Origin of the sequence: Actinoplanes campanulatus, from assembly GCF_014647795.1 — a bacterium.
Taxonomy (GTDB): domain Bacteria; phylum Actinomycetota; class Actinomycetes; order Mycobacteriales; family Micromonosporaceae; genus Actinoplanes; species Actinoplanes campanulatus.
The window spans coordinates 113,649-226,786 of the sequence record NZ_BMPW01000014.1 but is presented as its reverse complement, the minus strand read 5'-3'; the positions used below and the strand labels follow the sequence as shown (position 1 = coordinate 226,786).

Sequence of the window (113,138 nt, the reverse complement as noted above, 5' to 3'; positions counted from 1 at the left end):
TGCCGTCGCCGCGCTGCTCGGAACGCAGCACCTGGATCACACCCTCGGCGTCGAGCTGCTCGATGCCGCGGCGGAACCGCTTGTATGCAGAGGTGTCGTCGGTGCGGACCGCCGCGAAGTGCTCCGGCGGGAACGACGGCAGTGCCGGGTAACGCACCGGGCGGCCCGCGTAGAGCGTGTCGCCGATGCCCAGCGCCGTCGCGTTGACCAGGCCGACCACGTCGCCGGGGAACGCCTCGTCGATGGTGTCGCGGCCCTGCCCGAAGATCTGCTGCGCGTACTTCGTGGTGAACGGCTTGCCGGTGCCGCCGTGGGTGACGACCATGCCACGCTCGAATTTGCCGGAGCACACCCGCATGAACGCCACCTGATCGCGGTGGGCCCGGTTCATGTTCGCCTGGATCTTGAAGACGAACCCGGAGAACGGCGCGTCGACCGGCTGGTCGGTGCCGGCCGCGGTCGGCCGCGCGGTCGCCGGCGGCGCCAGCTCCACGAGCACGTTCAACAGCTGGCGTACGCCGAGGTTCGCGACCGCCGCGCCGAACAGCACCGGCGTGGTGGTCGCCCCCAGGAACGCCTCCTGGTCGTGGTCGGCGCCGGTCATCTCGAGGAGCTCCAGCTCCTCGGTGGCGGTGGTCCAGTCCGCCCCGAACCGCTCGGCCGCCTCCGCGGCGGTCATGTCCTCCTCGATCGCCAGGTCGGCGCCGCCGGGGGACCGCTGCATGCGGGTGAACACCCCGGTCCGGCGGTCGATCACGCCGTGGAAGTGCCCGGCGATGCCGACCGGCCAGGTCAGCGGGGTGGGCCGCAGCCCGATCCGCTGCTCGATCTCGTCCATCAGGGCGAGCGCGTCGTTGCCCGGACGGTCCCACTTGTTGATGAACGTGATGACCGGGATGCCGCGCTGCCGGCACACCTCGAACAGCTTCAGCGTCTGCGGCTCGAGGCCCTTCGCGGCGTCCAGCAGCATGACGGCGCTGTCCACCGCGGTGATCACCCGGTAGGTGTCCTCGGAGAAGTCGGCGTGACCGGGGGTGTCCAGCAGGTTGATGACCGTGTCCCGGTAGGAGAACTGCAACGCGGCCGAGGTGACCGAGATGCCGCGCTCCTGCTCCATGGCCATCCAGTCGGAGACCACGCCCCGGCGGTCGCCCTTGCCGTGCACCGCCCCGGCCTGCCCGATCACCCGGGCGTGCAGGGCGAGCGCCTCGGTCATCGTCGACTTGCCGGCGTCCGGGTGCGAGATCACCGCGAAGGTACGCCGTTTGGCCGCCTGGACTCCGACACCCGCCGTCGTGGCTGCTGACGACACGCTCTGACTCACGAAACCCCAACTTCCCCTGTGACCCGCCCGGCGCCTCCGCGCCGCCGCCCCTGCAACTTTAAGGTCGGCCCGGATCAGACCCACGGAAAGCCCCGGTGGGAAGCGTCATACTCCCGCTTGACATCGAGATTCGTCGATACTTAGGCTCGTGCGTGAAACGATTCATCCCCCCATGGAGGTCCCATGCGCTCGTTTCGCCTACTGATCGCCACCGCCCTCGCCGTACCCCTGCTGCTGGCCGCCCCCGTCTCGGCCGAGCTGCCCGGATGCGGCATCCGTCCCGCCGCCGCGGCGGCCGCCGCGGCCCCCACCACGGTCTGGCTCGCCGGGGACTCCACCATGGCGAACCCGCCCGCCACCTGCCCGGTCGGCTGGGGCGCCCAGTTCGACCCGCTGTTCACCAGCGACGTCGTCGTCAACAACCTGGCCCTCGGCGGCCGCAGCATCCAGACGTGGCTCTACGAGGGCAACGTCACCTCCACCATCGGCGCCGACGGTGAGTGCGTGCTGAACTCGACGACGTCGTCGGCGCGCTGGCAGCGGGTGCTCGACGGCATGAAGGCCGGCGACTACCTGTTCATCCAGTTCGGCATCAACGACGGCTCCACCACCTGCCCCCGTCATGTCGGGGCGGCCCGCTACCAGCAGTTGATGACGATGATGGCCCGCACGGCACTGGCCCGGGGCGCCCACCCGGTGCTGCTCACCGCCGTGGCGGCCATCACCTGCTCGGGGAGCACCGCGGTCAAGAACCGCGGCTTCGTCACCCAGACCCAGGCGGCCGCCACCGCGACCGGCGCCCCGCTCATCGACCTGCAGACGCTCAGCGTGAACCACTACAACGCGGTCCGGCTCTGCCCCAACAACGGCGACTACACCGCCGGCCTCGTCGGCCGGTACTTCTGCAACGACCACACCCACTTCGAGACGTACGGCGCCCAGCGCATCGCCGGCCTCGTCGCCGGCGCGCTGCGCACCCAGAACATCCCGCTGTCCACCTACCTCCTGTAGAGGGCGCCGCCGCACACGAGAGGCCCCACGTGTGCGGCGGCCCCGGTGATGAGCCCGGTGGGTGCATACGGTGCCGTGATCGTGTGCGGGTGACCACCGAGCTCAGCCCGGCGGGCGCGGCAGGGGCGGGAGTGGGCGGTGAGCTCGCGTGGCAGGGCGGAACCGTCCTGATAGGCGGGACGGGCTCACCCGTACCGGAGAATGGTTTGAGTGATCTGGGGCCGGACCGGCGGAGGCGCCGCGGCCCACGTCGTGGCGCGTCGACCTCTGCGCACAGCGGCCATCCGCACGGGAGGAGGCGCCGGCCGGGCGCACCGGGTGATGCTGCGGCGATGAGGCGGAGAGCCGGGGCGGCGGTGCTCGTGTGCCTGCTGGCGGCCGCCGCCCTGGCGCCCCCGGCCCCGGCCGCCGGCTTCGGGACGATCGAGGGCGGTGGGCAGCATCGCGAGCACGAGCACATCACGCGTGCCGCGCTGGCCTGCCCCGGCCATGACTGTCTCGAACCCGCCACGCTCGGCCGGCTCGCCGGGGACGGCCGGGGGTTCGGCGCGGTCGGGTCACCGGATCTCACCGAGGTGAGCGTCCCGGCCGCCCACTGCGACGACGCCGACTTCCTGGCGGGTGGATACCCGCGCACCCGTGGCCAGGCCACCGCGGCCGTCACCGCCTGCGTGGAACATCTGCGCGGCCGCTTCCGGGCGGCGGTCCGTGACGCCGCGGGACTGCTCGACGAGCACGGCCGGATCCTGCCGGACGAGGTGTTCCTCGACGGCGGATGCGCGCCGGCCGAGCAGGGGGAGCCGCGCGCCAAGTGCACGGCGCTGGAGGAGTTCGGGCGGGCGCTGCACGGCGTACAGGACTTCTACGCGCACAGCTCCTGGGCCGACGAGGCCGACCCGGCCCGGCCGATCGGCCCGGACAACCCGCCGGGCCTGAACCTGCCCGCGCCCAGTTCGGTGCTCGATCTGCGCGGCACCGGGGCGCCGAGCGTGCCGCCGGACCTGGCGACCGGCTGCTTCGTGCTGCACGACGCGGTCCCCGGGGTGGGTGTGTGCGAGCGGCGGATCACCCATGCCGCCCTCAACAAGGACAACGGCCTGATCGACGCGGCCACCGGTGAGGCGACCGAGCCGGGCACGCCGCGCGGCCGCGTGGGGACGAACTTCGCGAAGGCGGTGACCGGCGCCGTCGTGGAGAGCCGTCACCAGTGGCGGGAACTGCGGGACGCGCTGCGTGACGAGTACGGCGAGCGTCGCGCGTCGGTGATGGTGTGCGCGCTGACCCACGACGATCCACCGTCCGATTGCGGCGGTGCTTCCGACCGTACGATGATTGCGTCCTTTGTCATGTTTGCCCTGTTCCTTGCGGTGATCGGGCTCTCGTCATGGCGCGGGCGGCAGGCCGGGTGACGCAGGTCTCCTCACCGAATCGGGGTTCCGGAGCGATCGAAGGCCGATGCGGTGTATCGGGCGGGCTCAAGATCTGTCAGGATGTCCTCTCCAGAAACACACCTGCATAGTTCGATCGACTCGACAGGCAACGTTCCGAGCCTCAGCCACGTCATCTAGATGTACGGGCATCAGGATGTACGGCCACGGATGGCGCCGACGGGACCCCCTCGATTGTGAGAGCCATGATTCAGCGACGTAAGGTCATCATCGGCACACTGGGCGTGGCCGCGGCCGCCACGGCAGCCGGGTGCACCTCGCGTGACAACAAAGGCGGCACCGACTGGGTCGAGCCGGTGGCGAACATCGAGCCCCCGGTCCCGCCGGTCAAGCTGAACGTGACGCCGGTGAGCGGCACCAAGGACGTGTCGCCGGTGACGCCGATCACCGTGGCCGCCGAGGAGGGCACGCTCCAGTCGGTCACCGTCACGGTCGGTAAGGCCAAGGTCGAGGGCGCGCTCCAGGCCGACGGCACGTGGAAGTCGACCGAGGACCTGGACTACGGCAAGACCTACAAGGTGGTCGCGACGGCCGCCGACAGCAAGGGTGTGACCAGCGAGCACACCTCCAGCTTCGCCACGGTGAACCCGAAGAACGTCGCGAAGATCACCTTCCAGGCCAACGCCATGGCGTCGCTCAAGACCGGGCAGACGTACGGCGCGGGCCAGCCGGTGATCGTCGCGTTCAGCCGCGCCGTCAACAAGGCCGCGGCCGAGAAGGCCATCGAGATCACCACCTCGCCGTCCGTCGACGGAAAGTTCTACTGGAAAGACGACAAGACCGTGCACTGGCGGCCCGCGAAGTACTGGGCCGCCGGCACGCGGATCAAGGTCAAGGTCAACGCCTTCGGCGTCAAGCTCGGCAAGACGGTGTACGGCGCGAAGAACGCCTCCACGAACTTCGAGATCGGTCGTCAGCTGATCGCGATCAGTGACAACCGGACGCACATGACGAAGGTCTACATCAACGGCAAGCTCGTCCGCAGCATGAAGAGCAGCCTCGGCAAGGGCGGCGGCACCACCGGGGCCAACGGCGAGCGCATCAACTACTGGACGACCGGCGGCCCGCACGTCGTGCTCGGCCGGCTGCGGACGCACACGATGACCTCGGCGAGCTACGGCGTCAGCGACCCGAAGGACCCGAACTATTACGTCTCCGAGGACATCGAGTACTGCACCCGGATCACCTACTCCGGCGAGTACCTGCACGCCGCCCCGTGGAACGGCTCGCTGGGCCGGGCGAACCTGTCCCACGGCTGCATCAACCTGAGCACCGCCGACGCCAAGTGGGTGTACGAGAACTTTCTGATCGGCGACATCGTCGACGTCAAGAACAGCCCTCGTGAGCTGGCGATCTGGAACGGCCTCGGCGACTGGACCGTCCCCTTCGACAGGTACGGTCGCTGACGACGAACGCCGAGAGCCCCGCCGATCACGTCGGCGGGGCTCTCGCCGTTTTCAGGCGGTGACCGGCTCGGCGGTGGCGTCGACCTTCTTCCGCCGGGACAGCAGCGCCTCCACCGACCAGGGACCCGCGCCGATGGCGGCCACGGCCAGGAACGACCATGCGTAGAGCGCCGAGGTGACGCCGCCGTTCTCGATGGGCATCAGGCCGGTCTTCTGGTGGACGACGAAGTAGGCGTACGCCATCGAACCGGACGCCAGGATCGCCGCCGGGCGGGTGAACAGGCCGATCAGGACCAGTCCGCCGCAGATCAGCTGGATGACGGCCGCATACCAGCCGGGCCAGGTGCCGAGCGGGACGGCCTCGCCGGTGCCCTTGCTGCCGCCCAGCAGGCCGAACAGGCTGGCGAGGCCGTGGCAGGCGAAGAGCAGACCGACGACCATGCGGAAAAGCGACCAAACCGGGCCGGTGAAGCGGTCGAACGTCACGGGGATCTCCTAGATCATCTGGGGGAAGGTAAGGCTACCCTAAATATGTGATCATCGATTGTCCATACGAGAAGGGGCCTGTGGCGTCAGCCACAGGCCCCTCGGAAGAGAGTTGAGTCAGCGTTTACGGGCGACCAGCGCGTTGCACATGACGTCGGCGGCGGACGCCCGGGCCGGTTCGTCGTTGTGCCAGTGGGCCACCGAGACGACACCCGGCTCGACGATCTCCACCCGGTCGCCGAACAGCTCACGCAGCCGCTCGCCGTCGCGCGGGACGAACCGGCCGTCCCGGTTGGCCTTCGCCAGGCCGGCGACCACCTCGGCGGGCATGAACTCGTACGTCGCGTGACTGGCCGCCACCCAGCTGCCGGCCGGGAGCCGGTCGAGCAGCTTGGTGACGACCCCCTCGACGTCCTCGTCGTCCCGGACGAAATGCAGCACCGCGATCAGCAGCAACCCGACCGGCCGGGAGAAGTCGATCAGTGGGCGCAGGTCGTCGTGATCCAGGATGGCGGCCGGATCCCGCAGGTCGGCGTCCAGGTACGCGATCGTGCCGGGCGTCCCGGACAGCAGCGCGCGGGCGTGGGCCAGAACCAGCGGATCGTTGTCGACGTAGACCACCCGGGCCGCCGGGTCGATGGCCTGGACGACCTCGTGGGTGTTGCCCGGCGCCGGGATGCCGGTGCCGATGTCGAGGAACTGCCGCACCCCCTGCTCGGCGATGTGCCGGGCCGCCCGGCCGAGGAAGGCGCGGTTCTCCAGCGCGGCCGTGCGGATCGACGGCGTCACCGCGGCGATCTGGTCACCGGACTCCCGGTCGGCGGCGAAATTGTCCTTTCCGCCCAGCCAGTAGTTGTACCGGCGGGCCGGATGCGGCCTGCTCGAATCGATCGGTTCCGTCACCGCTGCACCTTTCACCCCGTATAGACGTCTCGGGATGTTACCGGAGGCCGGTATCCGATGTGGACCTCCGCTCAACCCGTGGTGAGACGGGGCAGCAGCACCAGCAGCACCACCGAGAGGGCCGCCAGCACGACGGCCGCCTTGAGCAGCCGCTCCCTGCGCAGCCGGGCCCGGATCAGCCGGGCCGCGTCCGGCCGCTCACCCGCCCACCGGGCCACCAGCTGCTCGAACGGATCCGTGGTGGCGCCGGCGGGGCCGGCCGTCTCCAGGCGGTTGCAGACATCGGCGACCCCCGGGAAGGCGCCGGCGACCTCGCCCGCGACGGCCCTCGCCCGAACCGAGCCGACCACGCCGGTCAGGGTGACGACCCGGTTCTGCGCCACCACGCCGATCGGCTCACCCGCGAGCCGGGCATCGGCCGCGATCCGCTCGGTCACCCGCCAGGCGAGCCGGAGATCCTGGCTGATCACCGGCGGGTCCTCGAAGGGCCCAGACCACATGCTCTACTCCGTCCACTGCGCGGCGCGCTCGGCCCCCCGTGGGACGACGCGGTTACACGGCACAGTCTGGAAAACGGGCGCAAGCCGCCAGGATCGCGGCGAAACGGCGACGGCCCAGGTCGAGTTGCCCGCGGATGTGGTCCTTCACGTCGGCGGCCAGCGGGGTGTCCGGGCGGTCGAGGTGTGTCCGCAGGATCGGCACGGCCGGGTCGTACTTGCGGGCGGACCGCGCCACGATCGGCCCCGACGAGTGGATGATGCCGACACCGTTGTCGGTGAAGTCGGACAACTTGATCACCCGCGCCCACGGGTCCCCGGCCAGCGACTCGGTGAGATGGTCCAGGTAGTGCCGGATGCGGTCGGCCCCGGCCGGTCGCGGCGGCGTCGTCACGGCCGCGACCAGGGCGGCCACCCGCGGATCGTGCCGCCGCGCGATGACCGCGAGCGCCTCCTCGACCGGTGGCGGCCCGGCCCGCTCAGTGCCGGTGACGGTCCACGGCTGGTCCTCCACGACGTCGTGGAGCAGGCCCGCCACCAGCACGTCCGGATCGGTGACCCGGTAGTGGACGAGCATCCGCAGGGTGACCCGCAGCGGATGGTTCACGTACGGCTCCCGGGTGCGGCGCTGCCCCGCGTGCAGACGGCTCGCCCAGTCGGCGGCGCTCCCGACGGCGGTCCGGCCCTCGGGTGGCAGCCGGCGCAGTTCCAGGTCGAGCCGGCGCCTGAGCCCGGCCTCGCCGTACACCTCGGTCACGGCGTGGAGCGGCATCACGGTCAACTGTGCGTCCGATGTGGTCATACGTTCATGATCGTGGATGCCGATCATCAGCAGAACTATGTTCTGCCCGAGTGCTCATAGAATCGTTCTGTGGCCAATCCACGGGTCTCGTCCGACGCGCTGGCCGCCTTCGCGGTCTTCGCCGACCACCTCAACATGACCCGTGCGGCCAGGGAGCTGCACATCAGCCAACCGTCGCTGCACTCCAAACTGGCGACGCTGGCCCGCGAACTGGGACGGCCGCTCTACCTGCGGGCCGGCAACCGGTTACAGCTCACCGCCGACGGCGAGCGGGTCGCCCGGTTCGCCCGCGACCATCAGGAACGCCTCGAACTGTTCCTCGCCGACCTGCGCGGCGTGCCGGTCACCCGGCCACTGGTCATCGCGTCCGGCCACACGGCATACCTCTACCTGCTCGGCGACGTGATCCGCGGCATGCTGTCGGACCGCCCCGGCAGCCTGCGGCCCCTGCACACCAACCGGCAGGAGATGCAGGCGGCCGTCCGGACCGGGCAGGCCCACCTCGGCGTGTTCAGCCTGCACGTGCTACCCGCCGACCTGGTCACCGTGCCGATCGCCGGCTACCCGCAGATGCTGCTCATGCCCGCCGAACACCCGCTGGCGTCCCGCCGCTCCCTACGCCTGCGCGACCTGGCCGGCGCCGAGCTCATCGTCCCACCGCCGGTCCGGCCACACCGGATCAACCTGGAACGCGCCCTCACCGACGCCGGCGTCGGCTGGACGATCGCGGTCGAGGCCGAGGGCCTGCCGATGACCCTCGACTTCGCGTCCCTCGGCGTCGGCCTCGCCGTCGTCGCCGGCTGCGTCGAACCGCCACCCGGCCTGGTCGCCCGCCCGATCACCGACCTGCCGCGCGTCACCTTCCACGCGATCCACCGGCCCGGCGCCCTCGACGACCCGCGCGTCGCCGAACTCTTCACCCGGGTCCGCGAGGCCGTCCCGGCGCCCGCCCGCCGCCGCGCCGCCCGCTAGCCGCGTTCCCCTGGTCCAGGTCCGCGTTCCACTTCCGCCCCTTCTCCGGTACGGGTGACCCCGTTCCGTTCCTTTCACGACAGTTCCGCCCCACCCCGCGAACCGGCTGCCACTCCAGCCTTTGCCGCGCCCGCCGGGCGGAGCTCGGTGGCCCGGCAGGCCGCCCCGTCCACCGCCATCCCGCATCTGCCGCCGCTCCCGGCCGGGTCGTCGGCACTCGTCCTCGGCGGATCGGGTCGCTTTCGGGTGGGTGGTTGTGGTGTTGTTTGCCAGGCGTCCGGGTTGCCGCTCCCGGCCGTTGCGCCGGTCGCGGTGAACGCCATCCGCGATCCCGCCGGGCCCGATAGCCGCGCACGATCCTCTTCCTGGCCGGGCGGGGTGCGTTCACCATGGGCGGGTGCGCACGATCCGGCTGCCGAAGCCGTGGTGATCGCGCACGGAAGTCGCCACGTGTGCAGCCACCACCGCTGTAGGCCGGGTAGGCGACCACGACATCGCTGACGTGTGCGCCCACCCCGCCTGTCGCCGCGGCGGCCGCCGACTCGGTGACTGTGTGCTTCCACCGCCGAAAGCCCGGCTGGCCGGAACTCCGCGTGAGCGAGGAACCCGGTTCGCCGGCTCTTGTGGAGGATAGGGGTGGCCAGAACAGCACCGATGTACCACGCTCCCTCAGGTACCCAAGATCGCGGTCACGGTGAGTGACTTTCGGCGGTTTCCCGTGGCGCGACCGGCATCAAGCTGAACCACCCGCGTGACGCGAGCGGCGTGACGGCCGGGAGCAGCGTCCAGGTTGCCTGGCGATCGCGACCGTGACCACCCGCCTGGAGGGAGTGGCGTGACGGTCGGGAGTGGCAGTCGGATGCTTGGCGGGCCATGACCGCAACCAGCCACCCGGAGCGAGTGGCAGCGCATGCGGGGGTATCCGACCGACCCAACTCGAAAGTAGACCTACCTCCTCCCGATTAGGGCCGCTTCGCGCAGCGGAGCGGCAGGGACTCAGCCCGGCGGGCGTGCGACGCAAGCCTGCGCCGCACGGACGGGACGGCCCGAGTTGGTCAGAATGAGGGAGGCCACGCATGCCGGAGGCGACAGACGGGCCGATGGATCTCTAGCAGCCCAGGCGGGTGGAGGAGAGGGCTATGTCGTCGATCCAGAGGTTGAACTCGGTGGGGGTGGTGTTCGGCTGGTAGAGCTGCCAGCCGATCTTCACGGTGTCGACGGTGGGCAGGACGAACGGGACGTCGTTGCCGCCGTGGTCGGTGGTGGAGGCGGTCAGTTCGGGGTTGGCCACGCCGTCGATCCAGACGGAGATCCGGTTGTCGGCGCGGTCCAGGGACCATTCGAAGCACTGCCAGGAGTCCTCGGTCACCGGGGCGGATTCGCGCCATTCGGTCCAGTCGCCGGTGGGGCCGCCGTCGGCGCCGATGCCCCAGAACGTTCCGGGGACGGTGGGGGCGTACTGGCCGCCGATCGGGCGGACCACCTCGGGGCTGCCGGTTCCGGTGGCCTCCACCAGGGTGAAGTGGGCCCAGTCGGGGGCGGTGGGGAAGGCGTCCACCCGCAGCCGCATCCGGCCGAAGAAGCGGGTGCCGGGCGCGGTGAAGTCGTCGACGCGGAGGAAGGCGCGGCCGTTGTCGACCGTGTGGATGTGCAGGTGCTTGCCGTGGCGGGCGCGTTCGACGGTGAGGATGCCGTTGCGGGTGTCGACGCCCCAGTTCAGGGTGTTCGGGCCGCCGGACGGCAGGCGGTCGAAGTCCTCGCAGAAGAGCAGGTCACGGGTGCAGGAGCCGCGGTGGGCGGCGCCTGCCGGGCTGGACGGGACGCTACCGGCCGCGACGCCGGCCACCAGGGCCGCGGCGCACGCGGCGATGAGCTTGCGCATCGTTCTCCTTCGGAAGGTCGTGAGTGGCGCCCGGCGTCCGGTCACGGGGAGTGCCCGTTCTCAGGCGGTTGTGCGCCGCAGTCGATCTTTTCCAGCTGGTCGTGAGTGCTGTCTCAGCGCGGTCGTGACAGCACTGACGGCCAGCCGGAACACCCTTGGCTGGCTGCGAGTGCTGTTTCGGCGGTGTTGTGACGGCCAGTTTGAACAAGTCGGCTGGCCGTGGGTGCTGTTTCGGGGGTGTTGTGACGGTCGGCTGGAGCAGTTCGGCTGGTTGTGGATGCTGTTTCGGGGGTGTTGTGACAGCGCTGAGGGGCAGCTGGACAAGATCAGGGGGGTGTCGGGGCGGTTGTGATCGTGGGTGGGTTGGGTGGTGGGAGGGGGTGTTGCGGTGGGGATGGTGGGACGTCGTGGGTGGGCTGCGATTGGGGGGTGGGGAAGGGCGGGGTGAGGGTGAGGGTGCGCTCACGCCCGGCGGGCGCGGCACGGCTGGGAGGGGGCGCCTGGCTCGCGGGAGATGGCGGGGCGGGTGGGGTGCGGTCGGGGGCGGCGATGGGCGTACCGGAAAGGGGGTTGGAGAGGCCGCCGGACATTGACGGCCTCTCCGGAGGGTGATCAGGCTCGGGTGCAGGCGGTTCCGTTCAGGGTGAACGTGGTGGGTGAGGTGAACGTGCCGCCGTAGGTGCCCTGGAAGCCGAAGGATGTGCTGCCGCCGGCCGGGATGCCGCCGTTGTGGCCGGCGTTGCGGGCCGTGATCGCGCCGGATGTGCCGCTGAGAGTGGCGTTCCACGAGCCGGTGACGGACTGGCCGGACGGCAGGGTGAAGCCGAGCGCCCAGCCGTTGACGGCACTGGCTCCGGTGTTGGCGAGGGTGACGTTCGCGGTGAAGCCGGTGTTCCAGACGTTGGTGGCGTAGGTGACCCGGCAGGCCGCCGTGCCGGTGGTGGGCGGGCTCGACGGTGTGGACGACGTGGACGGTGACGGCACGGTGCCGCCGCCGTTGACCGCCGCGGCGAAGCTGTTGACCGCGAGGCCGGCGCCGCCGATCCAGGGTTCGAAGCCGGCCTGGATGCTGGTCAGATACCACGAGCCGGTGATGGCGCCGCGGTTCTTCACGTCGGTGATGAAGTCCAGGACGCTGAAATTCCAGCTGGTGACGGGGGAGGGCGCCACGTAGGAGACGACGGCGTTGGCGCCGTTGTTGCCCTGCCACACCTCCCAGGAGCGGCCGCCGACGGTGGCGGTGCCGATGCGGGAGCCGATCGGCTGGATGCTGCCCTGCCGGTTGAACCAGATCATGATCTCCTGCGCGTTGACCCCGTCGGTCTTCGGCGCCGGGTCGAGCCAGATGTCGTAGGAGGCGTTGTAGGTGGCGCCGGAGACGAAGTTGTAGCTGATGCTGCTGGTGGCGCTGCTGATCGCGTCGACGCGGATCGGCAGGTTCGTGCCGGGGGAGCACTTCGTGTAGTGGCAGCCGAAGTAGACGGCCGGGTAGGACACCGGGGCGCCGCTGGTGTTGCCGGTGCCCTGCTGGCTGGTGATGGTGAAGCCGGAGGCGGTGACGTTGATGCACTGCTCGGCGCTGGTGCCCCAGCGGTTGTTCATCGCGATGTAGCGGCCACCGATCGTGGTGGAACCGTACTGATCGCAGATGAGGGTGTCGGCCTGCGCGGGGGTGGCCAGGGTGAGGGCGGTGAGCCCGGTCGCGGCCAGCAGGCCGGCGGCGAACAGGGCACGGAGGGAACGGGCCATGGAAGCTCCTTCAGGGGATTGTGGGAGCGCTCCCAGCTCACGTTAGCTTCCTCCCGGGTTCGTGCCAACCGGCATCTTCCTCACAGGAACTTCATAGCCGTCCTATTCGGATGATCCGGCCGCGGTCGTCTCTCGGCCGCCCGACCGGAAGGACAGCATGACCGATCCGACGAACCGTCGTCGCCGTTCCCGCCTGCTGACCATCGGCGCCGTCACCGGCGCCCTCGCGCTCACCGCCGCCGGAGTGGGGGTGGCACAGGCCGCGGCCACGCCGCCACCGCTCACCTTCGTGGCCGCCAGCAACGCGGTGACCGCCGAACGGTACGACTACGACGGCGAGATCTATCTCTCGCTCGACCTCGGCCTGCACGTGATCGCCGGCAAGGACCCGTTCGAGATCTGGGCCAAGCGTGCCGGGTACGACAAGCCGATCACCGCCGAGCGGCTGGTGGTGCAGAACGGCAAGAAGAAGAAGGTGGCTCTGCCGGCCGGGACCGTCACCGACTTCTACGGTCTCAAGGACTTCACCACGATCAGTTTCGCCGACGAGTCCGGGGCGAAGGTCGCCGAGTACAAGACGGCGTTCTGCGGCAACGGCTGGGGCTCGGCGCGTACCCGGCCGGACGCGCCGGCGACCAACCCGTACCCGACGGGCTGCAACGGCTACAACCCGTTCACCCTGGGCGCCGTCTGGGGCGTGCAGGCCGGGTGGAACGCGCAGGTGCCGGACCAGCCGGACTACGCGCCGGGCAAGCCCTCGTTCGACCTGGCGCCCGGGAAGTACACGGCCACCGCCACGGTGAACCCGGTCTACCGCGAGATGTTCGGCATCCCGGAGGGGACGGCGACCGCCACGGTCGGCGTCACCGTGGTCGACGTGTCCGAGGGCGGCAGGGAGGCCGTGCTGGCCGAGGCCAGGAAAGCGGAACCGGCCGCCGCGCCGCCGGCCGAGGGCGAGCACGCCCTGCACGCCGGTGAGGGTGACGCGAGCCGGCAGGTGTCGTCGTACCTGCCGGAGTTCCGTGCCCCGGCCAAGCGCCCGGCCACGCTGAAGGCGGCGCCGGCCGGTGGGCCCAAGCCGGACCTCAAGTCGCTCCCGGCCTGGGGGATCACGCTCAGCGACGAGGACGGCAAATGGTACGTCAACTTCGGCGCCACGGTGTGGAACGCCGGCACGTCCCCGCTGCTGGTGGACGGCTTCCGGCGGACCGGAACGGATCTGATGGACGCCTACCAGTACTTCTTCGACGCACACGGCAACCAGGTCGGGTCGAAGGAGGCCGGGACCATGGAGTGGGACCCGCGGGAGGGGCACAAGCACTGGCACTTCACCGACTTCGCCCAGTACAACCTGCTCTCGTCCGACCAGAGACTGGCGGTGCGCAGCGGCAAGGAGGCGTTCTGCCTGGCCAACACGGACGCGGTCGACTACACGATCGCGGGCGCCAAGTGGCGGCCGGAGAACACCTCGCTGGAGACCTCGTGCGGCGCGGACACCGTGGTGGCGGTGCGTGAGGTGCTGGACATCGGCAACGGTGACACGTACAGCCAGGACCGGCCCGGCCAGTCGTTCGAGATCACCGATCTGCCGAACGGCACCTACTACATCCAGGTGCTGGCCAACCCGGAGAAGAAGCTCGCCGAGCTGAGCACCACCAACAACACGGCGCTGCGCCAGATCATCCTCGGCGGCACGCCGGAGGCGCGGACGCTGACCGTTCCACCGGTGCACGGTCTCGACGGCTGACCGATAGCGCCCACCGCCGGCGCCCGTTGTGGGGCGTCGGCGGTGAATATATCGATTGAGTCTTATAAGTGCTGTTCAGGGCCGCTGATATGACTCGGAAGATATAGATGTTCTTCGCTTCATGTTCTCCATACTGAGCCGACACGTTGTCAGACGTGCATATCTGGTTCGGGGAGGAACTCCAGTGAAGAGACCCCTTGCGCTGGCCGGCGTCACCCTGCTGGCCGGCAGCGTCCTCGTGGCCACCGCCACGAGCACCTCAGCGGCGCCCACGCCCCCCGTCACGCCGCCCTCGGAAGCACAGGCGGTCCGGACGGCCGAGGACCACATCGACGCCCGCCCGGCCGCCATCGAGGCGGCACCCGGCGAGACCTACTCCGTCTACCGCACCACGGTGGACGACAACGGCGCGGCGCACGTCCGGTACAACCGCGAATACCAGGGGCTGCGGGTCTACGGCGGCGACTTCGTCGTGCACTCCAAGCCGGGCGGCGCCTTCGACGGCGCTTCGGTCGGCCTGGACAGCCCGCTCAGCCTGAGCACCACCGCGAAGGTCAGCGCGGCCACGGCGCAGAAGGCGGCCAAGGCCCGCTTCGAGGGCCGGATCACCGGTACGGGGACCCCGGAGCTGTTCGTCGACGCGAGCACCGGCAGCGGTGTGCTGGCCTGGGAGACCGTGGTCAGCGGCTGGGCGCCGGACGGGCAGACCCCGTCGAAGCTGCACGTCATCAGCGACGCGGTCACCGGCACGTACATCGGCGAGTTCGACGACATCGAGACGGTCGCCGGCACCGGCGCGAGCCTCTACTCGGGCAGCGTCAGCGTCGACACCACGCTCTCCGGCTCCACCTACAGCATGATCGACCCGTCGCACGGCAACGGCCGGACCTGCGACATGAACAACGGCACCAGCACCTGTACGACCTTCACCGACGCCGACAACGCGTGGGGCACCGGGGCCACCTCGAACCGGCAGTCCGCCGCGGTCGACGCCCACTTCGGCGCCGCCAAGACGTTCGACTACTTCAAGAACGTGCACGGCCGCAACGGCATCTTCGGCAACGGCACCGGCGTCCCGTCGCGTGTCCACTACGGCAACGCGTACGTCAACGCCTTCTGGGACGGCTCCCAGATGACCTACGGTGACGGCTCCGGCAACTCCCGCCCGCTGGTCGCCCTGGACGTGGCCGGCCACGAGATGTCGCACGGTGTGACCGAGAACGTGGTCTCCGGCGGTCTCACCTACTCCGGCGAGTCCGGCGGCCTCAACGAGTCCACCAGCGACATCTTCGGCAACATGGTGGAGTTCTACGCCAACACCAGCGCCGACCCGGGTGACTACCAGGTCGGTGAGAAGATCAACATCAACGGCAACGGTACGCCGCTGCGGTACATGTACAACCCGACGCTGGACGGGGCATCGCACGGCTGCTGGTCCACCAGCACGAACAGCGTCAACGTGCACTACTCGTCGGGCCCGGGCAACCACTTCTTCTTCAACCTGGCCGAGGGCACCGGGGCGACCTCCTACGGCACCTCGCCGGTGTGCGGCTCGGCGCCCGCGGTGACCGGCATCGGCCGCGACAAGGCCGCCGCCATCTGGTTCCGGGCGCTGGACGCCTACTTCACCTCCAACACCCGCTACGTCAACTCGTCCACCCCGGCCAACACGTCGCGCGCCTACACCCTGCGGGCCGCCACCGACCTGTACGGCTCCTGCTCCACCGAATACCGCGCCGTGCAGGCCGCCTGGACCGCCGTGAACGTGGCCGGCAGCGACGCCACCTGCTCCACCGGCAACGACTTCTCGGTGACCGTGTCGCCCACCTCCGCCTCGGTCAACCCCGGCTCGTCCGCCACCGCCACCGTCAGCACCGCCGTCACCAGCGGCTCCGCGCAGACCGTGACGTTCAGCGCGAGCGGCCTGCCGACCGGCGCGACCGCCTCGTTCAGCCCGGCCTCGGTCACCGCGGGCGGCACCTCGACGGTCACCATCGCCACCACGACGGCCACCCCGGCCGGCACCTACACGGTCACCCTCAGCGGCGCCGGCGCCTCGGCGACCCGGACCGCGTCCTTCACCCTCACCGTCAACGGCGCGGGCGGCAGCTGCTCCGGCACCAACGCCACCGACGTGACGATCCCGGACAACACCACCGTCACCTCCACGATCGCGATCAGCGGCTGCGCCCGTAACGCGTCGTCGACCAGCACCGTCGAGATCCACATCGTCCACACGTACGTCGGTGACCTGGTCGTGGCCCTGGTCGCGCCGGACGGCAGCGCCTACACCCTGCGCAACCGCAGCGGTGGCAGCGCCGACAACATCGACACCACCTACACGACGAACGTGTCCTCCGAGGCGGCCAACGGCACCTGGACACTGCGGGTCCAGGACGCCGCCACCATCGACACCGGGTACATCAACAGCTGGACCCTGACTCTCTGAGAGCCGGGGGCGGTCGTCAGGATGAGGGCATGACGACTCCTCAGGGCGACAGCCGTATCGTCAGCGCCGGCCGCGTGATCGCGGCCGGCGCCGACCGGATCTTCGAGCTCATCGCCGACCCGGCGCTGCAACCGCGCTGGGACGGCAACGACAACCTTGCCGAGGCGGCCGCCGGCCAGCGGGTCCGGGCCGCCGGCCAGGTCTTCGTCATGGCCACCACGAACAACAACGTCCGGGAGAACCACGTCGTCGAGTTCACCGAGGGCCGGCTCATCGCGTGGCGGCCCGCCGAGCCCGGACAGGCGGCCCCCGGCCACCTGTGGCGGTGGGAACTGGAACCGGTCGACGCCACCCACACCCGGGTCACGCACACCTACGACTGGACCGAGCTCACCGACGAGCGGCGCTTCCCCCGGGCGCGGGCCACCACCGGCGAACGGCTCCAGGCGTCGGTGGACCGCCTGGCCACCGTCGCCGAGGACCCGATCCGGTGAGCGTCATCGTCCGCACCTCGACCGCCCGGGTCGTGCCCGGCAGGATGGCCGCGTTCACCGACTACATCGTGGCCGCGGTGACCGCCTTCCCCGGTGAGAACCCGGGCCTGCTGAGCCACCGGGTGCTCGTCGACGACGAGGCGGGCGAACTCGTCTACGTGTCCCGCTGGCGCGACGAGGAAGCGCTCGCCGCCTTCGCCGGGCCGGCCTGGCGCGACGCCCCGGTCATGCTTCCCGGCGAGGAGGAATACCTGCTGGCTCCACTGCGGGTCCGGCACTACCGCGAGGTCGGCGACGTGGGCGGAGGCCGCATCGCGCCGCCCGTTTCGGGGTAGCCCGAAACCACCTGACCGCGGCCGCACACATGTCCCGCCGGAGGGGGACAATGGTCGCTGGTGGGCCGGGTCTAGCACGGGAAGGTGACGCCATGGGAACCGGTGACAGGCAACGCGAGTTCGAGCAGATCGTGGCGGGCCTGACCGCCGACTATCCCTCCCTGGCGGGCCGGCGCCGCTGGTCACGCACCACCCGCGCCGCCGTCGCGGTGGTCGGCGGCGTGGTGTGGGCGCTGCTGTCGGTGGCGATGGTCGCCTGGGGGACCGCCGGGGTGCTGCTCACCCTCGCGGTGGTCGCGCTCGCCGTCACGGCGGCGGCCGTCGACGCCCGCCGCCGCCGTCGCTGGTGAGTCAGGCGGCCACCGGAGCCTGCCGACGAGTCCACATCGGTGTACGAGCCGGGCTGCCCGTCGGTGCCGAAGCTCGCCTTCAGCGACGCCGCTCCTCCTCGTTCGGGGCCCGGCTGCCCCGGTGACGGCGGGTTCTCACCTTCTGGTCAGCTCGGCGAGCAGATCGCGGGCCAGCGGGGCGGCCAGCAGATCCTCGACCGGAGCGGGCAGGGCGATCCGCCAGTTCGGGTACTCGTCGATGGTGCCCGGCATGTTGGGCCGCTCGGCGACCCCGGCGGCGTCGTCCAGGGTGGCCAGCGCGATCCGGGACGGGCAGGCCGCCAGCCGCCGGTGCTGGGCCAGCACCGCCGTACGGATCTGCTCCGGCCCGACCGGCGCCGCCTGCTCGATGCCGGCGTCGCGCCGCAGCTCGTCGCGGGCCCGCTCGATGTCGGCGGCGTCGAACTGCTTGCCGATGCCGGCCATGTCCCGCTCGTCGGAGCGGGTCAGGATGCCGGCGATGGTGGCCTGGTCGTGGGTGCCGGTCGCGCCGACCGTGTTCTCCGGGTTCCACGCGCAGCGGTCACCGGTCTCGGTGCGGTAGCCGAGCATGCCGATCGCCGCCATCGTCTCGCGGACCTCCCCGGCGACCGTGCCGATGTCCTCGCCGACGATCCACGCGCCGGCCCGGCACGCCTCGATGCGCACCACGGCGAGCAGCGCGTCCACCGGGTACCGCACGTAGGCGCCGTCGGCGACCCGGCCGCCGGCCGGCACCCAGAACAGCCGCCACAGCTGCATGACATGGTCGATGCGCAGCGCCCCGGCGTGCCGCAGCGCCGACCGGACCAGGTTCCGCAGCGGCGCGAACCCGGCCGCGGTGAGGGCGTGCGGGTCGAACGGCGGCAGGCCCCAGCGCTGGCCCTCCCGGTTCCACGGGTCGGCCGGGCAGCCCACCTCGAAGTCCAGGGCCAGCAGATCCTGATAGAGCCAGGCGTCCGCCGAACCGAAGTCGAAACCGACCGCGGCGTCCAGGCAGATCGTCACCCCGCTGTGGCAGGCCACCGCGAGCTGCCGGTCCGCGACCCACTGGCACCACATGTGGAAACGCACCCGGTCGGCGTGCTGGTCGGCGAACGCGGTCACCGCCGGGGCCAGCGGGTGCGCGTACCCCGCGGGCCACGCGCGCCAGTCGCCGCCGTGGGTCTCGGCCAGCACCGTCCACGTCGCGAACGCGCGCAGGTCGTCGCCGTGGCCGGCCGCCCAGTCCCGGAACTCGGCCGGCTCGTCGTCGCGGACCACCGCCCAGATCCGGGCCAGCGCCTCCTGCTTGATCCGGGACACCGCGTCCCGGTCGATGCGCCGGACGGCGTTCAGCGCCCGGCCCGTCGCGGCCAGGTCGGCCAGGTCGGCCCGCTCGGCGCCGGGAGCGTCACCGGGGGCGATGTGCAGCACGTTCAGCCACTGCCGGCTGGCCGGGCTGTACGGCGAGTTCGGCGCCGGACGGACCGGGGCCATCGCGTGCACCGGGCTGACCAGCAGCACGCCCGCGCCGCGCGCCGCCACCGACCGGGCGAGGTACGCCAGGTCCCGGAAGTCGCCGATGCCCCACGAGTCGCGGGTCCGGGCGGCGTACAGCTGCACGGCCAGGCCGGCGGTCCGCGGCGGCTGCGGCAGGTGCTCCTCGGCGGCGAGCACCTGGCGTACCGTGCCGTCGTCGGCGGTCAGCGTGTGGTAGCCGGCCCGGTCCACGGTGCCGGTGACCCGGGTCGTCGTGCCGTCCTCGTGGCGCAGCGTGCCGTACAGGGCCGGATGGTGGCGGCCCGGGGTGGCCACGAGCGGCTCCGCCGCCAGCAGGCTGCTGCGCCGGAACCGCTCGGCCAGGGCCAGGCGGGTCGGCTCGGCCGGCATCCGCTCGACACCGAACGCGTCGGTGAAGCTCGGCACGACACCGAGAGCGGTGAGGTCAACGGCAGGCGACGGAGCGGTCATGGGGTTCACGGTCACGCTCGCCGGGTGTCGCCGGCCGTTCCGCCCGGGAGCGATCCGGGTGCGTCAACGGCCGAGATGTACGAAGGCCGCCCACCCGTGATCGTCGTCGTCCTCGTCCAGGTCGCCCAGCACGGCGAGCTGGGCCAGCCGCAGCGCGTCCACCGGGGCGTGGCCGTCCACCGACAGGTGGCGGTGCATGGCGTACATCAGCCGTGCCGTGCCTTCGTCCGGAACCGGCCACAGGGAGCCGAAGACGGTGTGCGCGCCACCGGCCAGGAACGCCGTCGCCAGGCTGACCGCCTCGTCGTGCAGCGAGCCGACCGCCCCGGTGGAGCAGGCGGACAGCACCACCCGGTCCAGGTCGAGCCCGGCCGAGCGGGCCCGGGCCAGCAGTTCCAGCACCGGCAGGTCACCGTCGGCCAGGGCCAGGCTCGCCTCCGCCGGACGGTCCTGGTCGACGTGGCCGTGGCAGGCCAGGTGCAGCAGCGACGGGCCGCGGCCCGGCTTGGCGATCCAGTCGAGCACGTCGTCCCGGGTGGCCCTGCCCAGCAGCGTGCCGCCGGGATGGAAGTCGCGGTGCACGTCGCGCGCCTCCTCGGCGGCGTACCGCAGATCGCCGCGGGGGTCGCCGACGATCAGCGCCGACTCCGGGGACCGCAGCGGCATCCCGGCGGTGTCCCGGAACATCCGGGCCGAGACGCTGTACGACACGACCAGCCGTTCGATCGCGTGGTGGCGGCCGGTGCCGTCGTCGTACCGGGCGGCGTGCCACGGGACCAGGGTCAGCGCGCCGGTCGGGATCAGCACCAGCCGGGCCGGCCGGTCCAGCCGCCACCGGTCGGTGAACGCGGTGAGCGGCCCCATGCACGCGGTCCACGCCCACCGGCAGACGTCGTCGAACGAGTCCTGACCGTCGTCGTCCTCCGGCACCAGGTCCCGGCCGGACTCGATCCATCCGCCGACGGCCCGGCCGGCGGCCAGATCCGGCAGGGGCAGCACGTGGACCGGGCCGGTCGCCGGCACGATCACCGCCAGGCCGGTCCGGTCGTCGTCGGCCGCGACCAGGTAGACCAGCGCGTCCGCGCCGACCGCGGTCAGCGACTGCCGGATCCCGGCCGGATCCGGGGTGGCGAGCACATCCGAGTCCGCGGTGAGGGCGTGCATCGCGCGTACCCGCAGATTGTCGTCGGGTGAGTCACCGGCACCGCTCGTCTCCCGCCAGGCGGTGGCGAGATCGGGGTGTCCGGCGGCGATGAGCCGCTCGGGCATCGAGCGGGACGCCGTGGCGGCGTGCAGGGCGAGCCCTCGACCGGCGTCGAGGACCGCCACCAGGTCGTCGGCGGCGGCGTCCTCGGCGCACCATGCGGCGACGGTCCGCACGTGGCGGTCCGCGGTGGCCGCCCATTCGAGGGCATGCCCGGTGTCCGCCTGGATCAGCGCCTGCCAGGTGAGCGCGACCAGGGCGGACCGGCCCAGTGCCCGGCTGCCGGCCCGGTCGGGGTGGCCGCCGAGACGCAGGCTCCGGCCGTGCGCCACGGTCAGCTGTGGCCAGAGTGGATGATGCGGTCCGCCGGCGAGCGTGCGGGCGGCGGCGTAGTGGGCGGCCGCCCGCGCGGCCGCACCGCGTGCCGGGTCGCGTCGGGCCACCTCCTCCTCGGCGGCGCCCGCGGCCTGGTAAGCCGGGATCTTGAGCATCGGGTAGTCGTCCGGGATGTGGCCGAGCAGCTCGCCGGCCTCAGCGGCTAGCCGGCCCAGGGCGGCCGTGTCATCGCTGCGGGCGGCGGCGCGCACCGCCGTGGTGAGCGTGACGGAACGGGCGGCCGCCGTGAACGGGGCGCCGGTGCCGTCCCCGGTGACGGCGCCGCCGAGAAGATCGCGCAGCAGGTCGAACGCGGGATCGCCGGTGGGCAGCGCCTCGCGGGCGGCGTACATCACGGCGGCCGCCTCCAACTCGTCACCCTCCTCGATCAGCCGCAGCGCCTCGCGGCGCGCGGAAAGAACCGCGGCGAAGCCGTTCAGGGTCGGATCGGACGCGTTCTCGAATGCGGTCAGGGCGCTCTCGAACGCGGCCAGATCGCCCTCCTGAACGGCCCGGTTGCCGCGCAGGATGGCGAGCGCGTCGGCTATCACGGCGCGATTCCGCTCGGGGAAGCGGTCGCTCCGGGCGAGGCGGGTGAGAGGGCCGACGCCGCGGTCGAGGTCGCCGGTGGTGCCGGCGATGTTGTCCAGGATCGCCTGGGCCGCGGCGAGTTCGGCGCGCAGGTGCGGGTCGGGCAGGTCCACGTCGCGGTACCGGGCGAGCAGGGCCCGGACCCGGCTGAAGTCGTGGGCGCGGCCCTCCGGCACGGCGATGCCGATCTCCACCATGGCCAGGGTCCCGGCCAGCAGCGCCTGGTCGCCCAGGGTGGCGTCGCCGGGGGCGTCGAGCACGGCGTATCCGAGGTCGACGTAGCCGTGGAACTCGTCGCGGTCGAGTTCGTCGCGGCCGTACCGGGCGAACGCGGCCCGTAGCTGTTCGCGGGCGATCTCGCAGCGCAGTTGATCTCCGGGGTCGCGCCGCAGGGCCTCGGCGAACCGGTCGAGCGCCACGGCGAGACCGTCCTGCTGCCCGCCGGAGAAGGCCCGCACCAGGTGGGCCCGCCCGGACAGATGCCAGGCGGCGTCGTTGTCGAGGGTCCGGGTGGCGATGTCCGCGAGGTGCACGGCCCGCGCGATGTCGGCCCGGTCGCGGGTGCGCTCGGCCAGGAAGGTGACGAGAGTGCCGCAGAAGAAGGCGGCGACCGGGTCCTCCGGCGTGCGGTCGAGGACGTGCTGCCAGAGGCCGATGGCCCGGCCGGCGTCGTCGAAGCTGGTACGGGCGCGGTTCCACCGCTCGTGGAGGGCGATCGCGAGCAGCCGGTGCGCCTCACCGCCGGTGTCCACGGCCAGGGCGGGCCGCCCCCGGCTGATCACCGCGTCGAGTTCGGGGCCGGAGACGGTCTCGCCGTCCGTGACCCGTTGCCACCAGTCGCGCAGGGCGGCCAGGGCGGTGTTCGCGTCGTTCTCCGGCATCCGTGTCCCTCTCGCGCCGTGTCGTCGGACGCCGGGTACTGACGGACCGGAAACGCGTCAGGGGTGTGGATCGGGTGAATGCGGGCGGCCGGACAGCCCGTGCCGGGTCTCGGCCGGGTGAACCGGTCCGGCGCTCCCGGGCGGCACCGGCGACAGCGTGAAGGTGAACCGGGAGCCGCCACCGGGGTCGTCGGCCGCGCTGATCACGCCGCCGTGCCGATGGACGATGCGCTGGCAGATGCTCAGCCCGAGCCCGGTGCCGGCGAACGAGGAGCCGGTGTGCGCCCGGTGGAAGTTGCCGAAGATCGCCTCGTGCTGGCCGGCCGGGATGCCGACGCCGTTGTCGGCCACCGTCACCGCGATGCGGTCGTCCTGCACGGCCGACGTGACGGTGACGGCCGGTACGACGTCCCCGGCCGTGTACTTGATCGCGTTGCCGATCAGGTTGTCCAGCAACTGCCGGATCAGGGGCGGGTCCCCGTACACCTGATGTGGGGTGTTGATCGTGAAGCGCGGCACCAGGCCGCCGGCGGCGCTCGCGGCATCGACCCGCGCCGAGGCGATGTCGGTGACCAGGCGTTCCAGGTCGAGCGCGACCGGCCGGACGGTGGCGTCCCGGGCCGTGGTGTAGGCGAGCAGATCGTCGATCAGGGCCCGCATCCGGGCGCCGGCCCGCTGCGCGCGCAGCAGGCTGCTCTCCGCCTCGCTGACCATCGGGTGCGGCGGCACGTCCTGGAGCGCGTCGGCGGCCGCCTCGGTCCAGGCGCGCATGGCCATCAGCGGGTTCTGGAGATCGTGGGCGACCACCCCGGCGAACGCGGTGAGCTCGTCCCGGTGCCGCCGTTCGGCGGTCGCGTCGTGCAGCACCACGACGGCGAGCGGAGCGCCCTGCGCGTCGAACAGGCGGGTGCCGGTGGCGGTGACGATCCGGCCCTCCGGCACCTCCGGGTTGCGCAGCAGCATCTCGATCCAGGCCCGGTCCTCGCCGGCCAGCACGCGCGCGTTCACCGTCTCGTGGTCGGCCATCGGCCGGCCGTCGAGGTGGTACAGCCCGTAGAAGGAGGTGCTGGCGACCCGGTCGTTCGGGCTGATCCGGCCACCCAGCAGCCGGGCCAGGGCCGCGTTGCGCAGCACCACCCGGCCGTCGGCCTCGACCACGGTGACCCCGTCGGTCATCGAGTCGATGATCGCGCTCAGCAACTGGCCGTGCCGCTGGGCCTGGTCCTTCTGCTGGGCCAGGTCCGCCTTGTCCTCGGTGAGCTGCCGCAGCAGCGCCTGCCGTTCGTCCCGGCCCAGCGCGAGGACCAGGCCGATCACCGCGATCATGCTGACGAACAGCTGTGCCACCAGCGCCCGTGGGGCGTGTCCGGTGATGCCGGCGAACGGCCCGGGGCCGGCGAGGGTGAACACCACGGCCACGGCGCCCGCCACCAGGCCGTGCAGGGCCACGAAGGTGGTCGGCATCCGCAGCCCGGCCCAGATCGTGAGCGCGATCAGGGTGAAGGCCACCGGCAGGCCGTTCAGGACGACGAACGTGAACCAGTACGCCAGCACCGAGCCGGCGATCAGGGCCGCGCACTCCGCCGAACGCCACCAGGGGACCGCCCGCCACCACGGCGTCCAGCCCGGGAGGCGGCGCAACCGCAGCCCGGCCGGGACGATCAGCAGCACACCGGCGGCGTTGCGGATCAGCCACACCGCGCCACTGGCCACCGAGACGTTCCCGTTGATCAGCCACATCCCCGCGGCGCCCACGACGGCGCCCAGACCGGTGCCGGCGATCGTGGCGGCCAGCAGGATCCACAGGTCACGGGGCCGGGCGAGGCCCAGTTGACCGTCCGCCTGCCACTGCGCCGGCTGCCATCGGCGCAGCAGCACCAGCGTGAGCGCGACCTGGCAGAGATTGGCGAGCACGACGACCACCACGAAGCGGCCGCTCGCGCCCGTGGCCAGGTTGACCGTGACCGTGACCGCGACCAGCGCGGCGACGTCCACGGCGAAGGTACGCGAGTGCCGTTGCGCGCAGAACCACAGCACCAGCACCCCGGCCGCGGGCCACACCATGCTCAGGTTGGTGTCGTCCATGACGGTCTGCCGGCCGGCGACCGTGGCCACGGCGTACGCCAGCGCGAACAGTCCGGTCCGGAGCAGAGACATGCGCACCCCCGAGGAATCACTTCGGCACGGTCGCCGGGAGCGCTGAACCCCGGTGCCCGGATTGGCCCCGAGAGGCAACGAGCGTTGTGACTTCGGCCGCTGTCACAGGCTCCTGTAAGGCGGGCTCGGTAGTTTCGCGGCCATGACCGTCACCGATGCGCCGCCCGGGAAACGCCCGAGCCGGGGCCGCACCGCCCTGTCCGTGGCGATCTGGCTGCTCCTGACGCCCGGTGCCCTCTGGCTGGTGGGCCGGGCCTTCGGGCTCGAACGCGGTCCGCTGATCACGCTGTTCGCCGCCACGCCGTACGTCGCCGCCGCGACCCTGATCCCGCTGCTCGCCGCGCTGGCCGCCAAACGGTGGCGGGCCGCCGCGGTGGCCGGGCTGGTCGCCGCCGGGATGGGCGCCTGCGTGCTGCCCCGGGCCGTGCCGGACTTCGACAAGGGCCCGGCCGAGGGGGTCGCGCTGCGGGTGCTCACCCTCAACACCCTGTACGGCGAGGCCGACCCGGCGCAGATCGTCCAGCTCGTCCGGGACAACGACGTGGCCGTGCTCGCCGTACAGGAGTTCACCCCGGACGGCGAGGCGGCCCTGAAAGCGGCCGGCATCGGCGAGCTGCTGCCCCACCAGCAGCTTTCCCCGGCGTACGACGCGGGCGGCTCCGGCCTCTACTCCCGCCACCCGATGCTCACCCGGGCGACCCGCCGCAACGACGGTGGCTTTCAGCAGGCGTACGCGACGATCCAGCCACCCGGCGCCGTCGCCGTGCACGTCGAATCGGTGCATCCGCTGGCGCCGGTCGGCCCGGAGATGTACCCCCGCTGGAGCGCCGACCTGCGGGAACAGCCGCACGCCGGGACGGACGGCCCGCCGCCCATCCTGCTCGGCGACTTCAACGCCACCCTCGACCACGCGGAGCTGCGCGACCTGATCGGCACCGGCTACCGCGACGCGGCCGACGCCGTGGGGGAGGGCCTCACCACCACCTGGCCGTCCTTCGACGGATCCCGCGGGCTGGTGACCATCGACCACGTGCTGGCCGACGAACGGATCGGGGTGCGCGACGTCGAGGTGCACACCGTGCGCGGCTCCGACCACCGCGCGGTCCTCGCCTCCCTCACCCTCCCGGCCGGTTAGATTCTTCCGGTACGCGCAACGCCCGTTCCGTCCTTTTCTGGGCCGTTCCGCCCTGCCGCGCGATCTCGCTGCCTACTCCAGCCTGTGCCGCCCCCGCCGGGCTCAGATCGGTGGTCCGGCGGGCCGGACGCCGCCCCGGTTCCGCTCCTGCCGCCGGTCCCGGCCCGGTAGGCGCGCCCAGATTGTCATGCTATAGCCCGTTGTGCGGTCGCGGTGGGCGTCGCCCTCGGCCCTCTTGGTGCGGGTAGGCGCACACGTCACGGCATGCGTGCGCGCTGGCCCGGCCAATGCCCGTGGTCAGCGCACACACAACGCTTTTCGTGTGCGCCCAGCGGCTACAAGCGGCGCTTTTCGTGTGCGCCCAGCCGCCACACGCGGCGCCCGGCCCGCCGGATCACCGATCTCAGCCGGCGGGGGCGGCTCAGGTTGGAGTGCGGGTCGACGATCGCGTTCGACAGGTTGACCATCGTGACGCCGGTCGCCTTCGTGCCGGCCCAGTCGCCCAGCGCCGGCTTCGGGCTCGCCGGTTCCCCGCTGTGCCCGTACCGGGGAGGGGTTTGAAAAAAGTGATATCACATTGCTATGGTTAGGACATCGAACACGGGAGGAGCCCCACATGACCGAACACCTCGACCTGCCCGCCCCGCAGGTCCGCGAGCGCGCCGCCCGGGACGTCTCGGGCTGGCCGGTCCTCACCATCGCCCTGGTGGTGCTGATCCTCAGCATCGTGCTCTTCTTCGTCGGCGTCATGCAGGAGACGGACGCGGTGGCCGGGAGTCTCGTCGGTCTCAGCGCCCTGCTCGGGATCGGCGCCCTGATCGTCCTGGTCGGTCTCACCCCGGTCGCGCCCGGCGAGGCCCGCGTCCTGCAACTGCTCGGGCGGTACACCGGAACCCTGCGCAACGACGGGCTCCGCTGGGTCAACCCGCTCACCGCCCGGCACAAGATCTCCACCCGGATCCGCAACCACGAGACCGACGTCCTCAAGGTCAACGACGCCGACGGCAACCCGATCGAGATCGCGGCCGTCGTCGTCTGGCAGGTGGAGGACACCGCCCGCGCCGTCTTCGAGGTCGACGACTTCATCGAGTTCGTCGCCATCCAGACCGAGACCGCGGTGCGGCACATCGCCAACAGCTACTCCTACGACTCCCACGACACCGACCGGATGTCGCTGCGCGACAACGCCGACGAGATCACCGCGCGGCTGTCCGAGGAGATCGGGGTACGGGTGGCGGCCGCCGGAGTGACGATCATCGAGTCCCGGTTGACCCGCCTCGCCTACTCGCCCGAGATCGCCCACGCCATGCTCCGCCGGCAGCAGGCGAACGCCATCGTCGCGGCCCGGGCCCGGATCGTCGAGGGCGCCGTGGGCATGGTGGAGATGGCCCTGCTCCGCCTCGCCGAGCACGACGTCGTCGACCTCGACGAGGAGCGCAAGGCCGCGATGGTCAGCAACCTGCTGGTGGTCCTGTGCGGCGACCGGGACGCGCAACCCGTGGTCAACGCGGGAACGCTCTACTCCTAGTCGAATGGCCACCGAGCGCAAGAAGCTGCTGCTGCGGCTCGATCCCGCGGTGCACGACGCACTCGCCCGCTGGGCCGGGGACGAGCTGCGCAGCACCAACGCGCAGATCGAGTACCTGCTGCGCAAGGCCCTCGCCGACGCCGGCCGCCTTCCCGGTGGCGTCGGCCGGATGCGGGGGCCGGGCCGGCCGTCCGCCACACCCGAGCCGTCCGAGTCGTCCGAGCGGGAAGAGGAGTGACATGGCAGTGCCCGGAAGTCTTCCCCAGCGTGTCTACCTGCTGGCCTACGATCCCGGCAAGGGCCGGGTCCGGTTCACCACCCAGCTCGGCGCCATGCTGCGCGCCGCGGCTCTCGCCGACCTGTACGGCAGCGGCCACCTGACCGACGAGAACGGCCGCGCCGTCGTCGCCGCCGGGCATCGCCCCAGTGGTGACCCCTTCCTGGAGGCGGTCCGCGCCGAGATCGCCGCCGCCAAGCCGCGCAAATGGCAGCACTGGGTCGGCCGCCACCAGGGCGCCGCCACCAGGACGGTCCGGCAGCAGCTCGGCGACGGCGGCTGGGCGCGCCTCCAGCCGTACCGGATCCTCGGGATGTTCCCGGCGACCAGGGTGACCCCGCGTGATCCCCGGGTCCGCAAGGAGATTCTCGGCCGGGTCGGCAACGCGCTGAAGAAGCCGATCGGCCGGGTCGACGCGGCCGACGCCGCACTGGTGGCCGTCATCGCGGCGGGTGACCTCGGCCTGGTCCTCGACCGCCGGACGCGGCGCGCCCACAAGCGGCGGATCCACGAGCTGACCGAGCTCAGCGGGCCGGTCGCGCCCGCCTTGAAGAAGTCGGTCGAGGCCGCCAACAGCGCCGGCGGGTGACGGTTTCGTTCATGGACCGCTGGCGATTTCACGGATGTGTGACGAACTTATTGCACAAAGGATGCAGAGACCCCCCTGAACTTCCCTGGAGGTCTCATGCGCCGTCTTCTCGTCCTCGTCACCGCCGTGGTGGCCGCGCTCGCACTGAGCCCGGCCCTGCCCGCGGCCGCCGCCCCGGGCACGCCGGTGGTCTTCGTGCACGGCTACACCGGCAGCGCGTCCAACTGGACCACCGCGATGTCGCTGTTCCGTGCCGGCGGCTACTCGAGCAGCGAACTGTTCGCGTACGAGTACAACTCCTACGGCAACAACATCACCAACGCCCAGGGCCTGGCCACCTACGTCAGCCAGGTCCGGGCCCGCACCGGCGCGTCGAAGGTCGACATCGTGAACCACTCGATGGGCGGCCTGGTCAGCCAGTGGTACGTCAAGCAGTTGGGTGGCGCCCAGTACGTCCGGAAGCTCGCGTCGATCGCCGGCGCCAACCACGGAACCACCTTCGCCGGCGCCTGCCTGATCTACGTCACCTGTCAGCAGATGTATCCCGGCTCGTCGTTCATCAACACGCTCAGCTCCGGCGACGAGACCCCGGGCGGCACCACCTACGGGACCTGGTACTCCCCGTGCGACGGCGTCATCATCCCCTACACCAGCACCATCCTGAGCGGCGCCACCAACAACTACGTGGCCTGCCAGACCCACATCGGCTTCCTGACCGACACCACCACCCTCACCCAGATCAGGTCCTTCCTGAACTGATTGCCGATGCACGGCCCCGGCTATGCTGGGGTCGTGCATCTTTCTTCGTGCCTGAGCTGGTGGCGCTCCTCCTAGGAGCGGCACCCCTCGATCATGAAAAGGGCCGTTCGGACGAACGGCCCTTTTTCGTGTCCCGGAGACGGGGCCGGTCGTCCTCGGCAACTGCGACGACCCCCACCGAGGAGACACCCATGGACACCATCACCGACCCCACCCGCCACCGGATCCTGACCGGCGACCGGCCCACCGGGCGCCTGCACCTGGGCCACTACTTCGGCACCCTCCAGAACCGGGTCCGGCTCCAGGACATCGGCGTGGAACTGTACGTCGTCATCGCCGACTACCAGGTTCTGACCGACCGGGACGTGGCCGACGACCTCACCGGGCACGTCGAGGAACTCGTGCTCGACTACCTGGCCGCCGGGGTGGACCCGACCCGCGCCACGATCTTCACGCACAGCGCCGTCCCCGCCCTCAACCAGCTGCTGCTGCCCTTCCTGAGCCTCGTCTCGGTCGCCGAGCTCGGCCGCAACCCCACGGTCAAGGACGAGATCGCCCACTCGCGGCAGTCCGTGGTCAGCGGGCTGATGTTCACCTACCCCGTGCACCAGGCCGCCGACATCCTCTTCTGCAAGGCCGACCTGGTGCCGGTCGGCCAGGACCAGCTGCCGCACCTGGAGCTCACCCGGACCATCGCCCGCCGCTTCAACGACCGGTACGGCGCCGGCGTCTTCCCCGAGCCCCAGGCCCTGTTGTCGAAGGCGCCGCTGCTGCTCGGCACGGACGGCACCAAGATGAGCAAGAGCCGCGGCAACGCCATCACGCTGGCCGCCGGCGCCGACGAGACCGCCCGGCTGATCAAACGGGCCAAGACCGACACCGAGCGGCACATCACGTACGACCCGGCCGGCCGGCCCGAGGTGTCGTCGCTGCTCCTGCTGGCCGCCCTCTGCCTGGACCGCACCCCCGCGCAGGTCGCCGACAGCATCGGCGCGGCGGGCTCCGCGGCGCTGAAGAAGGTGGTCACCGAGGCGGTCAACGATTACCTGGCACCGATCCGGGCCCGCCGCGCCGAGTACGCCCGCGACCGCTCTTACCTCCGTACGGTCCTGCGGGAGGGCAACGAGCGGGCACGGGCGGTAGCCGACACCACCCTCGCCGAGGTGCGTGCCGCCATGAACAGCCACTACTGACCGGCGCTCGCCGCGCCTGACCGGCGCTCGCCGCGCCTGACCGGCGCTCGCCGCGCCTGACCGGCGCTCGCCGCGCCTGGCCGGGTGGCCGCGCCTGGCCGGGTGGCCGCGCACGGTAGGCCTGCGTGTGCGGGGGCCCAGGCTGTATGGCGGGCAGGCGCACACGAAGCCGGCATCGTGTGCGCCTGGCCGCCCCCGCCGAGCGGGCTTTCAGAGCGACAGCCGAGCGGGGTCCGGCCGGCTTCGGTCGCGCCGGGAGGTGAGCGCGACCGCCGCGGCCGTCACCGCCAGCAGCGCCGCGCCGGTCAGGAAGCCGGGGCCCGGGCCGCGGGACTCGGCGATGACGCCGGCGAGTGCGGCGCCGGCCGAACTGCCCGCGTTGGTGGCGACGTTCACCCAGGTGCCCGCCTCGGCGGCCGCGCCGTCGCCGGCCAGGTCGTCGGCGGCCAGATAGGCGACCACGTAGACCGGGGCCAGCGCCGTCCCGGTCGCGCACAGCACCAGACCGAGCGTGACCAGGCTGGGCGCCGCCGAGGCGGCGGTCAGACCGGCCGCCAGGACCCCGGCCAGCGCCGCGAGCTGCCGCAGATGGTGGCGGCCGGGTTCCCGGCGGGCCCACAGCAGGCCACCGGCGACGCTGCCCACGGCGAGGGCCGCCTCCAGCAGGCCGGCGGCGCCGGGACGGCCGTGGTTCTGGGCGGTGGCGGCGATACAGGTGTACGCCACACTCGTCCCGGCGCCGACCCCCAGGACCGCGGCGAGCAGGCCGCGCACCCCGGGTGATCGCAGCGGCCCCGGGTCGAACAGCCGTCCCGGGGCGGCGGGTTCCCGATGCCTCGCCGGTGGTGCGGTGGCCATGCCGAGAGTGCCGGTGAGCAGCAGGAACGCGGTGAGCAGCAGCGCCCGGTGGGCCGGGCCCGCCGCCACGAGCAGGCCGGCGACAAGCGGCCCGACCAGGTACAACGTCTCCTCGACGACGGCGTCCAGCCCGTACGCCCGCGGTTTGAGAGAGGTGCCCGCGGTGAGCCGGCGCCAGCTCGCCCGCATCGACGGGCCGAGAGGCGGCGCGGCGAAGCCGGCCAGAGTGATCACCACGATGAGCACGGCCGGATCGCGCATCACGGAGGCGACGGCCAGGGCGACGGCGCACACCAGCGCGAGTGGCGGCAGGACGGCGTGCTGGCCGTGCCGCTCGGCGAGGCGGGTCTTGACGGGCAGGGTGATCGCGGTGATGCCGAAACCGGCGGCCGCGAGACCGGCGACGGCATACGAGCCGGTGGCCTGCTGGACGGTGAACAGGATGGCGAGCGGGAGGATGCCGTAGGCCAGCCGCCCGCCGATCGCGGGCACGAAGGTGCGCAACGCGAACGGCAGGCCGAGGACGGCACGGTAACCTCCCACGCCGGCGGCGCGGGGCATGAGGGAGACTCCTCGAACGAAGCGACAGGAACCGGGGAGTGGCCCGTTCCTACGGCGGCGTCGAGGTCATGCCGCGATGGTAGCCCCCTATTCGCTGCGCAGGTTTCCCGGGCGGGTGAGCCGCCACAGGATCGGCAGGCCGGCGGCCGTCGTGCCCAGGACCACCACGGCGGCGATGCCGGACGTGGCGCCGATGCCGAACCAGTCGACGGTCAACGGCGCGCCGACGGCCGTCATCAGGACGCCGGCCAGCACGCTGCCGACGGCCACGGCCAACACCATGCCCAGTACGACGGGGACGGCCACCTGATAGAGCACCGAGCCGCCGAGGGTGCGCCGGCGGGTGCCGAAGGCGACCAGGACCGCCAGCACCCGGCGGCGTTCGCGCAACTGCTCGACCACGTTGACGACCATGCTGGCGCCGATCAGGACGAGCAGGACGATCGCACCGGCGAGCAGGGCGTCCCGCATCCCGGCCAGCGCCGCACGAACCGTGTCGTTGCCGTACGAGTACAGGTACGCCTGAAGGTCCAGCCGGGCCACGCTGTTGCGCAGATGCTCCATGGCGTGCGGCACACCGGGGTCGAGGGCCACGTAGAAGTTGGTGTCGTCCGGCTGGACGGCGACCCCGGCCATTGCGCCCGGGGTGATCAGCAGCGTCTCGCCGGAGGTGGGCTCCGCCTCGGCACGCGACACCGCCCGGGTGGTGGCCGGCGATGTCCAGGACGTGTCACCCAGCCGGTACGTCGTCCCGGCGACGGCCCCGTCCAGCCCGAACACGTCGCCGTCGCGGCACTCGCCCACCTCGGCCAACTGGCTCAGCAGGGCACAGTCGCCGATCCGCAGAGTGGCCCCGTCAAGGCGGACGATCCGCAGTGGCCGGTAGTCGTGGACACCCGGGGTGGCGTCGAGCGCCGCCGTCCAGCTGCGGTCGGGCAGGCTGCTGCCGGGCAGGACGGCGACGCCGTACCGGACCGGCGCGCTTGCCGAACTCCGGGTGTAGAGGGACTCGATGCCGGTCACGATGCCCTGCATGGCGATCACCCCGGCCACCGAGACGGCGATGCCGGAGACGGCGCGGATCGCGGTGCCGCTGTCGAACTGGAGGCGTCGCACGGCCAGTTGCCACGCCGGGGACCCGCCGGCGCCGAGCCGCCCCACGACCGCCTCGACCTGCCACGGCAGCAGCAGCGCGATGCCGGTCAGCAGCGCGGCCATCCCGGCGACGACCTGGATCTCGTAGCCGGCCGAGTGCTCGTCGATGCCCCGGTAGAGCGGCCACAGCAGGACCACGCCGGCGGTCGGCAGGAGCAGCCGCCACCACAGGCGGCGGCGGACCGGCGTGCTCATCCGGGTCACGCCGAGCGGCTCGACGACGACCCGGCGCATCGCCGACAGTGTCACCGCGACGGCGACGACCGGCACCGCGATCACGATCAGGACCACCAGCGACGGCACCGGGCGCAGGTCGGCCAGGTAGAAGGAGAGGGCGCCGGTGCCCCACCGGTGGGCCAGCAGGATCTCGCCCACCCACAGGCCGGCCCCGATCAGCAGGCCCAGCACGGCGCCGGCCAGGGTCTCCCCGGCGGCGATCCGGCGGGTCGTCGCGGCGTCGGCGCCGACCAGCCGCACCGCGGCCAGCCGGCGGTCGCGGGCCTCGTCGCCGAAACGGACGGCGGCGGCCATGAACACCATCACCGGGATCAACAGCACCACCATGCCGACCAGGGTCAACAGCACGAACATCGGGACCGGGTCGCGCACGATCGCGCCCGGGGTGCCGAACTCGCGGATCCGGCCGTCGTGCTCCGTGGACAGCGTGTCGGTGCCCAGGTAGAAGAAGAGCTCGGCCGGACCGGACAGGCCCTCCGCACCGATCACCCCGGCCACCTCGGCGTCCCAGCGGTCACGCAGCAGACCGTTCGCCGGATCGTCCAGCAGCCGGGCGAGCGCGGGGGAGACCACCATCCGGCCAGGACCGGGGATCGACGACACCCCGGGCGGCACGGGCGGGTGCGAACCCTCCGGCTGCAACAGCTCGCCGCTGATCGACCAACCTTCGAACCGGGTCGTGAAATGGCTGGTCAGCATGGTGTCGTCGGCGCGCGGCAGATCCTGGTAGCCGTCGATGGCGCGAGCGTCGGTGCGCGCGTTGCTCGCGGCCATGGCGGCCGGCACGGTGGCCGCGCCGAGCAGCACCGCCACCCCCAGACCGACCCCGACCGCGATCAGGCCGAGACGGAACCAACCGGCCCGGCCTCCGGCGACACTCATCCGGGCGCCGAGAGCGAGTTCGAAGAGCCAGTTGCGGGCCCTCACCGGGCCGGCTCCTGCTCACGAACCCGGCCGTCCCGCACGACCGCCTCGCGGTCGGAATAGGCGGCCACCCGCGGCTCGTGCGTGACCAGCACGACGGCGGCCCCGGTGTCCCGGGCCGCCGCGATGAACAGCTTCATCACCAGCTCGCCGTTGAGCGAGTCCAGCGCGCCGGTCGGCTCGTCCGCGAAGATCACCGCGGGCTCGGTGACCAGCGCCCGGGCCACCGCGACCCGCTGGCCCTGACCGCCGGACACCTGGCCGGGGCGTTTTCCGGCCAGATCGGCGACCTCCAGCCGGTCCAGCCACGTGGCCGCCCGCCGCTGTGCCTCCCGCCGGCCGGCGCCGGCCAGCCGCAGGGGCAGAGCGACGTTCTCCAGGCAGGTCAGCTCCGGCACCAACTGCCCGAACTGGAACACGAAGCCGAACGCGCCGCGCCGCAGTGTGCTGCGCTCCGTGTCGGACATCCGCGCCAGGTCGCGGTCGCCGTAGCGGATGCTGCCCGAGCCGGGCGTCAGGATGCCGGCGAGGCAGTGCAGCAGCGTCGACTTGCCGGAGCCGGACGGGCCCATCAGGGCGAGAACCTCACCGGCATACACATGCAGCGAAGCGCCGCGCAGCGCGGTGGTCTCACCGAAGCTCAGGTGGACGTCATCGGCGGTGAGCAGCGGCGTGCCTCTCCCCACGGTGGTGGTCACGGGCGGACCCGGGCGGCGAGGCGGTCCAGGCGGGCCGCGGTCAGCTCCAGCCAGCGCAGATCGGCTTCCAGGTGGAACAGGGCGTGATCGCAGATCAGCTCGTCGGCCAGGTCGCCATCGGTCTTGCGCCGGGTGAGCACCCGCATCAGCCGCAGGTGCTCGGCGCGCTGAGCATCCAGCACCTCGGTGGCGTCGCGGCCGGTCATCAGGGCCAGCACGACCTTGGTGTAGAGGGTGCTCTGGAGATACGGCTCGGGCTTCTCGGGCCGGGAGATCCACTCGGCGACGTCGGTCATGCCGGCGTGGGTGATCGCATACTTCTTGCGCTCCGGCCCGTCGCCCGGCTCGGACTCCACCTCGACGAGGCCGTTCTTCAGAAGGCGCGCCATCGTCGAATAGACCTGGCCGTAGTGCAGCGCACGGTCCCGGCCGAACGCCTCGTCATAGGAGCGCTTCAGGTCGTAACCGTGGCGTGGGCCGTTCTCCAGGAGCCCCAGGAGGGCGAAACCGACTGACATGCCGGCCACTATACACACGATGTATAAACCCGGTGCATAGCCGCGCGTGCCCCGACCGGAGCGGGGATTGGGATAATGTCGCGATACATCTGCGGGTGAGGCGGCGCGACGACCATGGGACCACACGGAGGCCGGCGCGGGTTCGGCGGCGGCGAGGGCGGCCGGATGCGCCGCGGCATGGTGCCCGACCTGGTGCTCACCGCGCTTCTCGACGGCCCCGCCCACGGTTACGAGCTGATGGACCGGCTGGAACGCTTCAGTGGCGGCAGTTGGCGGCCCAGCCCCGGCTCGATCTACCCGCTGTTGCAGATGTTCCAGGACACCGGGCTGGTCAGCAGCAGCGAGACCGACGGCCGCAAGGTCTTCGACCTGACCGGCGACGGCCGGGACCGGGCGGCGGAGCGGCGGGTCGACGCGTTCGGGGCCGGCTTCCCGAGCGATCCGCGGGAGCACTCCCAGCTGCGGACCGAGATGCATCAGTTGCGGGCCGCCGCCCAGCAGGTGTCCGCCATCGCCTCCCCGGAGGCCGTCGACCAGGCCGTCGCCATCGTGAAGAATGCCCGCCAGGCCCTCTATCGCCTGCTGGCCGAGCAGTGAGTCGATCGTGGACGTCGTCGTGGTGGGCGCCGGGGTCGCCGGGCTGTCCTGCGCGCGGGCGCTGACCGACGGCGGCGCCCGGGTCCGTGTCGTCGAGCGGAGCCGCCTGGCCGGCGGCCGGCTGGCCAGTAGGCGCTACGACGACCGGTTCGTGGACATCGGCGCCGCCTATCTGGTCGCCGACGACCCGGACTTCACCGCGCAGGTCGGCTCGTGGCGGACCCGTGGCCTCGCCCGTCCGTGGACCGACACGCTCAGCGTCTACCCCAGCGGGGAGCGGACCACCGGCCCGGTGCGGTGGGCGGCGCCCGGCGGACTCCGCTCGCTCGCCACCGACCTGGCCGCCGGCCTCGACGTGCGGTTGTCGACCGGTCTGGACACGATCCCGGCGGACGCGGACGCCGTCGTACTGGCCATGCCCGGCCCGCAGGCGCTGCGCCTGGCGCCGCCACCGGCGATCGCCGGCGCCGCGCGGGCACAGATCTGGAAGCCGGTGATCGCGGCCGTCCTCACCTACCCGGCCCGGGAGTGGGGCGACCTGCGTGGCGCTTTCGTCAACGACCACCCGTTGCTCGCCACCGTCTGCGACGACGGCGACCGGCGTGGCGACGGTGCGCCCGTCCTGGTGGCACACTCGACGGCCGCGCTGGCCACCCGGTACCAGGATGATCCGGACATCGCGGGCCCGGTCCTCGCCGGCGCGGTCGGCGAGTTGCTCGGCCTCTCCGCCCGGCCCTCGGTGCGCGTACACCGATGGCCCTACGCCCAGCCGGAGGCCGTCAACGCCCCGTACGCCGTCGACGGCCGCGTCTGGCTCTGCGGCGACGCCTTCGGCCGCCCCCGGGTCCAGACCGCCTGGCTCTCCGGCCGCGCCGTGGCCCGCGCCCTCCTCGCCTGACCGGTCCCCGCCCGCGGAGCCGCTTCGGTGGCCGGGCCGCGCGTTTCGCTTCCCGCTTCTTTTTCCGGTACGGGTGAGCCCGCCACGTTCCTTTCAGGACCGTTCCGCCCCGCCCCGCGAGCGTCTGCCCACGCACGCCTCTGCCGCGCCCACCGGGCTGAGTCCCTGCCGCTCCGCTGCGCGAAGCGGCCCTAATCGGGAGGAAGTAGGTCTACTTTCGAGTTAGATCGGTGGCCGGGCAGGCCGTCCCGGCCGGTGCGCGCCGCGCCTGCCGCCGGTCACCGGGTGCGTTCCGGTCGATCCCTGTCACCTGCTCGCCGTCGACAGTGGTGTGCGTTCAGGCGAGCTGTCCGCTGCCGTCCGCGGCAGGCGACCGAGGAGCGGGGTGCGTCATCCGTTTCTTCTCAGCAGGCGCCTGATGTGCCGGGCCGCCGACCGGATCGGGTTGCGGCGGGGCCGATGTGGCAGCACCGGGGCGTGGGGCAGCGCCGAGCCGACGTCGCGCCGCGCGATCTGAGTGCTGAGCACTACCGCTGACATGTCCATGGAGCCTCCTCCTCGATCCCGTTACCGTTCACGTTAACGGTAACGGGATCGAACGGCATCCACATTCCGTGGGCGGTGACGGCGGGATACGATGCGGTCACCGTGGAAAAGGACAGCCGGGGCGGTTCGCCCGAGACCAGCCGACGAGTGACCCTGCGTGACGTCGCCCGGGTCGCCGGCGTGTCACACCAGACCGTGTCCCGGGCGATCAACGACAAGGGTGAGATCGACCCCGAGACCCGCCGCCGGGTGCTCGAGGTGGTCCAGCGGTTGCGGTACCGGCCGTCGCGTCACGCCCGTGGGCTGGTCCGGCCGGACACGACCACCATCGGGCTGATCGTCGCCGATGTGGTGAATCCGTTCTTCCCCGAGCTGATCGCCGGGGTGATCAGCGCCGCCGAGCAACGCGGCTGGAAGGTGCTGATCAGCACGACGCAGGACGACCCGGGCCGCGAGCCGGAGCTGCTGCGCTCGCTCGCCGGTCAGGTCGACGCCCTGATCGGCTACCTGTTCCAGCCGGCGGACGTGATCGCCGGCGCGGTGGAGGGCCTGCCGCTGGTGGTCATCAACCGGCCCGACCGGCATCCGGCGTTCAGCGCCGTCGAGGTGGACGTCCGCGACGGGGTGGAGGCGGCCGTGGAGCACCTGATCGCCCGGGGGCACCGCCGGATCGGCATGATCGACTGCCCGGCTGCCAGTGACCCGGCCCGGCGGGACGTCCTCCTGGCCGCGGCCGCCGCGCACGGCGCCCCCATCGCCGCGGACGCGATCGTCGAGGTCGAGCAGTCCCAGGCCGGCGGGGAGGCCGGTCTCGCCCGGCTGCGCGAGATCCGCCCCGACGTCACCGCGGTGATGGCCTTCAACGACATGGTCGCGATGGGCGCACACCGCACCGCGCGCCGCCTCGGCCTGACCATGCCCGGCGACATCGCGCTGATCGGCTTCGACGGCCTCGGCTTCGGCGAACTGCTCGAACCGCCGCTGACCACGGTCGGCATCGACAAGCGGGGGTTGGGCGAACTGGCCGTGGCCCAGGCCGAACGACTCCTCGCCGGCGAGACCCCACCCGTCGTGGTGGCCCCGACCCGGCTGCTGATCCGCGGCTCGGCCTGAGCCGCTCCGGAGAGCGCGGCCCGGCTCGAGCGCGGCCCGGCTCGAGCGCGGCCCAGCTTGACTGCGGCCCGGCTCGAGCGCCGCGCTGGGGCCGGACGTGCGTTCGGTCGTGGTGTCGCCGGATGCCGCGGAGGCTGATCGGGTGCGCGCGGTCCGGTTGGGGTCGTAACGGTCTGGTCATCGTCGTGTGTCGATGGTATGAACTCTGGGGGCGCTGTGGGAGCGCTCCCAGAGTGAGGAGGCGTTACATGCGTGAACATCGGCGCCGCTGGGCAACCGGCATCGTGACGGCTGTCGCGGCCGCCATGACGGCACTCGGCGCGACGGCCGGCCCCGCCGCGGCGGACGTCGCCGGGAACGCGGAAGTCGCCACCGGCTACTCGCACACCTGCGCCATCCCGGCCGGCGGCAGCCTGTGGTGCTGGGGTGGCAACGGGCGCGGCCAGCTCGGCGACGGCACCACCACGGCCCGCACCACCCCGGGGCGCGTCGGCACCGCCACCGACTGGACCGCCATCGACGCCGGGCCCTCGTTCAACTGCGGCCTGCGCGCCGACGGCGGCCTGTGGTGCTGGGGCAACAACCTGCGCGGCCAGCTCGGCGACGGCACCACCACCAACCGCGCCACCCCGGTACGGGTCGGCACCGCCGCCTGGAGCACCGTGAGCGCCGGCGACAGCCACACGTGCGGCGTCCGGACCGACGGCACCCTCTGGTGCTGGGGCTTCAACCGGCTCGGCCAGCTCGGCACCGGGAGCAACTACTACGAGACCGCCCCGGTGCAGGTCGGCACCGCCACCACCTGGGCGACCGTCACCACCGGGTACGGCCACAGCTGCGCCACCCGCACCGACGGCAGCCTGTGGTGCTGGGGCGACGGCACGACCGGCCAGCTCGGCATCGGCGTCCTCAGCTACCGCACCACCCCGGAGCGGGTCGGCACCGAAACCGGCTGGAACGGGGTGACCGCAGGGTACGGCTTCACCTGCGGGACGCGTACCGACGGGACGCTGTGGTGCTGGGGCGAGAACGGGTACGGCCAGCTCGGCAACACCGGCAGCTACCAGACCACGCCCACCCGGGTCGGCACCGGCACCACCTGGGCACGGGTCGCCGCCGGTGACAGCTCCGCCTGCGCGGCGCGGACCGACGGCAGCCTGTGGTGCTGGGGCAACAACGCGAACGGCCAGCTGGGCGACGGCACCACCACGCACCGGTCCGCGCCCGTCCGGGTCGGCACCGCCACCACCTGGAGCAGCGACGTCGCCGTCAACTACCACGGGTGCGGGATGCGTACCGATGACAGCCTGTGGTGCTGGGGCGGCAACGGCTCCGGTCAGCTCGGCGACGGCACCACCACGCCGCGGACCAGTCCGGCGCTCGTGACGCTGTAGGTCAGCGCAACCGGGAGCGGAACTCGGCGAGTGTCAGCACCGCCGCGTTCCGCTCCTCCACCGGGAAGACCGCGATGTCGGCGTCGTCCTCCTCCAGCTGCGGCAGCCATTCGCGCAGGAACACGTCGGCCGGGATGCGGATGGCGTGCTCGCCGTCGACCTCGCCCTCGTTCTCCAGCCGGGCGACCGTCGCGTACGGCCAGATCGGCAGCAGGTTGCGCCGCCGGGCGTCCTCGGTGAACAGGACGTCGCCCTCGTCGCCCCACACCCAGAGGGCGCCCCGGTCCGCGATGGCCTCGAACGTCCGGGCCACCCGGGCCGTCTCGTCCAGCTCGCGCAACTGCTCCGCCTCACGGCGGGGAATGTCATCCGATGTCACCTGGCGATGCTATGGCACCCGCCGAGCGCGCCCACCAGTTGGGCCGCGGTCTTCGCGTGTTTCGCGTAGGCCTCCGGGAACGCCGACACCTGCACCGCCTGGGCCGCCTCGGTGAGCCGCATCCTCTGCCAGCCGTCGACGGTGAGCAGGCGGTCGTAGAACTTCCCGGTCTGGTACGCCGGATCGGTGAGCTGCCGCGGCGTGCCCCACCCCTGGCTGGGCCGCTGCTGGAACAGGCCGATCGAGTCCCGGTCGCCGCCCGGCAGATTGCGCAGCCGGGACTCCTGCAACGCGGTCGCCACCGCGATGACCAGCGCCTCCTCCGGCACCCGCCGCTCGTTGCCGATGGTGACGATGAGGCGCGCGTTGGCGAGCTGCTCGTCGGTCCAGTGGCCGAGCGCCGACGGCGTGGGGGAGGGGGCGCAGTTCTCGTCGGCGCGCACCAGCGGGCTGATCAGAAAGGCGGCGATCACGGCGACCACGGTCACGAACAACATGCGCACGACGGGGAACGCTATCGAAGACGATCGTGGCCGTCACCGCCGGAGCACGAAATCCTCGTACGCCGCCAGCAGCAGGCCGTGGAAATGGTGCACGCCGTGCTCGGAGAGACCGGGCGCCGCCGGGTCGGACACGATCCGCCCCTGATCGAAAGCGGGCGTCGCCATGCCGCGCTGGACGCTCTCCACGATCGCGATGTCCTGCTGCTGGAGCACCTCGTCGATGTAGCGGACCGCCTCGACCTCGGCCCCGTCCAGCTCGGGCGTCTCGAAGTAGAAGTCCCACGTCTCGAGCGTCCGGTCCGGCCCGGCCGGAATCACCTGCAACACCATGAAGTTGCCACGCCCCGGATACCGCAGCAGGCAGGTGTTCGGCCACAGCCACCACACCGCGTGCTGGGTCACCGAGGCGCCGGACACGTCGTACGCCGGATTGTCCTCCCGTCCCGCCTCGGCGAAATGGCTGGACCAGATCCCGTGCGTGCGCACCTCGTAGGTGTCCATGTCGACCAGCGCCACGAACTCGCGATGCGCGACATGACAGTGGTAGCACTCCAGGAAGTTGTCGATGACGTTCTTCCAGTTCGACCGGATGTCGTAGGTGAGCCGCCTCGCGAACGTCAGCGACGCGACGTCCGGCGCCCACCGGGCGATCTCGGCGGCCAGGTCCGGCGCCTGCTCGGCCAGCGGCGCGGCGGCCGGATCCAGGTTGACGTACACGAAACCGCCGAACTCCTCGGCCCGGATCCGGTCCAGGCGGATCCCGCCGGGATCGAAATCCCGCATCCGGTCGGTCTTGCGGGCCCGGCGCAGGCCGCCGTCGAGGTCATAGACCCAGGCATGGTACGGGCAGACGATGCTCTTCGTGACGCCCGAGCCGGACAGCAGCTCGTGGGCCCGGTGCTTGCACACGTTGTAGAAGGCGCGCAGAGCGCCGCCGGAGTCGCGGACCACGGCGACCGGCATCCCGGCCACCGTGGCCGCCACGTAGCTGCCCGGCGCCCGCAGCTTCTCCACGTGACAGACCCACTGCCAGGTGCGGGCGAAAACGGCCCGTTGTTCGAGATCCAGCCACTTCGGGTCGAGGTACGCCTCCGCCCGCAGCGACATGGACAGTCCTGGATCGGCGTCGTACCCGGATCCGATGTCCTTGACGTCCCACCCATCGATATTGGTCATGATCCGAACGTTAGGGCCGCCCGGTGCCGCCGCTCAAGAGGCGTCTGATTTGCTGATCACCATGCGCAGCACCGCCGAGTTCGACGCCTTCGGGCCCTGGATCGACGAGGTCACCGACGTCGACGGCCTGCCCCGCCTCTACCGGGACTCCGGCCTCGATCCGCGAGCCCACCGACTGGTCCTGAAAGTGCCGCGCGACATCGAGCGCCGCAACGCCAACCCCCACATGCACCTGTACGACTACGTGATCGCGGTCGGCGACGAGATCCTCACCGTTCTCATCCGGCACGAGGACACCTACGGCACCGCCCGCATCCCGTTCGACCGGATCGCCGCCATCCGGGACGGTGTGCGCCTGCTCAACGGCCAGTTGACGATCCACACGCTCGATGGGCCGGCGCTGACCATCCCGTACAACGGCTCGGCCGGCGCCCCGGTCCGCGACCTGATCCGGGTGCTCCGCGAGGTGTACCTGCCGGCCGCGCCGCCCGGGCCGGCCGACCCCTACCGCGTCGATCCGCACGTCGGCCCGGAGGACATCGGACTGCTCACCGACTACCGGCGGCTGATCGACCGGGAACCGGGGATGCGGCTGCTCAACGTCTCCTACCGGCAGCACCTGCGCCACCGGATGCGGCTGGTGGCCATGCCCGCCTCGATCATCGTCGGCGACGACCGCGAGTGGCAGATCATCCACCGCCGGGACTGGTTCACCGGCCCCGGCGACGACTTCTCGCTGGCCCGCACCGTCCTGCCGCGGGCCCGGATCGGCAACCTCTGGGCCCGCCCGCACGAGCGCTACCAGCACGTGCACGTCATCACGGTCGAGTCCGGCGCCACCACCCTCGAGATCCCGGTCGTGCCCGGCCCGTTCAGCGAGGCCCTCTCCCCCTCGGCGAGGTGACCATGTGAGGGGTCACCGGCCGGCCTGATCGCACGGCACCCCTGACCGCGCATTCGTCGTCAGGCTGAGGGTAGGGGCCCCAGTAGACTGCTGCCGGTCGAAGGTTTCATTCAGTGGAGGGCCCGTCGGTGTACCTGCGTCGCCTGCGCATCAATGGAGTGCGAGGATTCCACGGGACCCGAGCCGTCGATCTCCGTTTCGGGCGGGATCAGGAAAACGGCGACGTGCACGACCGTTATCGGGGGTTCTATGTCGTCGCCGGCCGTAACGGCTCCGGGAAGTCGACGCTTCTCCGTGCCGCCGCGACCGCGCTCGCCGGTCCGGAGGTGGCCAACAGCCTGACGGAGGGTGACCGGGACTGGGTCAGCCACGGGCGGGCCGTGGCAACGGTCAACGCGGAAGTCGTCCGGGACTTCGGAGAGATCAACCTGGGAACGGGGTGGTCGGGTGACGCCTTCCCGGCCGCATTGAGATGGGAACAGACCGAGGGCGCGCGAGCACGACCCCAAGCCGACGTGCGAGGTGTCCCGGGAGCAGTGATGGCCGAGCGGGCGCTCTGGTCGCCGAAGCCGACCGGTTGGTTCGCCGCGGGTTACGGCCCGTTCCGCCGGTTGGCCGGAACGAGTGGCGAGGTCGCACGACTGATGGCCGGCGACTGGACCGCGGCGCGGTTCGCGACCCTGTTCCGTGAAGAGGCCTCCCTCGCCGAGACCGTCCAGTGGCTCCAGCAGGTCAACTATCGTGCCCGGTCCAACCGCGTCGGCTACGCCGAGCTGGAGGAACGTGTCATCGGGCTGCTTAACGACGGCTTGTTCCCCGACGGGTACGCGGTGGACCGAGTGGATCCCGACGGACTGTGGATCACCAGAGAGCCCGGCTTCCCGATCCGCATCGAAGAGATGAGCGACGGCTACCGCACCGTCACCGCATTGGTGACCGACATCGTGCGCCAGATCAACGAATGCTTCGGTGGCAGGATCGCATGGGCGCCCGATCGGAGCCCGGCCATCCATACCTCCGGCGTGGTGCTCATCGATGAGATCGACGTGCACCTCCACGTTTCCTGGCAGAAGCGGATCGCGCCCTGGCTGCTGAAGCACTTTCCCTACATCCAGTTCATCGTCACGAGCCACAGCCCGTACATCTGTCAGAGCGCCTCACCCGGCGGTCTGATCCAGCTTCCCGGGCCGGAGGACGACTTCCCGCCGCAGGTCGCGGATGAGGGACTCTTCCGCCGGGTCGTGAACGGAAGCGGAGACGACGCGGTTCTCACCGAGCTCTTCGGGCTGGACTCGCCCTACTCCGAACGCGTCGACGAGCTGAGGGCCGTGCTGACCCGCCTGGAACGGCTCGCCATCCGCGGTCAGGCACACCCCGAGGATCTCGCTGAGCTGGTGCGACTGTCCGAGGCGATTGCGCCGTCTCCCGGTAGCCGGGTGCGCGACGTGCTCGGGGACGATTCTTGATCCCGATCCAGCGCCGCCCGCTTCCCGCGCGGCTCTCCACAGGACTGGCCAGCGAGACCGCAAAGATCGTCAGCAGTGCCAACCCTCAACAGACCGCACGTACGAATTGGAGCGCCGCCACCACCACCCGCCGGAGGCTCAGGACCGAGCTGCTCACGATGTGCGCACGACCGTCGTTCTGCATGTACTGCTACGAGAGCCGCGGTACGGATGTCGACCACTTCGTGCCGATCGCCCACGACCCGCCGCGAACCTTCGTATGGGCCAATCACATCCTCGCCTGTGGCTACTGCAACCAGCAGGCGAAGAGGGAGAGATTCCCGGTCGGGCCGGCCGGGCAGCCGCTTCTGCTGGACCCGAGCGTAGAGGACTCCGCCGATCACATGACGCTAGCCAGCACCGGCCACTTCATCGACCTCACCCCGCAGGGGCGGGAGACGATTGACGTACTCGGGCTCAATGCCCGCAGTGAGTTGGTGGAGGCGCGATACCGGTCGTGGCGTGGTGTGGTGCGCGTCTTCGCGCAGGCGGCCCTGGAGAAGCGCGCGATCGGTGCCGAGGACGTGGAGGATCTGCGTTTCCTGCCGGTGGTCGACGCATTCCACCACTTCGTGCATGACGTCGCCGCGGGCCGCCTCGGGAGCAAGGCCGTGGCACCGGAGGTGCCCCGGTGCGCACGGCGTAACCTGCCGACCCTCGCATCGATCTTCCCTGGTTGCGTCCTGTAGCAGCACCGGACGTTTCCGGCGAAAATCGGGTCGGCCGGACTGCGCCGGGGGAGACTGGGGACATCACTCGTCGCGGCGCGACCGGGCGGGCGTCCGTGCTCCAGCGGAGATCTCGCTACGGACGGTGATCCTCATGGTCATGCAGGGCAGGAAACGAACCGGGAAGAGGCATGACGAGGGCTTCCTGTCGTCGGTGGTGAGTTCCACCGCGGACGCCATCATCGGCTGCGACACGCAGGGGCGGATCACCGCCTGGAATCCGGCGGCCGAGCGGATCTACGGCTACCGCTGCGACGAGGTGCGACGCCGGCCGGTGACGATGATGTACCCGGCCGACGTCGCCGAGCGTGACTGGCAGATCTTCCAGAAGGCCCTCCGGGGCACCCCCACGGCGCAGTTGCGGACCGTGCGGCTGCGCAAGGACGGCACGCGCGTACCGGTCCGGATGTCGTTCGCGCCGATGGAGGGCACCGACGGATCGGTGCGCGGCGTGGTCAGCGTCGCTCACGAGCTGACCGACGAGATCCGGTCGGAGGCCCGGATGACGGCGCTGCTGGAGGCCACCCCGGACGCGATCGTCGGCATCGACCGTGAGGGGCGGATCGTATTCGCCAACCGGTCCTGCGAACGGCTGCTGGGTTACCGGCCGGAGGAGTTGACCGGCCGGCAGGCGCGGACGCTCTTCGCCGAGGAGGCCCGCACCGACATGATCGAGCTGCATGCGCGCCTGCTGGCCGATCCCCGGCTGCGCGACCGCACCCGGACGCTGGCGACCCGGCTGCGGCGCCGGGACGGGACCGTGCTGCCCGGCGAGACGACGTTGAGCTGGCACGAGGAACCCGACGAGCCGGTGCTCATCGCGGCGACCCGCGACCTGACCGAGCAACACCGGGCCGAGGAGAAGCTGCGGGCGCTGCTCGAGGCGGTGCCGGAGGCGATCACCGGGGTCTCGCCCGACGGCCGGATCGTGATGGTCAATCAGGGCACCGAACGGCTGCTCGGCTACTCGCGGGAGGAGTTGCTGGACGAGTCCTACGACCGGTTCCTGCCCGGGTACGAGCGGGAGCGCGTCGCCCGGATGGTGTCCGCGCTGTTCGAGTCCGCGCTGCCGTCGGCCGTGATCTACGTCGATATCGTCCGCGCCGACGGGACCCTGGTGCCCACCGAGAGCACGGTGACCCGGTTCGACAGCGCCGGCGAGCACATGCTGCTGGTCGCCGGACGCGACATCACCGAGCGGGTGGCGGCCGAACACGAACGGGCCCGCCTCGCCGAACAGGTGCAGCGGCAGCGGACGCAGCGGCTGGAGGCTCTCGGACAGCTGGCCGGCGGTGTCGCCCACGACTTCAACAATCTGCTCGCCGTCATCTCCAACTACACCGACCTGCTCGGGGACGAGGTCGCCGACCTGGCCCGGACCGACCCGGGACAGTGGCAGCCGTTCGCCGACGACCTCGACCGGATCCGGAAGGCCGCCGAGCGGGGCGCCGGGCTCACCCAGCGGCTGCTCACCTTCAGCCGGCGGGACCTCAACCGGCCGAGGGTGCTGGAACCGGGCGCCGTCCTGGACCGGCTGCTGCCGTCGCTGCGCACCGCGGTCGGTACGGGCCACGAGCTGCGGCTGACCGCAGTACCGGGGTTGTGGCCGGTCCTGCTCGATCCCGGACAGCTCGACCAGCTGCTGGTCAACCTGGTGGTCAACGCCCGGGACGCGATGCCCGGCGGGGGCCCGGTGGGCATCGCCGCCGACAACCTCCAATTCGACGGCGACGACCCCGGCTATCAGCCGCCACCCGAGACCGGGCGCCGCTACCTGCGCCTGCGGGTCACCGACACCGGCGTCGGCATGTCCGCCGACGTGGCGGCGCGCGCCTTCGAGCCGTTCTTCACCACCAAGGACAAGAGCCCGGGTACGGGGCTCGGGCTGGCCGCCGTCTACGGGATCGTCGGCCAGGCCGGCGGCTGCCTGGCCGTCACGTCGAGTCCCGGCGAGGGCACCACCATGACGGTCCTGCTGCCGGCCACCGACGAGGCGTACACCGACCCGGAGGAGGAGATCGTCCCGGACGAGGGCGGCCCGGATGCCGGCGAGCCGGGGCGGCACCACGTCATCCTGCTCGCCGACGACGAGGAGGGCGTCCGCGAGTCCACCGCCCGGGCACTCACCCGCCACGGCTACCGCGTCCTGACCGCCCCCGACGGCCCGGCCGCCCTGACCCTGGCGCACCGGCACCGCGACGAGATCGACGTGCTGCTCACCGACGTGATGATGCCGAGGATGCACGGCGGCGAGCTGGCCCAGCGGGTGGTCGAGCTGATCCCGGACATCCGGGTGATCTACATGTCCGGGTACGCCGAACCGCTGCTCGACGTCGCGCCCGCCGGCTCCGCGGCCACCCCGTTGCTGGAGAAGCCGTTCGCCATCACCGAGCTGCTGCGCACCCTGCGTGGCGGCCCGATTCGCTCCGGGGGCAGGGGAGACGGTATGCACGTCACGTGACAGACGGATCTTCGATCGGGCGCGCCGGGCAGCGGATGGCCGTCGCCACCCTCGCCTCGCGGGTCGCCGGGTTCCTGCGGATCCTGGTGCTCGCCGCCGCGCTGGGGCTGGGCGGCCGGTTGCTCGACACGTACAACCTGGCCAACACCGTGCCGAACGCCGTCTACGAGCTGATCGTCGGCGGCACCATGGCCAGCATCGTGGTGCCGCTGCTCACCCGGGCGGCGCTGCGCGAACCCGACGGCGGAGTGCTCTACGCGCAGCGGCTGCTGTCGCTGATCGTCTACGTGCTCGGCGCGGTCACCGTCCTGGCCGTGCTCGCCGCGCCGCTGCTGATCGACCTGTACGCCCCCGGCTTCACCCGCGACCAGCGGGACCTGGCCATCGTGTTCAGCCGGTTCTTCCTCCCGCAGATCCTCTTCTACGGTGTCAGCGCGACCACCGGAGCCATCCTCAACATCCGCGGCCGGTTCGCCACCGGAGCGTGGGCGCCCCTGGTGAACAGCGTCATCGTCATCGCGGTGGGGCTCGTCTACCTGGCGATCGGCGGCGCCACCGGCACCGACCCGAGCACCGGGGAGCTGCTGCTGCTCGCGGTCGGCACGACGGCCGGAGTGTTCGCGCAGGCGCTGCTCGTGGTGTGGGCGCTGCGCCGCAGCGGCTTCCCGATCCGGCTGCACCTGGACCCGCGCGGCATCGCGATCCGGCGGATCGGCAGGCTCGGCGTGTGGGTGCTGGTGGCGGTCGTCGCCTCGCAGACGCTCACCGCGGCGGCCACCCGGGCCGCGTCCTGGGGCGGGGCGGGCGGCATCACCGCCTTCCAGAACGCGAGCGCCGTCTACCTCGTGCCGTTCGCGGTCATCGCGGTGTCGGTGATGACCGCCATGCTGCCCCGGCTCAGCGAGTACGCGGCCCGCGGCGAACACCAGCGGGTCACCGTCGGGCTGTCCCGGGCGGTGCGCACCGCCCTGGTGGTGATGGCGCCGATCGCGGCCGCCTTCGTGCTGCTCGGCCCGACCGTCGCGGTGGTGCTGTTCGACCACGGCAACAGCGATCCGGCCACGGTCCGGGTGCTCGGCCTGGTCCTGACCGCGTTCGGGCTCACCCTGGTGCCGTTCACCAGCTACATGATCCTCCAGCGCGGCCTGTACGCCCTCCAGGACACCCGGACATCGGCGCTGATCACGGTGCTGGTCGCCGCGGTCGGGGTGGCCGGATGCGCCGTCGCCGGGGCACTGCTGCCGAAGCGGGACATCGTCATCGGCATCCCGGTGGCGTACGCGGTCGCCTACCTGGCCGGGCTCACCGTGACCGCCCTCGTGCTGCGCCGGCGGCTCGGCCACATCGACGGCCGGCGCCTCGTCCGTACCCATCTGCGGGTCTTCGTGGCGACCGCGGCCGGCGCGGGATGCGCCGGCCTGGTCGTCTGGGTCACCGGCCCGGCCTCCTGGACGGGCGCCCTGTTCACCCTGCTGGGCGCGGTGGCCGCGGGCGGCGCCGGCTACCTGCTCGCCGGGCGGCTGATGCGCCTCGCCGAGCTGCGGCACCTGCTGAACACCGCGCTGCCAGGCCTGCGGACCTGGTGACCTACTTCGTCGTCGGCGCCGCGTCGGTGGTGCTCCGCTTCAGCACGACGCTGTAGCCGACGAGGTCGCCGGGCCGCAGCCGCGACCTGCCGGAGGAATCGGGTCAGGCGGTGGCCAGGGCGGCGGCACGCGGACGGCGGGCCGTGGCCAGGACGAAGCACACCACCAGCGAGCAGAGCAGGCCGGTGACCGAGCACACCACCACGGCCGGCTGACCGAGCGCGGCCGCGTAGACGGCCCAGCTCAGGTTCGAGGCCGCCCCCAGCACCCAGCGCGACCCGGAGACACCGGACAGGTCCTGACCGCGGTCGCGCAGCAGGGCCAGTGGCTGCGGAACGTTGGCCAGCAGCACGGCGCCGGTCAGCACCACACCGAGCGCCGAACTCAGCGCCCGGGGGTCGGCGCCCGGCAGGTTCGACAGACCCGCGGTCGCGGCGGTGGCGAGCAGCAGCGCCACGGCGCCGGAGGCCGCGCCCAGGCCGGCCCGGCGGGTCCGCAGCTCCGGCCGGGCGGCCAGCAGCGCGACCAGGACCGCGATCCCGGCGCCCGTGCCCACCGCGTTGGTGGCGATCTGCACCGGGTCGCCGATCAGCAGGCCGTACTCGATCCAGCCCGCCGGCAGCGCCACGCCCAGCCAGATGGCGGTCGGCGACAGGCCCGCGGTACGGCGCCGCACACACGACGTCCAGATCTGCGGCCACATCAGCGAGATGGTCAGAGCCGCGGCGGACCAGCCGAGAACAGCGGTGAGCAAAATTCGAACTCCCATCGGGACGAGGCACAAACGCTTGACTGATCGCCCCGCCCGGATGGCCACTGAGCCGGAGAACCGATCGGCCACCGAGGTGAACCGGATGGCAACTTTCCCCGCCGGTATAGGGTCGGACATCGATGAGGGAGGCACCGCGGGTGTGGAGTGAGCGGAGCAGGCCGGCCTGGCGTGCCGCCGTGCTGCCGCTCGTGCTGGCTCTCGGGGTCGCCTGGACGGTGCTGCTCGGCGCCGCCGCCGTCGGCCGCGCCGAGCCGCCCGCCGCCTTCGACACGCCCCGGTCGGTCGTGGCCGTGGCGATCGCGCCGCCGTCGGCCGCACCGGTCCTGCCGGAAGCCCGGCTGATCGAAAGACCCGCGCCCGGCGCCCTGTTGCTGCTGGTCGCCGCGATCGCGGGGTTGCTCCTCGGCGCCCGGCGGCGGATCACCTGGCCGACCGCGGCCGGTTCCGGCGCCGCCGTCACCCCGGCGGCCCTGTTCGAAGCGAGGAGAGGGCGAGCTCCGCTACGCCGCGAGGCCAGCGACCTCGAATGAGCAGCGGCCCGGACACCCCCATCAAATGGGGCCGGGCCGTTCTCGCGTGTTTACGTGGATCTCAGCGGCGTGTACGGGCAGTCATCGGACGTTTCGCGTAGCAGGGTGTGGTCACTCACAGCCACCCGTGGGGCCGCGCCGGCTACCGTCCCGTCAGATGTCGAACTCTCCGGCCTTCGCTCCGCCGATGAACGCTTCCCACTCCGCCAAGGTGTAGACGTGCGCGGGCTTGGTCCGGTCCTTGGTGTCGCGGACTTCGATGGTGTCGTCTACGCGCCGGACCTCGACGCACGCGCCGTTGTCTCCGCTTCGTGTGCTCTTGCGCCAGGTCTGGTCGAGCATCACAACTCCTATTGCTGGTGGTCCGTGCCGCGGATCTGCTTGATCATCTCAAGCGATGCGCTGGGCGACAACGCTGATGCCCGCAGCTCGTTCAACACCGTCAGGCAACGTTGCACCTCGTCACCCTCAGCGTAGAGGTCGCCGGTCAAGCCCTCGATATAGACCACGTTCGGTCCGGCGGGCAAGTTGAGGATGGCGAAGCTCGACAGCATCGAGGCGTAGGCGCCCTCTTTGAATGGGATCACCTGGATGGTGACGTTCCGGAGCTTGGCCAACTCCAGCATCGCCGTGAGCTGTTCGCGCATGACCTCGGCTCCGCCGATCTGCCGGTGGAGAACCGCCTCGTCCATAACCGCGACGAGTCGCAGCCTTCCCTCGGTCACCAGCTTCTGACGCTCCATGCGCACGGTGACGTTCTGCTGTACCGCTTCCGGAGTCGGCTTCCGTGCTCCTGAACGGCGTGGGCACGTACTCGTCGGTGTTTCTGGCCGTGCCGCTCGCGACCGTTTTCGAGTCCCGTAGGACGGCTCGTGACTAGGCTCAGCACAACGACAAAGGGGGTATAACCGTGTTGTCGGACAAAGCACGGCCGATCGTGCAGAACACGCTGCCGGTCGTCGCCGACCATATCGCGGAGATCGCCAACCGGTTCTACGCGCACATGTTCGCCGAGCACCCGGAGTTCCAGGACGGGATGTTCAACCGCGGCAACCAGGCGGAGGGCTCGCAGCCGAAGGCGCTGGCCGGGTCGGTCGCCGTCTTCGCCACCAGGCTGCTGTCGCATCCGCCGCGGATCCCGGAGCGGCTGCTCACCCGGATCGCGCACAAGCACGCCTCGCTCGGCATCCGGCCCGACCAGTACGACATCGTCCGTGAGCACCTCATGTGGGCCATCGGCGACGTGCTCGGCGACGCCGTCACACCGGACGTCGCGGCCGCCTGGGACGAGGTGTACTGGCTGATGGCGTACGCGCTGATCCACCAGGAACGCGGCCTCTACAGCGCCCGCGGCGTCACCCCGGACCGGGTGTGGCGGCAGTGGCGGGTCGCCGCCAAGGAGTGGGAGACCGACGACGTGGTGTCCTTCGTGATGCGGCGCGTCGACGACCGGCCGGTCAAGACGTCCCTGCCGGGCCAGTACGTCACCCTCCTCGCGACGATGCCGGACGGCGTACGCCAGCCCCGGCAGTACAGCCTGACCCGCGCCGACGACGGCGAGCACCGCTACTTCGCGGTGAAACGGGTGCACGGCGGCGGCAGACCCGACGGTGAGGTCTCCAACCTGCTGCACGACTCGGTCAAGGTCGGCGACGAACTGACCATGAGCGTTCCGTACGGCGACGTGGTCCTCGACGACTCCGGCCGGCCGGTCGTGTTCGCCAGCGCCGGCATCGGGGTGACGCCGATGGCCGGGATGCTGTCCCACCTGGTCGCCGCCGGCTCCCACCTGCACGTCACGATGCTGCACGCCGACGCCGCCGAGTCCACCTTCCCGTTGCGCGCGCAGATCGTCGACGACCTGGCCCGGCTGCCCAAGTCGGCCCTGTACGTCTGGTACGAGCAGGACCAGCGCACCGACCTGCCGGTGACCGGCGTCTTCTCCGGCGCCATGAACCTGGACCAGGCGGACCTGCCCGAGGGCGCCGTCCACTACCTGTGCGGCCCGCTGCCGTTCCTCCAGTCGATCCGCAGCGCGCTGATCGACCGTGGCGTCCCGCCCCGCGACATCCAGTACGAGGTGTTCGGTCCCGACCTGTGGCAGGCCGACGCCGACTGAGGCCGAGGCGGAGGCTGACCGGTTAGGCTGTCCGGAGGTGTGCCGGGAAGTCTGGTCGGCGGGAGATTCACCGACCCTCAATCTGGAGGCCCCGTGCCCGACGACTCCCGTCCGTCCCCGATCGTGTTCAGCCGCGGGTCCTGGGCCGAGACCCGCCGGATCGCGGACGTGCTCCGCAAGGAGACCGTCGGCGGCGTGCTGCTGCTGGCCGGCGCGCTGATCGCCCTGCTCTGGGCGAACTCGCCGTGGTCGGCCTCGTACGAGGCGCTGATCGGGTTCACGGTCGGCCCGCACGCCCTGCACCTCGACCTGACGCTGGCCACCTGGGCGGCCGACGGCCTTCTGGCGATCTTCTTCTTCGTCGCCGGTCTCGAGCTCAAACGCGAGTTCGTGGCCGGCGACCTGCGGGATCCACGCCGGGCGGCGGTGCCGGTCGCCGCGGCCGTCGGCGGGGTGATCGCGCCCGCGATCATCTACCTGGCCGTCAACCGGGGAGGCGCGACCGAGGGCTGGGCCGTCCCGACCGCCACCGACATCGCCTTCGCGCTCGCCGTGCTCGCCGTCGTCGGCCGCAGCCTGCCCGCCGCGATGCGCACCTTCCTGCTCACCCTCGCGGTGGTCGACGACCTGCTCGCCATCATGATCATCGCGGTCTTCTACACCGATGACCTGGCGATCCTGCCGCTGCTCGGCGCGCTGGTGCCGCTCGGGCTGTTCACCTGGCTGGTGCAGCGCCGCGTCCGGAGCTGGTGGCTGCTGCTGCCGCTGGCGTTCGCCGCCTGGGCGCTGGTGCACGCCTCCGGGGTGCACGCCACGGTGGCCGGTGTGCTGCTCGGCTTCGCCGTCCCGGTGCTCCCGGCCGCCGGCGAGCACGGCCTGGCCGAGCATTTCGAGCACCGGTTCCGGCCCATCTCGGCCGGCGTCGCGGTGCCGATCTTCGCGCTCATGTCGGCCGGGGTGGCCGTCGGCGGGCCGGCCGGGCTGCGCTCGGCGCTGTCCGACCCGGCCGCGATCGGCATCATGCTGGGCCTGCTCGCCGGCAAGCCGATCGGCATCCTCGGCGCCACCTGGCTGACCGCCCGGTTCACCCGGGCCCGGATCGACGCGGGCCTGCACTGGATCGACATGGCCGGCCTGGCCGTGCTCGCCGGCATCGGCTTCACCGTCTCGCTGCTGATCGCGGAGCTGGCGTTCGGCGCCGGCAGCGTCCGCGACGGCCACGCCAAGATCGCCGTGCTGGCCGGGTCGCTGGCGGCCGCCCTGGTGGCCGGGGTGCTGCTGCGGGCGCGTAACCGCACCTACCGCCGCGTCCAGGCGGAGGAGAGCGTCGACTCCGACGGCGACGACATCCCGGACGTCTACCAGCACTGAACGACCGGGGCTCAGGGCCGGGCAGGCCCTGAGCCCCGATGATCAGCGGGCGATGACGGTCCGGTTGACCGGAGTCCGGCCCCGGCGGGCGAACCCCATGGTGGGTGGCCGGGTGGATCCGCCGCGGACGGCGACCACCTCGTCGGCGGAGATCCGGCGGTTGACGGTCCGGCGCAGGCCCGGATGCCGGATCTCCCACGCCGCCCGTATCCGGGGCGGCAGATGCAGGTCGCGCCACACACGGCGCAGCATCATCGGATTGATCAGATCCTCGACCTCGTTGCACTCGGCGGCCTCGCACAACACCAGCTCGTAGGCGTGCCGCAACTGGACCGGGTCGTCCAGGTCGTAGCGGCGGCGGCTGGCGTGCCCGCAGGCCATGTGGTGCGGCACCTCCAGCACCCCGAGGCTGCTGCCGTGCAGGTCGTCGATCCGGTCAGGGACAGCGGGAGCCCGGCTTGCGGCGCTGCGGTTCTTGCGTCCGTCCCGGGCGGCGACGTACGACATGCCTCCCAGGCTAGGCGCGCCGGAGCCGGTCGGCGGGCTAAATCGGTGGTGGAGCCGTAGGGCCCGTGCCAGGGTGGGAACCGTAACGGCATCCGACCATCCCGACGAGGAGTAAAACCGATGCGAGCAGCTTCCACGCTCCGGACCCCGACCCGTCCTACCGTGGAGACCTGCTTTGTCATTGTTGAACCTCGGGATCGTCGCCCATGTTGATGCCGGCAAGACCAGCCTGACCGAGCGGCTGCTGTTCGAGGCCGGGGCGGTGTCCCGGCCGGGGAGCGTCGACGACGGCACCACCCGCACCGACTCGATGGAGCTGGAGCGCCGCCGCGGCATCACCATCCGGGCGGCCGTCACCTCGATCGACCTCGGCGACCTGACCGTCAACCTGCTCGACACCCCGGGCCACCCCGACTTCATCGCCGAGGTCGAGCGCTCGCTGGCGGTGCTCGACGCCGCCGTGCTCGTGGTGTCCGGCGTGGAGGGCGTGCAGCCGCAGACCGTCGCCATCTGGCGGGCGCTGCGCCGCATCGGCGTGCCCACGCTGTTCTTCGTCAACAAGGTCGACCGGCGCGGCTCGGACGTGGACCGGGTGCTCGGCCAGATCCGGCGACGGCTCGCCACCTGCCCGGTCATGCTCACCACCGTCACCGGGCAGGGCGGCCGCGACGCCCGGGTGCGGGCGCTGCGCCTCGACGCCGAGCCGGTCGTGGCGGCGGTCGCCGAGGCCGACGACGTGATCGCCGGGCGGTGGCTGTCCGGCGAGCCGGTCCGGGCCCGCGACGTGCGCCGCGCCATCCGCCGGGCGGTCCGCCGCACCGAGCTGGCGCCGGTGGCGTGCGGCTCGGCGATCACCGGCGCCGGCGTGCCGCAACTGCGTCAGATCCTGGCCGGCCTGCTGCCCCGCTGCGAGGAGCGGGACGGCCCGGTGGCGGGCACCGTGTTCGCCGTCGACCGCGACGGCCACGGGCGGCGGGCCTGGCTGCGGTTGTGGTCGGGTCGTCTGCGCGTACGCGATCGGGTCGCTCTGAACGGGGACCGGCCGCAGACGGTGACCGAGATCGCGGTGAGCGAGCCGGACGGGATCCTGGTCCGCGCGGCGGCGTCGGCCGGCCAGATCGCGGCGGTGCGCGGGCTGTCGGCGCGGATCGGCCAGCACGTCGGAGATCCGCCGCGCCGCCACCTCTACCGGTTCCCGCCGCCGACCCGGCAGGCCCTCGTCGAGCCGGTCGACCCGGCGCAGCGGCTGGCGCTGTTCGCCGGGCTCGCCGACCTGGCCGACGAGGATCCGCTGGTCGACCTGCGGCTCGACGAGCACCGGTCGGAGGCGATCATCCGGCTGCACGGCGAGGTGCAGAAAGAGGTGATCGCGTCGCTTCTCGAGGAACGGTACGGCGTCCGCGTGCGCTTCTCCGGCACGCTGACCGCCTGCATCGAACGGGTGGTGGGCGAAGGCCACGCCGAGGACCGGATCCGGGAGCGCGGCAACCCGTACCTCGCCGGGGTGGGGTTGCGGGTCGAGGCCGCGCCGGTGGGGCACGGCATCGAGTTCCGCCCGGGCATCGAGCCGGGCCGGCTGCCACCGGCGTTCATCGCGGCCACCGAGGAGGGCGTGCGGGCCGCGCTGCGGTACGGCCGGTTCGGCTGGCCGGTCACCGACTGCGTGATCACCATGACGTCGTCGCAGTACTGGCCCCGGCAGAGCAAACCGCACCAGAAATTCGACAAGTCGATCTCCTCGGTGGCGGCGGACTTCCGCAACCTCGCCCCGGTGGTGGTGACCGCCGCGCTGCGCGAGGCCGGCACCCGGGTGTGCCAGCCGGTCGAACGGTTCGACGTCAACCTGCCGCACGAGCAGGCCGACGCGGTGACCGCCCTGCTCGGCCGGCTGGGGGCGGCCATCGACGACACCGCTGAGGCCGGCGGCTACCTGGAGGTCAGCGGCACCCTGCCGTCGTCACGGGTGCCGCGGATCGTGGCGGCGCTGCCCGACCTGACCGGCGGCGAGGCCGTGCTGACCGCCCACTTCGACCACTACGCGCCGGTCACCGGTGAGGATCCGCCGGTCCTGCCCCGGCGCGGCCCCGATCCGGCCCCGGCGGGAGTGGTTCCGGGCGGTGCCCCGGTAGGCGCCGTCAGCCGGCCAGCACCTCGTCCATGCCGTCGCCGCGCCAGGTGCGCAGCAGCTCGTGGAAGACGACCGGGCCCGGCCCGAAGGAGTGGTTGACCGGCCGGGGGTTGCCCTCGCCGTTGTAGTAGCCGGGCGTGCACTCGGCCTGGAACCGGTAGTTGTCCAGCGCGTGCTCCCGGATCGTGGCGGCCCACCGTTCCTCCGCCTCGGCGGTCGGCTCGATCCGCCGCACGCCGCGCTCGGTGGCTTCGGCGACCACCGCGCCGATGTGGGTGGCCTGCTCCTGGAGCACGTGGACGAAGTTGACCGCGGCCGCGTTTTGCAGCGACCCGAGATGGAACAGGTTCGGGAAGCCGTGGCTGTAGAAGCCGTGCAGCGTACGCGGACCGTTGCGCCAGTGCCCGAGCAGCGGCAGACCACCGCGCCCGTACACCGGCAGGGTTCCGGAGACGACACCGGAGACGCCGACCTCGAAGCCGGTGGCGAAGACGACGCAGTCCACCTCGTACTCCTGGTCGCCGACGACGACCGCGGACGGCGTCATCGCGGTGATGCCGCCGTGGTCGGCGGTGTCGACCAGGGTGACGTTCGGCCGGTTGAACGCCTGGAGGTAGTGGTCACTGAAGCCGGGCCGCTTGCACATGTACCGGTACCAGGGCTGGAGGATCGCGGCGGTGACCGGGTCGTCGACCACCTCCTCGACGCGGGCCCGGATCTCGTCCATCTTGCGGAAGTCGGCCAGTTCGTCGAGGTGGTCGCGTTCCTCGGCGGAGATGTTCGGGTCCAGTGATCCGGTCAGCATCTGCCGCTGGAGACGGGCCGTGGCGGTCCAGCCGTCGCCGATCAGATCCTGTCCGGTGTGACCGCCGGTGACGATGGTCAGGAAGTTCTCCATCCGCTCCCGCTGCCAGCCCGGCTCCAGCGTGGCGGCCCACTCCGGGTCGATCGGCCGGTTGTCGCGGACGTCGACGGACGACGGGGTGCGCTGGAAGACGTACAGATGGCCGGCGGCCTCGGCCACGTGCGGAACGACCTGGATGGCGGTGGCGCCGGTGCCGACCACGCCCACCCGGCGGCCGGCCAGCCCCGACAGGTCGTCGCCGGTGTAGCCGTGGTCCCAGCGACTGGTGTGGAAGGTGTGCCCGGTGAACGTCTCGATGCCGGGGATGCCGGGGAGTTTCGGCTGCGTCAGGGTGCCGGAGGAGACGACCACGTAGCGGGAACGGAACTCGTCGCCGCGGTCGGTCGTCACGGTCCACTCGCCGGCGTCGTCGTCCCAGCGCAGTTCGGTCACGCGGGTGTGGAACATGGTGTCGTCGTACAGGTCGTACCGTTGCGCGATGGCGGCGCAGTGCCGCCGGATCTCCTCGCCCGGGGCGTAACGCCACTTCGGGACGTAGCCGACCTCCTCGAGCAGCGGCATGTAGACAGTGGACTCGATGTCGCAGTGGACGCCGGGATACCGGTTCCAGTACCAGGTTCCGCCGAAGTCCCCGGCCTCGTCGATCATCCGGATCCGCTGGACCCCGGCCTCGCGCAGCTTCGCGCCGGTGAGCAGGCCCCCGAAGCCGCCACCGACGACCACGGCCTCCACCCGGTCGCTCTTCGGCTCCCGCGCCGCGAACGGCGTGTAGGGGTCCTTGGCGTAGTAGCCGAACTCGCCGGCCGCCCGCCGGTACCGGGTCGCCGCGTCCGGGCGGATCCGGCGGTCGCGTTCGGCCCGGTAGCGCGCCCGCAGCGCGTCGAGCTCCGCGGGACGGTAGCGGTGGGGGATGTGAGACATGAGGTGGATTTTAAATCAGCTGATTGACTTAAAGTGTGGGCCCCAGGGTGCACCGGACGATGTGGACGCTGGGTGATCAGAGGTTCGGCGCTCGGTAGAGCCCTTCGATCGCGTTGATCAGACCGCCCGCGATCGACTGCCACGCCGGGTCGGCGGTGCGCTCCCGCTCCGCGCAGAAATGCACGATCAGGGTACGGGCCATGTCGTCACGTTCCAGGCGGACCGGCGGCGGCAGATCCGGCAGGCAGTCGTGCAGCCGCTCGGTGACCCGGTGCAGCATCTCCACCCCCTCGAACTCGGCGGCCGCCAGCTGCCGCAGCGTCGGCTCGGTCATCAACTGGGCGGCGAACCGGGCGTACCAGCTCGGACTGCCCAGCGTGGCCAGGTGGTCGGTGATCGGCCGGACCGTGCAGGTGACCCAGTCCCGCAGGGTGGCGCTGCCGGCGTACCGGTCGTGCAGTCGCCGCCGGATCTCCTCCACCGGCGCGGCGTGCCGCGCGATGATCGCCCGCACCAGGTCGTTCTTGCTGCCGAAGTGGTAGCTCACCGCCGTGTTGTTGCCCTGCCCGGCCGCCTCGCTGATCTGCCGGTTGGACACGTTGAAGACGCCGTGCTCGGCGAAGAGCCGCTCGGCCGCGACCAGGATCCGGGCCCGGGTGTGCTCGACCCGCTCGGCGCGCGGCCCGCGTCCGGGCTCTCTGGTGGGCTGCCTCATCGATACGGAACGATAGGGGATCAGGGCCGGTGGGCGATCCGCCGGGTCAGCGCGTGCGCCGCCTCCAGCAGCAGGGCGCCGAGCTGAGCGGTCCGGTCGCCGTTGAACCGGGACTCCACACCGGTCAGGCTCAGCGCCCAGGCCGGGGCGCCGGTCCGGTCGAACACCACCGCCCCCACACCCCAGCTGCCCGGGACGATCAGGCCGGGGTTCACCGCGTACCCCCGCCGCCGGGTGGCCGCCACCCGTTTCGTCAGCTCCGGCGTGTCGACGTAGGGCGCGGCCTCCTCCAGGGGCAGGTACGCCAGGATCGCCAGCCCCGCCGACGCCACCCCCAGCGGCAGCCGCAGACCCTCGTACAGCACGTGCGACCGCAGCGGGAAACTGCCCTCCACCTCGGCCAGGCACACCGTCTCCCCGCCGCGCCGGGCCGAGAAGAAGGCGCTCTCCCCGGTCCGTTCGGCCAGCGAGCGCAGCACCTCCCGGGCCGTGGACGTCACGTCGTAACGCTCCGCCGCCACCGACCCGAGCAGGAACAACTCGGGTCCCGGATACCACCGGCCGCGCCGGGCGTCCCGGTCGACGAACCCCTCCTCGGCCAGCGCCGCGAGCACCCGCTGCGCCGTCGACCGCGGCAGCCCGGTCGCCGACGCCACCTCCGCGGTGGTCACCCCCTGCGCCGCGCCGGAACCCACCCGGCGCAGCACCGCCGCCACCCGCGCCACCAACTGCGACCCCTGCATGCTCACATTATGAGCACCTTCCGCTCACCGCGATCACACAGCGATCAATGTGCCGGTCCGCGCGGCCGGTGTGCCTAGCGTGCCCGGCCATGAGCAAACTCGTCGACAGCGCGGCGAAAGCCGTCGCCGCCGTCGCCCGGGACGGCATGACCGTGGCGGTCGGCGGCTTCGGCCTGTCCGGCATCCCCACCTCGCTGATCACCGCGCTACGGGACAGCGGCGTCAGAGACCTCACCATCGTCAGCAACAACATGGGCGTCGACGGCAAGGGCCTCGGCCTGCTGCTGGAGAACCGCCAGGTCCGCAAGGTCCTCGCCTCCTACGTCGGCGAGAACCGGCTCTTCGCCCAGCAGTACCTGGACGGTGAGCTGGACGTCGAGTTCGTCCCACAGGGCACCCTCGCCGAACGCCTCCGCGCCGGCGGCGCCGGCATCCCCGCCTTCTACACCCCGACCGGCGCCGGCACCCCGGTCGCCGACGGCAAACCCCACAAGGACTTCGACGGCATGCGTACGGTCCTCGAGCGCGCCATCGTCACGGATCTGGCCCTGGTGCGCGCCCATCGTGCCGACCTCGAGGGCAACCTGCGGTTCCGGCTGACCGCCCGCAACTTCAACCCGCTGGTCGCCGCCGCCGGACGGATCACCATCGCCGAGGCCGAGATCGTCGAGGACGTCCACCTGCACCCGGACGACGTGCACACCCCCGGCATCTTCGTGCGGCACCTGGTGGCGACCGAGATCCGTGACAAGGACATCGAGCAGAGGACGGTGCGGGCCCGTGTGGACGCGTGACGACATGGCGGCGATCGCGGCCTCCGAGTTGACCGACGGCCAGTACGTCAACCTCGGCATCGGCATCCCCACCCTGGTCGCCAACCATCTGCCCACCGGGGTACGGGTGACGTTGCAGAGTGAGAACGGCATCCTCGGCATGGGGCCGTTCCCGTACGAGGGTGACGAGGACCCGGACCTGATCAACGCCGGCAAGCAGACCGTCACCCTGCTGGCCGGGGCGTCGGTGTTCGACTCGGCCACCTCGTTCGGCATGATCCGCGGCGGTCACGTGCAGACCGCCATCCTCGGCGCGCTCCAGGTGGCGGCCAACGGTGACCTGGCCAACTGGACCATCCCCGGCAAGCTCGTCAAGGGCATGGGCGGCGCGATGGACCTGGTCGCCGGCACCCCGCGCGTCATCGTCGTCACCGAGCACGTGGCGAAGGACGGCAGCCCGAAGATCGTCGAGAGGTGCACGTTGCCGCTGACCGGCGCCGGCGTCGTCGACCGCATCATCTCCGACCGGGCCGTCTTCGACGTGGCCGGCGACAAGCTGATCCTGCGCCGCCTCGCCGACGACCAGACCATCGACGGCCTACGCGCCATGACCGGCGCCGACTTCACCGTCGAGTCGACGTGACCGCCTTCACCCCTCCAGCCGATCACATGTGGAGCTGACATGAGCGTCGTGATCGCGGGCTATGCCCGTACCCCGTTCGTTCGTTTCTCCGGATCTCTCGCCACCGTGCCGGCGGCCGAACTCGGCGCCCACGCCATCCGGGCGGCCCTGGCCCGCGCCGGCGTGCCGGCCGCGGCCGTGCAGCGCGTCTTCGCCGGCCAGGTGTTGCAGGGCTTGGCCGGGCAGAACCCGGCCCGCCAGGCCGCAGTGGCCGCCGGCATTCCGCTGGGCGCCCCCGCCACCACCCTCAACGCCGTCTGCCTGTCCGGCCTGGAGGCCGTCGCGGCCGGTGTCGCCGCCATCGAGTCCGGCCGCGCGGACGTGGCCGTCGCCGTCGGCATGGAGTCGATGTCGCTGGCCCCGCACGCCTGGCGGGGCGGCCGGGCCGGCACCCGCTACGGCGCGATCGAGGTCCTCGACACCCTGGAACAGGACGGGCTCACCGACGCGTTCGAGCAGCGTTCGATGGGCGCGTCCACCGAGGCCGGCAACAACGACCTCGGCATCGACCGCCCCGCCCAGGACGCGTGGGCCGCCCGCTCCCACCAGCGGGCCGAGGCCTCGCACGCCTTCCTGACCGGCGAGATCGAGCCGTTCCCGGTCCGCGACCGCCGCCTCGGCGACCGCCGCCTCAGCGACCGCCTCCTGGACGCCGACGACGGCATCCGCCCCGGCACCACCGCGGAGGCTCTCGCGAAGCTGCGCCCCGCGTTCGCGGCCGACGGCACGATCACCGCGGGCAACGCCTCCCCGCTCACCGACGGCGCCGCCGCCCTGGTCCTGATGAGCGCGACCGCGGCGGCCGCCCACGGCGCCCGCCCGCTGGCCCGGGTGCTGGCGTCGTCGATGGTCGCGGGCCCGGACGTACGCCTGCACCTGCAACCCGCCGCCGCCATCGAGGCGGCCTTGAAGGACCTCGGCGCCGACCCGTCCGCCCTGGGCCGGGTGGAGATCAACGAGGCGTTCGCGTCGGTGGCCCTGGCCTCGGTGAACGCCCTGGGCATCGACCCGGACATCGTCAACGTCCACGGCGGAGCCATCGCCCTGGGCCACCCGATCGGCGCCTCCGGCGCCCGCATCGTGGGCACCCTGGCCCGCCAGCTCCACGAGCCGGGCACCACCGGCCTGGGCGCCGCCGCCATCTGTGGAGGAGGCGGCCAGGGTTCCGCGATCCTCCTGGAACCGGTCTGATTCAGCGTCGACAGGCAGCACCCACTAACCCGGTGCCTGCGAACAGGTAGTTGGCATCTACGTAGATGCCATCTACCTCGCCGGAGCGCGTGTCGCCGTACCGATGACGGTTTTAAATCGGACGGCGGTTGTCAGGTTTTGGCGGAAGCCTGGGTGGCATGACGCAGAAAGCATTGGCCGGGAAGGTGGCCCTCGTGGCCGGGGCGACACGCGGCGCCGGACGGCAGATCGCGGTGCAGCTCGGTGCGGCCGGGGCGACCGTCTACGCGACCGGCCGCACCACCCGCGGGGCCCGGTCGCCGATGAACCGGCCGGAGACGATCGAGGAGACCGCCGAACTGGTCACCGCGGCCGGCGGCACCGGCATCGCGGTGGCCGTCGACCATCTCGACCAGGACCGGGTCGCCGCGCTGGTGAAACGGATCGACGAGGAGCAGGGCCGCCTCGACGTGCTGGTCAACGACGTCTGGGGCGGGGATCCGTTGACCACCTGGAACGAGCCGGTCTGGGAGCAGGACCTCGACCAGGGGTTCCGGCTGCTCCGTCAGGCCGTCGACTCGCACATCGTGACCAGCCATTTCGCGTTGCCGCTGCTGATCCGCAACCCGGGTGGCCTGGTGGTCGAGGTCGGCGACGGCACCACCGAGTACAACGCCGTGAACTATCGGTTGTCGGTCTTCTACGACCTGGCGAAATGGTCGGTGAACCGGCTCGCCTTCAGTTGGTCCCGGGAACTGGCCGGGCATCAGGCGACCGCGGTGGCGCTCACCCCGGGCTGGCTGCGCTCGGAGATGATGCTGGAGCACTACGGCGTCACCGAGCAGAACTGGCGGGACGGCTGCGCCAAGGAGCCGCACTTCGCGATCTCCGAGACCCCGGCGTACGTGGGCCGCGCCGTCGCCGCCCTCGCCGCCGACCCGGATCGCGCCCGCTGGAACGGGAAGTCGGTGTCCAGCGGCGAACTCGCCAAGGTCTACGGCTTCACCGACGTCGACGGGAGCCGGCCGGACGCCTGGCGCTATCTCGTCGAGGTGCAGGATCCCGGCAAGCCCGCCGACGTCACCGGCTACCGGTAGAGCTCGCCCAGGCGCCGCGCGGCCTTGGCGAGCCGGGCACGCAGGGCGGGCGGCTCCAGCACCTCGGCCTCCGGTCCGAACCGCAGCAGGTACGTGTAGGCGACGTCGATCGACTCGACCGGCAGCCGGGTCCGCACCCATCCGCCCGGATCCGGCTCCCCGGCCGCGTCGAGGGCCTCCTGCGCGGCGGGCGGCTCGACGACGCGCCGCAGGATCCGCTGCCCGTGCGGGCTGAGCCGGATCGTGATCGTCTCGCGCAGCATCCGCCGCACGAATTCAGCCGCCCGTTCGGCCCAGAACGACGGCAGATCAAAATCCGTTTCGCGTACGAACGAAGCGCCGTCCTCTTCCACCCCGGCGATCCGGTCCACCCGGTAGGACCGCAGATCGTCCCCGACCCTGCCGACCAGATACCAGACCCCGTTCTTCAGCACGAGCCCGTACGGCGAGACCGTCCGGGTGACCTCCCCGTCCCGCCGGTATCGCATGGTCAGCACCCGGTCCTGCCACACGGCCCGGGCCAGCGCGGCGAGATGCTCCGGCGGTTCGGTGTCGTCGAACCAGCCCGGTGCGTCCAGGTGGAACCGTTGCCCGGCCCGTTCCGAGGCCTCCCGCAGTCCGGCCGGAAGCGCGGCCAGCATCTTGCGGCGCACCGACCGCACCGGCTCGCCGAGCCCCATGTCCCGGGCCGGTCCGGGCAGCCCGGCCAGGAACAGCGCCTCCGCCTCGTCCCGGTTCAGCCCGGTGAGCCGGGTCCGGTAGCCGCCGACCAGCCGGTACCCGCCGGATCGTCCCTGCTCGGCGTAGACCGGCACCCCGGCCGCCGACAGCGCCAGCACGTCCCGGTAGACGGTCCGCTCGGACACCTCCAACTCGGTCGCCAGCTCGGTGGCGGTCATCGTGCCCCGCGACTGGAGCAGCAGAACCAGATTGATCAGCCGGGCGGCGCGCATACCCCGATTCTCGTCCACCCGGAACGCCAGGTCCGATCCCCGCCAGCGTCCCCGCCCGCCGGCGGACAGGCTGAAGCGCATGCATGTGGTTCCGGGACTCAAGGTCCTCTACTTCGGCACACCGGTCGTGCTGATCAGCTCGCGCAACCCGGACGGCTCGGCGAACCTGGCCCCGATGTCGTCCGCCTGGTGGCTGGGCCAGACCGCCGTGCTCGGCCTCGGCAACACCGCCCAGACCACCGAAAACCTTCGACGGTACGGCGAATGCGTGCTGAACCTCGTGCCGTCCGGCCTGGTCGCCGAGGTGGACCGGATCGCCCTCACCACCGGCGCCCGACAGGTGCCGCCCCGCAAGCTGACCCAGGGATACCGGCACGTGGCCGACAAGTTCGCCGAGGCGGGCCTGACCCCGCAGATGTCCGACCTGGTCCGGCCGCCGCGGGTGACGGAGTGCCCGATCCAGCTGGAGTGCCGGGTGACGGCCGCCCACCCGATCGGCGCACCGGATCCGTGGGGGACCGCCTTCCACGTGGACGTCCTGCGCACCCACGTCGAGCAGGATCTCCTGATCCCCGGCACCGCCTATGTCGACCCGCACCGCTGGGACCCGCTGATCATGAAGTTCTGCGACTTCTTCGGAGGCGGCACGAACGTGCACCCGTCCCGGCTGGCCACCGGCTGGAAGATGCCGGTAGCCGATATCGCCCGAGCCTAGAGATCGTTGGTGGCCGAGGTCCGCGTGTCGTTTCTTTTCCGGTACGGGTGACCTCGTCCCCGCCTGATCAGGGCCGTCCCGTCCGGTCGGCGCGATCTCGCTGCCCGCTCCGGCCTGTGCCGCGCCCGCCGGGCGTAGATCGGTGCCCGGGCAGGCCGGCCTGTTCGCCGGTCACCCCGGCTGCCGCCGGTCACGGCCACCTCGCCGTTCCTGCTTTCGGTCACGCTGGGCGGGTGGTCGCGGTTTGCCGGCCAGGTTCCCGGGTTGCCCGTTCCCAGTCGTTGTGCCGGTCACCCGGTGCCGGTGGTCGCGGTTCTGCTGGCCAGGCACTGGGGGTTGCCCGCTTTCGGCCGTTTCGCCGGTCACCCTGGGGTGGGTGGTCGCGCTTACACCGCGGTGGATGCACACGGTGGCAGTGTCGTGGTCGCCTACGGGGCCTATCGCCGCGGTGATCGCCCACGTGGCGGCTTTCGTGTGCGCTCACTCCGAAAGCCCGACCGGCTGGAACTCCGCGTTAGCGAGGAAACCCTGATCGCCGGCGCGTGTGGTGCATCGAGGTAGCCGGAGAGCCTGTTTCTTGGTCGTGGGTGGCCGCGATGTCGAGTCGCGCGTTCGGATGGCTACGGCGTCACCGCGACTCGCCGGCGATTTTGGGCGATGGTAGCTTTCGGGCCGATCTTGGTGACTTGCCCACCTCGGGAGGTGGTCAACTCACCAAGATCGCGAAAAGCCACGATCGCGCAAGATCGCGCCGCTCGGCAACGATCGCCCAAGGTTCACATCGACGCTCGCGGACGGCTCGACCAGCCGATGGTGACCGGCCGAACGGCGAAGGCGGGAAACACGCGAACAGGCGACGTGACACCGAGGCCAGGAACAACCGAGAAAGAGACTCCGGAATAACCCGGATCCACCAGACGCCTGCACACGGTCGCCCTGGGTGACTACCGACAGGTTCCCATGACGCCACCGGCGTCAAGCGCCGCCACCCACTCGGCGCGACCGGCGGGACGGCCAGGGAGGAGCACCCCGGGTGCCTGGCAGGCACGACAGCTACCACCCACCCGGCGCAAGTGGCAGCACATGCGGGGGTGTCCAACCGATCTACGCCCGGCGGGCGCGGCACAGGCCGGAGCGGGCAGCAAGCTCGCGCCGAGCGGGCGGAACGGCCCTGATGGGGCGGGGCGAGGACACGCGTACAAGAAGAAAAGAGTCGGAAGCGAAACGCGGACCGAGACCCACGAAGGCGCCCGGGGCCGGGCCCTTATGGTGATCGAATGGCATCGGTGAGGCAGTTTCAGGTCACGTTCGACTGTGCGGATCCCGAGCGGGTCGCCCGCTTCTGGTGTGCGGTACTCGGGTATGAGCCACCATCGCCACCCGGCGGTTTCGATACCTGGGACGCCTACTGGCAGTCGCTCCCGGAGGAGAAGCGCGGCGCCTGGTTCGCGTGCAGTGACCCGAACGGGGTGGGCCCGCGTCTGTATTTCCAGCGCGTCCCGGAAGGAAAGGCTGTCAAGAACCGGGTGCACCTGGACGTCCGGGCCGGCACCGGCCTGGTCGGCGACGAGCGCCTGGCCACCCTGGAGGCCGAGCGCGACCGGTTGATCGCGCTCGGCGCCACGCACGACTACACCCTGTACGCCGACGGCGAGAACGAGTCGTGCATCGTCATGCGGGACGTCGAGGGCAACGAGTTCTGCCTGGACTGATCCGCCTCGATCACCGGGAGGACGGCGTTCTTGGCGACGGTTGCGCCGGCCCGGGCACGCAGTTCGGTGACCGGGGCGGTGAGGGCGTGTTCCATCTTCATGGCCCCGACGACGGCCACGGTCTGCCCGACCGTGGCGGTTCCGATTTCGAAGGTTGTTCCGGGGTGCCACACTCGGCGACCGGACGGCCGGACAGGGGAGCGTACGACGGATGTGGCATGACGTGGCGGCGGTGCGGGAATGCCTGCGTACGGGCCGGGCGACCGCGCTCGCGAGGTCGCTCAAGCGGGAGTACGCGGCGACATGGCGGGCGCTGGAGCCCGTGGAGCGGCGGGAGATCCTGGCAGCCGGCTCGGCGAGCAAGCGCGAGGAGGTCGCCGGGTTCGCGTCCGCCGGCCGTGTCGCCGAGGCGCCTGTTCTCTTCGACGACCTGGTGACCCTGCCGGATCTGCAGGCCAAGACCTACTGCGCGGCGCTGGAGACGCTCTACCACGAGTATGCCGACCCGATCGACCCGAACCGGGCGCGTGTCTACCTGGCCGCGGCGCTGCCGCACGGAGCGGAGTACCCGAAGATCTTCCACTGCGCGGCCCGGGTCTACTTCGAACTGGGTGACCGGGACCGGGTGGTGCAGATGGTCGCCGCCGGAAAGCGTAACGACGGTTCCCTCTGGTTGATCCGCGACGACATGGCGCTGGCCCCCATGTGGGCTCATCCGGGGTACGCGGAGTTGTTCGCCCATCTGGATCCGCCACTGTTCCGCGGCATGGACGCCGCACGCGCGGCCGGCCCCGCGGCGGTGCGCCGTCTCAGGGCCGGAGGGAGCCCCGGCGGCCGGCTGCGGGAGTTCGTCAACCTGGAGTGGGTGGACGTCTGGGCCGACGATGAGGAAACGCTGGCGGCGCTCGCGGACCTGCCGAGGCTGGCCCGGCTGGAGTTGAGTGCCCACTTCCGCGGTCCGCTGCCCACCGGCACATTGACCCGGCTGGTCCAGGCGCCGACCCTGCAGGAGTTCACCTTCGAGAGCAGCGGCGAGGCCGTCCGGCCCGGTCAGATACGGGCGTTGCGAACCGACTTCGCACGCCGGGACCTGCCGATGCCGGAGCGGCTGTTGCACGTGGCGCTGTTGTTCGGCACCGGCGACGGCACGGCGGAACAGTCCGGCGTACGCGACCTGGTGGCGGCGATGGACTCGGGCGTGCCGGCGGTCCGGCAGGCCGCGAAACGGCTGCTGGCCGACCGGCTCACCGCCCCGGAGGGTGGCCTGCGCCCGGGTGACGGGGTACTGCCGGCGGGGAGGATCAACTCCGACCAGGCGGTGCTGGCCGACCGGCTCGCGGAGCTGGGTGCCACCCTGCAGCGCCGGCCCGGCCCGGCGACCCGGCTGGCCGTCGTCGGTGAGCAGCACAAGGGCCGGGCGCTGGCATACCTGGATGCCGGCGTCCCCCTGATCCTGGAGTCCCAGCTGCGTGACCTGCTCGACCGGGTCGCACCGCAGCCGCTGTCCGGCGCCGCCGGGGAGGGGGAGGAACTGGCCGCCCGGCTGCGGGCGCTGCTGACGTCGCCGGACGAGGCCAACATCAAGCTGGCGGTGGACCTGGCCCGGCAGGGTGGCCTGCCGCCGGGGCTGCTGGAGGAGCTGATCGTGGTCTGGAAGGACACCCGGCTGGGCCGGCCGGTCCGTGGCGGTGCCCAGAAACTGCTCGCCGAACACGCCCCGGCGGCGTTGCGGGACGCGCTGGCCGGCGCGTTCGCCCGGACGAACGTGTTCCGCGACTCGGCCGCCTCATGGGACGTGATGTCCGCCGTACACGATCTGGCCGAGCTGTGCCCCGGCACGATCGACGAGGTCCGGCTGCTCACCCTGCTCATCGCCCGGCGGGACCCCGACCGGTTCGGGCGGATGCTGGACGTCATCGGTGGATGGATGACGTTCACGCACCTGCCGCCCTATGTCCTGGAACTGACCGACCTGGGCCACCTTCGCATCGAGCAGGCCGGCCTCGTGGAACTGCCCGGCGACATCGGACGCCTCAGTGGCCTGCACACCCTCGACCTGGGACGCAACCGGCTCACCTCGCTGCCGGCCGGGTTCGCGGAACTGCGCAACCTGCGTAATCTGGACCTGTCCAACAATCATCTCGAACAGGTCCCGACGGTCCTGTTCGCGATGGGCGGTCTGGTGCGGCTGAGCCTGGGCCTGTCCAACTGGAAGCCGCCCTGGCCCGTCCACCTGACCACGCTGCCGGATCTGTTCGACGGGCTCACCGGGCTGGCCCATCTGGACATCAGCCACCAGCACGTCGCCGCGCTGCCGGACTCCGTGCGCGCGATGCCGAACCTGGTGGGGCTGAACCTTCGGGGAACCCGGCTGCGCAGGCTCCCCGAGTGGCTGACCGGCCTTCCGAAGCTGCGCCAGCTGCTGCTGGAGGGTGCGTCGCTCGACGACGACGCGACCAACCGGGACCTGATCGCCCGGCTGCGGGGGCGTGGCGTCACCGTCCGGACCGATCTGGCGGACGCCTGACCGCCGGGCGGGTCAGGCGGGTTTTGCGCCCGGGCAGGCGGGAGGCGTCCGGCGCCACGCCGTCGGCCGTCAGCACCCACAGCACCGGCATGCGGGGCCGGACACACAGCTCGCACGGGCTCGGCGCGTGACCGTCGGTGAGATAGACCAGCCCGTCGGCGGCGAGCTCGTTGGCCCGCACCAGCACCGGCCGTAAGCAGGTGCCACCCCGCCCGGTCACCGCCGCCGGCGCCCGCCCCCGGTACTGGTACTCGCGGTGCACCTCGGCGTCGGCTTCCAGTACGGTGATGTCCGCCCCGCGCCGCCACATCCCGTGGATCTCGGCGAAGAACGCGGCGATGTCGGCGGTGGAGACGCTGCCCGAGGTGTCGACCGCGACCACCAGCCGGGTCCGCCGGCGAACCCGGGTGCCCGGCGCGGTGCCATACCGCTTCGACGGCCGGGACAGCACGTTACGCACGAAGGTCCGTTCGCTGGTCGCCCCGAACAGCCGTAACACCCGCTGCCACGGGATCTCCGGAGGCCTGTCGGCGGACTCCAACCGGGCGACCAGTGCGGCGGGCAGGGAACCCCAGCCCCGGCGCCGGGCCCGGCGTACGGTCGAAGCGACCAGGCTGTCGACGCTGTGCGTGTACGTCGACAGCGTCGCCGACGGCAGCGCGGCGAACTCCGGCCACCCTTGATGCCGGGCCGCCCCGGGACCCGCCAGCCAGCGCCGGATGGCCGCCACGGCGCCCTCCGCGCCGCTGTCGCGGGTCCCGTCGGCGCCGGGGTCCGGAAACGCGCATCCACCGGCGTGGCAGGCCGCCAGGAACGGCTCCCGTAGCAGTTCGTAGTACTCGTCCGCGGAACGGTCCGGCGGCAGCCGAAGCTGCCCGGCGGTGATCGCGCCGGGGAGGTCGGACACGTCCATCAGCTGGTTGACCACCAGATCACAGGCCAGGTCCCAGAGCTGCCGGGACGCGTACGTCCGGCCGCGCAGCGGATGCTTGAGCGCCAGGTGCAGCAGTTCGTGCTTGAGCGAGGCGGTCCGGGCCGCGGGGGCCAGCGTCGACCACTCGCCCGTCCCGATCTCCAGCCCGGGCGCCACCGGGGTCGGCACCAGGCGGACCGCCGCGCCGCTGGAGCCGACCGACCGGATCGTGCCGACCAGCAGGTGCCCGAAGAACGGCTCGCGGATCAGGAGATCCCGGGCGGCCGCGTCGACGCAGGCACGGACCGACCGCGCGTCGGGCGGCTCGTTCACCGCATCGTTCCCGCCATCAGCAGCATCCGTGCCGTGGCCGGGTCGCTGAGTACCCGCGACGCACCGACCGTACCGTCCAGCATGGCCAGGTCCTGGGCCAGCGCCAGCCGCATGTCCTCGGGCAGCGCATCGAGCCGCAGCATCGACCGCAGGTTGTTCACCTCGGTCGCGGTCAGCTTCGCCCGGCGCGCCGCCAGGACGTTGACCAGCCGGGTACAGACCGCGGCGAGGATGTCGACCCGGCGTTCGGCGCCCTGGCCGGCCAGTTCGGTCAGCCGTGCGGCGACGGGGCCGAACTGCTTGGCCCCGAGGATCTCCTCGGGGGTCACCAGCACGTCGAGGCCGCGGTTGACGAAGGCGACGAAGGCCGACACGGTGGCACTGTCCAGACAGGCCTCGCCGAGCATGGTGACCAGGCCGAGATTCGCCCGCAGGTCGGTGATGTCGCGGATCCGGTCGAAGAACTGTACGAGCGTTCGCGGCGTGGTGCGTGATCCGGTCACGGTCTCGGGGTACGCCAGCACGAACGCGATGCCGCGCGGGTCGACGTCGTGCGCCTCGGCCCAGCGCGCCCACCGTTTCACCTCGAAGCGCAACGTCACGTGCAGCATCCGGGTGAGCATCGCGTCGTCCATCGGCGTCACCGAGTAGTCACCGCCGTCCGGATTGGCGGTGAGCACGATCTGCCACCGCGCCGGCAGTCGCCACGAGGTCAGGGCGGACCGTTGCAGCAACTGCATCATGCCGCGCAGGATCCGGTCGTCGGCGCGGTTGACGTCGTCGATCAGCAGGATGCCCGGCCCGTCCTGCCGGGGCACCCATTCCGGCGGCGCCATTCGGGTCGCCGTGCCGCCGTCGACCACCACCGGCATGCCGAGCAGGTCGCCCATCTCCTCGAACTGCGCCGGCGCGATCGACACCAGCGGCACGCGGCGGGCGGCGGCCACGGACTCGACGATCTCGGTCTTCCCGATCCCGTGCCGGCCCCACACGCACACCGGAGTCTGGTGCCGGCCCTCGGTGGCCAGGCGGTCGTTGACGGTCATCGCGTGGTCGAGGAATTGCACGAGCTCGCCGGGGTCGCACTCAGTCCCGTACGTCACATAGGCGAAGGCGCCGGCCGTCATCGAAGATCCACGTCCTCGTCGTTGATTCTCCGCAGGTGAGGCAGCCGGCGAAGAATGGCGAGCAGCTCGTCGTCGGGGTCGTCGGGCAGCGTCAGCTCGGTGAGCGCGGTCAGCTCACCGAGCCATTGCGGGTACTCGTCGATCTCGTTCCGCCACAGCCCGAGGACCCGCAGGTTCGTCAGGTGGCGGATCCACTCCGGCACCGTCGACAGGCCGTTGCCGGCCAGCTCCAGCCGGGTCAGGTCGGTGAGCTGCCCGAGCGTGTCCGGCAGGCTCTCCGGTGTGCAGTTGAACCAGTTCAGGTACAGGTCGAGGTCGGTCAGCCCGGTCAGGTTGCCGATGCTCTCCGGAAGCCGGCCCGAGCGCGTGTCGACCAGCGAGAGGTGGGTGAGGTCCGTCAGCCCGCCGAGAAGGTCGAGCGGCTCGTCCTCCAGGTTGTTCTCGTCCAGAGTGAGCACGCGCAGGCCGGTCAGGTCGCCGATGACCTCGGGTACCCCGGCCAGGTCGTTCGCCTGGACGTCGAGCTCGACCAGCTGATCGAGTTCGGTCAGCCAGTGCGGCAGGTCCTCGATGTTGTTGAACCGCAGCGTGAGAGACCGCAGGTGGGTCAGTTTGCGAACGGCCTTCGGCAGCTCATCGAGACCACACCGGGACAGGTCCAGGGTGGGTGACCGCGCGGCGCGTGCGGCCTCGATCCGTTCCTTCGGCGACATCTTCTCGATCTCCGGCACGCCGCACATGCTAGGTGCCGGGCGCGACCGGCTGGTCGCGCCCGGCGGGTTCCGCTTCGGCTAATCCGCCTCGATCACCAGGAGGACCGCGTCCTTGGCGACCGACGCGCCGGCCCGGGCACGCAGTTCGGTGACCGTGCCGTCGACCGGGGCGGTGAGGGCGTGTTCCATCTTCATGGCCTCGACGACGGCGACGGTCTGCCCGGCGGTGACCCGGTCGCCCTCGCTGACGGCGACGACGGTGACGGTTCCGGGCATGGGTGACAGGATCGGGCCGCCCGCTCCGGCCGCCCCGTCGGCGGAGGCGTCCAGCGCCTCGTGGTCGTGCAGCGCCCAGGCCCGCCCGTCGCGCCCGATCCACAGCACCCCGGCCGCGTCCCGGGCGTACGCGTAGGTGCGGGTCACCCCGTCCTGCGTGTGCCGTCCGTCGGCCCGGGTGGCGATCCGCACCGCCGGCCCGCCGTCGATGCTGATCTCGGCGTCGGCGGCCCGTCCCCGGTACCGGATGACGACCGGCTCGTACCCGGCCGCGCCGATCCGCCGGGTGGTCCAGGCCCGGTCGCCGAGCCGCCACCCGCCGGGGATGTCGAACGGGTCGGCCAGGGCGGGCGTGGCCGGTTCCAGGTCGAGCAGGGCCAGCCCGACGGCGGCGCCGAGCACGTCGGACGGCAGGTCCTGGCCGGTGAGCGTGTCGAGGCGGCGCCCGACGAGCCCGGTGTCGAGGTTCCCGGCACGCACGTCGGGGTCGGCGAGCAGCGCCCGCAGGAACCCGATGTTGGTGCCGAGCCCGAGCAGCACCGTCCCGGCCAGGGCGGCGTCGAGCCGGTGCAGCGCCTCGGCGCGGTCCGCCCCGTACGAAATGATCTTGGAAAGCATCGGGTCGTAGTCGGAGCCGACGACGCCGCCCTCGGTCACCCCGGAGTCGACCCGGACACCGGTGGGTTCGCGCAGCGCCAGGATCCGGCCACCGGTCGGCAGGAATCCGGCGGCCGGGTCCTCGGCGTACACCCGAACCTCGATCGCATGCCCGCGCGGCGCCGGAGAGGCCGGCCACGGCGCCACCTCGCCCGCCGCGACGCGCAGTTGCGCCTCGACCAGGTCCACCCCGTACACCTCCTCGGTGACCGGATGCTCGACCTGGAGCCGGGTGTTCATCTCCATGAAGTACCAGTGGTCGGGCCGGTCCCCGGCGACGATGAACTCGACGGTGCCGGCGCCCACGTACCCGCAGGCGCGGGCCGCGTCGCAGGCGGCCGCGCCCATCGCCTGCCGCTGCTCGTCGCTGAGCAGCGGCGACGGCGCCTCCTCGACGATCTTCTGGTGGCGGCGTTGCAGCGAGCACTCGCGCTCGCCGAGGTGGGTGACGTTGCCGTGCCGGTCGGCGAGCACCTGGATCTCGATGTGCCGGGGCGTGGTGACGAGCCGTTCGACCAGCAGCGTGTCGTCGCCGAACGAGCCCCGCGCCTCCCGCCGGGCGCTCGCGATCGCGGCCGCCAGGTCCTCGGCCCGGTGCACCTCGCGCATGCCCTTGCCGCCGCCGCCGGCCGACGGCTTGAGCAGCACCGGATAGCCGATCCCGGTGACCGCCGCGGTCAGCTCGGCGTCGGACAGGCCGACACCCTCGGATCCGGGGACGACCGGCACACCGGCCTTCGCCACGGTCTGCTTGGCGCGAATCTTGTCGCCCATCGCGTCGATCGCCATGGCCGGCGGCCCGATGAAGACCAGGCCGGCGGCCTCGCACGCGGCCGCGAAGGCGGTGTTCTCGGACAGGAAGCCATAGCCCGGGTGGACGGCCTCGGCGCCCGCGTTTCGGGCCGCCGCGACGATGGCCTCGATCGAGAGGTACGACGAAGCGGCCGCGGCCGGGCCGATGCGGACCGCGACGTCGGCGGCCGTGACGTGCGGCGCTTCCCGGTCCGCGTCGGAGTGGACGGCGACCGAGCGGATCCCGAGGCGCCGCAGCGTGCGGATGACGCGGACGGCGATCTCACCGCGGTTGGCGACGAGGACTGTCGAGAACATGGCGCTCACATCCGGAAGACGCCGAACGCCGGGTCGGCGAGGGGCGCGTTGGCGGCGACGGACAGGGAGAGACCGAGGACGGTACGGGTGTCGGCCGGGTCGATGACCCCGTCGTCCCAGAGCCGCGCGGTCGAGTAGTAGGGGTGGCCCTGCGTCTCGTACTGGGCGCGGATGGCGTCCGGGTCGTTGCCGGACCCGACCGTCCCGAGCACGAGGGCGGCCTGTTCACCGCCCATCACCGAGATCCGCGCGTTGGGCCACATGAACAGGAACCGGGGCGAGTAGGCGCGGCCGCACATGGCGTAGTTCCCGGCCCCGAACGAGCCGCCGATCACCACGGTCAGCTTCGGGACCCGGGTGGTGGCGACTGCGGTGACCAGCTTCGCCCCGTGTTTGGCGATGCCGCCCGCCTCGTACTCGCGGCCCACCATGAACCCGGTGATGTTCTGCAGGAACACCAGTGGGATGCCGCGCTGGTCGCACAGTTCGATGAAGTGCGCGCCCTTCATCGCCGACTCCGAGAACAGCACCCCGTTGTTGGCGACGATCCCGACCGGGTGGCCGTGGATGTGCGCGAACCCGGTGACCAGCGTGGTCCCGTAGTCCGGCTTGAACTCGCCGAACCGGGAGCCGTCGACGATCCGGGCGATGACCTCCCGTACGTCGTAGGGGATCCGCGGGTCGGTGGGCACCGCGCCGTACAGGTCGGCCGGGTCCACGGCCGGCTCCTCGACACCGATCCGCTGCCACGGCGCGGGCGTCCGCGGGCCGAACGTGGACACGATGGACCGCACGATCCGCAGCGCGTCGGCGTCGTCGTCGGCCAGGTGGTCGACCACCCCGGAGGTACGGGCGTGCACGTCACCGCCACCCAGTTCCTCGGCCGTGACGACCTCGCCGGTGGCCGCCTTCACCAGTGGCGGCCCGCCCAGGAAGATGGTGCCCTGGTCGCGGACGATGACCGCCTCGTCGGACATGGCCGGCACGTACGCCCCGCCGGCCGTGCACGAGCCCAGCACCGCCGCGATCTGCGGGATCCGCCGCGCCGACAGTTGCGCCTGGTTGTAGAAGATCCGCCCGAAGTGGTCGCGGTCCGGGAACACCTCGTCCTGCTTGGGCAGGAACGCGCCGCCGGAGTCGACCAGGTAGATGCACGGCAGCCGGTTGTGCAGCGCCACCTCCTGGGCGCGCAGATGCTTCTTCACGGTCATCGGGTAGTAGGTGCCGCCCTTGACCGTGGCGTCGTTGGCCACGATCACGCACTCGCGCCCGGCGACCCGGCCGATCCCGGTGACCATCCCGGCGGCCGGCGCCTGCCCGTCGTAGAGGCCGTGCGCGGCGAGCGGGGAGAGCTCCAGGAACGGCGACGACGGGTCGACGAGGGTGTCGACGCGGTCGCGGGGCAGCAGTTTGCCGCGTTCCACGTGCCGGGCGCGGGACTTCTCCGGTCCGCCGAGCCGGGCCGTCGCGAGCGTCGCGTTCAGGTCGGCGACCAGCGCACGGTGCGCCTCGGCGTTGCGGGTGAACTGGTCACCGCCCGGGTCCACGCGCGTGCCCAGGACCGGATGTGCGGTCATCGGTTCTCCTTAGCGAGGGCGGTCACGGTTCGTGATGGGCTGGGGCGGCCCAGCCGCTCCGCCATCCAGACGCTCGTGTCGATCAGTTTGCGCAGGTCGACGCCGGTTTCGATGCCGAGCCCGGCGAGCTGCCAGAGCAGGTCCTCGGTGGCCAGGTTGCCGGTGGCGCTCTTGGCGTACGGGCAGCCGCCGAGCCCGCCCGCCGACGCGTCCACGATCGTGACGCCGTGCTGGAGGGCGGCCAGGGTGTTGGCGAGCGCCTGCCCGTACGTGTCGTGGAAGTGCACCGCGACGGTCTCGATGCCGATGCCGGCGGAGGTCAGCGCGCCGAGCAGCGCGGCGACCCGGCCGGGGGTGGCCACGCCGATGGTGTCGCCCAGGCTGAGCTCGGTGCACCCCATCGCCATCAGGCGTTTCGCCACGTCGACCACCCGCTGGGCGGGCACCTCACCCTCCCAGGGATCACCGAAACACATCGAGAGGTACGCGCGGACGCGCACGTCCTCACGACGGGCACGCTCGACGACCGGCGCGAACATGGTCAGCGACTCGTCGACGGTGCGGTTCAGGTTGCGCCGGGCGAACGTCTCGGTGGCGCTGGCGAACACCGCGATGTCGCGGACCCCGAGAGCGAGCGCCCGGTCCAGGCCGCGCTCGTTGGGCACCAGCACCGGATAGCGGACGCCGTCGGCGAACGTCAGCCGGCCGAGCAGCTCCTCGGCGTCGGCGAGCTGCGGAACCCACCGCGGGTGGACGAAGCTGGTCGTCTCGACCACGGTGTGCCCGGCGTCGACGAGCCGTTCGATGAACTCGGCCTTGACCTCGACCGGCAGCGGGCGGGCCTCGTTCTGTAGTCCGTCGCGGGGCCCGACCTCGCAGATCGTGACGCGGGCCGGCAGCCCGGACAACGGTGTGACGCCGTAAGCGGTCACGGCGATACCTCCTGGGTTTGCTCGTTCGGACCTTAACTGACCGCACGTACGGTCAACAAGCGTCTAGCGGCCGCCGGAGGGATCTTCGTATAGTGGGCGGGTGACCGTCCGGCCCGCACGCGCCAGCTCCCGTGACGCCATCCTGCGGGTGTTCGCCGAGCACGTGGCACAACGTGGTTACGCCGACACCAGCCTCGGGGACATCGCCGCCGAGCTGGGTCTGAGCAAGGGCACCATCGTTCATCACTTCCGCAGCAAAGAGGCGCTGCTCGGAGAGCTGCACGAGGCGTATTTCGGCCGGCGGTTCGCCGAGGCGGAGTTCATTCTCGCCGAGCTGGACGACCCGGTGGGCCGGCTCGTGGCGATGATCTACGCGCTGCTGGCGGCGCACCGCGACGACCGGGCGGCGAGCCTGGCCTGCCTGCGGGAGCTGATCCGCTACTTCGAGGGCGAGCTCAACGACTTCGTCCGCCAGCAGCGGGTCGGCTACACCCAGATCGTGGTGGACATCCTGGCCGACGGGGCCCGGCGGGGGGTGCTGCACACCAGCGACCCGCGGATGACGGCGTTCCACATCTTCGGCATGTGCAACTACGCGTGGACGTGGTATCAGCCGGACGGCAGCCAGTCGGTGGAGGAGATCGCGAGCCGGTTCGCCCGGGAGATCCTCGGCGGGCTGGCCGGCGACACGGAGCAGGGCGCCGCGCTGGACGACCGGATCGCAAGCGCGATCGCGACCGTCCAGCGGGCGCCGGGGCGACTACCGGCGGGTGTCAGTTGACGAAGACCGGCGACCCCGCCGAATCGACGACCGGGGTGTACTTCGCGGTGAAGTAGCCGTTCGCCACGCAGGCGGCCGGTCCGGTGGACTTGTTGAACTGCTGGTCGGTGAAGCTGATCGAGTTGTCGGCGTTGTCCGCCGTACCGGTGATGCTGTTCTTGTCGGCCGTGAAGACGCAGGTCACCGTGCCGAGCAGAGTGCGCAGCACGAGGGTGGCGGAGATCGGCGCGGTGTCGGTGCCGCTGACCGTGACCGTGCCGTCGCTGGCGACCGTGGTGGCGTAGGGCTGGTTGTTGATCGCCACGCTGTTGACGCCGAGGACCCCGATCACCCCGGTGACGGTGCAGTCGGCGAGTCCGAGGGTGGCGCCGAGGGCGGCCGCCCCGGGCGCGGTGGGGTTGTCGTTGACCACCGCGCTGAGGCTGGAGGTCTTGCACTTCATGCCGTTCGCGCCGGCCGCGGCGGTGGCGAAGACCGCCTGGGTGCCGGTGGCGAGGCCGGACGCGATGGTGTCACCGACGGCGACCGCGGTGCCGGCCGGGGCGCCGGCGGTGAGCACGGTGCCGTCGTCGGCCAGCGCCGGTGCGGCGCCGATCAGCAGGGGGACGAGTGCGCCGGTCAGGACGGCGACGGTGATGCGCTTGCTGTGCATGGGGGTGCACCCTTCTCTATCAGGAGGCGGCTAGTGCCTGGGTCAGGTCGTCCAAGGTGGGGGAGATGGCGAGGGCCGTGTCGTTGGCGCCGAACACGACGGCGTTCTTCCCGGCCGCCGACGGCAGGCCGAAGGCCAGGTTGATGATGGCGTCGAGGCTTCCGGGGATGAGGCCGCAGCCGTTCGCCTTCGGTACGGCGTACGCGTTGTCGACCAGGGTCGCGCCGGTGAAGCCGGCGCCGAGGGTCTGGAAGCCGTTGGGGTCGGGGACGATGTGCAGGGTGCCCGGGTCGCCGGTGACCGGCCCGTTGGGCGCCGGCGGGCTGGTGGTGCCGGTGGTCGGCTGGAACCGGATCGGGACAGTCTCCGAGCCGATGTAGCAGTGGCCGCCGAAGAGCGCGTTGCGCAGGCGCAGCTTGACCGGCAGCGTGAAGACCGGGGTGTTCGAGCCGGCGGCCAGCGGGACGAACTCGGTGATCGGACCGGCCGGCTCCACCTGGGCGAAGACGCTCGTCACGCCCGGGATCAGGTTGGCGATGCCGGGCAGGGTGACCTGGAGCGGCCTGGCGATCAGGGTCTTCCCGCCGGCCGCGGGGACGGTCGAGTAGACGTTGGCGGCGCTGCCGTCCGGGAACTCGCGGACCGGTGCGCTCGCCGGCCAGTAGATGCCGAACTGGACGGTGATCGGGTCCTCGAAGGCCACCGTGGTGGAGCCGATCGTGATGCTGCCGCCATTGGTGACCGAGTGGACGCATCCGACCTGGAGGTTCGCCGGATCCTTCATGGTCGCGGCGGTGAGCGGGCACGCGCCGAGGCCGGTGTACGCGCCGCCTGGCTCGGCGCGTGCCGGGGCCGGGACGCCGAGGACCAGAACCGTGGCGGCGATCGAGGCGAGGACGGAGGTGAGCCGTGACGCGGGCATGGCGCCACCCTTCTTTTTCGTCGAAGGACGTGGCCCGGCCGTTTCCGCAGCGTTCCGGGGATTGAAGGCGACCATCGAGGTCCGTACCTTTCGGTATGAGAAACCTGCGCGGTATCCGATGTCAAGACATTGGGGGATGTCGATGACCGATGCGGTGGTCAGCCCGCTTCCCGGCGCCCGGCCCGGACGTGACCCGGCCCGGGCCATCAAGCGTGGTCCACGGTCCATGACGCCCGAGGCGGTGGCCGCCCGGCAGCGCGAGCGGCTCTACGACGCGCTCGTGCACACGGTCGCCGAGAAGGGCTACGCGAACGCGCGGGTCAGCGACATCTGCACGGCGGCCGGGGTGACCAGGCCGGCGTTCTACGCGCTGTTCGCCGGCAAGGAGGACGCGTTCCTCGACACGTACCGGCACGGCACCGCGGTGCTGCTGTCACTCATGGACTCCTCGTACGCGGCGGCCGGCGACTGGCGCACCGGGGCCCGCGCCGCCCTGAAAGTGCTGCTCGACGTGCTGGCCAGCGTCCCGGCGTTCGCCACCATGGCGATCGTGGAGATCGACGCGGCCGGCCCCCGGGCGCGCCATGAGCGGGCCGAGTTGCTGGGCCGGTTCGCCCACTTCTTCGCCGACGCCCCGCCGGTCCCGGACGGCCTGGTCGAGACCGTGGTCGGCGGCGTCTACGCGACCATCTACGGCCACGTCGCCGGCGGCCGGGTCGCGGACCTGCCCGGCCTGTTGCCGATGCTCGGCTACTTCATGATGGCCCCGTTCCTGGGCCGGGACGGGGCCGCCGCCGAGCTGGCCGCGCCATCGGTGGGGGAGCGGGTGGTGGCCCCGTGCGCCACGTCAGATACCGACGAGGTTTTTCACTGACCGAATGCGTCTTGACGGCTCTGGTTACCGGGGCGTAACTTCGCCGAAATCCATCGAGTAGCGCCAATGTGCGGCATCCGCAGTGCCCACACAGCGTCTTTCCGCAGGGAGAATGCATGTCCTCCACATACGGCCGGACCCGCTGGCGCCGGTTCACCGCGATGCTGCTCGGCGGCCTCGCGGGCGCCGCCGGCCTGATCCTGCTCACCGGCGAGGGGGTGCTCGCGGCCTCCTTCTCCATCTCCGGCATGCCGTTCACCGTCACCTCGCCCAAACTGCACGGGTACGGCTTCGCCCAGTACGCCGAGATCGACAACATGGCGCCGGGCAGCCCCAACGAGGGTGACACCGGCGGCCAGGTGCTCGTCATCGTCTCCGCCATCCGCGACGCCGAGCTCGACGGCCTGTGCCAGAGCATCGCCCTCGGCGGCATCAACCTCAAGATCACCGCTGGGAGCCCCACCGACAAGGTCACCGCCGACACCCTCGTCGTAGACTCCGACGTGATCACCGCGAACGCCACCTTCAAGACCATCGACATCGGCCAGGACGCCAGCACCCTGGACCGGGTGCCCGGTAGGAAGGGCGCGATCGGGGTCTTCGGCCAGCAGGCCGAAGAGGTGACCCTCACCAACCTGCGGCAGAACAACTACGCCACCACCGCGGCCACCTTCTACCTGCCCAACCTGCGGATGGCCTTCACCTCGGACGGCTGCTGAGCATGCCGGACCTCGATGACACCCGGGTCTCGCCAGGCGCCCGCGCCTGGCGGGCCTGGGGCGCGTGGCGGCACGCCCGCCCGTTCTGGGCCGGCCTGTTCGTCCTGCTCGGCGGCACCGAGATCCTGTTCACCGTGTGGGCCCCGCTCGGTGTCGTCCTGCACGTCGGCATGCAGGGCTTCATCGGCTACCTGATCCCGGTCGTGATCGTCCTGTGCGGGCTGCTGCTCTGGTTCAACCCGGCCCAGCGCCTCTTCTACTCGCTGATCTGCGTCGTCGGCGCGCTCGCCTCGTGGATCACGTCCAACATGGGCGGCTTCGTCATCGGCCTGCTGCTCACCCTGATCGGCGGCGCGCTCGCCTTCGCCTGGACCCCCGGCATCCCCGGGGACGGTCCTGAGGGGGCCGCCTCCCCTCTCTAACGTATCTCTGCGACGGGGGCTTGCCGCAAGGCCCGGGTGATCGGCCAGAATCGCCTGGTGAGCCGCTATATCGTGACGTTGACGGAGATCGACCGGACGGCGACCGCCCTCGCCGGGGGCAAGGGCGCGAACCTCGGGGAACTCGGCCGGATCGGCGGCCTCCGAGTGCCGGCCGGCTTCGTTGTGACCACCGAGGCGTACGACCTGATCGCCCCCGGGATCCGGGACCTGCTGGACCGGCTGTCCACGGTCGCGCCGGAGGACCGGGAGACGATCCGCGTGCTCAGCGCGGAGCTGCGCCACGCCGTCGAGTCGGTCCCGCTGCCACCGGAACTCAGCCTGCCGCCGCGTGCGGACACCACCTACGCCGTGCGGTCCAGCGCGACCGGCGAGGACTCGGCGGCCGCATCCTTCGCCGGGCAGCACGACACCTACCTGAACGTCGCGGCCGGGGCGGTGCCGGACCACGTACGCCGCTGCTGGGCCTCGCTCTTCGCCGAGCGGGCCGTCGCCTACCGGCTGCGCAACGGCATCGACCACCGTACGGTGCGGATGGCCGTCGTCGTCCAGGAGATGGTCGCCTCGCGGGCCGCCGGGATCATGTTCACCGCCGATCCGGTCAGCGGCGACCGGAAGGTCACCTCCATCGACGCGGCCCCCGGCCTCGGTGAGGCGCTCGTCTCCGGCCAGGTGAACGCGGACGTCTACCGGGTACGCGACGGCGCGGTCACGGCCCGGGTGATCGCCGACGGCTCCGGCGTCCCGGACCATCGCGAGGCCGGGCCGCCGCCGGTCCTCACCGACGACGAGGCGCTGCGCCTCGCGGACCTCGGCCGGCGGATCGAGGCCCACTTCGGCGCTCCGCAGGACATCGAGTGGTGCCTGGACGCCGACGGGTTCGCGATCGTGCAGAGCCGGCCGATCACCACGCTCTTCCCCGTCCCGGTGACCACCGACGCCGACAATCACGTGTACGTCTCGGTCGGCCACCAGCAGATGATGACCGAGGCCATCGCCCCGCTCGGCCTCTCGGTGTGGAAGCTGACCTCGCCCGGCCCGATGGTCGACGCGGGCGGCCGCCTGTTCGTCGACGTGACCAGCCGGCTCGCGTCCCCGGCCGTCGGTGCGGCCCTCGCCGAGGCGCTGACCAGGTCGGATCCGCTGATCGGCGACGCCCTGCGGGCGGTCCTCGACCGGGAGGGCTTCCTCCCGCCGCCGCCGGCGGAGATCCCGCGCACCCCGGGCCTGGACCGGCCGGAACCCATCGAGACCGACCCGGCGATCGTCGCCGACCTGATCCGGCTGCGGGAGGCCGAGCTGGCGGCGCTGAAACGGGACATCGCGGGGCTGTCCGGGCCGGAGCTGATCGCCTTCGTCATCGCCGACATCCAGGGCATCCGGCGGACCCTCTTCGAGCCCCGGAACATGCAGGCGATCATGGCCGGGATGGACGCCACCTGGTGGCTCAACGAGAACCTGGAGACCTGGCTGGGGGAGAAGAGCGCCGCCGACACGCTCAGCCTGTCCGCCCCGGGCAACGTCACCTCGGAGATGGGGATGGCGCTCCTGGACGTCGCGGACGCGCTCCGCCCGTACCCCGAAGTCGTCGATCTTTTGTCGCGAGCCGGGGACGACGGCTTCCTGGACCGGCTCCCGGAGCCGGCGCGCGCCGCGATCCAGGGTTTTCTCGACGAGTACGGCATGCGCTGCGTCGGCGAGATCGACATCACGCGCCCGCGGTGGAGTGAACACCCCCTCGCGATCGTGCCGATGATCCTCAGCAACATCCGCAACGCCGAGGCCGGCGCCCGCGCCCGCCGCGTCGAACAGGGTCTCCGGGAGGCCGCCCGCAAGGAGCGGGAGGTGCTCGCCCGGCTGCGCGAACTCCCGGACGGGGAGGCGAAGGCCGCCGAGACGAAACGGATGATCGACCGGGTCCGCACCTTCATCGGCTACCGCGAATACCCGAAGTATCACCTGGTCAGCCGCTATTACGTCTACAAACTGGCGCTACTGGTGGAGGCTCGACGTCTGGTCGATGCCGGAGTTCTCGTCAATGTCGACGACATCTATTTCGTCAACCTTGACGAACTTCACGACATCGTACGGACGAAGCACGCCGACGCCCGTCTCATCCGTGACCGGCGGGACGCGTTCCGGTCGTACCAGGCGCTCACCCCGCCACGGGTCCTCACCTCGGACGGCGAGATCGTCACCGGCGTCTACCGGCGTGACGACCTGCCGCCCGGGGCGCTGGCCGGGCTGGCCGTCTCGGCCGGAACCGTCGAGGGCCGGGCCCGTGTCCTGCACGACCTGGCCGACGCCGACCTGGCGCCCGGCGACATCCTGGTCACCCCGTTCACCGACCCGAGCTGGACGCCCGCCTTCGTCACGGTGAGCGGCCTGGTCACCGAGGTCGGCGGCCTGATGACCCACGGCGCGGTGATCGCCCGGGAGTACGGCCTGCCCGCGGTCGTCGGTGTGGAGAACGCCACCACCCTGATCAAGGACGGTCAGCGCATCCGCGTCCACGGAACCGCCGGCTACGTCGAGATCCTCTGACCCCGCGTCCGCCGATCCTCGGTTCCAGCCGACTTTCGGCGAGGAAAAGTGGTCGATCGGCGGACCCGGCGTCCGTCGCCGGTCCACCGGTGAGCGCGCGAGAATGCGGTCTTCCGTTTCGGACACGAGGAGATACACCTTTCATGCGCCGTACCATCCTGGGGGCCGTCATCGCGGTCGCCGCCACCCTGGTCAGCACCACTCCGGCCCAGGCCGCCGGGCCCGCCCTGCGGTTCCACTCCACCCAGTACGACTCCCCAGGCAAGGACACCCGCTCCAACACGTCCCTCAATGCTGAGTGGATCGCTCTCGTCAACACGAGCGGCAAGGCCGTCAACCTGTCCGGCTGGTCGATCGTCGACAAGTCCAAGACGTACACCTTCGGCAACGTCACCATCGCCGCGAACGGCGGCAAGGTCTACCTGCACACCGGCAAGGGCACGAACACGAAGACCCACCTGTACTGGGGCTCCGGAAACTACGTCTGGAACAACACCGGCGACACCGCCACGCTGCGCACCAAGGCCGGCAAGACCCACGACACCTGCAAGTGGGGCAACAAGTCGGGCCGCACCCGCATCGCCTGCTGAAGACCACATTCCGGTACGGGCATCCCCGCCCCCGCAGAATCCCGGCCGTCCCGCCCGCTCCACGCGAGGCGCTGCCACTCCAGACCGTGCCGCGCGCGCCGGGCGTGAGTGGGTGGTCCGGGCTGGCTCTCATGGCTGTTCGAACACGTTCGAACAGCCATGGGAGCCAGCCGAAACCACGACGCGACCCGGCGGCCACGGTACGGGCGCGGGATCGCGGGGCTGGGTGGTCAGATGGCCTGGCCGGAGATGAACGGGAGCCAGCCCGCATACCAGCCGGACAGCAGGGCCAGGGCGCCGAGCACGATGATCAGGTCCCGGTTCCGGAGGCGGGCCAGTAGCAGGGCCGGCACCAGCAGGACCGGGAACGCGGGGAGCAGGTGGCGGCCCACCATCGACATGTGGGTGCGGGAGCCGGTGGCCATGATGAGCATGACGGCCGCGAAGACGGTGAGTTGCCACGGGGCCCGGCTGACCAGCAGGGCCAACAGCAGGATGAAACCGGCCAGGATCAGCAGGGACAGGACCCGGATGGGTTTCTGGGAGTTGTCGTCGTCCACGCCGATGAGGATGTCGGTGGACATGTTCCAGGTGTTCTCGAAGTAGTCCCAGCGCGCGCCGAACGTGTTCTCGTGAATGCTGAAGTAACGCTCGTAACCGCCGAGCCTGGCCGAGGCGTAGGCGATGTAGGCGAGCAGCCCGGCCGGGGCCAGGGCCATGGCCGCGTAGGGGCGCCAGCCGCCGCGCCGGGAGAAGGCGGCGACCAGCGCGGCCAGGCCCACCGTGCCGATCAGCACGGCGGCGGTGGGACGGCTCAGCCCGGCCACGCAGGCGAGCACCCCGGCGATCAGCCAGCGTTCCTTGAGCACGGCGTAGAGCGCCCAGGCGGCGAGTGCGGTGAACAGCGATTCGGTGTAGGCGCCGTTCTGGGTCATGGCGGCGGGGACGACGGCCCAGACGGCGGCCAGCATGACGCCGGTGCGGTGGTCGCGGACGTGGCGGCCGATGGCGTACAGGCCCCAGGCGGCCGCGATCGCCGAGATGAACGAGACGATCAGGCAGGCGACCTCGGGGGAGATGCCCAGGAAGGTCAGCGGGCGGGCCAGCCACGGGTAGAGCGGGAAGAAGACCAGGCGCATCTCGTACGGGATGCCGTCGGCGTCCACCGCGCCGACCGGGCCGCCCAGTCCGCCACCTGCGATTTTCGCGTACCAGCGGCCGTCCCAGGACAGCAGCGCGTCTAGGATCGAGGTGAAGCTTCGCCACTGGTTGTTGATCGAACCGTCCGGGAAGACCTGCCGGCCCGGGGACCGGACCGCGGCGTGGGACGCCAGGACGTGCATGACCCAGAGGCTGACCGTGCGCAACAGCAGATAGAGGTAGATCGCGGGGGCCGCGTGGCGGGCCGCGGTCCGGAGCCGGGTGAGCCGGTCGGCCGGGGCGGTCTCGTCTGCTGCCGTGACATCTGCGCGGGTCGTGGTGGCGTCGGAAATGGGGAACAGCCTTTCAGGACGGCTCGGGAGCGCTCCCAATACCAATGTTGACCGCATTGACATAAATCGCTGCGCCAGGTTACCGCAGCCAGGCTATACGCGGCGCGACCGGAGCGTAGCCGGGCCGCGCCGGATCGCCGCCCGGCCGGCCGTCGCGTGGGCGACACCGGGTTGACCGGCCTCGATTGGTCGGCTACGAAAAGTTAATCAGAATTCGCACCGGCGAGAGGCCTCCGATGACCGTCACCGACATCCTGTCCCCCGAATGCCTGACCGACCCGGTTCCGGTCTGGGAGGCGCTGCGCGAGACCGATCCGCTCAGCTTCCACGAGGGCATGAACGCCTACGTCATCAGCCGTTACGACGACGTCGAGCGGGCCTTCAAGGACCCGGTGTTCACCAGCGACAACTACGGCTGGCAGCTCGAGCCGGTGCACGGCCGCACGATCCTGCAGATGGACGGCCGGGAGCATTCGATCCACCGGCGCCTGGTCACCCCGGCCTTCAAGGGCAGCGAGCTGACCACCAAGTTCGTCCCGGTGATCCGCCGCAACAGCCGCGAGCTGCTGGACGCCTTCCGGGACGACGGCGAGGTGGAGCTGGTTGACGCGTTCACCACCCGCTTCCCGATCAACGTCATCGTCGACATGCTCGGCCTGCCGAAATCCGACCACGACCTGTTCCGCCGCTGGTACACGTCGATCATAGGTTTCCTGTCGAACCTCACCCAGGACGAGACGGTAGCCGCGAACGGGATGCGGACCCGGGACGAGCTCGAGGCGTACATGCTGCCCCGCATCGCCGAACGCCGCGCCGAACCCCGCGACGACCTGCTGTCGCTGCTCGGCACCGCGGAGATCGACGGCGAGCGGATGTCCGACCTGCAGGTGAAGGCGTTCGTCAGCCTGCTGCTGGTCGCCGGCGGCGAGACCACCGACAAGGCCCTCGCCAGCATGATGCTCAACCTGGTCCGCGACCCCGATCAGATGGCGAAGGTGCGCGCCGACCGGTCGCTCATCGGCAACGCGCTCGCCGAGACGCTGCGGCACTCACCGCCGGTCCAGATGATCATGCGGCAGCCGTCCGAGGACGTCGAACTGTCCGGCGGAACCGTTCCGAAGGGCGCCACCGTGATCTGCCTGATCGCCGCCGCCAACCGAGATCCGCGCCGATACAGCGACCCCGACCGGTTCGACGTCTCCCGCCCCGACCTCGATTTCGGCAAGGCCTACACGGCCGCCGCCAACCACACCGGATTCGCGCTGGGCCGCCATTTCTGCGTCGGCGCGATGCTCGCCAGAACCGAGGTCGAGATCGCCGCGAACGATCTGCTCGACGCCATGGAGGACATCGAGCTCGCCGCGACGCCGGTGCTCCAGGGCCTGTTCACCAGGGCTCCGTCGAAACTGCGCCTGCGATTCCGTCCGGCTAACTGACATGGTCAAGACCGGGTTCGGGTACGCGTACCCGAACCCGGTCTTGAAGGTTCGTCAGCCGCTGACACTCCAATCCTGGACGTCGATCTGACTGCCGCCGTAGCGCGGGGCGAAGAAGCTGAGGGTGCCGAGTGTCTTGAGGCGCTGGTGGTCGATCAGCGGGTCGGAGTAGTAGATGGCCGAGGACGTGTAGCGGATCACCCAGTCGGTCCAGCCGGACGCCTTCGACGCGGTCTGGATGTGCAGTTTCCGGGTCGAGGAGTCACCGCTGACGACATAGAGGTTGTCCTTGGCGTCGACCGCGATGTCACCGCGGGCGGACCGTTCCAGGAACGGCGTGTAGGTCTGGTGCCACACCTTGCTGGCCTTGTCCCGCCAGTAGTGCACGAGCACGGCGGATTCGCGCGCGGCCGTGAAGTCGGTGTTGCTCGCGGCCGAGGCGGGCAGGTGCGAGGCGAGCACGTGTACGATCCCGGCCGCGTCGACGACCTGCGACTCCTGGTTGATCAGACCCCGGTTCTGGCCGATGGTCCACACCTTCAGTCCCGCGTTGTTCGAGGCCAGCGGCGTGGAGCCGGTGGTGGCGATGACGGTGCCCGCGTTGTTGCGCCAGGTGCGGCCCTTGTCCTTGCTGTACGCGTAGTACAGGTCGTGGTTGGTGCTCGCGTTCGACGTCTCCCGCACCGTCCACGTGACGTGCAGCAGCGGCGCCGCCGGGTCGTAGTTGTCGTACTCGATGCCGAACAGGTAGGCGTTGTTCCCCGCGGTCGTCCCGTCGATGAACTCGCCGATGTAGCTCCAGGTCCCGGACCTGTACTCGTAGAGCACCTCGTCACCGGTGCCGCTGTAGCCGGTCCGGATCGCCAGTTGCAGGGTCCCGTCCGGGTGCGCGAAGAACTGTGGATAGGTGACCACGTCCATGCTGGTGCCGGTCAGTTTCGTCTGCACGGCCCCGAATCCCGCTGTCGACCACGAAGCGGCGGTGGCCAGCCCGGCCACCGACTTGCGGTAGCGGAACTGCGACGAATGCGTGTCGAACGCCAGGTGGATCGTCCCGTCCGACGGCGCGATCCCGATGCTGATCGTGTTGTGCGAATCGGTCGACGAGGTGACGTAGTCGGTGAGCCGCAGATTCGACCAGGCTCCGGACGGCACCTGGCGGCGGGACAGGTTCACATAGCCGCTCTGATCCCAGAAGGCGGCGTACTGCCGGCCCTGGTAGGTGACGATGCCGTCCTGCTGGAACGACTCGCCGTTCATGTAGCCGGTGTAGGTGAGCGCGGTGCGGCCACTCGTGGTCAGCACCGTGGTCGACGAGTGGGTGACGGTCGGGGCGGCGGCCGCGGCGGGGAGAGCGGCCAGCATGACGGCCGGTATCGCTACCAGAGCGGCCAGCGTGAATCGTTTCATCGTGCCTCGCAGGGGGACGGGGGTGAATGGAACGAGCGGTGGCGCGAACGTTAAGCCGCTATGTCGGGGCCGTCAAGCTGCGGTCACCGTGCGCGGCAGGACAGGAAGATCTTCCGTTCCTCGCCGGCGCCGTCGGCGGTGAATGCGTCGGTGAAGTCCTCCAGCGCGTAGGTGTCGCCGAGCAGATCCGTGACGTCGTGCTTCGCCAGGAAGGCCAGTGCTTCGGTGAAGGGCGCGTAGGACGCCGACTCGAGGACGAGTTCCTTGCGCAGGACGGCCGTCAGGTCGATCGGGACCGGGACGGCTGGGCGGCTCTTCAGAATGATCCGGCCGCCGGGGCGGACCGCCTGGATCATCTCGTCGAATGCCGGCCCGGTCGGCCGGGTCTCGATGACGTAGTCGTACGCGTCCCTCTCCAACGGCGTCGCGGAGTCCTCCGCGTAGGTGTCCACGATGTCGAAACCGGCTGAGCACAGGACGCGTCTGGTCAGCTCGGCGATCCGGTTGTCTCCGTAGACCAGCCCGCGTTCCCGCGGGTGGACGGCGGTCTTGCGGACGGCCATCGCCGCGCAGACCGGCTCGGCGTACGCGCCTTCCCGGAAGGACAGGTGGTCCGGCAGGTGGTGCACCACGTTCGCGGGTACGGCGACGTACTCGGCGAACGCGCCGTGGCGCCCGACTCCCAGGAAGTCGTGGTGTGGGCAGCACTCCGGTTCGTCCGCCGCGCACCGTCGGCACAGGCCGCAGGGGATCACGGGCATGACCGCGACCCGGTCCCCCGGGGAGAACCGGTGTACCTCCGGGCCGAGGGCGACGACGACTCCGGCGAACTCGTGGCCGAGGATCAGCGGATCGGCGCAGGGCAGCAGCCCTCTGGCGGCGTAGATGTCGGTGCGGCACACTCCGGCGAGCTCGACTCCGATCAGGACCTCCCCATGAGCCGGTAGAGGTACCGGGACCTGGCTGACCGTCACCGCGGTGCCGCGTTTGACGACCGCCCGCATCCGCGTGGGCATCCCATCCGCCACAGCCGGACTTCCCTTCGTTTCGCCCAGATGCTGGAAATCAGAGGTCATGTGAACGGCGTGCCCTCGACCGCCCCTGCCCGCAGCAGTGAGCCGTCGCGCATCGCGCCGAGCAGAGCCCTGATGTCGCCGTCCATGGGCCGATCGACGGCGGTGAAGGGGGCGAGGGTGCGGACCAGTTCGTGCACCCGGCGGGTGCGTGGCCCCATCATCTCGGTCCCGCGCAGGTCGACCGCCTGGCAGGCCGCCAGAAGGTGGATCGCGGTGACCTCCCGGGTCAGGTCGACCACGGTGCAGGCGTCCCTCGCCGCGATCGGCGACATGCTCACCTTGTCCTGGTTGTGCGCCCCGGTGGAGCGGGAGAAGACGCCGGCCGGTGTGGAGGTCTTGAGGGCTTCGGCGGTGACGGCCGAGCAGGCCAGCTGCATGCCTTTGAAGCCGTGGTGCAGGCCCGCCGCCCAGTCGTCCGCACCGACCGGCGCGACCAGGCCGGCCGTCAGACCGTTGTTGAACTTGTCGTCGACCAGCAGGGCCAGTTGCCGGTCCAGCAGATCGGCGACGTTCGCCACCGCGACCTTCAACGCGTCCATCGCCAAGGCGAGGTGACCGCCGTAGAAGTTGCCGCCGCTGTGCACCGTACCGGTATCGGTGTCGAAGAGCGGGTTGTCGTTCGATGAGTTGATCTCGGTTTCGATCCAGTGGCGTGCCCAGTCGACGGTGTCCCTCAGCACGCCGATCACGTGCGGTGCGCAGCGGACCGAGTAGCGGTCCTGCACGCTGCGGTTCAGCCGCTGGTAACCCCGCTCGCCCAGGGCGGTGCTGAGCCCCACGACCTGGCCGTGTTCCAGGGCCAGTCGTGAACCGGAGAGCAACTCGGTGATGCGACGCGCGCTCGCCACCTGGCCGGGATGCGGCTTGCTCTCGTGCAGGAAGGCCGCGAAGTGGCCGCGGTTGCCCTCGAGGGCCTCGCACGCCAGGGCCGTCGCCGTCTCCGCGAACTCGGCCAGTTCCGCGGCCCGGACGACCGCCAGCGCCGCGAACGCGGCGGAGAACGATGTGCCGTTCACGAGCGCGAGGCTGTCCTTCGCCTCCAGTTCGACCGGGCCCAGCCCGAGTTCGGCCAGCACCTCGGACGCGGGGCGCACCGAGCCCCGGTACAGGGTCTCCCCCTCGCCGATCAGGGGTGCGGCCAGGTGTCCCAGGGGGACCAGGTCGCCACTGGCACCGACAGAACCCCGCTCCGGGACCATGGGGAGCACGTCGTGGCGCAACAGGTCCAGCAGGCGCTCCACGATGAGCGGGCGGACTCCGGAGTTGCCTCGCGCCAGGCAGTTCGCCCTGATCAGCAAGGTCGCGCGGCAGATCTCGGGGGTGGCTAGAGGGCCGGTGCCATTGCGCAGGAACCGCATCATGTTGCGCTGCAGTTCAGCGGCTTTGCCGACCGAGATCTGCCGGTCGGCACTGGCCCCGAATCCGGTCGTCACACCGTAGACCGGCTGCCCGGTGTCGAGGAGCTCCAGCTTGAGTTGCCTGGACCGCACCATCCGGGCGGCCGCCGTTTCGGCCAGTTCGACCGGGGCGTTCGGCCGCAGGGCCACGCGGACGACGTCCTCCACCGTGAGGCCGTGTCCGTCCAGGACGATGCTCGCGCGGGTTTCCCACCCCGTGTCCCGATGCTGCACCGACCTCACCAGTCCTGTTGTGCTCACCTGTCTCGAGATCCGTTCTCGCAAAGGGGCCGGGGACGACAGCACGCGGGCTGGACGTCCAGGAGTGGGTCGAGTCCGGCTCCCTCAGCCCGCGGGCACCGCCGCTCGCTCCCTCAGCCGGCCGAGCAGGATCTTGCGGCGCACCTTGCCCAGTTCGGTGCGGGGGAACTCGGTGACGTGTTCGATCCGGGTGGGCATGCACAACTCACGGAAGCCGAGCCGGTCCAGGTGGTCGCGTACGTCCCGCAGTTCCAGCCGGGTCGCGGAGATGACAGCGACGCAGGGGGTTTCCCGGCCGTCGGCGTGCGGCCAGGGCAGCAGCACCGCGTCGTCGATGCCGGGGTGGGTCAACAGCGCGTTCTCGACATCGGCCACCGGGATCTGCCAGGCGTCGCCGATGCGTTCGGCCGCCCGGCCGACGAACCGCAGTCCGCCCGTCCCGTCGGGCGTCACCAGATCGCCCGTGTCCAGCCAGCCGCCGTCAGCGTCCGGGGACCACCTGACCTGCCCGCTGTCACGGCCGACGGTCGCCAGGCACACCGCGGGCCCGCGCACGTGCAGGTGGAAGACGTCACCGTGGTGGTGTGCCTGGCCGGCCGGCTCCAGCCGGACCTCTCCCCCGTGTCTCGTCCGACCGAGGCTCCGGCCGGCGTGCTCCGGCGGATCCTCCGCGGCGGTGGACAACAGGGGGCCGCACTCGGTCATGCCCCAGACGTTCCGCACGACGGGACACAGGCTCTCCCGCGCGTCCGACAGGGTCACCTGGGGAAGCGGCCCGCCGAAACTGCCGATGGATTCCAGGCTCGACACGTCGCGGGTCCGACGTCGCTGTTCCTCGACGAGGCCCCGGAGCATCCGGGGCGAGGTCCACAGCTCCGTGACCTTCGCCTTCTCGATCAGGTCCAGCCAGGTTTCCGGGGCACGACTGTCACTGAAGAGCGTCGGGACGCCCCGCCAGGTGGCGTGGAGGGACCTGCGGAACCCCGAGGCGAAGGACATTCCCGAGGTGAGGGCCCGGAGCTGCCCGGGGGCCGGAGCCTGCCGCGGTACCGCGTACAGCGTGTTGGGGCTGTGGGCGACCAGTTGGGTCTCGCCGGTGGTGCCGGAGGTCATCAGGAGTGCACACACCTCGTCAGCCCTGAAAGGAGCGAGGCCGGACGGCCGCTCGACGGTGGAATGACGGCCGTGGAAGGCGTCGTCGAGACTGACCGCGTTCGTGGCGGCGGCGTCACCGATGACGATCCGGTGCCGCAGGGAAGGCAGCCGGGGCGCCTGCTCCAGGAGCAGCCGCGCCTGTTCGACGCCGCCGTGCTCGTCCGCCACCACGCAGGCGACCGCACCGGTGGCCGCCAGCACACGCTCCGTCTCGAAGGAACCGAACAGCGTGTGCAGGGGGGCCACGATCGCCCCGACCCGCTGGCAGGCGATCATCAGGACCGCGGTTTCCCACCATGCGGGCAGCTGGTAGGCGACCACGTCGCCGCGGCCAACCCCGAGCCGCTGCAGGGCACCGGCCACAGCGTCCGCGCGAACGTCGAACTCCCGGAACGACAGGGCGATCAGCCGATTTTCGCGGTGACGCCATGTCAGGAGGGCGGTCTCATCGGGTGCTTCCGCGGCGGACTCCCGCAGATCATCCGAGAACGTCGCGTCGCGCCACCAGCCCTGCTCGCGGTAACGGCGGGCAAGCCCGGTCGGCACGACGAGGGATTCCCATGCAGTACGCACACGTGCCTCTCAGGTCAGGGTCGGATCTCCCGTTCCGCCGAAGCAGACTTTACACACTCAAAGTAGCCAAATGGCTCCTATAGGTAATAATCGTCCGGCCTGTCAGGACGGAGGGAAACTCGTCACCGTCCCGGCCCGGCGGGCCGTGGAGCTGGACGCCCGGGTCGGCGCCGGGTACGAGATCGGCCTGCGGTGGGGCGTGCCCACCCCGTACACCGGCGCTCTTCCGGGTTTGACCCGGCCTTTGTCAGCGACCGGCGAAGTCGGGCGTGCGTTTCTCCGCGAAAGCGGTGACCGCCGCGTGGAAGTCGGCGCTCTCCAGCAGCGCCGACTGGCCGGTCAGCTCGCGGGCCAGGCTTTCCTCCAGGTCGCCGAGGGTGGCCGCGTTGACCGCGTGTTTGGTCCGGGCGAGGGCCAGCGGCGCGGCCCGCGACAGCCGGGTGGTCAGCTCGTCGAGAGCCGGCCGGAGCTGCTCGGGCTCGACGACGCGGTAGACCAGGCCCCACTGGGCGGCGGTCGTGGCGGGCAGCCGTTCGCCGAGCAGGGCCAGGCTCATGGCGCGGGCGCGGCCGATGTTCGCCGGCACCAGCAGGGTCGCCCCGCCGTCCGGCATGAGGCCCACGTTGACGAACGCCAACTGGAAGAACGCCGACGTCGAGGTCAGCACCAGATCGCAGGCCAGGGCGATCGAGCAGCCCACCCCGGCGGCCGGGCCGTGCACCGCGGCGACCACCGGCCGGGGCACGGCGCGGATGGCGCGGACCACCCGGTTCGCGGCCTCGATCGTGCCGGCCGGCGAGGAGAGGTCGCCGACCGTCAGATCGGCCCCGGAGCTGAAGGCGCGGCCCGCGCCGGAGAGCACCAGCACGCGTACGTCCGGATCGTCGCCGGCCTCGGTGATCAGCTCGGCCAGATCGTCGAGCACGCCCTCGGTCACGGCGTTGAGCACGTGCGGCCGGTTCAGGGTGATCCGCAGGACCGGCCCGTCGCGATGGCAGTCGATGAAGGTCATCACGCCACCGCCGTACGGGTGCGCAGCCGGTTCTCGATGATGTCGACCGCCTCGGTGACGATCCGGTCGAGCAGCTCGGCGCAGGTGGGCACGTCGTCGATCAGCCCCTGGGCCATGCCGACCGACCAGATGCCGGCGTCCAGATCGCCGTCCTCGAACACTTTCCGGCCACGCGACCCGGCGACCAGCTGGGCGATGTCCGGGAACGCGCCGCCGCCGCGCAGGATCTCGACCACCTCCCGGCTGACCGCGTTGCCGGCGACGCGGGCCGTGTTGCGCAACTGCCGGAAGATCAGCTCGGTGCCGCGCTCGTCACCGGCCACGATGGCCTTCTTGACGCTGTCGTGGATCGGCGACTCGGCGGTGCACATGAACCGGGTGCCCATGTTGATACCGTCCGCGCCCAGCGCCAGCGCCGCCACCAGGCCGCGCCCGTCGGCGAACCCGCCGGAGGCGAGCACCGGGATGCTCAGCCGGGCGGTGGCCGCCGGGATCAGCACGAGGCCGGGGATGTCGTCCTCGCCCGGATGGCCGGCGCACTCGAAACCGTCGATGCTGACCGCGTCCACGCCGACCCTCTCGGCCTTCAGCGCGTGCCGGACGCTGGTGCACTTGTGGATGATCCGCACCCCGTGCTCGCGGAACATCGCCATGTGCGGCTCCGGATTGGATCCGGCCGTCTCCACGATGGTCACGCCGGAGTCGACGATCACCCGGCGGTACTCGTCGTACGGCGGTGGGGTGATCGTCGGCAGGATCGTCAGGTTCACGCCGAACGGCTGGTCGGTGAGCTTCCGGCAGCGCTCGATCTCGGCGGCCAGGTCCTTCGGGGTGGGCTGGGTCAGCGCCGTGATCATGCCGAGGCCGCCGGCCGAGGAGACCGCCGCCGCCAGTTCGGCGCGGCCCACCCACTGCATGCCGCCCTGCACGATCGGGTGCCGGACGCCGAAGACCTCGGCGAACCGGGTGCTCAGCGGCCCGGTCATCGCGGCGCCATCCGGATCGCGCCGTCCAGCCGGATCGTCTCGCCGTTCAGCATCGGGTTGCGCACGATGCTCACGGCCAGGTCGGCGAACTCGGACGGCCGGCCGAGCCGGGCCGGGTGCGGCACCTGCGCGCCGAGCGAGGCGCGGGCCTCGTCCGGCAGGCCGGCCAGCATCGGCGTCTCGAACAGGCCGGGCGCGATGGTCACCACCCGGATCAGCGACTTCGCCAGCTCCCGCGCGATCGGCAGGGTCATCGCGGCCACGCCGCCCTTGGAGGCCGAATACGCCGCCTGGCCGATCTGCCCGTCGAACGCCGCCACCGACGCGGTGTTCACGATGACGCCCCGCTCGCCGTCCACCGGCTCGGCGGCGGCGATGCGCTCGGCGGCCAACCGGATCACGTTGAAACTGCCGATCAGATTCACTTCGACGGTACGACGGAAGACGTCCAGCGGAAACGGGCCGTTCTTGCCGAGGACCCGGGCGGCCGTGCCGATCCCGGCGCAGTTCACCACCACCCGCAGGTCGCCGAGCGACGCGGCGATGTCGAGGGCGGCCGTCACGGATTCCTCACTGGTGACGTCGCCGGGGCTGAACCGGGCCGTGTCACCGAGGTGCCCGGCGACGTCCTTGCCGTCGGAGGAGGGCAGATCGACGATCACCACGTGCGCGCCCTCGGCGGCGAGGGCCTGCACGGTAGCGAGGCCGAGACCGGATGCGCCGCCGGTGACGAGGGCGACGTCGTGCTGGGACAGTCTCACGAAGGACTCCTTCAGGCAGCGTTGCCGGACCGTCAGAGTCTCACCCCATCGGACAGAAACAGTCAAGGCTGTCTGTTTACGGTCTTCATGTCAGCAGCGAATGCCGGGCGATCTCCTTCCAGTGCTCCAGCAGCGGCTCGGACGCCGGATCGCGGGCGTCGAAGGCGTAACTGAGCGCCGTGCCCCGCATGCTGGTGAACAGCACCGGGCGTACCGGCAGGTAGAGAGGGCGGCCCACCAAATCCGGGCCGAACAGCTGGTCCATCCGCGCCCAGATGGCCCGGCCCAGGCGCTTCTCCGCCGGCCGGATCGCCCCGGCCAGCGCCGGCTCGGTCCGCGACGCCACCCACAGCTCGGTCGCCGCCCAGAAACTCGGCTCCTGGAACGTCGCCCACAGGCAGTCCACCACCACGGCGATCCGCTCGCCCGGCCCGGTCGCGTCGGCGATCCGATCGGTCCACGGCCCCGGCACCGGCTCGGCCAGCTGCGCCTCGAAGATGTGGTGCGCCGCCGCGACCAGCAACTCCTCCTTCGACGGGAACTGGTGCAGCATCCGGCCCCGCGACATCCCGGCCTCGGCCTGGATGGAGATGGTGCTGGTCCGCGCATACCCGTCGCGCAGCAGGCAGGTGACCGCGGCGTCCAGGATCCGGGACCGGGACTCGCGGGTCCGGTCCGCCCGGGGCCGGCTCTCGGCGGGTGTCGTCGTCATCCGCCGACAATAGCGGTCAGGGTTGACCGCTCACCGAGTGAGGAGATGATGGGAGCATGCCGGATTCCGAAGCGGTACGGGTGCTGACCCGATGGCAGGACAGCGGCGGGACGTGGCGGGTCCTCGTGCAGAGCGACACCCACGTCACCGTCGCGCTGCTGACCTGCACCGAGGAGGAGGTCGAGCGCTGCACCTGGCCCAGCGATCCGCGGCTGCTCGCCCTCCTCAGCTGACGCCCGGCCCGTGGTTGGCGTGCTCCCACAGCCGGTTGTGGTGCACGTCGTTCAGGTCCCGTCCCGGATCGATCGCCGCCGAGAAGGGGCGGGCCGTGGTCGCGGCCGGCGCCCACGGGGCCGCCGTGTCGAAGCCCGCGCCCAGGAGGCTGTCGCGGATCACCAGCTGGCCGTTCGCGGTGACGCCGGGCAGGTAGCCGGTGGCGCCCGCGCCCTGGTCCCAGGCGCGGCCGAGGCGGCCGGTGGGCGCGGCCGCGTAGCCGTCGTCGGCCACGATCCGGGACCGGGTCACCAGGAATCCGTACGGCCAGGACGGCGCCGTGTTCGGTGCGAAGATCACGCCACCGGACGGTTTGCGGCTGGACACCAGACGGAACGTGCAGTTCGTGAAGACCGCGGCGGCCCGGCCGAAGACGAAGTCGGTGTCACCCTCGACGTAGGTGTCCCGCACCGACACCCGGGCGATCCGGGTCACGTCGTCGGCGTTGGTCATCAGGGTGTCCTGGCGGCTGATCAGGCGCAGCCCCTCCAGTTGGGTGCGGTCCGCGTCGGTCCGCAGCGCGAGCGCCTGATGGGTGCCCCGGTCCACGGTGTCCAGCAGGGTGTTCGTGACGGTCAGGTTCTTCAGCTGGAGGTCGGTGCTCTGCGCCCACACGACCGTGGCGCACAGCCCGGCCGTGGCGCTGGTCCTCGTGGCGCACGACTGGTACATGGGCCAGGCCGGGTCGCCCTCGGCGTACCGGCCGTCGGGGTTGACCTGGGCGGCCCACTGCGCGGGGGTGACCGTGGCGTCGACGGTGAATTCCAGGCGTACGTCCTCGGCCCGCCCGGCGCCGTAGATCGTCAACGGGGGAGTGCCGGCCGGGATGAACACCGTGCCGGTGTACGTGCCCGGCCGCACCGCGATCCAGAGCCGCTTCCCGCCGCCGGCCCGGTGGGCGGCGTCCACGGCGTCCTGCACGGTCGCGAAGCCGCGCCCACCGACGACGAGGTCGGGGCGGTGCGGGGTCCGGATCGGGCGCGGCCGCCAGGGATCGGCCACCGGAGCGGCGTACGTGCCGGAGAAGCCCAGATAGTTCGCGGCCGTGAACGGAGCCGCCTCGGCCGCCGACAGGACCGGCCGGGCGGTGGTCCCCGGTGGAACCTGCACGACCGCCATCAGCGCCACGGCGGCCACTGCTGCTACACCCATCATCAACCTCCAGGAATGCGCTTTCCCGAAGGATCATACTGTCGAGGTTCGTCGATGGCTCAGATCACTTTTCGGTACGCGTGCCGCCGTCCCGTCCTTTCACGGCCGTTCCGCCCGGCCCCGCGAGCCCGCTGCCCGCTCCGGCCCGTGCCGCGCCCGCCGGGCAAGATCGACCACGGCGCGGCCACTTGAAAACGGACAGCTCGGGCGGTGCCGGGGTGAGGGTGGGTGGCCGCACACGAGGGGCGGCGCGTGCGCGGTGGTCGAGGTGATTGCGCGGGTGGGGGGTCACGCTGCTGTGAGCGTGTGCGCCTGCCGGCTTCTGGCGTGAGCGTGTGCGCCTGCTGGGTCCTTTGGCCGTGGGCGTGTTGCTCCTGCCGGGGTTGAGTCGGCGAGCGCGTGGGCCTGCCGGCGGAGGGGTGGTGAGCGGGTGCGTCAGGTCCAGCAGGCGGCGGCGACGCGGCGGAAGTTGCCGCCCAGGATGGCCGCCACCGCGTCCGCCGGGTAGCCGCGGTCGCGCAGGGCGGCCTCCACCGCGAACAGGCCCTCCGGCGGGGTGAAGTTGATCGGGCCCCAGCGGGTGAACCAGTCGGGGAACAGCTCCGGGTTGTCGCGGATCGCCGCGTTGGCGTCCTCGAAGTCGAACGAGAAGTCCGTCGACAGGCCGACGTGCTCCGGCCCGACCAGCTCGACCGCGTAGTCGACGTGCCGGACGAAGGCGTCCACCGACGCGTCGTTCGGGCCCAGGAAGATGCCGATGCCGGTGATCCCGATGACGCCGCCGGTGGCCGCGCACGCCCGTGCCTGCTCGTCGGTGATGTTGCGCGGGTGGTCCCACAGCGCCCGCATGCAGGAGTGGCTGTAGATCATCGGCTTGGTGGTGACGTCGCTGATGTCGAGGGCGGTCCGGGCGCCGCAGTGCGAGCCGTCGGCCACCATGCCGACCGCGTTCATCTCGCGGATCAGATCCCGGCCGTACGCGGTCAGCCCCTCGTCGGTCTCGTCCAGGCACCCGCCGCCGGCCGCGTTGCGGTTGTTGTAGGACGGCAGCATGGTGCGCACGCCCAGGTCGTAGAACTCCCGCACCCGGTCCAGCCGCCCGTCCAGCGGGCCCGAGTCCTCCAGGTCGAAGGCGACCGCCACCCGTCCGGTGTCGCGGGCCGTGTCCAGGTCGGCGAGCCCGGCGGCGAGCACGAACCGCTCGTCCGCCCCGATCCGCGGCCGCCAGTCCGCCAGCAGCGCGACGACCTCGTCGTAGCCGTGCGGGGCGTACCCCACGTTGACCGAGACGTAACTGCCACCCGGACGGCGGTAGCGGTCCAGCTCACCGAGGTCGGCGGCGCTCGTCAGCGGCAGGCAGCAGTGTTGTTCCCAGAGCAGTGACACGTTCAGGACTCCAGATGGTCGGCGAGCACGCGGGCATGATTGTTCACGGTGTCGCGGACGCTGTAGAGCAGGGTCACCGTGCCGTGCTCGCGCTCCTTGCGGCGCAGCGCCGCGACGGCCTCCGGGTTGGCGTCGAGCTCGGCCCGGTAGCGCCGGGCGAACTCGCCGAACTCGCCGGTGTGCTGGTGGAACCACTGCCGCAGCCCGGTGCTCGGCGCGGCGTCCTTGGCCCACTCGCCGAGGGCCGCGCGCTCCTTGGAGACACCGCGCGGCCAGAGCCGGTCCACCAGGATCCGGTAGCCGTCGCCCGGATCGGGATCGTCCTGCACCCGCTTGATCTGGAAGGCCATTTCCGCATGTTATGTCCGGGCCTTCGCCGGTTCCGGTGCGGGGGCGCGACCCAGCTCGCGGACCGCCGGGATGAGCAGCAGGGCCGCGCAACCGAGGACGCCGGCCAGCACCGACGAGCCGAGGACCAGTTCCGCGCCGACGACCGCGGCGACCGGCCCGGCGAGCGCCTGACCGATCGGGAGGCTGCCGGTCGAGCCGAGCACCTCGTACGAGGTCATCCGGTTGAGCATGTCCGGCGGCACCTGGGTCTGCACGCTGGTCTGCCACTGCACCGACCAGAACGCCCAGACCAGGCCGTTGACCGCGGCCGCGGCCAGCAGCAGCGGCAGACCGGCGTGCAGCGCGATGGCCAGCGGCAGCAGCACGAAGGCGAACATCGCCACGGCTCCGGCGGCGAGCGGGCGCGCGGGCCGCAGCCGGAGGGCCGCGATGCCACCGCAGACGGTTCCGGCGCCGAGGGCGGAGTGCATCCAGCCGTACGCGGTGGCGCCCAGATCCGCGCTGACCAGGGTGGCGCCGAGCGGGATGAGCGGGCCGAACAGGAAGATCCCGTAGAAGACCCAGACCAGGATCACCGACCAGATCCACCGCCGGGCGCGGAACTCGTGCCAGCCCTCCCTCAGGTCGCGGATCGTCGACGACGAGGTGCGCGGGACCTCGTCCAGTCGCAGGCCTGCCAGGCAGAGGGCGCTGATCGCGAAGGTCGCGGCGTCCACCGCGTACACCGGACCGGGCCCGAGGAACGCGAAGATCAGGCCCGCGGCGGCGGGGCCGAGCATCTCGGCGATCGCGACCGCCGTACGGATGACGGCATTGGCCTTGTGGGGATCGCTCGCGACGAGTGGCACGATGCCGTTGACGCCGGGCTGGAACATCGCGGCGGACGCGCCGCTGACCGCCGCGCAGACGATCAGCAGGCCCAGCGACGGGGTGCCGGTGAAGAAGGCGACCGCGACGACGCCCTGGGCGACGACCCGCACCAGGTCGGCGCCGAGCATCAGCGGCCGGGCGCCGAACCGGTCCGCGAACACCCCGCCGAACAGGATGCACCCGAGCATCGGCAGCATCCAGGCGGCCAGCACCAGCCCGACCCCGGTGGCGCCGTGGATCCGCCCGACCGCCAGCGCGGCCGCCACCGTGAGCATCGCGTCGCCGAAGACGGAGACGGCCCGGGCCACGAAGTAGCGGGTGAATCCAGTGGTCCACATCAGTCGATCCTTGCTCGATCGACCCCGTTGGGTAAAGTTTATTTACTGTTTGTGAGGGGCGGCACCAGCTTGGCGGTGATGTCGCGCAGCCGGGCGACGTCCTCGGCGGTCAGGTGGTCGAAGACCAGGCGGCGCACCTCGGCCACATGGCCCGGCGCGGCCGCCCGCAGCGCCGCCATCCCGGCCTCGGTGAGCTGCGCGATCTGGCCGCGCTTGTCGCTGGGGCAGGCCTGCCGCAGCACCCAGCCGCGCTGTTCGAGATTGCTGACCGCGTGCGACAGCCGGGTCGTGGTGGTCCCGGTCAGCCGGGCCAGCCGGGTCATCCGCATGGCCCGGCCCGGCTCGGCGCTGAGCGTGGCCAGAATCTGGTAGTAGGCGTGCGGAATGCCGGCGTCCTGGCGCAACTGCTGGTCCAGGGCGGTGGGCAGCATCATCAGCACCTGCGCCAGGTTGATCCAGGCCTCCGGCTCGGCGCCGGTCAGCCAGCGTACGGGTGAAGCGTCGGTCACCTGCTCATCCTCCTCGATCCTTCTAGACGGCGGGCGCCAGCAGGTGGGCGTTGACGTCCCGGACCAGATCGCCCAGGCCCGGGTGCTCGACCACGGCCACTCCGCCGTCCGCCAGGATGCGCACACCCTCGCAGTCGGCGAACAGCGACGGCTCACGCAACGCCAGCACGACCCGGCCGATCCCGGCGGTCAGGATCAGATGCGTGCACGAGGTGGGCCGGGACCGGCGGGTCGTGCACGGCTCCAGCGAGCTGTACATGGTGGCGCCGGCCAGATCGAGGTCGCGGTGGCCGGCCAGCTTGGCGAGCGCCGCCTCCTCGGCGTGGTGGGCCGGGTGCGACTCGCCGGTGTAGCCGGTGGCCAGCGCCGTGCCGTGCCGGTCGACGATGACGGCGCCGACCGCGTAGTGGCTCGGCGACGGGGGAGAGAGCCGGGAGAGGTCGATCGCGGTGGTCAGCCAGCGCCGGTCGACGTCGTACGTGAAGGCCATGCGAGGGGTCCCTTCGGCGAGGGGTGGTGACGTCCCATCGGCGCGCCGCCGCCCGAATCGACGATTCCGGCCGGTCCGGATCAGCCGGCCAACGGCAGGTCGATGGTGTGGTGGGTGTGCGCGACCTTGGCCGACAGGTAGCGGGCGTTGGCCTGGGAGAGGTGCACCGCGGTCGGGATCCGGTCGGCCACCTCCACGCCGAGGGCGTCCAGTTGGGCGGCCTTGTCCGGGTTGTTGCTCAGCAGCCGGATCCGGCCGGCGCCCAGCGCGGTCAGCATCTGCGCGGCCGGGGTGTAGTCCCGCTCGTCCTCGCCGTGGCCCAGCGCCAGGTTCGCCTGGTAGGTGTCGAGCCCGGTGTCCTGGAGGGCGTAGGCGTCGAGCTTCGCGTACAGGCCGATGCCGCGGCCCTCCTGGCGCAGGTAGAGCAGGAAGCCGCCGGTCTCGCTGATCCGCTCGGCGGCCTCGCGTAACTGTGGTCCGCAGTCGCAGCGTTCGGAGCCGAAGACGTCGCCGGTCAGGCACTCGCTGTGCGGGCGGACCAGGGGAGCGCCGCCGCCGGCGATCGCGGCGCGCCAGTCGCCCAGGCCCAGCGCCAGGTGCTCGCGGCCGTCGGACAGCCCGTGGAAGGTGAACACCTCGGCCGTGGTGGCGTAGCCGTCCGGGAACCGCAGGGGCACCGTCACCCGCGTACGAATCCGCGCCGCGGTCGTCATCACCGTCATGCCCGCCTCCGAAGTTGTTGAAGTTTCACATTCGAGCATCCGCGCCGGATGTTGAAAGATCAATAACTTCGCCTGTGGTTCCGGTCACCCGGTCCGCCTCGTGCGTACCGTGACGGGGTGGAGGTCTTCCGGGGTGGCCGTCCGACCGCCGGGGTGGTGCGGATCGGCGACACGGTGCGGCGTCCCGGCTCGCCCGCGTCGGCGTTCACCGCCGCCCTGCTGACACGCCTGGCCGCGACCGGTTTCGACGGCGCGCCGCGTCATCTGGGGCGCGATGAGCTGGGCCGCGACATCCTGACGTTCCTGCCGGGCGAGGTGCCCGCCGAGTGGCGCGCCCACGACGACGCTCAGGTGGCCGCCGTGGCCGCGCTGATGCGCCGGATACAGGCGCCGCCGGTGACCGCCGGGCCGCCGCCGGCCGAGTGCCTGGCGTGGACCCGGCGGGAGAGGGCTTTCGTACGGCGCTTCCGCGACGTGTTCGCGGCCGCTATGCGCTGGTTCCGGTCCGGGTCACGGGCGTCTCGGCGGGGGCGTAGGCGGCGTGTACGGCGTGCGCGCCCGCCGAGTGGGCCCGCTCCGCCTCGTCGCCGGTCACCGGCACGCGCTCCTCACCGACCGTCGGCTCCGCCTTGGGCCGTCCGTGGCGGGTGTCCCACACGTCCCGGGCCAGGATCTGCAGGATGCCGGCGACCGGGATGGCCAGCAGCGCGCCGAGAATCCCGGCCAGCTCCACCGCGAGCAGGATCGCCACCAGCACGGTGAGCGGGTTGAGCTGCACCGTCCGGGCGAAGACGACCGGCTGCAACAGGTGGTTCTCCAGTTGCTGGTACAGCACGAAGAACGCCACCACGACGATCCCGGCGGTGGTCGACTGGGTGAACGCCGCGAGGCTCGCCACGATGGCCCCGATGGTGGCGCCGACCAGCGGGATCAGGTCGGTGACACCGACGAACAGGGCGATCAGGCCGGCGTACGGCACGTCCATGATCAGCAGGGTGACGAAGGTGAGCGTGCCGCAGACGAAACTGATCAGCAGGTTGCCGGTGAGGTAGCCGGTGACCGTCTTGGCGCAGTCGTGCCCGACCCGGCGGATGTGCTCGGCCCGGCGCTCCGGGAAGAGGGCCAGGAACCCGTCGACGACCTTCGGCGCCTCCAGCACCATGAGGTAGGAGAGCACGAAGATGGTGACGACGCCGGCCACCCCGGTGGCCACCGAACCGAGGAGGGCGATGGTCGGCGCGCCCAGGCCGGCGGCGTAGTCACGGATCCGGTCGGCGTTGTTCTCGGCGTACTCCATCAGATGGAACCGCTCGACCAGGCTGCCGACCGGACCGCGGCCCGCCCGCAGATCGTCGATGATCTGCGGGAAGTTGTCGATCAGCTGGGCGCCCTCCCGGGCCAGCGGCACCACGAACAGCGTGATCAGGCCGCCGAGCAGGGCGAACGCCGTGAGGAACACCAGCAGGGTGGCCAGCCAGCGCCGGCCGAACGCGCCGCGCCGGGTCACCCAGCCGACCGCCGGGTGCAGCGCCACCGCGAACAGCGCCGAGACCAGGATCCAGGTCAGGACCTGGCGTGTGTGGTAGGCCAGCAGCAGCACCGCCGCGGTGGCCAGCACGATCCCGATGACGACGAGCGTACGGCGCGCGACCACCGCCGTGTCTGTTTGCCCCATGCGCGCCGGGTACCCGGCCGTCACCAGCGCAAACAGGACCGAACCGGTCCCTGTGCCGGGCGCTGCGCTACGGTGACGGCCATGCCGCGGCGATCACCTGGGAGCTACCGCGTCGGGATCGCCCGGCGGGAGGCGATCCTCGAGGCGGCCGTCCGGCACTTCGCCAAGGGCGGCTACCACCGGACCGCGATGGCGCGGATCGCCGCCGACCCCGGCGTCACCGGGGCCGGGGTGCTGCGCCGGCTGCTCGAGATGACCGGGCGGCAGCTGGAGGAGCCCGGGTTGATCGAACTGTTCGTGCTGGTCTCGGCGGAGGCGGCGGACACCTCCAGCCCGGCGCACCGGCTGTTCGCCGAGCGCTACGACAGCGCCGTCGACGGTCTCGCGGCCCGGCTGCGGCGAGCGGTCGACAGTGGCGAGTTCCGGGCGGACACCGACTGCACGGCCATCGCCCGGGAGTGCATCGCGGTCAGCGACGGCCTGCAGCTGCAATGGGTGCTCAGCGGCGGGACCCTCGACCTGACGGCGGCCGTCCGGGCCCCCCTGGAGCGGGTCGCCCGCGCCGTCACCGCGGACGGCAGCGGCCTCGGCGACTGAGACCGGCGTATCCGGTCGACTGTCCGCCGGTCCCATGTGTACCGGCCGGACATCCGCGGTGGCGCCGCCCCACGAATCGGTTCCGATCGGTCGAGGGGGAAGCGAAGGAGGCCGCCGATGGCGCCGCCCACTACTGACAGTGTGCTCATCGCTACTAATATCAAGCGGATGTGCATCGACGCGGATAAGTGGATCGCGGGGGCCGGGTCGTGACCGATCAGGCGGTGCGCGTCGTGGTCGCGCCGGAACCCACACCGGCCCCCGCGGTCACCGGTCGCGCGTGGCGGGGACTCGCGGTCGTGCTGGGCTCCCAGGCCTGCGCGCTGTCGGCCAACCGCATGCTGCTGATCGCCATCCCGTGGCTGCTGCTGACCAGCACCGGCGACCCGGCCAAGGCCGGGCTCGTGACGCTCTGCCAGGCACTGCCGTACGTCATCGTGCAGGTCGTCGTCGGGCCGCTGATCGACCGGCTCGGCGCGCGGCGGATCAGCATCGCCGGTGACGCGATCAGCGCGGTCGCCATGATCCTGCTCGCGGCGGCGCCCGGGCCGCCGCTGCTCATGGTGATGCTCTGCATGGCCTGCGTGGGGGCGGCCGACGGGCCGGCCGTCGCCGCCAAGCACACCCTGCTGCCGGGGGCGACCGAGGACGCCGGCCAGCCGATCGAGCGCGGCACCGGCATGGCGACGGTGATCGAGCGGGCCGCCACCAGCGCCGGGCCACTGGCGTCCGGAGTGCTCGTGGCGGCGTTCGGCGCCCGTACCCTCTGGGCCGTCGCCGTGCTCTTCGCCGCCGCCGCCCTGATCGGCGTCACCGGGCCGCGGGCCGCGGGCCGTTCCCGTGCAGCCCGGCCGGGCGGCTACCTGCGGCAACTGCGCGACGGCGCGGGCTTCCTGCACCGCGACCGCTCACTGCGGGCCATCGTGCTCATGTACGTCATCACGAACTTCCTGGACCAGGCGTTCCTCACGGTGCTGCTGCCGGTGTGGGCGCACGGGCACGGTCACGGGGTCGCGTTCGTCGGCCTGCTCAGCGGCGTCTTCGGGGCGTGTGCGGTGTTCACGGCCGCGATCGCCGCCTGGATCGGCGCCCGCTTCCCCCGCCGGACCGTCTTCCTGGTGGCGATCATCGTGGCCGGGGTGAGCCGGTACGTGGTGCTGGCCGCCGACGCGCCACCCACCGTCGTGCTGCTGGTCTTCGCGGCGGCCGGGCTCGGCAGCGGCGCGGCCTGCCCGATCGTCGAGGCGGTCGAGGCCGAGCGGGTCCCCGACCACATGCGCGGCCGGGTCCGCACCCTGATCGTCGCCTGGGCGTGGGCCGGGATCCCGTTCGGCGGCCTGGCCGGCGCCGCCATGCTGGCCGCCGGCCCGGGCGCGGCCCTGTGGGCGTGCGGCGCCGTCTACCTGGCCGCGGTCGTCCACCCCGGATTGCGGGTGACCTGGCGCCGTTGACCCGCGTCTGTCCGGCCGCCGTCGTCCACCGGGATCACGGGTGAGCTGGCACTGTTGACCCGCGTCTGTCCGGCCGCCGTAGTCGACTGGGATCACGGGTGAGCTGCCACTGTTGACCCTTGACGGAGTGAGTGCTCACTCCGTACCGTCGATGTCATGACAGACGCACCCACCAGCCGGCGCCGCGCGCCGGGAATGAGCCCCGACCGACGTCGCGACATGATCGTTCAGACGGCCCTGCCGCTGATCGCCCAGCACGGCGCCGCCGTCACCACCGCCCAGATCGCCCGGGCCGCCGGCATCGGCGAGGCCACCGTCTTCCGGGTCTTCGCCGACAAGGACGCCGTCCTCCAGGCCTGCATCGCCACCGTCCTCGACCCCACCGTGGCGCTGGAGGACCTCGGCGCCATCGACCTCACCCTGCCGCTGGCCGACCGGCTCCTGGAGGCCGCCGACGCCCTCGACGCCTACCTCGACCGGATGGGCACCGTCCTCGGCGGACTGCACGCCGCCGGCCTCCCGAACCGGCGGCCACCCGCCCCCACCGACGGCGCCCCCCGGCGCGACGACGCGCAGGCCGCCACCCGGGAGGCCGTCGTGGCACTGTTCGAACCCGACGGTGACCGGCTGCGGCTGCCCGCGCACGTGCTCGCCGACGCCTACCTGCGGCTGCTGTTCGGCCGCACCGCCGGACCCGGCCGCCCCGCCGAGAAACCGGACCGCCGGCAACTCATCGATCTTCTGCTCAACGGGGCATTCCGCGAAGCTCGCTGATCTTTTCAGAAAATAGAATTGCGGGGTACGGCGACCGCTGACTATCGTCGTCCTCACAACACACCGCAACAGACTCGAGGAGCTTCCGATGAACCGCTGGCAAACCGAAACGATCTCGGTCGCCGTCGTCATCGAGAACTTCGAATCCCAGCCCGGGAGGCGCTGCTAGCGCCCGCGGAAGCGCCCAGCGCCGAAGCCGCCTCCCGGACCCGGGGAAGGCGGCTTCACTGTTTTCACATAGGGGTGTGGCGCAATTCGGTGGCGCAGCGGCTTCCAAATCCGAAGGTTGCAGGTTCGAATCCTGTCGCCCCTGCTTTTCGTGCGAGAGATTCGCTGAATTGACAACTGAACAGTGGCTTTTGCAGGCCCATCAAGCTCAGACGGCGGAGCATCCGGTTGAAGCCCGGGAGGTGCGCGGTTCGATTCCGCGGGTGGGTGCGCACGACAAGGACCAGCGGAGCAGCCAGGAGTGCTCACCGGTCTCTCAATCCGGAGGTCGCGGGTTCGAATCCCGCCTGGTCTACGACACGGCCGGCATATGGCCGGTCTCTTTCCGAGATGGTGCAACAGGCAGCACGCCCGGCTCTGGACCGGGAGGTTCGAGGTTCGAATCCTCGTCTCGGAGCGCAAGCAGCACGCCGATGTAGCTCACCGGGTAGAGCGGCCGCCTCGTAAGCGGCAGGCAGGCGGTTCGAGTCCGCCCGTCGGCTCGAAAGGAGAACACATGCCGACGCAGGGGAGTCCGGAGTCCCCGTCACCGGAGTCAAGGTGAAGATCGCGGGTTCGAATCCCGTCGTCGGTGCGACGCTGGTGTAGCTCAGTCGGTCAGAGCATCGAGCCGATAACTCGAAGGCCGGCGGTTCGATTCCGCCCACCAGCACACGTCCGGCCGGCTCGACGTAAGGGCACCGTCCTGACACGACGGAGCCCATCCGTTCGACACCGGCGCCGGACACACGGAGCCGTCGACTAAGCGGTCAGGTCACCGTCCTTTCAAGTCGGAAGGTGCGGGTTCGAATCCCGTCGGCTCCACAAATCCCTCGTCGCCCAACCGGCAGGGCAGCGCACTGTTAATGCGTACCGGTGTCAGTTCGAGTCTGACCGAGGGAGCGGTAAGGCAAGGCCCGGTCAACGGTTCGAAACCGTCGCCGGGCCATTCCCCTGGCAGGTGCACACGAGGGAACCCGCGTGTGCGGGGGCCAAGGCCATCGGCCGGGTGGGCTCGCACGGCATCGCGACCGTGTGCGCCTGCCCTGCCAGCCGGCCCGCGACCGTGTGCGCCTGCCCTGCCAGCCGGCCCGCGACCCGGAGGACGTGGCGGGATGGTGGGCCGGCGGTCACTCGACCAGGGCCGGGGCGTCCTCCCGCACCGGCCGTAGGCACAGCGCCGCCGTCGCCAGGCCGGCGACGGCCGCGCCGCCGAGCAGCAGCCGGTAATCGGCGACCGCCAGCAGGCTCGCGCCGGTCGCCTGACCGATCGCGCCCGGCGCGAAGCTGAGCAGCGTGACCGTGCCCGAGACGCGGCCGAGACAGGCCGCCGGGACATCCCGCTGGAGAACGGTCGCGCCGATGATCAGCACCCACGGCGCCGCCAGGCCCGCGAGCAGCGCGGCGACGAGCACCGGGGTGAGCGACGGCAGGCAGCGCAACGCCGCACCGGCCGCGAAGAGGGCGATGCCCGTCCCGGCGAACACGTGCGGCCGCATCCGCCGCTGCAACGGCCCGGCCAGCAGGCCGGCGGCCACCGATCCGGCGCCCTGCACCGTCATCAGCACACCGGCGAAGGCCGGCGCCCGGTGTAGGCCCTCGTCGACCACGGCGAAGACCGTGGTGCCGGCCATCCCGACCAGGAACATGAGCGACGACGTCGACAGCACGATCCGCCGCAGGACCGGCTGCCGCCACAGCTGACGGGCGCCCTCGGCGATCCGCTGCCGCCAGGGCTCCGCCGCCGGCGTCCGCTCGATCCGAACCGGACGGATGAGCAGGCACAGCGCGGCCGCCACGAAGAACGTGACCGCGTCCAGCACGGCGACGCCCGCGCCGCCCAGCCAGGTGAACAGGCCCGCGCCGAGCAGTGGGGCGGCCAGTTTCACACCCTCGGACGCGGACATCCGCAGCCCGTTGAGGTCGCCGAGCTGATCCGCCGGGACCGCGGCCGGCAGGACGGCGTTCTCGGCGGCGTCGAGGACCACGAAACTGACGCCGTAACAGAGCATGACCGCGAAGATCAGCCACACCCGCGCCTCGGTATCGACCAGCAGCAGGAGCAGGAGCAGCAGGCCCATCACCGCGTTGCCGCCGATCATCACCCGCTGCCGGCGGGGCGCGCGGTCCACGATCGCCCCGATCACCGGCCCGGCCAGGGTGGGCGCCCAGACCAGGAAGCCGACCCAGGCCGCCAGGCTGCTGTCACCGGTGAGCGCCATGACCCAGATGCCGGCGGCCAGCATCATCGCGTTGCTGCCGAAGCTGGAGACGAGAACCGCTCCGAGATATGCCGTCGCGTTCCGGCTCCACTTCACCTGTCACTCCTCCGAGGTTGAGTCGTTGGGGCTCAACGCTAGGTGTCCGATTTGGCGGGGTCAATGGCGATTTTGTCAATAAATAATTGACAACGTTCGGCGATGAATTCCGGGCCGGAGTGCGGTCTTCTATGACGACGACCCCGAAAAGCAGGGAGAAGACCCATGGGCACGATCCACATCGACCTCTTCACGACCCTCGATCTGGTCGGCCAGGCGCCGGGTGGGCGCGACGAGGACCCCGACGGCTTTCCGTACGGGGGATGGCAGTTCTCAGAACCCGACGAGATCGTCGGGGAGCACGTGATCGCCGGAATCCGGGCCACGGACGCCCTGCTGCTGGGCCGCCGCACCTACGACATCTTCGCCGGGTACTGGCCGCACCAGGACGACGTCATCGCCGAGCGGTTCAACAGCATCCCGAAGTACGTCGCCTCGCACGGCAGCCCGACCCTCGACTGGGCCGGCTCCTCCCAGCTCGGCCCGGACCTGCCCGCCGCCGTCCGCGAGCTGCGCGACAAGCACGACGAGGTGCACGTGATCGGCAGCCTCAACCTGGTGCAGACCCTGCTGCGCGAACGCCTCTTCGACCGCCTCAACCTGTGGGTCTACCCGCTCGTCCTGGGCGTCGGCAAGAAGGTCTTCGACGGCGGCGCCGTCCCCACCTCGCTGACTCTGGCCGAGCCGCCGATCACGTCCGCCCGCGGAGCCGTCCTGCTCCGCTACACCCTCGGCGACCCGATCACCGCCTGACCCGGCACCGCTCCAGCCGCGCGGCCGACCCGGGCGCCGCCTTGCGCAGTTCGGTCAGGTCGGTACGGGTATCGAGCAGGCGTGCCCAGACGACGCCACGCGCCCGCTCGAGATGTGCCGGCGCCAACCCGGGCTCGTTCACGGCGAGCGCGCAGGCCGCGGCGTCCCGCCCCAGCTCCGGACCGAGGGTTCGCAGCATGTACAGCTGGTCCCGCTGCTCGACGCCATGCCACCCGAGCAGCGGGAGGAGGTCGAGCGCCGGCAGGGTGACGGCCAGGCCGGCCGACAGATCGATGATCTCGTCCGGTGACGCGGAGGCCTGGCCGTTCATGACCGCACGCAGACGGTTCCGGAGATACTGCTGACGCTCGGGATCCGGCATCCATCCCACCTGGATCGTCACCAGGTCCACTTCTGGAGCGCGGCGCCCGTACAGGTGGTGATGTTGATCTGGGCGTTGTTGGCGGTGGAGGCGGCGGCCAGGCACAGGTTCGTGTTGCTGAGCGGGCGGATCGTGCCGTCGGCGTTGGACCGCCACTTCTGGGCGCCCGTGTTGTTGCAGGTGAACATCCAGATCCGCTGGCCGGACGCGAAGTTGCTGTTCGGCACGTCCAGGCAGTTGCCGAGCATCCGCCACGTCCAGTCGCTGATCCTGGTCAGCGCCTGCGCCTTGGTGTTGTTGCAGGTGTAGGCCTGGAGGTAGGTGCGGGCCGCGATCGCCGAGCCGGGCACGTCCAGGCAGCGGCCGGTGCTGTTCCGGAACGGGCTCATCAGCGGGTTCGGGCCCTTCGCCACCTGGACGATCTTCGCGACGGACGGGACGCCGTCGGCGTCGACGAGGAAGAGCATGTAGTAGCCGGGCGGGGCGACGCCGCCGGTCGGTGGGCCGGTGACGGTCAGTGTCGTACCGGAGGTGGTGAACTTGAGCGGCACGTAACGCTGGCCCTGGTCGACGCCGTGGGTGACGTCGGCCAGGCCGACCAGGGCGACCTTGCGGACGCCGGCCGCCTGCGGGCTGGTGACGGTGAAGACGCCGTTCACGCTGACGCCGGCCGGCGCGGCGCTGATCACCGGCCGGTCGGCGAGCTCGCCGCTGCCGTCCTTCCGGTAGAGGTACGGCGGGGTGAAGTACTCGATGTTCTTCTCCAGGTAGCCCACCGTCAGGCAGACCGCGCAGATCCCGCCGCCGCCGGTCAGCACCCGCCCGTCGGGCAGCAGCGCCGCCGTCGAGTGGTACTGGCGGATCCGGCTGGCACCGGCCAGCACCGTCCACTGTCCGGTCGCCGGATCCCAGCGTTCGGCCGTCGTCACCGCGTGGTCCAGGTCGACCAGGCCGTTGACGGCGGTGCTGGTCATGCCGCCGGTCGCCAGCACCGAACCGTCGGCCAGGACGGTGGCGTTGAGCTGACGCCGGCCGGCCGTCATCGCGCCGGTCGCGGTGACCGTCGGATTGGCGCCGTTGTTGGCGTTCAGCACGACCGCGGTGCGGGTGGGCACCTTCGCCACGCCGTCCTCGGTGACATTGCCGCCACCGACGATCAAAGAAAGACCGATATCGTACGGGGAGAAGCTCCCGTAATCACGATTGATCGCATCCCGGGTGGCGGTTCCGGTGATCACTCCGTCGCCGGAGGTGGTGATCGTGTATCCGGTCGTGTTGGGCCCGAAGAACGCGATCTGGGTGTCCGGCCGCGACCCCATGAACGGATAGACCCGCGCACTGTACTTGGTGAAATTGGTCAGTTTCCGAATGGCGCCGTCGGTCTGATAGACCTCGGCCGTCGCCGGCCCGCCGCCGATGATGACCTCTTCGCCGTTCGCCGTCTCGGCCACCGACGGATACCAGCGGGCCGCGGCCATGTCGTTGCCGCGGGTCCACGTCTCGGTCTGCCAGTTGAACACGTAGGTGCGCACCGTCCCGGCGAGCTGCGCGTTGGCGTTCCCGCCGGCGACCAGGATGTTGCCGTTGGCCAGGTGCGCGAACCCGGCGCAGAAGATGTTGCTGCCCTGGAGGTCGACGCGTTTGAACGTGTCGTCGGCCGGGTTGAACACCATGGCCCGCGTGAAATCGTGATCCGGATAGCTCTCGGTGGGGTTGTCGCCGACCGAGTCCCAGATCAGCACCTTGCCGTTGGGCAGCACGGCCGTGAAGACCGGCACCACCGGCGTGTCCACGACCGGGCTCCACGACCCGGCGGCGCCCGGGTCGGCGACGGCCGCCCGGCTCTGCGCGGTGCCTGGCCGGCGGCCGGTCTCGCGGTGGATGCGGTCGGCGTTCTCCGCG

At 71.5% G+C, this 113,138-nt stretch carries 101 protein-coding genes and 9 tRNA genes (2 of these 110 cut by a window edge); 56 read left to right on the top strand and 54 right to left on the bottom strand.

What is annotated here, in order from left to right; all coding sequences use genetic code 11:
• Positions 1 to 1,324, bottom strand: partial view of a peptide chain release factor 3 gene (locus IEZ13_RS26655; RefSeq protein WP_229795057.1) — the 5' portion only. It extends 290 nt beyond the left edge of the window; only the first 1,324 of its 1,614 coding nucleotides appear in the window; the start codon lies at positions 1,322 to 1,324; the stop codon falls past the left edge of the window.
• Positions 1,325 to 1,507: 183 nt separating this feature from the next.
• Between IEZ13_RS26655 and IEZ13_RS26650 the strand changes: the two genes are divergently transcribed.
• From IEZ13_RS26650 to IEZ13_RS26640, 3 genes are all read left to right on the top strand, one after another.
• Complete coding sequence (locus IEZ13_RS26650) at positions 1,508 to 2,335, top strand: GDSL-type esterase/lipase family protein (protein WP_183223892.1); 828 nt, start codon at positions 1,508 to 1,510, stop codon at positions 2,333 to 2,335.
• A gap of 332 nt (positions 2,336 to 2,667) precedes the next feature.
• The gene (locus tag IEZ13_RS26645) at positions 2,668 to 3,744 is read left to right on the top strand and encodes a CinY protein (RefSeq protein ID WP_183223890.1); all 1,077 of its coding nucleotides are present in this window, start codon (positions 2,668 to 2,670) and stop codon (positions 3,742 to 3,744) included.
• 224 nt (positions 3,745 to 3,968) lie between these two features.
• Complete coding sequence (locus IEZ13_RS26640; protein WP_183223888.1) at positions 3,969 to 5,189, top strand: L,D-transpeptidase; 1,221 nt, start codon at positions 3,969 to 3,971, stop codon at positions 5,187 to 5,189.
• A gap of 51 nt (positions 5,190 to 5,240) precedes the next feature.
• Here IEZ13_RS26640 and IEZ13_RS26635 read toward each other — a convergent pair whose 3' ends face one another.
• From IEZ13_RS26635 to IEZ13_RS26620, 4 genes are all read right to left on the bottom strand, one after another.
• The gene (locus IEZ13_RS26635) at positions 5,241 to 5,675 is read right to left on the bottom strand and encodes a DoxX family protein (RefSeq protein WP_229795055.1); all 435 of its coding nucleotides are present in this window, start codon (positions 5,673 to 5,675) and stop codon (positions 5,241 to 5,243) included.
• Between the two features lie 117 nt (positions 5,676 to 5,792).
• Entirely contained in the window at positions 5,793 to 6,578 is a 786-nt protein-coding gene (locus IEZ13_RS26630) for an SAM-dependent methyltransferase (protein WP_183223886.1), read from the bottom strand.
• A 71-nt stretch (positions 6,579 to 6,649) separates the two neighbouring features.
• Positions 6,650 to 7,078 carry a BON domain-containing protein gene (locus tag IEZ13_RS26625; protein ID WP_183223883.1) on the bottom strand — a complete coding sequence of 143 codons (429 nt, stop codon included), beginning with the start codon at positions 7,076 to 7,078 and terminating at the stop codon, positions 6,650 to 6,652.
• Positions 7,079 to 7,130: 52 nt separating this feature from the next.
• The gene (locus IEZ13_RS26620; protein WP_229795053.1) at positions 7,131 to 7,877 is read right to left on the bottom strand and encodes an HD domain-containing protein; all 747 of its coding nucleotides are present in this window, start codon (positions 7,875 to 7,877) and stop codon (positions 7,131 to 7,133) included.
• 69 nt (positions 7,878 to 7,946) lie between these two features.
• Between IEZ13_RS26620 and IEZ13_RS26615 the strand changes: the two genes are divergently transcribed.
• Complete coding sequence (locus IEZ13_RS26615; protein WP_183223881.1) at positions 7,947 to 8,849, top strand: LysR family transcriptional regulator; 903 nt, start codon at positions 7,947 to 7,949, stop codon at positions 8,847 to 8,849.
• A gap of 1,108 nt (positions 8,850 to 9,957) precedes the next feature.
• On the opposite strand, the gene IEZ13_RS26610 is transcribed toward IEZ13_RS26615, so the two are convergent.
• On the bottom strand, positions 9,958 to 10,731 hold the full coding sequence (locus tag IEZ13_RS26610) for a hypothetical protein (protein ID WP_183223879.1): 774 nt from the start codon (positions 10,729 to 10,731) through the stop codon (positions 9,958 to 9,960).
• Positions 10,732 to 11,343: 612 nt separating this feature from the next.
• Positions 11,344 to 12,480 carry a glycoside hydrolase family 12 protein gene (locus IEZ13_RS26605; RefSeq protein WP_183223877.1) on the bottom strand — a complete coding sequence of 379 codons (1,137 nt, stop codon included), beginning with the start codon at positions 12,478 to 12,480 and terminating at the stop codon, positions 11,344 to 11,346.
• A gap of 157 nt (positions 12,481 to 12,637) precedes the next feature.
• Here IEZ13_RS26605 and IEZ13_RS26600 point away from each other — a divergent pair, with 157 nt between their 5' ends.
• From IEZ13_RS26600 to IEZ13_RS26580, 5 genes are all read left to right on the top strand, one after another.
• Complete coding sequence (locus IEZ13_RS26600; RefSeq protein ID WP_183223875.1) at positions 12,638 to 14,227, top strand: lysyl oxidase family protein; 1,590 nt, start codon at positions 12,638 to 12,640, stop codon at positions 14,225 to 14,227.
• A 184-nt stretch (positions 14,228 to 14,411) separates the two neighbouring features.
• Positions 14,412 to 16,676 (top strand): M4 family metallopeptidase, encoded by a 2,265-nt coding sequence (locus tag IEZ13_RS26595; RefSeq protein ID WP_229795051.1) that lies wholly within the window; start codon positions 14,412 to 14,414, stop codon positions 16,674 to 16,676.
• Between the two features lie 29 nt (positions 16,677 to 16,705).
• Entirely contained in the window at positions 16,706 to 17,170 is a 465-nt protein-coding gene (locus tag IEZ13_RS26590; protein WP_183223871.1) for an SRPBCC family protein, read from the top strand.
• Entirely contained in the window at positions 17,167 to 17,505 is a 339-nt protein-coding gene (locus IEZ13_RS26585) for an antibiotic biosynthesis monooxygenase family protein (protein ID WP_203834000.1), read from the top strand. The genes IEZ13_RS26590 and IEZ13_RS26585 overlap by 4 nt, the downstream gene beginning before the upstream one ends.
• 92 nt (positions 17,506 to 17,597) lie before the next feature.
• Positions 17,598 to 17,855 (top strand): hypothetical protein, encoded by a 258-nt coding sequence (locus tag IEZ13_RS26580; RefSeq protein WP_183223869.1) that lies wholly within the window; start codon positions 17,598 to 17,600, stop codon positions 17,853 to 17,855.
• Between the two features lie 135 nt (positions 17,856 to 17,990).
• On the opposite strand, the gene malQ is transcribed toward IEZ13_RS26580, so the two are convergent.
• The 3 genes from malQ to IEZ13_RS26565 form a co-directional block, all read right to left on the bottom strand.
• A complete protein-coding gene (gene malQ, locus IEZ13_RS26575) occupies positions 17,991 to 19,826 on the bottom strand; it encodes a 4-alpha-glucanotransferase (protein ID WP_183223867.1) in 1,836 nt (611 codons plus the stop codon).
• A 63-nt stretch (positions 19,827 to 19,889) separates the two neighbouring features.
• Positions 19,890 to 22,877 (bottom strand): CHAT domain-containing protein, encoded by a 2,988-nt coding sequence (locus tag IEZ13_RS26570; protein ID WP_183223865.1) that lies wholly within the window; start codon positions 22,875 to 22,877, stop codon positions 19,890 to 19,892.
• 57 nt (positions 22,878 to 22,934) lie between these two features.
• Positions 22,935 to 25,034, bottom strand: a complete 2,100-nt coding sequence (locus tag IEZ13_RS26565) for an ATP-binding protein (RefSeq protein ID WP_183223863.1) — start codon at positions 25,032 to 25,034, stop codon at positions 22,935 to 22,937.
• Positions 25,035 to 25,176: 142 nt separating this feature from the next.
• Here IEZ13_RS26565 and IEZ13_RS26560 point away from each other — a divergent pair, with 142 nt between their 5' ends.
• From IEZ13_RS26560 to trpS, 6 genes are all read left to right on the top strand, one after another.
• Complete coding sequence (locus tag IEZ13_RS26560) at positions 25,177 to 26,169, top strand: endonuclease/exonuclease/phosphatase family protein (RefSeq protein ID WP_183223861.1); 993 nt, start codon at positions 25,177 to 25,179, stop codon at positions 26,167 to 26,169.
• Between the two features lie 616 nt (positions 26,170 to 26,785).
• Positions 26,786 to 27,697 (top strand): SPFH domain-containing protein, encoded by a 912-nt coding sequence (locus IEZ13_RS26555; protein WP_183223860.1) that lies wholly within the window; start codon positions 26,786 to 26,788, stop codon positions 27,695 to 27,697.
• 4 nt (positions 27,698 to 27,701) lie between these two features.
• Positions 27,702 to 27,935, top strand: coding sequence for a type II toxin-antitoxin system antitoxin (locus IEZ13_RS26550; RefSeq protein WP_183223858.1), 234 nt, complete (start codon positions 27,702 to 27,704; stop codon positions 27,933 to 27,935).
• Between the two features lies 1 nt (position 27,936).
• Entirely contained in the window at positions 27,937 to 28,563 is a 627-nt protein-coding gene (locus IEZ13_RS26545; protein ID WP_183223856.1) for a GOLPH3/VPS74 family protein, read from the top strand.
• Positions 28,564 to 28,659: 96 nt separating this feature from the next.
• Entirely contained in the window at positions 28,660 to 29,322 is a 663-nt protein-coding gene (locus IEZ13_RS26540) for an esterase/lipase family protein (protein ID WP_183223854.1), read from the top strand.
• 191 nt (positions 29,323 to 29,513) lie between these two features.
• On the top strand, positions 29,514 to 30,515 hold the full coding sequence (gene trpS / locus IEZ13_RS26535; protein WP_183223852.1) for a tryptophan--tRNA ligase: 1,002 nt from the start codon (positions 29,514 to 29,516) through the stop codon (positions 30,513 to 30,515).
• 210 nt (positions 30,516 to 30,725) lie between these two features.
• Here trpS and IEZ13_RS26530 read toward each other — a convergent pair whose 3' ends face one another.
• From IEZ13_RS26530 to IEZ13_RS26515, 4 genes are all read right to left on the bottom strand, one after another.
• A complete protein-coding gene (locus IEZ13_RS26530; RefSeq protein ID WP_183223850.1) occupies positions 30,726 to 31,934 on the bottom strand; it encodes an MFS transporter in 1,209 nt (402 codons plus the stop codon).
• An 87-nt stretch (positions 31,935 to 32,021) separates the two neighbouring features.
• On the bottom strand, positions 32,022 to 34,253 hold the full coding sequence (locus IEZ13_RS26525) for an ABC transporter permease (RefSeq protein WP_183223848.1): 2,232 nt from the start codon (positions 34,251 to 34,253) through the stop codon (positions 32,022 to 32,024).
• A complete protein-coding gene (locus IEZ13_RS26520) occupies positions 34,250 to 34,948 on the bottom strand; it encodes an ABC transporter ATP-binding protein (protein WP_229795049.1) in 699 nt (232 codons plus the stop codon). The genes IEZ13_RS26525 and IEZ13_RS26520 overlap by 4 nt, the downstream gene beginning before the upstream one ends.
• Positions 34,945 to 35,466, bottom strand: a complete 522-nt coding sequence (locus tag IEZ13_RS26515) for a PadR family transcriptional regulator (RefSeq protein ID WP_183223846.1) — start codon at positions 35,464 to 35,466, stop codon at positions 34,945 to 34,947. Before IEZ13_RS26515 ends, IEZ13_RS26520 begins: the two co-directional genes overlap by 4 nt.
• A 114-nt stretch (positions 35,467 to 35,580) precedes the next feature.
• Between IEZ13_RS26515 and IEZ13_RS26510 the strand changes: the two genes are divergently transcribed.
• Positions 35,581 to 36,063 (top strand): PadR family transcriptional regulator, encoded by a 483-nt coding sequence (locus IEZ13_RS26510; protein WP_183223844.1) that lies wholly within the window; start codon positions 35,581 to 35,583, stop codon positions 36,061 to 36,063.
• Complete coding sequence (locus IEZ13_RS26505; protein ID WP_183223842.1) at positions 36,023 to 36,961, top strand: NAD(P)/FAD-dependent oxidoreductase; 939 nt, start codon at positions 36,023 to 36,025, stop codon at positions 36,959 to 36,961. Before IEZ13_RS26510 ends, IEZ13_RS26505 begins: the two co-directional genes overlap by 41 nt.
• Positions 36,962 to 37,351: 390 nt before the next feature.
• Here the strand turns inward: IEZ13_RS26505 and IEZ13_RS26500 are convergent, their stop codons facing one another.
• Positions 37,352 to 37,507, bottom strand: a complete 156-nt coding sequence (locus IEZ13_RS26500; protein ID WP_183223840.1) for a hypothetical protein — start codon at positions 37,505 to 37,507, stop codon at positions 37,352 to 37,354.
• Positions 37,508 to 37,609: 102 nt separating this feature from the next.
• Here IEZ13_RS26500 and IEZ13_RS26495 point away from each other — a divergent pair, with 102 nt between their 5' ends.
• On the top strand, positions 37,610 to 38,620 hold the full coding sequence (locus IEZ13_RS26495) for a LacI family DNA-binding transcriptional regulator (protein WP_183223838.1): 1,011 nt from the start codon (positions 37,610 to 37,612) through the stop codon (positions 38,618 to 38,620).
• Between the two features lie 248 nt (positions 38,621 to 38,868).
• Positions 38,869 to 40,014, top strand: coding sequence for an RCC1 domain-containing protein (locus tag IEZ13_RS26490; RefSeq protein ID WP_229795046.1), 1,146 nt, complete (start codon positions 38,869 to 38,871; stop codon positions 40,012 to 40,014).
• 1 nt (position 40,015) lies between these two features.
• Here the strand turns inward: IEZ13_RS26490 and IEZ13_RS26485 are convergent, their stop codons facing one another.
• The 3 genes from IEZ13_RS26485 to IEZ13_RS26475 are packed head-to-tail and all read right to left on the bottom strand — an operon-like array spanning position 40,016 to position 42,072.
• Positions 40,016 to 40,393 (bottom strand): DUF2750 domain-containing protein, encoded by a 378-nt coding sequence (locus IEZ13_RS26485; protein ID WP_183223836.1) that lies wholly within the window; start codon positions 40,391 to 40,393, stop codon positions 40,016 to 40,018.
• Positions 40,390 to 40,890, bottom strand: coding sequence for a peptidase M23 (locus IEZ13_RS26480; protein ID WP_221245876.1), 501 nt, complete (start codon positions 40,888 to 40,890; stop codon positions 40,390 to 40,392). The genes IEZ13_RS26485 and IEZ13_RS26480 overlap by 4 nt, the downstream gene beginning before the upstream one ends.
• Before the next feature lie 39 nt (positions 40,891 to 40,929).
• A complete protein-coding gene (locus IEZ13_RS26475) occupies positions 40,930 to 42,072 on the bottom strand; it encodes an aromatic ring-hydroxylating oxygenase subunit alpha (RefSeq protein ID WP_203834001.1) in 1,143 nt (380 codons plus the stop codon).
• 61 nt (positions 42,073 to 42,133) lie between these two features.
• On the opposite strand from IEZ13_RS26475, the gene IEZ13_RS26470 reads away from it, so the two are divergent.
• The 5 genes from IEZ13_RS26470 (at position 42,134) to murJ (ending at position 49,256) form a co-directional block, all read left to right on the top strand.
• Entirely contained in the window at positions 42,134 to 42,976 is an 843-nt protein-coding gene (locus IEZ13_RS26470; protein WP_183223832.1) for a hypothetical protein, read from the top strand.
• A gap of 113 nt (positions 42,977 to 43,089) precedes the next feature.
• Positions 43,090 to 44,442, top strand: coding sequence for an AAA family ATPase (locus IEZ13_RS26465; protein ID WP_306421544.1), 1,353 nt, complete (start codon positions 43,090 to 43,092; stop codon positions 44,440 to 44,442).
• On the top strand, positions 44,439 to 45,170 hold the full coding sequence (locus IEZ13_RS26460) for an HNH endonuclease (RefSeq protein ID WP_183223828.1): 732 nt from the start codon (positions 44,439 to 44,441) through the stop codon (positions 45,168 to 45,170). Before IEZ13_RS26465 ends, IEZ13_RS26460 begins: the two co-directional genes overlap by 4 nt.
• Positions 45,171 to 45,309: 139 nt before the next feature.
• Positions 45,310 to 47,670 (top strand): PAS domain-containing hybrid sensor histidine kinase/response regulator, encoded by a 2,361-nt coding sequence (locus IEZ13_RS26455; protein ID WP_183223826.1) that lies wholly within the window; start codon positions 45,310 to 45,312, stop codon positions 47,668 to 47,670.
• A 35-nt stretch (positions 47,671 to 47,705) separates the two neighbouring features.
• Complete coding sequence (gene murJ / locus IEZ13_RS26450) at positions 47,706 to 49,256, top strand: murein biosynthesis integral membrane protein MurJ (protein ID WP_183223994.1); 1,551 nt, start codon at positions 47,706 to 47,708, stop codon at positions 49,254 to 49,256.
• Positions 49,257 to 49,359: 103 nt separating this feature from the next.
• On the opposite strand, the gene IEZ13_RS26445 is transcribed toward murJ, so the two are convergent.
• Positions 49,360 to 50,025 (bottom strand): SemiSWEET transporter, encoded by a 666-nt coding sequence (locus tag IEZ13_RS26445; RefSeq protein WP_183223824.1) that lies wholly within the window; start codon positions 50,023 to 50,025, stop codon positions 49,360 to 49,362.
• 122 nt (positions 50,026 to 50,147) lie between these two features.
• Here IEZ13_RS26445 and IEZ13_RS26440 point away from each other — a divergent pair, with 122 nt between their 5' ends.
• Positions 50,148 to 50,558: a hypothetical protein gene (locus IEZ13_RS26440; protein ID WP_183223822.1), complete on the top strand. Its 411-nt coding sequence runs from the start codon at positions 50,148 to 50,150 to the stop codon at positions 50,556 to 50,558.
• A 153-nt stretch (positions 50,559 to 50,711) separates the two neighbouring features.
• On the opposite strand, the gene IEZ13_RS26435 is transcribed toward IEZ13_RS26440, so the two are convergent.
• Together IEZ13_RS26435 and IEZ13_RS26430 are read right to left on the bottom strand one after the other, a co-directional pair.
• Positions 50,712 to 50,900: a DUF397 domain-containing protein gene (locus IEZ13_RS26435; protein WP_183223820.1), complete on the bottom strand. Its 189-nt coding sequence runs from the start codon at positions 50,898 to 50,900 to the stop codon at positions 50,712 to 50,714.
• 8 nt (positions 50,901 to 50,908) lie between these two features.
• A complete protein-coding gene (locus IEZ13_RS26430; protein ID WP_268240143.1) occupies positions 50,909 to 51,487 on the bottom strand; it encodes a DUF5753 domain-containing protein in 579 nt (192 codons plus the stop codon).
• Here IEZ13_RS26430 and IEZ13_RS26425 point away from each other — a divergent pair.
• Together IEZ13_RS26425 and nhaA are read left to right on the top strand one after the other, a co-directional pair.
• The gene (locus IEZ13_RS26425; protein ID WP_183223816.1) at positions 51,469 to 52,677 is read left to right on the top strand and encodes a globin domain-containing protein; all 1,209 of its coding nucleotides are present in this window, start codon (positions 51,469 to 51,471) and stop codon (positions 52,675 to 52,677) included. The two genes, IEZ13_RS26430 and IEZ13_RS26425, sit on opposite strands and share 19 nt — an antisense overlap.
• A 93-nt stretch (positions 52,678 to 52,770) precedes the next feature.
• Positions 52,771 to 54,048, top strand: a complete 1,278-nt coding sequence (gene nhaA, locus IEZ13_RS26420; RefSeq protein ID WP_183223814.1) for a Na+/H+ antiporter NhaA — start codon at positions 52,771 to 52,773, stop codon at positions 54,046 to 54,048.
• A gap of 42 nt (positions 54,049 to 54,090) precedes the next feature.
• Here nhaA and IEZ13_RS26415 read toward each other — a convergent pair whose 3' ends face one another.
• Positions 54,091 to 54,555, bottom strand: coding sequence for a hypothetical protein (locus IEZ13_RS26415; RefSeq protein WP_183223812.1), 465 nt, complete (start codon positions 54,553 to 54,555; stop codon positions 54,091 to 54,093).
• 175 nt (positions 54,556 to 54,730) lie between these two features.
• Between IEZ13_RS26415 and IEZ13_RS26410 the strand changes: the two genes are divergently transcribed.
• Entirely contained in the window at positions 54,731 to 56,782 is a 2,052-nt protein-coding gene (locus IEZ13_RS26410) for an elongation factor G (protein WP_229795042.1), read from the top strand.
• Here IEZ13_RS26410 and IEZ13_RS26405 read toward each other — a convergent pair.
• The 3 genes from IEZ13_RS26405 to IEZ13_RS26395 all read right to left on the bottom strand — a co-directional run bounded on the left by IEZ13_RS26405 (position 56,691) and on the right by IEZ13_RS26395 (position 59,927).
• Complete coding sequence (locus IEZ13_RS26405; RefSeq protein WP_183223810.1) at positions 56,691 to 58,469, bottom strand: flavin-containing monooxygenase; 1,779 nt, start codon at positions 58,467 to 58,469, stop codon at positions 56,691 to 56,693. The genes IEZ13_RS26410 and IEZ13_RS26405 overlap by 92 nt on opposite strands.
• A 76-nt stretch (positions 58,470 to 58,545) precedes the next feature.
• Positions 58,546 to 59,184 carry a TetR/AcrR family transcriptional regulator gene (locus IEZ13_RS26400; RefSeq protein ID WP_183223808.1) on the bottom strand — a complete coding sequence of 213 codons (639 nt, stop codon included), beginning with the start codon at positions 59,182 to 59,184 and terminating at the stop codon, positions 58,546 to 58,548.
• Positions 59,185 to 59,204: 20 nt separating this feature from the next.
• A complete protein-coding gene (locus IEZ13_RS26395) occupies positions 59,205 to 59,927 on the bottom strand; it encodes an IclR family transcriptional regulator (protein WP_183223992.1) in 723 nt (240 codons plus the stop codon).
• A gap of 89 nt (positions 59,928 to 60,016) precedes the next feature.
• Between IEZ13_RS26395 and IEZ13_RS26390 the strand changes: the two genes are divergently transcribed.
• The 4 genes from IEZ13_RS26390 (at position 60,017) to IEZ13_RS26375 (ending at position 63,649) form a co-directional block, all read left to right on the top strand.
• Entirely contained in the window at positions 60,017 to 60,721 is a 705-nt protein-coding gene (locus IEZ13_RS26390; RefSeq protein WP_183223806.1) for a CoA transferase subunit A, read from the top strand.
• Complete coding sequence (locus tag IEZ13_RS26385) at positions 60,708 to 61,343, top strand: CoA transferase subunit B (RefSeq protein WP_203834002.1); 636 nt, start codon at positions 60,708 to 60,710, stop codon at positions 61,341 to 61,343. The genes IEZ13_RS26390 and IEZ13_RS26385 overlap by 14 nt, the downstream gene beginning before the upstream one ends.
• Positions 61,344 to 61,382: 39 nt before the next feature.
• The gene (locus IEZ13_RS26380; RefSeq protein WP_183223804.1) at positions 61,383 to 62,573 is read left to right on the top strand and encodes an acetyl-CoA C-acyltransferase; all 1,191 of its coding nucleotides are present in this window, start codon (positions 61,383 to 61,385) and stop codon (positions 62,571 to 62,573) included.
• A gap of 158 nt (positions 62,574 to 62,731) precedes the next feature.
• Positions 62,732 to 63,649 (top strand): SDR family oxidoreductase, encoded by a 918-nt coding sequence (locus IEZ13_RS26375; protein WP_183223802.1) that lies wholly within the window; start codon positions 62,732 to 62,734, stop codon positions 63,647 to 63,649.
• On the opposite strand, the gene IEZ13_RS26370 is transcribed toward IEZ13_RS26375, so the two are convergent.
• Positions 63,640 to 64,602, bottom strand: coding sequence for a helix-turn-helix transcriptional regulator (locus IEZ13_RS26370; RefSeq protein ID WP_183223800.1), 963 nt, complete (start codon positions 64,600 to 64,602; stop codon positions 63,640 to 63,642). The genes IEZ13_RS26375 and IEZ13_RS26370 overlap by 10 nt on opposite strands.
• Positions 64,603 to 64,681: 79 nt before the next feature.
• On the opposite strand from IEZ13_RS26370, the gene IEZ13_RS26365 reads away from it, so the two are divergent.
• The 3 genes from IEZ13_RS26365 (at position 64,682) to IEZ13_RS26355 (ending at position 69,556) form a co-directional block, all read left to right on the top strand.
• Positions 64,682 to 65,317: a flavin reductase family protein gene (locus IEZ13_RS26365; RefSeq protein WP_183223798.1), complete on the top strand. Its 636-nt coding sequence runs from the start codon at positions 64,682 to 64,684 to the stop codon at positions 65,315 to 65,317.
• Positions 65,318 to 66,594: 1,277 nt separating this feature from the next.
• Positions 66,595 to 67,029: a VOC family protein gene (locus tag IEZ13_RS26360; RefSeq protein WP_183223796.1), complete on the top strand. Its 435-nt coding sequence runs from the start codon at positions 66,595 to 66,597 to the stop codon at positions 67,027 to 67,029.
• A gap of 211 nt (positions 67,030 to 67,240) precedes the next feature.
• On the top strand, positions 67,241 to 69,556 hold the full coding sequence (locus tag IEZ13_RS26355; RefSeq protein ID WP_183223794.1) for a leucine-rich repeat domain-containing protein: 2,316 nt from the start codon (positions 67,241 to 67,243) through the stop codon (positions 69,554 to 69,556).
• On the opposite strand, the gene IEZ13_RS26350 is transcribed toward IEZ13_RS26355, so the two are convergent.
• From IEZ13_RS26350 to IEZ13_RS26325, 6 genes are read right to left on the bottom strand one after another with little or no spacing between them, the layout of a single operon-like run.
• Positions 69,525 to 70,802: a vWA domain-containing protein gene (locus IEZ13_RS26350; protein WP_183223792.1), complete on the bottom strand. Its 1,278-nt coding sequence runs from the start codon at positions 70,800 to 70,802 to the stop codon at positions 69,525 to 69,527. The two genes, IEZ13_RS26355 and IEZ13_RS26350, sit on opposite strands and share 32 nt — an antisense overlap.
• Positions 70,799 to 71,929 carry an AAA family ATPase gene (locus tag IEZ13_RS26345; RefSeq protein WP_183223790.1) on the bottom strand — a complete coding sequence of 377 codons (1,131 nt, stop codon included), beginning with the start codon at positions 71,927 to 71,929 and terminating at the stop codon, positions 70,799 to 70,801. Before IEZ13_RS26345 ends, IEZ13_RS26350 begins: the two co-directional genes overlap by 4 nt.
• Positions 71,926 to 72,660 carry a leucine-rich repeat domain-containing protein gene (locus IEZ13_RS26340; RefSeq protein ID WP_183223788.1) on the bottom strand — a complete coding sequence of 245 codons (735 nt, stop codon included), beginning with the start codon at positions 72,658 to 72,660 and terminating at the stop codon, positions 71,926 to 71,928. Before IEZ13_RS26340 ends, IEZ13_RS26345 begins: the two co-directional genes overlap by 4 nt.
• Positions 72,661 to 72,720: 60 nt before the next feature.
• Positions 72,721 to 74,685, bottom strand: a complete 1,965-nt coding sequence (locus IEZ13_RS26335; protein ID WP_183223786.1) for an acetyl/propionyl/methylcrotonyl-CoA carboxylase subunit alpha — start codon at positions 74,683 to 74,685, stop codon at positions 72,721 to 72,723.
• Between the two features lie 5 nt (positions 74,686 to 74,690).
• On the bottom strand, positions 74,691 to 76,262 hold the full coding sequence (locus IEZ13_RS26330) for a carboxyl transferase domain-containing protein (RefSeq protein WP_183223784.1): 1,572 nt from the start codon (positions 76,260 to 76,262) through the stop codon (positions 74,691 to 74,693).
• Positions 76,259 to 77,194, bottom strand: a complete 936-nt coding sequence (locus IEZ13_RS26325) for a hydroxymethylglutaryl-CoA lyase (protein WP_183223782.1) — start codon at positions 77,192 to 77,194, stop codon at positions 76,259 to 76,261. Before IEZ13_RS26325 ends, IEZ13_RS26330 begins: the two co-directional genes overlap by 4 nt.
• Positions 77,195 to 77,294: 100 nt before the next feature.
• On the opposite strand from IEZ13_RS26325, the gene IEZ13_RS26320 reads away from it, so the two are divergent.
• Positions 77,295 to 77,975, top strand: coding sequence for a TetR/AcrR family transcriptional regulator (locus IEZ13_RS26320; RefSeq protein WP_183223780.1), 681 nt, complete (start codon positions 77,295 to 77,297; stop codon positions 77,973 to 77,975).
• Here the strand turns inward: IEZ13_RS26320 and IEZ13_RS26315 are convergent.
• Positions 77,968 to 78,627 (bottom strand): Tat pathway signal sequence domain protein, encoded by a 660-nt coding sequence (locus IEZ13_RS26315; protein ID WP_183223778.1) that lies wholly within the window; start codon positions 78,625 to 78,627, stop codon positions 77,968 to 77,970. The two genes, IEZ13_RS26320 and IEZ13_RS26315, sit on opposite strands and share 8 nt — an antisense overlap.
• A gap of 19 nt (positions 78,628 to 78,646) precedes the next feature.
• The gene (locus tag IEZ13_RS26310) at positions 78,647 to 79,549 is read right to left on the bottom strand and encodes a hypothetical protein (RefSeq protein ID WP_183223776.1); all 903 of its coding nucleotides are present in this window, start codon (positions 79,547 to 79,549) and stop codon (positions 78,647 to 78,649) included.
• Between the two features lie 142 nt (positions 79,550 to 79,691).
• On the opposite strand from IEZ13_RS26310, the gene IEZ13_RS26305 reads away from it, so the two are divergent.
• The 5 genes from IEZ13_RS26305 (at position 79,692) to IEZ13_RS26285 (ending at position 84,716) form a co-directional block, all read left to right on the top strand.
• The gene (locus IEZ13_RS26305) at positions 79,692 to 80,423 is read left to right on the top strand and encodes a TetR/AcrR family transcriptional regulator (RefSeq protein WP_183223774.1); all 732 of its coding nucleotides are present in this window, start codon (positions 79,692 to 79,694) and stop codon (positions 80,421 to 80,423) included.
• Between the two features lie 116 nt (positions 80,424 to 80,539).
• Entirely contained in the window at positions 80,540 to 81,142 is a 603-nt protein-coding gene (locus IEZ13_RS26300) for a DUF6230 family protein (RefSeq protein ID WP_183223772.1), read from the top strand.
• Positions 81,143 to 81,144: 2 nt separating this feature from the next.
• Positions 81,145 to 81,564 (top strand): DUF6114 domain-containing protein, encoded by a 420-nt coding sequence (locus IEZ13_RS26295; RefSeq protein ID WP_183223770.1) that lies wholly within the window; start codon positions 81,145 to 81,147, stop codon positions 81,562 to 81,564.
• 57 nt (positions 81,565 to 81,621) lie between these two features.
• A complete protein-coding gene (rph, locus tag IEZ13_RS26290; RefSeq protein WP_203834003.1) occupies positions 81,622 to 84,126 on the top strand; it encodes a rifamycin-inactivating phosphotransferase in 2,505 nt (834 codons plus the stop codon).
• Positions 84,127 to 84,269: 143 nt separating this feature from the next.
• A complete protein-coding gene (locus IEZ13_RS26285) occupies positions 84,270 to 84,716 on the top strand; it encodes a lamin tail domain-containing protein (protein WP_183223768.1) in 447 nt (148 codons plus the stop codon).
• Between the two features lie 230 nt (positions 84,717 to 84,946).
• Here IEZ13_RS26285 and IEZ13_RS26280 read toward each other — a convergent pair whose 3' ends face one another.
• Positions 84,947 to 86,248 carry a glycosyltransferase family 39 protein gene (locus IEZ13_RS26280; protein ID WP_229795040.1) on the bottom strand — a complete coding sequence of 434 codons (1,302 nt, stop codon included), beginning with the start codon at positions 86,246 to 86,248 and terminating at the stop codon, positions 84,947 to 84,949.
• 197 nt (positions 86,249 to 86,445) lie between these two features.
• On the opposite strand from IEZ13_RS26280, the gene IEZ13_RS26275 reads away from it, so the two are divergent.
• Positions 86,446 to 87,645 (top strand): cytochrome P450, encoded by a 1,200-nt coding sequence (locus IEZ13_RS26275; RefSeq protein WP_183223764.1) that lies wholly within the window; start codon positions 86,446 to 86,448, stop codon positions 87,643 to 87,645.
• A 54-nt stretch (positions 87,646 to 87,699) separates the two neighbouring features.
• Here the strand turns inward: IEZ13_RS26275 and IEZ13_RS26270 are convergent, their stop codons facing one another.
• The 8 genes from IEZ13_RS26270 to IEZ13_RS26235 all read right to left on the bottom strand — a co-directional run bounded on the left by IEZ13_RS26270 (position 87,700) and on the right by IEZ13_RS26235 (position 96,988).
• Positions 87,700 to 89,055 (bottom strand): BNR repeat-containing protein, encoded by a 1,356-nt coding sequence (locus IEZ13_RS26270; RefSeq protein WP_183223762.1) that lies wholly within the window; start codon positions 89,053 to 89,055, stop codon positions 87,700 to 87,702.
• 83 nt (positions 89,056 to 89,138) lie between these two features.
• Entirely contained in the window at positions 89,139 to 90,071 is a 933-nt protein-coding gene (locus tag IEZ13_RS26265; RefSeq protein WP_183223760.1) for a zinc-dependent alcohol dehydrogenase, read from the bottom strand.
• 56 nt (positions 90,072 to 90,127) lie between these two features.
• Positions 90,128 to 91,762, bottom strand: a complete 1,635-nt coding sequence (locus IEZ13_RS26260) for an HAL/PAL/TAL family ammonia-lyase (RefSeq protein WP_183223758.1) — start codon at positions 91,760 to 91,762, stop codon at positions 90,128 to 90,130.
• Between the two features lie 111 nt (positions 91,763 to 91,873).
• Complete coding sequence (locus IEZ13_RS26255) at positions 91,874 to 93,490, bottom strand: AMP-binding protein (RefSeq protein ID WP_183223756.1); 1,617 nt, start codon at positions 93,488 to 93,490, stop codon at positions 91,874 to 91,876.
• A 274-nt stretch (positions 93,491 to 93,764) separates the two neighbouring features.
• Positions 93,765 to 94,529, bottom strand: a complete 765-nt coding sequence (locus tag IEZ13_RS26250) for an enoyl-CoA hydratase (protein ID WP_183223754.1) — start codon at positions 94,527 to 94,529, stop codon at positions 93,765 to 93,767.
• Entirely contained in the window at positions 94,529 to 95,515 is a 987-nt protein-coding gene (locus tag IEZ13_RS26245; RefSeq protein WP_183223752.1) for an NAD(P)H-dependent flavin oxidoreductase, read from the bottom strand. Before IEZ13_RS26245 ends, IEZ13_RS26250 begins: the two co-directional genes overlap by 1 nt.
• Positions 95,512 to 96,276 (bottom strand): 3-hydroxyacyl-CoA dehydrogenase, encoded by a 765-nt coding sequence (locus tag IEZ13_RS26240; RefSeq protein ID WP_183223750.1) that lies wholly within the window; start codon positions 96,274 to 96,276, stop codon positions 95,512 to 95,514. Before IEZ13_RS26240 ends, IEZ13_RS26245 begins: the two co-directional genes overlap by 4 nt.
• A gap of 85 nt (positions 96,277 to 96,361) precedes the next feature.
• The gene (locus IEZ13_RS26235) at positions 96,362 to 96,988 is read right to left on the bottom strand and encodes a TetR/AcrR family transcriptional regulator (protein ID WP_183223748.1); all 627 of its coding nucleotides are present in this window, start codon (positions 96,986 to 96,988) and stop codon (positions 96,362 to 96,364) included.
• Between the two features lie 56 nt (positions 96,989 to 97,044).
• On the opposite strand from IEZ13_RS26235, the gene IEZ13_RS26230 reads away from it, so the two are divergent.
• Positions 97,045 to 97,221, top strand: coding sequence for a hypothetical protein (locus tag IEZ13_RS26230; protein ID WP_183223746.1), 177 nt, complete (start codon positions 97,045 to 97,047; stop codon positions 97,219 to 97,221).
• On the opposite strand, the gene IEZ13_RS26225 is transcribed toward IEZ13_RS26230, so the two are convergent.
• The 8 genes from IEZ13_RS26225 to IEZ13_RS26190 form a co-directional block, all read right to left on the bottom strand.
• Positions 97,214 to 98,413 carry a putative acyl-CoA thioester hydrolase gene (locus IEZ13_RS26225; protein ID WP_203834004.1) on the bottom strand — a complete coding sequence of 400 codons (1,200 nt, stop codon included), beginning with the start codon at positions 98,411 to 98,413 and terminating at the stop codon, positions 97,214 to 97,216. The two genes, IEZ13_RS26230 and IEZ13_RS26225, sit on opposite strands and share 8 nt — an antisense overlap.
• Positions 98,414 to 98,848: 435 nt before the next feature.
• Complete coding sequence (locus IEZ13_RS26220) at positions 98,849 to 99,799, bottom strand: dipeptidase (protein WP_183223742.1); 951 nt, start codon at positions 99,797 to 99,799, stop codon at positions 98,849 to 98,851.
• A gap of 2 nt (positions 99,800 to 99,801) precedes the next feature.
• The gene (locus tag IEZ13_RS26215) at positions 99,802 to 100,149 is read right to left on the bottom strand and encodes a DUF488 domain-containing protein (RefSeq protein ID WP_183223741.1); all 348 of its coding nucleotides are present in this window, start codon (positions 100,147 to 100,149) and stop codon (positions 99,802 to 99,804) included.
• Between the two features lie 9 nt (positions 100,150 to 100,158).
• Positions 100,159 to 101,358 carry an MFS transporter gene (locus IEZ13_RS26210; RefSeq protein WP_183223739.1) on the bottom strand — a complete coding sequence of 400 codons (1,200 nt, stop codon included), beginning with the start codon at positions 101,356 to 101,358 and terminating at the stop codon, positions 100,159 to 100,161.
• Between the two features lie 38 nt (positions 101,359 to 101,396).
• Complete coding sequence (locus tag IEZ13_RS26205) at positions 101,397 to 101,867, bottom strand: MarR family winged helix-turn-helix transcriptional regulator (RefSeq protein WP_229795038.1); 471 nt, start codon at positions 101,865 to 101,867, stop codon at positions 101,397 to 101,399.
• 22 nt (positions 101,868 to 101,889) lie between these two features.
• Positions 101,890 to 102,357 carry a cytidine/deoxycytidylate deaminase family protein gene (locus tag IEZ13_RS26200; RefSeq protein ID WP_183223737.1) on the bottom strand — a complete coding sequence of 156 codons (468 nt, stop codon included), beginning with the start codon at positions 102,355 to 102,357 and terminating at the stop codon, positions 101,890 to 101,892.
• An 80-nt stretch (positions 102,358 to 102,437) separates the two neighbouring features.
• Positions 102,438 to 103,079, bottom strand: coding sequence for a GTP cyclohydrolase II (locus IEZ13_RS26195; protein ID WP_183223735.1), 642 nt, complete (start codon positions 103,077 to 103,079; stop codon positions 102,438 to 102,440).
• A 487-nt stretch (positions 103,080 to 103,566) separates the two neighbouring features.
• Entirely contained in the window at positions 103,567 to 104,754 is a 1,188-nt protein-coding gene (locus tag IEZ13_RS26190; RefSeq protein ID WP_183223733.1) for an AI-2E family transporter, read from the bottom strand.
• A gap of 81 nt (positions 104,755 to 104,835) precedes the next feature.
• Between IEZ13_RS26190 and IEZ13_RS26185 the strand changes: the two genes are divergently transcribed.
• The 12 genes from IEZ13_RS26185 to IEZ13_RS26130 all read left to right on the top strand — a co-directional run bounded on the left by IEZ13_RS26185 (position 104,836) and on the right by IEZ13_RS26130 (position 108,686).
• On the top strand, positions 104,836 to 105,351 hold the full coding sequence (locus tag IEZ13_RS26185; RefSeq protein WP_183223731.1) for a TetR family transcriptional regulator C-terminal domain-containing protein: 516 nt from the start codon (positions 104,836 to 104,838) through the stop codon (positions 105,349 to 105,351).
• Between the two features lie 209 nt (positions 105,352 to 105,560).
• Positions 105,561 to 106,802 (top strand): MFS transporter, encoded by a 1,242-nt coding sequence (locus IEZ13_RS26180; RefSeq protein WP_229795035.1) that lies wholly within the window; start codon positions 105,561 to 105,563, stop codon positions 106,800 to 106,802.
• A 156-nt stretch (positions 106,803 to 106,958) separates the two neighbouring features.
• Positions 106,959 to 107,576, top strand: coding sequence for a TetR/AcrR family transcriptional regulator (locus IEZ13_RS26175; RefSeq protein ID WP_183223729.1), 618 nt, complete (start codon positions 106,959 to 106,961; stop codon positions 107,574 to 107,576).
• Between the two features lie 239 nt (positions 107,577 to 107,815).
• Positions 107,816 to 107,889 (top strand) — tRNA-Trp (locus tag IEZ13_RS26170).
• A gap of 52 nt (positions 107,890 to 107,941) precedes the next feature.
• A tRNA-Phe gene (locus IEZ13_RS26165) sits at positions 107,942 to 108,014 on the top strand.
• A gap of 10 nt (positions 108,015 to 108,024) precedes the next feature.
• Positions 108,025 to 108,099, top strand: a tRNA-Glu gene (locus IEZ13_RS26160).
• A 29-nt stretch (positions 108,100 to 108,128) separates the two neighbouring features.
• Positions 108,129 to 108,201: transfer RNA gene (locus tag IEZ13_RS26155), tRNA-Gln, on the top strand.
• 12 nt (positions 108,202 to 108,213) lie between these two features.
• Positions 108,214 to 108,286, top strand: a tRNA-Thr gene (locus tag IEZ13_RS26150).
• Between the two features lie 16 nt (positions 108,287 to 108,302).
• A tRNA-OTHER gene (locus IEZ13_RS26145) sits at positions 108,303 to 108,378 on the top strand.
• Positions 108,379 to 108,382: 4 nt separating this feature from the next.
• Positions 108,383 to 108,456 (top strand) — tRNA-Ile (locus tag IEZ13_RS26140).
• A 78-nt stretch (positions 108,457 to 108,534) separates the two neighbouring features.
• Positions 108,535 to 108,608: transfer RNA gene (locus IEZ13_RS26135), tRNA-Glu, on the top strand.
• Positions 108,609 to 108,612: 4 nt separating this feature from the next.
• Positions 108,613 to 108,686: transfer RNA gene (locus tag IEZ13_RS26130), tRNA-Asn, on the top strand.
• Between the two features lie 227 nt (positions 108,687 to 108,913).
• On the opposite strand, the gene IEZ13_RS26125 is transcribed toward IEZ13_RS26130, so the two are convergent.
• Positions 108,914 to 110,101: an MFS transporter gene (locus IEZ13_RS26125; RefSeq protein WP_203834005.1), complete on the bottom strand. Its 1,188-nt coding sequence runs from the start codon at positions 110,099 to 110,101 to the stop codon at positions 108,914 to 108,916.
• Positions 110,102 to 110,266: 165 nt separating this feature from the next.
• Between IEZ13_RS26125 and IEZ13_RS26120 the strand changes: the two genes are divergently transcribed.
• Positions 110,267 to 110,854, top strand: a complete 588-nt coding sequence (locus IEZ13_RS26120; protein ID WP_183223727.1) for a dihydrofolate reductase family protein — start codon at positions 110,267 to 110,269, stop codon at positions 110,852 to 110,854.
• On the opposite strand, the gene IEZ13_RS26115 is transcribed toward IEZ13_RS26120, so the two are convergent.
• Both IEZ13_RS26115 and IEZ13_RS26110 read right to left on the bottom strand, forming a co-directional pair.
• Positions 110,844 to 111,236: a hypothetical protein gene (locus tag IEZ13_RS26115; protein ID WP_183223725.1), complete on the bottom strand. Its 393-nt coding sequence runs from the start codon at positions 111,234 to 111,236 to the stop codon at positions 110,844 to 110,846. The genes IEZ13_RS26120 and IEZ13_RS26115 overlap by 11 nt on opposite strands.
• Positions 111,237 to 111,253: 17 nt before the next feature.
• A protein-coding gene (locus IEZ13_RS26110; protein WP_183223723.1) for a galactose oxidase-like domain-containing protein crosses the window boundary here: on the bottom strand, positions 111,254 to 113,138 show its 3' portion. It continues 188 nt past the right edge of the window; 1,885 of the gene's 2,073 nt are visible here — the last part of the coding sequence; the start codon falls outside the window, past its right edge; its stop codon occupies positions 111,254 to 111,256.

Bases quoted from the DNA above. Each gene is read 5' to 3' on its own strand.
- IEZ13_RS26555 (WP_183223860.1), top strand. From the start codon at position 26,786: ATGACCGAACACCTCGACCTGCCCGCCCCGCAGGTCCGCGAGCGCGCC.
- IEZ13_RS26200 (WP_183223737.1), bottom strand. From the start codon at position 102,357: ATGGCCTTCACGTACGACGTCGACCGGCGCTGGCTGACCACCGCGATC.
- IEZ13_RS26605 (WP_183223877.1), bottom strand. From the start codon at position 12,480: ATGGCCCGTTCCCTCCGTGCCCTGTTCGCCGCCGGCCTGCTGGCCGCG.
- IEZ13_RS26405 (WP_183223810.1), bottom strand. From the start codon at position 58,469: ATGTCTCACATCCCCCACCGCTACCGTCCCGCGGAGCTCGACGCGCTG.
- IEZ13_RS26355 (WP_183223794.1), top strand. From the start codon at position 67,241: ATGTGGCATGACGTGGCGGCGGTGCGGGAATGCCTGCGTACGGGCCGG.
- IEZ13_RS26330 (WP_183223784.1), bottom strand. From the start codon at position 76,262: ATGACCGCACATCCGGTCCTGGGCACGCGCGTGGACCCGGGCGGTGAC.
- IEZ13_RS26275 (WP_183223764.1), top strand. From the start codon at position 86,446: ATGACCGTCACCGACATCCTGTCCCCCGAATGCCTGACCGACCCGGTT.
- IEZ13_RS26285 (WP_183223768.1), top strand. From the start codon at position 84,270: ATGCGCCGTACCATCCTGGGGGCCGTCATCGCGGTCGCCGCCACCCTG.
- IEZ13_RS26225 (WP_203834004.1), bottom strand. From the start codon at position 98,413: ATGGGTGTAGCAGCAGTGGCCGCCGTGGCGCTGATGGCGGTCGTGCAG.
- IEZ13_RS26245 (WP_183223752.1), bottom strand. From the start codon at position 95,515: ATGACCGGGCCGCTGAGCACCCGGTTCGCCGAGGTCTTCGGCGTCCGG.
- IEZ13_RS26395 (WP_183223992.1), bottom strand. From the start codon at position 59,927: ATGCAGGGGTCGCAGTTGGTGGCGCGGGTGGCGGCGGTGCTGCGCCGG.
- malQ (WP_183223867.1), bottom strand. From the start codon at position 19,826: ATGACCGCTCCGTCGCCTGCCGTTGACCTCACCGCTCTCGGTGTCGTG.
- IEZ13_RS26270 (WP_183223762.1), bottom strand. From the start codon at position 89,055: ATGAAACGATTCACGCTGGCCGCTCTGGTAGCGATACCGGCCGTCATG.
- IEZ13_RS26580 (WP_183223869.1), top strand. From the start codon at position 17,598: ATGGGAACCGGTGACAGGCAACGCGAGTTCGAGCAGATCGTGGCGGGC.
- IEZ13_RS26625 (WP_183223883.1), bottom strand. From the start codon at position 7,078: ATGTGGTCTGGGCCCTTCGAGGACCCGCCGGTGATCAGCCAGGATCTC.
- IEZ13_RS26505 (WP_183223842.1), top strand. From the start codon at position 36,023: ATGCCCGCCAGGCCCTCTATCGCCTGCTGGCCGAGCAGTGAGTCGATC.
- IEZ13_RS26500 (WP_183223840.1), bottom strand. From the start codon at position 37,507: ATGGACATGTCAGCGGTAGTGCTCAGCACTCAGATCGCGCGGCGCGAC.
- IEZ13_RS26515 (WP_183223846.1), bottom strand. From the start codon at position 35,466: ATGTCAGTCGGTTTCGCCCTCCTGGGGCTCCTGGAGAACGGCCCACGC.
- IEZ13_RS26190 (WP_183223733.1), bottom strand. From the start codon at position 104,754: ATGGGGCAAACAGACACGGCGGTGGTCGCGCGCCGTACGCTCGTCGTC.
- IEZ13_RS26300 (WP_183223772.1), top strand. From the start codon at position 80,540: ATGTCCTCCACATACGGCCGGACCCGCTGGCGCCGGTTCACCGCGATG.
- IEZ13_RS26215 (WP_183223741.1), bottom strand. From the start codon at position 100,149: ATGGCCTTCCAGATCAAGCGGGTGCAGGACGATCCCGATCCGGGCGAC.
- IEZ13_RS26185 (WP_183223731.1), top strand. From the start codon at position 104,836: ATGCCGCGGCGATCACCTGGGAGCTACCGCGTCGGGATCGCCCGGCGG.
- IEZ13_RS26550 (WP_183223858.1), top strand. From the start codon at position 27,702: ATGGCCACCGAGCGCAAGAAGCTGCTGCTGCGGCTCGATCCCGCGGTG.
- IEZ13_RS26390 (WP_183223806.1), top strand. From the start codon at position 60,017: ATGAGCAAACTCGTCGACAGCGCGGCGAAAGCCGTCGCCGCCGTCGCC.
- IEZ13_RS26360 (WP_183223796.1), top strand. From the start codon at position 66,595: ATGGCATCGGTGAGGCAGTTTCAGGTCACGTTCGACTGTGCGGATCCC.
- IEZ13_RS26600 (WP_183223875.1), top strand. From the start codon at position 12,638: ATGACCGATCCGACGAACCGTCGTCGCCGTTCCCGCCTGCTGACCATC.
- IEZ13_RS26440 (WP_183223822.1), top strand. From the start codon at position 50,148: ATGAGGGAGGCACCGCGGGTGTGGAGTGAGCGGAGCAGGCCGGCCTGG.
- IEZ13_RS26120 (WP_183223727.1), top strand. From the start codon at position 110,267: ATGGGCACGATCCACATCGACCTCTTCACGACCCTCGATCTGGTCGGC.
- IEZ13_RS26235 (WP_183223748.1), bottom strand. From the start codon at position 96,988: ATGACGACGACACCCGCCGAGAGCCGGCCCCGGGCGGACCGGACCCGC.
- IEZ13_RS26210 (WP_183223739.1), bottom strand. From the start codon at position 101,358: ATGTGGACCACTGGATTCACCCGCTACTTCGTGGCCCGGGCCGTCTCC.
- IEZ13_RS26470 (WP_183223832.1), top strand. From the start codon at position 42,134: ATGCGCAGCACCGCCGAGTTCGACGCCTTCGGGCCCTGGATCGACGAG.
- IEZ13_RS26545 (WP_183223856.1), top strand. From the start codon at position 27,937: ATGGCAGTGCCCGGAAGTCTTCCCCAGCGTGTCTACCTGCTGGCCTAC.
- IEZ13_RS26540 (WP_183223854.1), top strand. From the start codon at position 28,660: ATGCGCCGTCTTCTCGTCCTCGTCACCGCCGTGGTGGCCGCGCTCGCA.
- IEZ13_RS26650 (WP_183223892.1), top strand. From the start codon at position 1,508: ATGCGCTCGTTTCGCCTACTGATCGCCACCGCCCTCGCCGTACCCCTG.
- IEZ13_RS26230 (WP_183223746.1), top strand. From the start codon at position 97,045: ATGCCGGATTCCGAAGCGGTACGGGTGCTGACCCGATGGCAGGACAGC.
- IEZ13_RS26195 (WP_183223735.1), bottom strand. From the start codon at position 103,079: ATGACGGTGATGACGACCGCGGCGCGGATTCGTACGCGGGTGACGGTG.
- IEZ13_RS26400 (WP_183223808.1), bottom strand. From the start codon at position 59,184: ATGAGGCAGCCCACCAGAGAGCCCGGACGCGGGCCGCGCGCCGAGCGG.
- IEZ13_RS26250 (WP_183223754.1), bottom strand. From the start codon at position 94,529: ATGACCTTCATCGACTGCCATCGCGACGGGCCGGTCCTGCGGATCACC.
- IEZ13_RS26590 (WP_183223871.1), top strand. From the start codon at position 16,706: ATGACGACTCCTCAGGGCGACAGCCGTATCGTCAGCGCCGGCCGCGTG.
- murJ (WP_183223994.1), top strand. From the start codon at position 47,706: ATGGCCGTCGCCACCCTCGCCTCGCGGGTCGCCGGGTTCCTGCGGATC.
- IEZ13_RS26415 (WP_183223812.1), bottom strand. From the start codon at position 54,555: ATGTCGTACGTCGCCGCCCGGGACGGACGCAAGAACCGCAGCGCCGCA.
- trpS (WP_183223852.1), top strand. From the start codon at position 29,514: ATGGACACCATCACCGACCCCACCCGCCACCGGATCCTGACCGGCGAC.
- IEZ13_RS26370 (WP_183223800.1), bottom strand. From the start codon at position 64,602: ATGCGCGCCGCCCGGCTGATCAATCTGGTTCTGCTGCTCCAGTCGCGG.
- IEZ13_RS26365 (WP_183223798.1), top strand. From the start codon at position 64,682: ATGCATGTGGTTCCGGGACTCAAGGTCCTCTACTTCGGCACACCGGTC.
- IEZ13_RS26645 (WP_183223890.1), top strand. From the start codon at position 2,668: ATGAGGCGGAGAGCCGGGGCGGCGGTGCTCGTGTGCCTGCTGGCGGCC.
- IEZ13_RS26335 (WP_183223786.1), bottom strand. From the start codon at position 74,685: ATGTTCTCGACAGTCCTCGTCGCCAACCGCGGTGAGATCGCCGTCCGC.
- IEZ13_RS26175 (WP_183223729.1), top strand. From the start codon at position 106,959: ATGACAGACGCACCCACCAGCCGGCGCCGCGCGCCGGGAATGAGCCCC.
- IEZ13_RS26565 (WP_183223863.1), bottom strand. From the start codon at position 25,034: ATGTCTCTGCTCCGGACCGGACTGTTCGCGCTGGCGTACGCCGTGGCC.
- IEZ13_RS26640 (WP_183223888.1), top strand. From the start codon at position 3,969: ATGATTCAGCGACGTAAGGTCATCATCGGCACACTGGGCGTGGCCGCG.
- IEZ13_RS26490 (WP_229795046.1), top strand. From the start codon at position 38,869: ATGCGTGAACATCGGCGCCGCTGGGCAACCGGCATCGTGACGGCTGTC.
- IEZ13_RS26435 (WP_183223820.1), bottom strand. From the start codon at position 50,900: ATGCTCGACCAGACCTGGCGCAAGAGCACACGAAGCGGAGACAACGGC.
- IEZ13_RS26265 (WP_183223760.1), bottom strand. From the start codon at position 90,071: ATGCCCACGCGGATGCGGGCGGTCGTCAAACGCGGCACCGCGGTGACG.
- IEZ13_RS26530 (WP_183223850.1), bottom strand. From the start codon at position 31,934: ATGCCCCGCGCCGCCGGCGTGGGAGGTTACCGTGCCGTCCTCGGCCTG.
- IEZ13_RS26115 (WP_183223725.1), bottom strand. From the start codon at position 111,236: ATGCCGGATCCCGAGCGTCAGCAGTATCTCCGGAACCGTCTGCGTGCG.
- IEZ13_RS26455 (WP_183223826.1), top strand. From the start codon at position 45,310: ATGCAGGGCAGGAAACGAACCGGGAAGAGGCATGACGAGGGCTTCCTG.
- IEZ13_RS26620 (WP_229795053.1), bottom strand. From the start codon at position 7,877: ATGACCACATCGGACGCACAGTTGACCGTGATGCCGCTCCACGCCGTG.
- IEZ13_RS26305 (WP_183223774.1), top strand. From the start codon at position 79,692: ATGACCGATGCGGTGGTCAGCCCGCTTCCCGGCGCCCGGCCCGGACGT.
- IEZ13_RS26475 (WP_203834001.1), bottom strand. From the start codon at position 42,072: ATGACCAATATCGATGGGTGGGACGTCAAGGACATCGGATCCGGGTAC.
- IEZ13_RS26510 (WP_183223844.1), top strand. From the start codon at position 35,581: ATGGGACCACACGGAGGCCGGCGCGGGTTCGGCGGCGGCGAGGGCGGC.
- IEZ13_RS26310 (WP_183223776.1), bottom strand. From the start codon at position 79,549: ATGCCCGCGTCACGGCTCACCTCCGTCCTCGCCTCGATCGCCGCCACG.
- IEZ13_RS26560 (WP_183223861.1), top strand. From the start codon at position 25,177: ATGACCGTCACCGATGCGCCGCCCGGGAAACGCCCGAGCCGGGGCCGC.
- IEZ13_RS26610 (WP_183223879.1), bottom strand. From the start codon at position 10,731: ATGCGCAAGCTCATCGCCGCGTGCGCCGCGGCCCTGGTGGCCGGCGTC.
- IEZ13_RS26375 (WP_183223802.1), top strand. From the start codon at position 62,732: ATGACGCAGAAAGCATTGGCCGGGAAGGTGGCCCTCGTGGCCGGGGCG.
- IEZ13_RS26480 (WP_221245876.1), bottom strand. From the start codon at position 40,890: ATGTTGTTCGTGACCGTGGTCGCCGTGATCGCCGCCTTTCTGATCAGC.
- IEZ13_RS26295 (WP_183223770.1), top strand. From the start codon at position 81,145: ATGCCGGACCTCGATGACACCCGGGTCTCGCCAGGCGCCCGCGCCTGG.
- IEZ13_RS26570 (WP_183223865.1), bottom strand. From the start codon at position 22,877: ATGCCGGAGAACGACGCGAACACCGCCCTGGCCGCCCTGCGCGACTGG.
- IEZ13_RS26315 (WP_183223778.1), bottom strand. From the start codon at position 78,627: ATGCACAGCAAGCGCATCACCGTCGCCGTCCTGACCGGCGCACTCGTC.
- IEZ13_RS26380 (WP_183223804.1), top strand. From the start codon at position 61,383: ATGAGCGTCGTGATCGCGGGCTATGCCCGTACCCCGTTCGTTCGTTTC.
- IEZ13_RS26345 (WP_183223790.1), bottom strand. From the start codon at position 71,929: ATGACGGCCGGCGCCTTCGCCTATGTGACGTACGGGACTGAGTGCGAC.
- IEZ13_RS26445 (WP_183223824.1), bottom strand. From the start codon at position 50,025: ATGGGAGTTCGAATTTTGCTCACCGCTGTTCTCGGCTGGTCCGCCGCG.